The sequence below is a fragment of the Candidatus Neomarinimicrobiota bacterium genome (assembly GCA_016784545.1).
GTDB lineage: Bacteria > Fidelibacterota > UBA8477 > UBA8477 > JABMPR01 > JABMPR01.
Map to the genome: position 1 here is coordinate 57672 of JADHUM010000001.1, position 115343 is coordinate 173014.

Here is a 115343-nt window from a genome sequence, read left to right on the forward strand (position 1 = left end):
CAGTTTAAGATTCTAGATGATATTCCTGCCAGCACCGACCTATCCACTACCATTGCCAAAGATTTAAAGACGCGTGGATTCAAATTCTTGGGGACTACAGTGGTGTATGCACATATGCAAGCTGTGGGTATGGTGAATGACCATCTCGAGGAGTGTTTTAGATATTCACAAGTTTAATTGATACTTCCAGGCGAGGATTCGAATCCTCGCTTTGAGTTACACATCCAACCCCAATGATAATTGACCATGTGGTTCACTGAAGTGTGATCCACCGACACCCAAGAGGCGTACTGGCTCCCCGGGCATCCAATTTTTAACCAGTAACTTCCTGGCAATTCTGAAGATTTCAAAACCATCATCCAGGGGTTCTGGAACCGTGTGTTGTCGGGTAAAGGTTGTAAAATCTGCATAGCGAATCTTGATGGTGATGGTGGCAGCCATGAATTTTTTCTTTTTTAGCTGCTCCCCAACTTTGAAACTTAATTTTTCTACAATTTCCAATAACTCGGTTTGATCTTCAATGTTTTTTGAGAAGGTTCGCTCAGTACTAATGGATTTTGTTTCATGATCTTCGTGAACGGGACGATCATCGATTCCCTTAGACCACCGGCTCATGGCCTCACCCATTTTACCAAATCGCTGCTTCAGGACATCTTCCTTGATGACTGCCATATCTGCAATCGTGTATATTCCATACTTGGCCAGACGTTCATTCGCTTTGGGACCAATGCCTGGAATTTTCTTCACAGGCAGGGGAGCCAGAAAGTCGATTTCGGTACCTGGCGGAACCACGGTGAGGCCATTGGGTTTTTGGAAGTCTGATGCGATTTTAGCGATCATCTTATTGGTAGCAACGCCTACCGAAGCAGATAGTCCAATATCCCTGGATATCTTTAATTGAATCTTGCGGGCAATCTCTGTGACTTCAACCCATTGATTAATCTCATCACTGAGATCCAGATAGGCTTCATCAATGCTGACCTGTTGTATGATTGGAGATTCTGCTCTTAAAATACCCATAATCACTTTCGAGTACATTCGATACATACCATGCTGAGATGAAATAACCACAAGATCTTTGCACCGTCTGCTGGCTTCAATCATGGGCATGGCGGAGTAAATCCCATATTCCCGGGCTGGGTAAGATGCTGCTGCGACCACCCCCCTGTTTTCACTCCGACCTCCCACCACAATTGGCTTACCAGCCAGAGAAGGATCTCTCAGGACTTCAACTGAGCAGAAGAATGCATCCAGATCGAGATGGATAATGGCACGGGGTTTATTGGTATAGGGCTGGGGGTTGAGCATCCCTCAATTTAGGATGATACGATGCACCTATATATGGGAATAATTATTTGAATGTGATGTTCAAACCTATACCTGGTAAAAGCGTCACCTTTTTATCTGGCCCAAAAGATGGTATCACAGTTGGTGTTATTGACATGCGGGTGGACTCTGACTGTGCCAGACTCCCATTTGGTTCGATTTCTAGAATTTTTCGAGTCAACCATGTCCCTGCGCCATAACCAGCAATGGCCATGGATAGCATTGGTTCCTTATCTGTCACGTCTAACAGGATTGCTGTCCCAAAACCAAAAAAGGTCCCTGAAGCTGAACCCAGCAACATGAGAGTCGATTGCCCAAAGCTAAAGTCATCGTTCTGGATATAGTGATCATACGCAAAGGCGCCTCCGATGGCTCCCAGACCAGCCACCATAAAAAAAGTATCCTCATCTCCACCATCAAAAAGAATGGATTGGAGCATCATGGTATTAAAATAGCCAAAACCCCAGCCTTGAAGGAGCATAAGAGCGTCCCCGAAGGTGTATTGCTTTTCATGGGTAAGCCGATATCCATAGTAAGCTCCAAGAGGATATGACAAGAGTTCGACCAAGGTTTTATTCTTCTTCCATTGTTCATACTCATCATTGTATCTATTGTCAGGGACTTCATTGACCACATTATAGATAAGTCGGGCAGTTACACCAGATACACCAGTCCACATGGTCCAGGCCCAGGCCTGACCATTGCTGGGTTCATATTTATCAAAGAGAATCTCACCACCATAGTGACCGGCTGGCAGTGAGGCCATGAGCATCCACATCCAGAGTGTTTCTCTGTCCTCGCCATCACCACTATCCAGATCCAACAATTGATTTAATCCCAGGCCATAGCGCAAGCCCAACAATGAACCGTATCTCATCATCTGGGTACGAGCATGGGTCATTTCCATGTCCCTGGTGTATTTGTAGGTGAGATAAAAGGCTCCCCCGGCTGAAACCATAACACCACCGACATACCATCGTCCATCCTCAGCATCCAGCACATAGGGTATACCCCAACCGTACAAGCCCGAGCCAATCACGATATTTTGCAGCACCAGGGGCCAGCGACCAGACTGATCCAGGGTTTTATTAAAATGGGGCTTCCAACTTTGTTCCCACACCTGGCTGCTGTCTGTGGACAGGAGTAGAGATTCAACCATAATATCAAGAAGGACCCGTTCTTCGCTGCTTATTTTGCCATTGGCATTGGCAGCATCCCAGGCCTTTTTATATGAAGATCGATTGTTTAGAGTGTCTTGCTGTTGAGCTATTAAATCACTTGATGTGAGAAAAATTAAAATAACGATAAGCATTGCTTTCATAAACACCTCCGAGAGCTGCCAAAAGATAATGATTTTATCAAACTCACGAAGTACAATCGACAATCATACCTTAAAATCAAAATAATCCCAAATATTTGATAGACCAATCCTTGTAATGGGCAAACTCTTGGTTTAATTAGCATGACTCGCAATTATTGAGTTTTAAGAAAGGACAGTCTTAAGCTTTTGTCTACCCCTCTGAATACGGAACGCATTGGAAAACTTCGCAGACGTCTGAATCATCGACGATCCCGATACGTCCTCCTGCAGAATGCTTTATTTAAGATTAAGTCATTTGATCAACTATTTGTGATTATTATTGCCATGCTTATTGGTGTTTTTGCTGGTGTGATTTCCGCAGGATTTAGAACGCTTATTGAATTTTTCCGTCTTACTCTGTGGGGAGACGGTTCCTTAATCGATGTTGTCAAGGCGGCTCCTCTTTACTTGAAAATCGGAATCCCGGCATTCGGTAGTGCCCTGGTTGCCTGGTTTGTCATGCATTTTGCACCTGAAGCAAAGGGTCACGGCGTGCCAGAAGTTATGAATGCGGTGGCAACTCAAAATGGGTTTATTCGTATGCGTGTGGTGATCATCAAAGCATTTGCTTCCGCCATGTCCATCGCAACGGGTGCTTCAGTCGGTCGTGAAGGTCCCATTGTTCAGATTGGTTCTGCCTTTGGCTCAACTATTGGTCAAGTATTCCAGGTTTCCGTTAGAAGGATGAAAACATTTATCGGTTGTGGTGCTGCGGCTGGAATTGCAGCAACCTTTAATGCCCCCATTGCCGGAGCTCTTTTTGCTTCAGAGGTCATTCTTGGTGATTTTAGTGCCGCAGCAATCGGCCCCATCATTATCGCATCGGTTTTTGGTACTGTCATTAGCCGAGCCCTGTATGGGAATTTTCCGGCCTTTGTTCCCCCGACTTACACCCTCCACTCTCCCGTAGAAATAATATTTTATATCATCTTGGGTCTTGCCACCGGTGTGGTAGCCTGGATTTTTGTGCGTTCACTCTACAAGACGGAAGACCTCTTCGATAGTTGGAAAGCTCCAGTTGCTCTTAAGGGCTTACTGGGTGGCGCTCTTCTCGGTATTGTCGCTATTTATCTCCCAGAAATTTTAGGTGTTGGTTACGAAACCATGGATAAGGTGTTAAGCGGCAATATTGGATTAGCCCTTGCGGCTGGTTTGGTCCTGGCCAAAATTTTTGCAACAAGCCTTTCCATGGGATTTGGTGCCTCTGGAGGTGTTTTTGCTCCTTCTCTTTTCATAGGATCAATGCTGGGAGGTGCAATGGGTGGTGTAATCCATATGCTTTTCCCTGAAATTACTGCCACTAGTGGTGCCTATGCACTGGTAGGAATGGCTGCCATGGTTGCGGCAACGACTCATGCTCCAGTTACTGCTGTATTAATCATCTTCGAGATGACCAAGGAATATACAGTCATTTTACCTCTGATGATTACCAGCATCATTGCCATGGTGATTTCATCAAGACTGCTTAAGGGTTCAAACATTTACACGCTGAAGCTGCAGAGGCGGGGAATTGATATTTACGGTGGAAAAGACATCAATATTCTTGATAAAATCAGCGTAAATGACTTAAAAAAGAAGATCATAGATACGGTGCCTGAGTCCATGACACTACAGGAGCTTCTTGAAAAGCTGTCAACCAGCTCTGCCTTGAATACTTATGTTAAAGATGACGTCGGCCAACTTATTGGGATCATCACTCACTCAGCCATGCGCCGGTATTTGAATCACCATGAAGAAATTCCAGACCATGTCACAGTAAAGGACATGATGAATCAAAAGTTTGAGGTCATACACGATGAGACGCCCATTCATGAGGTTCTGAGAAAAATGATCGAAATGGATCTGGAAGCCTTACCCGTTGTTGATGAGAACCAAATGCTCCAGGGTGAAGTGGAGCGAACCTCCATCGTACACCAGTATCAGGAGTTGTTGATCCATGCAGAATCAGCCAAAGCCATGGCCACTTCAATGAAATATATTCACAGACAGTATCATGAAAAATCTGAAGTGATTCCCGGCTTTTTTCTGGCGCGGATCAACGTCCCCTCAGCGTTTATCAATCAGTCCTTACGTTCGCTAAATGTCCGTCAATCCTACGGTGTGGATATTTTATTAATCAGGCGAGCTGAATCAAACAAGGAACGGGATATCATTCCAGATGTGAATGACAAGCTTCAATCTTCAGATCAGTTGCTCATTTTTGGCGAACAAGCCAAAGTCGAGCTTTTGTGCAATACAAACTAATCAAAACTATCGTTTAATAGACTATCCAGACAAAGGTTTGATCACGCCCAGTGTGTTTTAGTAAAAGCTTATGAAATAATGTTTTGCAATTGAGACTTATTCGCATATACTTGATGCATGTCAATAACAATTATATCTAAAGGATAAAAATGAACATAAAATCACTGGTACTTCTTTCCTCTCTCCTGCTGGCTGCAAATCTCCAGGCGGATGGGAGGCGTTATGTCTGGACCTACGAATACCAAACCCTGCCTCGCGGTGAAGCTGAGTTGGAATCCTATACTGAGTTCTCACATCTCGATACAGATTCAGGTAGACAGGCCACAACCACTTTACAGTATGAATATGAAATCGGAATGAATGATTGGTTTGATGTGGGTATCTATCAAAAATTCAAGCAGACCCATGTCTCACCCATTGCTTATGATGGGTTTAAGCTGAGAATGCGCTTTAGACTCGGTGAAAAAGGTCGCTGGCCCCTGAATCCACTGATCTATCTGGAATACAAGGATAATGCAGCCTTTGATCACTCTGCCCTTGAAACCAAACTCATTCTGGCTCGAGATTTTGAAAAGCTCAACATTTCACTCAACCCCGTTATAGAATTTGAGTTTGACGACGAGGAAACCGAGATTGAATTTGAATATACCGCAGGTCTCAGTTATCGGATTCACCCCCTCCTAAGTCTGGGTCTTGAGATCAAGGGCGACGCTGATCAATTCTACTGGGGTCCAACCCTCTCACATGGAAAAAAGGATTTATGGTTTGCCCTGGGGCTGCTGGTCCCGGGTTCAGAGGATGCTGGAGCAGATCGCTTGCTGCGCTTTATTATGGGAGTAGGGCTTTAAGCTTGACCCAAATATCTCAGGACTTCCTGGATTTTTTCCAATAATTTTTAAGAAGTTCTGAGACCCATTGGGGCTGTTTTGTATCTCCGGGAATAAACTCTTGAAAAACGGGTTTAATATCCAGGATGGGCGAACCATCTACAGCATCCAGGCCCTGCACTGTGAGAACGCTTCCAACAACTTTTAAGATTTTTGCTGCACACAGTCCAATTGGATTGGGATGATAAGAGGAACGCTGAGCTAACAATCCAAGTTTTGGCCAAGCCTGGTTGTCGCGGGGGTGCCTTGAATCTGGCACTTTCTTGTCAGCGGGGATGCGATGAAAAACAAAGATAATCTCAACATGTGAAAAGGTATCCAGCCCCATAAATAATTCTGCAGAGAGATCCTCTCGAAGATGAATTTCTGAGATAACTTCACCCCAATCATCATCCTCCAGATGATACCGATCATTGGATACATAGGCTATGGGAGTGAGGTCGATTGTTTCCATTTGTTAGTACTATCTCACCAGGAGTAATTTCGTAATCGCTGTGTGGGAGTCAGTTTCCAGTCTACAAAAGTAGACACCTGCCTCAACTGGATGCCCCTCGCTATTCTCACTGTTCCAATTAGCGGTATAACGACCACCACTCTGAGAGGTGTTTAGCAATTGACTCACTTCTCGGCCCTGAAGGTCAAAAATGCTCATTCTAACAGTGGTTTGCTCGTCCAGACTATAAGGTATCGAAGTTGATGGATTGAAGGGATTTGGATAATTTTGCCCAAGCTCAAAACCCAGAGGAATAGTCGGTTGATCATCGGTCAAGCCCACCAAATATGCCGTCGACTTCAAAATCCAGTCATCAGGATCCACAATCAAGTCGGTGACGATTTCACCAGCGGGGAGGTCGAAATGAAAGGTCATGGAATGTTCGCTAATTGGTAAAACCGTATCAATGACAGATCCTGTTGTCACAATTCGAAAATCCACTGGTAGATCAAATGATAATCCCCATTGGGTGGTTTGCACCAGAAGATCCGTACCATTCTGTTCACGATAAACACGATACTGGGGGAAGCTCTCACCATAAATCCATTGTTGGAAAAAATTGGTGAAATCGAGCCCACTGACTTCTTCCACAACCATTTCAAAACCTTCAGTTGTTGCGGTCCCGTATTTGAATTGTGGATCATCAGCGTAGGCCTGGAGAATTTCAAAAAATGTATCATCACCAACAATATGTCTCAACATATGCAATACCCAAGCCGGCTTGTTATAGGATAAATTCAGACCAAATATGGACTCATTTTCCGGGTCTTCCACATAGATGGTTCCCCCTCCATAATACTCGAAAGATGCCATTTTTTCACGGTAGCCAGAGGATCCATAATGTGCTTCCCACCATAAAGCCTCAGCATAACGCGCGAAACCTTCATTGAGCCAGATATGATGATAACTATGACAGGTGATCATATCTCCATACCACATATGTGCTAATTCATGAGCAACTCGTCTTTCAGTGGGGTCACCCATGGAGGTCAGGGTTTGATGCTCCAACCCCCAGTTTTCACCCCATTCTGCATGACCATATTTTTCATCCATGAAAGGATAGGGCCCGAACCGGCTTTCATACAAACTAATCATCTCCGGCAAGAGTAGATAGTTGGTGGTCATATAGGATGGGTTGGGATTATCAGGGTGACTGTAAGTATAAAACTCAATAGGTAAGGTATCATTATTGGCATCTACATAAATGTCACCCCAGACATAAAATTCATAGATGGACAGTGAAACCAGATATGTGGCGATGGGGTGTCCAACATGCCAATGCCAGGTTTTTGTGCCATCACCATTATCAATCTTGCTAATAAGACGACCATTCGAAGCCACGGTCATGTAATCATCAATAGTCACCACAATATCCACGGAATCAGCCTTATCTCTGGGATAATCTACTGAAGGCCACCAATCCCTGGCGTTATAGGGCTGGGAGCTGGTCCAGATTGCCCGTTGGCCCATTTCGTAGTCCCAGTTAAAACCATAGTTGTCCTGGTTACTTCCAGGTCCAGCTTCAGCAAATATTTCCAGCGTCATGAGTGCATTCAAAACCGGGGTTGATTGAAGTGGAATTGACAACATATCATTGGTATGCGTATAGGTCACTGTGTCGCCATCCAGAATAACCAGATTAACAGTGACATTTCCCACCCCGGGATTGTTTGTGGAATAATCAAGTTCAATGGTCTCAAGACTGGTATCTACCACTACAAATTTCACCACAAAAGCCTTTTCCATTGATGTGGTTGCTATATCAAGATCAAGATTTAATCCATAATATCTGATATCAATTTTCTGTTGTTCTGGGGTTGGCTGCATGTCACGGAGAAACTGATCTCCATGTGCACGGCCGCATGGTTTATCTTCGTCAGTAAATGACATTCCACCAATTGAAACTATGAGCCCCAAGACGAACAATATCTGCTTTATGCTCCTCGGCTGCACGTCTATAATTCTCCTTTTAAATATGCCTGACGTCTTTCCTCGGGAAATTTTTCGATGGCATATCTCAGCATGGTTCTCGGCATAGAGAGGTAATGTTTTTGAAGAAACGTCTCTTCTGTGGGTCTACTCTTGTTACCCACTTCCCGCAACATCCAACCCACGGCCTTGTGAATGAGATCTTCTTGATCATGGAGCAGAATTTCTGCAAGGGTCAGCGTGTCCTGGAATTCATATTGCCGGATAAAATAATAACTGGATATGATGGCTACTCTCCGCTCCCAGAGGTCTTTTGATCTGGCTAATATTTCAAGATGGGAACGTTCTTTATCAAAAAGATAGTGTCCCACAATTTGAAGCGCGGAGCTGTCTACCAGGTCCCAGTTGTTGATGTATGGTATATTTTTGAGGTAATCCTCATAGATCTGTTTTTTTTCTGAGGCATCGCCATGGTTATATAGATTTACCAGTAGAAATAGGGCCGTGAGTCGGGCTTCATGGTACTTGGAATGGAGTAATTCAAGAGCATCCAGCCTATTGGCCTGTTTATGCCTTTTGGCCAGGGCCCGTAAATGTGGTACTTTAATGCCAAGAAAGATGTCACCTTCGCCATACTCGCCTTTGCCTGTCTTGAAAAACCGTTGGGAATGGCTGGCTCTTTCAGGATCACCCAATTCTAATAATTCGTTGAGAATTTGATCTGAGAGCTTAGACATAGGTGGTAACAATCCTCAATTGATTGATCAACATATCCCTTTTATAGACTTGGCCATTTGAGTCTGTTAGCGTAACGCGCCAATCCTCTGGTGGGATTGACAATAACAGGGTAGCCCACATGCTTTAATATAGGGATATCATTCTCTGAATTACCATAGGCATAGGATTGGGAAAAATCAATGCCATGGTCTTTCGCCAGATCATTTGCCAGCGTCACCTTCGCCTCTCCAACACACACCTGCCCCGCTGGTCTCCCTGTAAGGATTCCATGTGCATCCACCTCCAGGTGAGTACATAATAAATGGTCTATACTGAGAGCTTCCATCACCGGTTTGAGATAGTAGTCAATGGAGCCAGTCACCAACACAGTTTGATGTCCCTGCTCCTGGTGCCAGCGTAACTTTTGGGTCACATCAACTGATAAATTAGGCGCAAGATGCTCCTCATAAAAAGGTTGGGCTGAGTCAACAAAGAGTTGAAACTGGCGACCCTTGTAAAAACTCAGAAATGTTCGTGCCATGTATTGCTCATCAACCAGCCCAAGCTTTTTGAGGAGTACACCAAGAAGCAATTTCAGGATGAATGTCTTTGAAAGATAGCCTTGATCCTTGAGAACCTTGAATCCTATAGTAGCACTATCAACAGCCAGAAGGGTTTCATCAAAATCGAAAAATGCGGCAATAGATGATTTGGGGCTCTGGTTCATGACAACTCTTTTACATAAAAAATATTTTGTTTCAAAAATTGATCCATCCCTGGTTTCTCTAAATTGAAATCTGGGTTACTTTTTAACAGAATATTTCATCATATACAAGGATTTTAAGGCGTATAATCAATCTTAATTAGTTTGTAATCTTTACTAACTAATACTTGATCTAATTGCCCATAAATATTATTCTATTCCCAATATTTGAACATTGAGGTTGAACTATGAATATCATTGATCAGTTCACTGCAACGGCACAGAAGAATCCCGCCCGTATTGTATATCCTGAAGCGAGTGATCCACGGATTTTAAAAGCTGTGGTGCAGGTGCAGGAGCTGAAGATCGCACGCCCCATTCTGATTGGGAATCCAGAACAAATTCGCACTGTGGCCAAAGCGCATCATTGCGATCTTGGCAGTATGGAAATCATTGACAGTAAAAACGATTCACGTCTGGAAACCTATTCTCAAATTTATGCCAACAAACGAAGTCTCCGTCAAGCCATTGCTCAAAAGCTGGTTCGCAAACCGCTCTCCTTCGGCGGCATGATGGTGAGTCAGGGTGCAGCCGATGGGATGGTAGCAGGTGTGGCCACTGCCACCAGCATTGTGATCCAAACTGCAACGCTTACTGTGGGTTTTCAGGAAGGACTCTCCACCCCAAGTAGTTTCTTCATCATGATTATCCCTGAATTTCAGGGTGAAAAGGATAAGATCTTTCTGTTCGCAGACTCAGCAGTGAACATTCAACCCACCGCCCAACAATTGGCTGAGATCGCTATCGCCTCTGGGACAAATGCCCAAGCCCTCCTGGGGATAGATCCCAAAATCGCCTTTCTTTCATTCTCAACCAAGGGTTCTGCAGGACATGAGGATGCAGACAAGGTGCTTGAAGCGCTTGATATTGCTAAAAAGATCAAGCCTGAATTTGACATGGATGGTGAACTACAGCTTGATGCAGCCATCGTTCCTAGTGTGGCTGCAAAAAAGGTCAAGGAAAGCACAGTAGCTGGCCAGGCCAATGTGTTGATCTTTCCAGATCTTGATTCAGGAAATATTGGTTACAAGCTGGTCCAATATATGGCCAATGCCAAGGCTATCGGACCAATACTTCAAGGGTTTGCAAAGCCCGTCAATGACATGAGTCGTGGAGCCAGCGTTGATGACCTCATCGCTGTTACGGCTATCACATCAGTCCAGGCCAGGGGATAGCTCTTCATGAAAATTCTAGTCTTTAATTGCGGGAGTTCTTCCATAAAATTCAAACTCTTTCACATGCCTCAAGAAAATGTTCTGGCTGAAGGACTGGTTGAGCGTGTGGGATCCGAAGATGCTTTTGCTTCCCTAAAAACACCTCGGGGTAAGATCGAAAAAAATCAGGGAATCGCTGACTACCCCGCTGGATTTGCAGTCATCAAAAACATGCTTCTCAATCCCGAAAGTGGTGTCATTCATTCTCTATCTGAAATCAATGCCTGCGGGCATCGTGTGGTTCATGGAGGGGAAAGCTTTGGTGGATCTATGCCTATAGATGATGAACTGGAGGAAGGTATTGAAGCTGTATTTGAGCTAGCCCCTCTTCATAATCCTCCCAATTTGACTGGAATACAACAAGCCCGGCGCATGTTTGGTGATATTCCTCAGGTTGCCTGTTTCGATACAGCATTTCACCATAGTATTCCTGAGGTGGCCTACCGCTATGCCCTGCCGGAGAAGTTGTATTCTGAATACCAGATCAGACGCTACGGTTTTCATGGTATGTCCCATCAATATGTAGCTCGACAGGCAGCCCAGATGATGGGAATGCATAAATACTCTGTAAATCTGATTACCTGCCATCTGGGAAATGGATCTTCAATTGCTGCCATTAGAGATGGTCACTCCGTTGATACCAGCATGGGACTCACTCCGCTGGAGGGTCTTGTTATGGGAACCCGCAGTGGTGATCTGGACCCCGGTATTCTTTTCTATCTCAATCGCAAAGGCTATGACACGGATAGCCTGGATATCCTGCTTAACAAGCAATCTGGTCTCCTCGGGGTCTCTGGGAGTTCCAATGATGTCCGTGATCTTGAATTAAAAGCCGATGGTGGAGATGATAGAGCAGAGTTGGCTCTTAATATTTTTGCCTATCGTATAAAAAAATATATCGGTGCTTATATGGCTGTGCTAAACCGTGTTGATGCCATCGTTTTTACTGGAGGTATCGGCGAAAATGGTGCCGCCATGCGCCATCGAATTCTGTCAGACATGGATCAACAAGGTGTCGTAATTGACGAAATGAGAAATGAAGTTCATGCAGGGGTGGCAGGTGAAATTCAAGGAACCACATCTAGAATCAAGGTCATGATTATCCCAACCAATGAGGAACTGGCCATTGCTCGAGATACTTTCAAACTAACCACAAAAAAACATTGATAAATCGGGAGATAAACTATGTCAACTATAGATCGAATTAAGATTGTCGCCGCTGAGCTGTTAAAGATTGAAGCTTCACGAGTCCAGGATACCTCACGATTTGTAGAGGATCTTGGTGCTGACTCCATGCAATCCATTGAACTTGTGGCCGCTTTTGAAGAAGAGTTTGACATTGAAATGGATGAGGATGCTGCACTCGGTGTAAAAACTGTAGGCGATGCTGTTGGGTTTATCGACAAGGTTTTGGCTGAGGGATAGCCACTGGAGTCAACCATTATGAATGCTGAAGCCTATTTAGCCTTAACCCCGGAAGCCATTAAAATCCTGAAAGGAAATGGCTGCTGGTCAAGAAGCTGGCCCAAGGTGAAAGTAACCAAAGGCTTTGACCCCACACGTATCGCTGGAACCATTTTTCGAGGGGAGGTTCGAATTGGAAGCCTCGATGGGGAGTTCGTACCCCGCGATGGTATTAGACGCTATGCTGGAATATTTGACGCCAACCTCCACAATGTCATAATTGGTGACAACTGCCATATTTCCAACGTCAATGGCTGGCTTTCCAACCTGATTATTGAAGACAATGTGCTCCTGGAAAATGTCGGGTCCATTGTATGTCAGGGAGAAACCAGTTTCGGGAACGGTCATGCCATTGAAGTCCTTAACGAGGGCGGGGGCCGTGAACTCAAGATCACAGCCATGACAAGTGCCCAGACTGCCTATCTTTCAACCATGTATCGCCATGATGCTGAACTGATCAAAGCCCTGGATCAAATCGCTGAGAATTATGCTGGAAGCGTTCGTTCCGATCGAGCTATTATTGGTGAGGGGGCGAAATTATTTCACTGTCAGAACATTGTGAATGTGAATATTGGACAAGGTGCCATCCTCAGGGGTATTCAGAACCTGAAAGAGGGCACCATCGCCTCATCTCATGCAGCTCCCACATTTGTTGGTGATGGCGTGATTGCCAAAGACTTCATCATTCAAAAGGGTGCCCATGTATCAGATGGAGCACTGCTTGCCTCAACTTTAATCGGTGAAGCATCTAAAGTTGGCAAGCAATTCTCAGCTGAAAACTCAGTCATGTTTTGTAACTCGGAGGGATTCCATAGTGAAGTCTGCTCCATCTTTGGTGGTCCTTATACCGTAACCCATCATCGCTCAACACTCCTGATTGCAGGCATGTTTTCCTTCTTTAATGCTGGCAGCGGCACCAACCAATCAAACCATATGTACAAGTTGGGACCGCTGCATCAGGGGATTCTAGAGCGAGGCAGCAAAACCGGCTCCTCTTCCTATCTCCTCTGGCCATCGCGAGTGGGGGCATTTTCAGCTATCATGGGCAAGCACTACGCCAATTTTGACAGCTCTGACTTCCCCTTCTCCTATGTCAATGAGGATGGTGGTCAATCTACCCTGGTGCCAGGGATGAATTTTTTCACGGTAGGAACCATGCGTGATGGCTTGAAGTGGCCAACGCGTGATGGACGTAAAAATTCAGATAAGCTGGATCAACTCAATTTTGAAGTGCTTTCACCCTACACAGGCCAAAAAATGATGCAGGGACAATCCATCCTTCTGGATTTATATGCTGAAGCAGCAAAAGGCCAGGAGTATGTTAGCCACCAGGGCATTCTCATTAAGCGTCTGCTCTTGAAAACCTGTAGTCGTTATTACCGCCTGGCACTAGAAAAATATTTAGGGGATGCCCTGGTTGCCAGGCTGGTTGCAAATCCACCCAAGGAATTAAAGGCTTTGACCGCTCCAATTGATGGCGCAGAGGACGGCAACAGCAACTGGGTTGATGTCTCAGGCCTCCTGTGCGCTCAACCCAGACTCAATAAATTAATCGAAGCAATTAAGGCTGGAGAAGTGACCACACTGGTCTCTCTCCAAAAAGAGCTGCAAAAGATTCATGACAGCTATGAAGTGGATGAATGGTCCTGGGTTCAGCAGGCCATCCCACAGGTCTTCGGCTTTGAATCCATCACCTCAGAAAACCTTAAAACCGTCCTGGAAAAATGGAAGGTCTCCTCGAACAAACTGCTCAATATGGTAGAGATGGATGCCTCTAAGGAATTTGAGGGGAATGTAAGAATCGGGTTTGGCATTGATGGACACCAGGATGATGATTTTGATAAAGTTCGGGGGAAATTCGAATCCAACTCGTTTAAAAAGCAATTAGATGAGATGAGAGAGTCGATGGAAAGCAATTATGACCGAAGTCAGAGCATCTTGAAAAATTTATAAACTGGAGAAAAAATGAGACTTATTATTCAACCCGATTATGATCGACTGAGCAATTGGACCGCCCATTATATTGCAAAGTGTATCAACGATTTTGCCCCGACAAAAGACAAACCTTTTGTATTGGGACTGCCCACTGGATCCTCACCGGTTGGGACCTACAAGGAAGTTGTTAGGCTGGTGAAAGAAGACCGTGTCTCCTTTGAAAACGTCATCACCTTTAACATGGATGAATATGTCAATATTCGTGAGGGCCACCCTGAAAGTTATCATTCATTCATGCGACAAAATCTGTTCAACCACATTGGTATTCCAGAGGAGAACATCAATATCCTGGATGGGAATGCAAAAGATCTGGTCGCCGAATGTGATGCCTTCGAAGCCAAGATAAAATCAGTTGGGGGCATTCGCCTTTTTCTGGGGGGAATTGGACCGGACGGGCACCTCGCCTTTAATGAGCCCGGCTCCTCTCTTCACTCCAGGACACGGGTGAAAACCTTGACCTACGATACACGTATTGCCAACTCCCGTTTTTTTGGGAATGATATTGAGTCGGTCCCCAAACTCGCTTTAACCGTTGGTGTCGGTACCGTTACTGACTCCCTGGAGGTCGTTTTAATTGTCAATGGTCACTCCAAAGCCAGAGCACTTTATAAGATGATTGAAGAAGGCGTCAACCATATGTGGACATCTTCAGCCCTCCAATTGCACCCAAAATCCATGGTCGTGTGTGACGAGGATGCCACCTACGAGCTCAAACATGGAACCTATCGTTATTTTAAAGATATTGAGCAGAAAAATCTGGAACCATTTACCATTTAGTTAGCGGTGATGTGTACACCTACCTCCATAGAAGAGGCTGTCCCAAAAGGGCGGTCTTTTCTTTTTGTTATGAGTGATAGGGTATAGAGGTATATGGGATTGTGCTTGTATATATGACTGTTAACATGATGGTTGTTCATGCAGAATCCCATATACCTCTATAGCTAGCTTTAAAGCATATGAACAACATCATTTCCAACGCCTTCCCTTTATTCCTGATGAAACTATGGTGGAAGACAGTTTTGGGGGGAGAGGAAAGTGTCATTGCGCTGTCTCCGTGAAATGATTTGGGTTCCAGTGACTTGAAAATGATGCTTTAGCTTGGATTTTAACTATATCTGTGATAATCCGTGCGAATCTGTGGCAAAAATAAAAAGAGGCCATCTCTTGTTATGAGACAGCCTCTTCGTGGATTTAGTTCTATTATTTGAAGAGAGAACTGTTATTTAAGTAAAAGGATTTTCCTCGTCTCCAGCCCTCGATTATGGGCAAGGGTGGCGATGTAGACACCACTTGGGAGCTCAGCGCCAGAGTCATCTCTGGAATTCCAGATTACCTGATGTGAACCAGCCGAAAAGTTTGAAGCAAATAATTGCCGTACTTTACTGCCTTTCCCATCAAAGATTGATAAGGTCACAATACCTGAACGAGGTAGTTCAAATTCAATCTGAGTTTCTCCATTAAAGGGATTGGGGAACACTGATATCAACTGGTGTTTTTCAGGAGATTCCGTCTCACCCACCGTCCCAGTCACTGATAGCAAGTCATCCAGAACCGCTGTTATTGCAGATTCATTAAATCCAATTGAGTTATACCAAACCACACCATCTGTATCGATGATAGTATTCCTTGGGATGGTCCCGTTACCAAAATCACTCCAGATACTGGAACCACGATCATCAGCTATGGGAAAAGTAGCTCCCAAGTTTGCCCAGGCCTGACAATTCAGAGAGTTAAAATCATTTCCAAGCCCTACAATCAAGAGCCCCTCATGGTTTCGTTCTTGGTGAAAATCTTCCAGGTGCGGAACCTCCGCACGGCAATTACCTCACCAGGACTCAAAAAAATTCAGCCAGACCACACGAGTTACAACTCCGGCCTCTGGCGCCAATAACTCCCCCAGGGAGATGTTTCCAGCATCATTGGCACAGAAAGTCACAACCCTGTCCCTGGTAGCCTGGGTAATGGTCTGACCCACGCTGTATTGAGCAAAAGCCGCTGATGCAAACATATTTAAACTTATGACAAGGGCGATGACGAGATGCCTTGACCTACCTGATTTTTTCATACCAACTCCATTCATATTTTTATTCGACCAAAGACGAATCCATTTTTCAGTACTAAATTTAGACAATTATTCAAAATAAAGTGTCAACTCAACGACATTTCAGTAAGTGATCCCAGGATTAAAAACAAGGCCTTTAATATGCTTTTCTGCGGTGTATCACTATAAGTAAAAAGATGAGATTTTTAGCTATTTGTCTTTCTTATTCCCTTAATTCAATAATATTTTAGGATATATTGCTCCGCACTTAAAATATTTCAGGAGATTAATATGATAGACGATCGCGATATCCAGATATTGGAATTACTTCAGGAAAACGGACGCGCCACAGCCAGCGAAATCGCCAGGGTTGTACAACTCTCAATCCCCGCAATTGGCGAGCGGATTAAAAAACTCACAGAAAAAGGCCTCATTAAGGGTTATTCAACAGTACTGGATCATAAAAAAGCGGGGCTAGACCTCACGGCCTTCGTCTTTATTGTCAGTGAACACTCCGATCACTATGACAAATTTGTTGAAAAAGCTGCCAGCTCGAAATCAGTTCTTGAGTGTCACTCCATCATCGGAGGTGGCTCCCACATTCTCAAGGTCAGGGCCAGAAATTCACAGGCCCTGGAAGATCTACTGTATGAAATCCAGAATTGGCCAGGAGTTAATCGCACACAATCCAACCTGGTTCTATCTACCTATAAAGAAAGTACTGCAATTGATCTCCAGACGCTAATAGCATAGACCTCGACAATTCTGAACTATTCTGACCATTTCCCCATATTTACTTTAATTATTTAAACAATATCCTGTAACATCTTAAATATTTATTGACAATTGACTGATATGCTTGTTAATTGTCTGTCATGATACTCAGGGATACCAAAAAATCAATCGTTCCAGTAAGGAGTCTTTCTCGTGGCAAAAATTAAAGCTGAATATATCTGGATTGATGGGCATAAACCCACATCCAAGCTTCGTTCAAAAACAAAAATTATTGAGGGACCCATCACATCACTAGACCAGATTCCAGAATGGGGCTTTGATGGCTCCAGTACCAATCAGGCTGTGGGGCATGATAGCGATCGCTCATTGCACCCGGTTTCCTTCTATCCAGACCCCATACGCGGAGGCGATCATATTCTCGTCATGAATGCAGTGGCCTACCCCGATGGAAAGTCTCACGAATCGAACAAACGTGATCACCTCGTTGAAATAGCTAAAAAATACGAAGTCGAAGAATCCTGGTTTGGAATTGAACAGGAATACACTTTTTTTCAGGGTCGCGCCCCTCTGGGCTGGCCTGATGGCGGTTACCCCGCTCCACAGGGACCTTTTTATTGTGGTGTCGGTGCTGATGAAGTTTTTGGTCGCGATATAGTAGAAGATCACATGGAAGCCTGTCTTCGTGCTGGCATTGGTATTTCTGGTGTTAATGCTGAAGTGATGCCTGGTCAGTGGGAATTCCAGATTGGACCATTGGGACCTCTGGAGAGTGGCGATCAGTTGTGGATTGCCCGTTGGTTGCTCTATCGTATAGCTGAAGAATATGGTGTCAATGCCAGCATTCATCCAAAACCGGTTAAGGGTGATTGGAATGGAGCAGGTGCCCATACCAATTTCAGCACCAAAGCCATGCGTGAAACTGGTGGATATGATGTGGTGGAAGCAGCCTGTAAAAAATTAGCTAAAAAACATGAAGAGCATATTGCGGTTTATGGTGCTCATAATGAAGAGCGCCTCACAGGTCTGCATGAGACTTGTTCCATTCACGAGTTCCGTTATGGCGTGAGCGACCGTGGCGCATCCATTAGAATTCCGCTTCAAACCGTGAAAGATGGCAAGGGTTATCTGGAGGATCGTCGTCCTTCAGCCAATATGGATCCGTATGAAGTTTGTGCCATTTTGTTGGAGACTGTCTGTTCCTAAAGACTTCTCCCCTTCATTTGGATTAACAAAGCCACCTCTGTCAATAGGGGTGGTTTTTTTATCATTTATAAAGGGATTAACGATAATCCAACGCCGCTTGTACATCGCTGTCATCTGGAGAACTCCCCCGGTTCTCCAACTCCTGCTTGATCAAGTCAAGCTGTTCTAAAAGTACCAAGCTATTGGTATCTGAGGATAATTCTTTCACAGCAGCTTTATCAATAAATAAACTTTTAATTGCCTCGGCAACACGACCTGGCTGGTAAAACCCCGGTTCTATGTAGGAGCTTAGAGCATGCAACTTGATGTGCATCCTACCATCCCGCAGTAGGCTCTCATAGCTGTACGCCCTGACGGAATCAGGTTGGACCCGCCCGGTGCCAATCACGGAGTTGTACATTGAGGTGAAACCAGCCTCTACATCTGTGAATGGTAGCTTGGTCGAAGTATAGCCGGTAAAGGGCATTTCAACCGTACTCTGAAGCAGGATGGTACTCGATTGTTTTCCTGAATAAACAACACTCTCAAATGATTTGCCTGGGTTGATAAAGAGACAGTGACTGGCAAGCGCCTTTGATTCATACTTTAGGGCCAGTGCTGATCCTCTTAGACATCTGTTCTTGATAAAGAGTACATCCTCAAAAACAGTATCCGACCAATTCCGGAGATAGGCTGCCCCGCCCAGTGTAGTACCGACATTTTCCATGAAAATGACATTACGAAGGATAGACTGAGATTTTTCTTTGCCATAATATCCACCACCAACATCAGCGGAATAATTTCCATACAGGAGGCTGTTCTCCAAAAGAATGGAGGATTTAAAACAATAAATACCACCTCCGCCGCCAGTTCTGCATTTATTCCTGGCAATAATCAGATTGGACAAATGGGGATTTGACTCAACAATATGAAAGCCACCGCCGTATCTTGCAGCGCCACCCTGGACCGTCAGGCCAACAATAGCAACCGGGCTGAGTTCAGTTTTCATAATGGAAATGACTGATGTGGAACCATCTCCGATAATTCTTGTGCTATAAATATCCTCGCCATCCTTAGAAATGAGATATCTTGAGCCCACCGTAATTGATTGGGGACCATTTATGGTGATATTCTCATGATAATCCCCAGGTGCAATCAGGACAGTATCACCCTCGTCAGCTGCCGCAATGGCGGACATGATCGTTGGATAATCTTCGGGGACACATCTACGGGTTTGGATACAGGAGGATTGTGTATTCTCCTCTTTTGAGGAATCTGGTTCCACTTCCTCAATGGCGGTTTCAGACTCCACTTCTTCTTTTGACTTATCAGCTTTGTGTAGATCGGGATGTTCGATATCCGTATAGAACAACGTTTTCTGTACAGGTGGTTTCACCGTGCTGGGTTGATCCACCTTCGATGTCCCCTGGTTTTCAGAGCACCCGCTAATGCAACAAAAGAGTATTGCTGTAAAGAGATAGAGTTTCAATTTCCGATTCACTGAATTGTCCCCTCGCTTGTAATGGCATCTTGTAGACAGAAGCTCTAATCTAGAGTTTTGATGGATTTCTACAAGTCGGTTTCTAAGGAGACGCCAATTTAGCACGGCAGGCGATTGTAGAATCGCTAGACATGTTAAAGGGCAATATGATTTAGTTTAACCTTAATCGTGGGCAAAGAGAGAGCGGTACTCGGGATGCAGACGCAGCAGGTCGGCGTGCTGACCCTCATGATGAATCTGGCCATCCTTGACCCAAATGACCCGGTCCATTTCGGCGGCGGTTGCTTCACGATGGGTTGCAACCAGAAAAAGTGCTTCTGAATAATCAGTGTTGATATTTCGCCACAGAATTTTTTCAGTATTAAGATCCAAGGCTGAGGTCACATCGTCAAAGATATAAATGGAGGTATTCCCATAAAAAGCACGAGCCAGAGCTACCCGAGCCCGTTGTCCCCCACTTAAACCCACACCGCCCTGTTCCAGGACCTTATCCAGATCAAGCTCTCCTCCAATCACTGCTGATTGAGTAATCGACTCCAGACTTTTGATGGATTCACGTCCCATGCTGATATTATCAGTCACCGTACCACTGAACAACTCGATGTCCTGAGGTACATATCCAATGATCTGAGCCCTCGATGCATCGCTGAGGTCATCAATACGAAGATCGTTGACTTCCACACTACCTCCTGAAGGGACAAACCAACCGGAGATCAATTTCAGCAGGATAGTTTTTCCAGAACCAACTTCCCCCACAACCCCTATTTTTTCGCCAGGATTGGCTGAAAAGTCTAGCGATTTGATGATATCCACCTCTTCACCAGCGAATCGAAAATGCAGATTGTTGATTGTGAGCCGTTTAATGGGCAATTCAACCACGTTATCATGCTCGGGTTTATTTTCAAATTTTTCAATCTCTTCCAGACGATCCACCGAAGATTCAGCCATCTTTAAGGAAACAAAAAACCAGGAAATGGTCCAAATGGGTTCAGTAATACCCGCCATATAAGCAATAAACGCGTAAAAGGTGCCCAGGGTGATTTCGTCATGGATGACATAGTATCCACCAAGAAACAGGATGACGACCAAACCGACCTGATTTATAAGACTCCCCAGGCTTTCCAGAAAGGATCGTATATAAACCACGCGCTCCTCAGCGTTCTTGCGATCCACCATATTGGTTTTGAAGAGGTGCTCCTGGGCTTGCTCCATGACAAACCCGATGACAATCCTGATACCCGAAAAAGCGCTTTCCAGGATATTGTTGGTTTGAGAAATGGTCTGCTGACGCTTCTTATAGGCTTCGTGTTGTAAATGCTCAGTCTTGCTCATGGCCCAGACAATGAGAGGTAAAGGAGAAATTGCAAGCAGGGTCAACTTCCAATGAAGTGTCATCATGACACCAATGGAAAACAGCAGGGTAAATCCAGCTTCTATAGGCCGCATAATACCTGAATTTCCAAACCAGGCCAGCTTCACATCACCGTCAATATCATCAGAAAATCTGGTGATAATATCACCTGATCGGTATTCGTTAAAAAAAGCAGGATCTTTGCGAAGGAGATTCTCGAAATGGAAGAGTTTGATATCCAAACCCAAAACCAGATTCATGATATATCGCGATGAGGGCAGTATCCAACGGGTGAGGGTTCGGGCAAGTCCAACCAATAAAATGATCCACACATAGAACTGCACATCCCCAGTCTCGCCACCGGCTGACAAGGCGTCTATGACGTACTTAAAAATGATTGGGTAGGCCGTACTGAGAGCAATACTCACAACCGTGATGAGCATAACCCAGCTAATTCCCTTCCAACGTCGCCTCCAGTAGGGGGCAAACCAGCCCAGGACGTGTTTTGTGGCGCTGAGGAGAGCCATTATAGCATTTCCTTCTCAGGATCCACGTGGGACAGCAGGTCAAAATATGCGCCGCGTTGCCGTATCAGCTCATCATGATTTCCAGATTCAATAATCGCTCCATCCCTGACAAAAATGATTGATGTCGCTCGACGAATGGTACTAAGGCGATGGGCCACTATAAAGGAAGTCCTGCCTTCTGTAAGTTTTTTCATGGTGGCCTGAATCCGTAGTTCTGTGCCTGGATCAACTGAAGATGTTGCTTCATCCAGCACCAGCACTTGGGGTTTGACCGCCAGAGCACGCGCAAAGGCAATCAACTGTCTCTGGCCATAGGAAAAGCCTTCACCACTTTCCTTGAGAACGGTTTTATATCCCTCTGAACGAGTGAGAATACTGGCATGTATATCTGTGAGATTGGCTGCTGCTTCCAGGTCCTGTCGCGTCACCTCAGAACGGAAAGCCCTCAGGTTTTCTTCAATGGGAGCCGGAAACAGAAACAGATCCTGGAGTACCAGCCCAAAACGGCGTCGATAATCTGCTACATCAAATTCACGGATATCAATTCCATTTAGTAAAATACGACCTGCCTGTGGATCCCTGAAGCGACAGATGAGGTTGATAATCGTCGATTTTCCGCCACCGGTTGGTCCCACAAAAGCAACCTGATCACCACCCTTTATCTCAAAGCTCATATCTTTGATAATCATGATGTCATCAGAATAGCCAAAACTGACATTCTCAAATACGATACTCTCAATTTCAAAAGGTAAATCAACTGGCTCTGCCTGGGTCTCGATATAGGGCTTGTCTTCCAGCGTGGAAAAAATTCGATCGGCAGCACCACCTGCAGATTGGAGTTGAGAGATCTGCTCAGTGAACATAAATATGGGCCAATAAATCTGGGCGATGTACTGGGCAAACAGGACAAGCGCACCGATGGTCAGACTCCCATCATTCACCCATTTGACTCCCAACATGAGCACGATCACAGTGGCTCCAACTTCCATGAAGCCCAGACCTTGAAAGATGCCATAATTGATAAAATTCATTTTGATACTGAAACTGTTAAATTCTTCTGTGGATTTGCGAACTCGTCCAATGGCCCAATCGGTCCGGTCAAAGACCTGGAGGATGCTTGCCGATCTCACAAACTCGCTGAGCACACCCAACATCTTTGAAAAATTTGATCTGTCCTTACGGAAATAGGGTCTGAAATATCGAAACGAAAACCAGGCAATAAAAATGACCAACGGAAAAATTGCCAGCGTGATGATCAAAAACCGCATGTCTACTGAGGCCAGGATAATAAAGGCTCCGATGATCATCCCAAAAGACATGAGCAGACGTTGAGCCATGGTAGATGTCACGGCTATGATTCGCTGGGGATCAGACTCTATTCGGCTTACCAATTGCCCCGTGGAAGTAGACTCAGCAAAGGGCAACCCCAATTTCAGGGCGTGGGAAAAAAGTGAAACCTTCAAATCATTTACGGCAAATATGCCTGCCTTTTGGGCCATCCAATTGCTGTAGAATCCCACGATGGCTGAAAGAATCATGGTGAAGAGATACAAGCCAGCCGACCAGGCCAGGGCTATAAAATTTTTACTGGGGATATCCGAATCAATAATATGTTTCAGGATAATGGGTTGAAATAAAACCAGGATGACACCCACAAGGGCCCAGACCAACGCAAAAAAGAAGGTCCTGCTATAGGGTCTTATAAACGGATAAACACCCCTGACCATCTCCTTAAGGGAGTAGGTTTTGGCATTGTCATCATCCAGGCTAAAGTCTTCGTCCCACCACATGCTAGTAGGTAATAAGGATCATTGAAAAAGAGAAGCACAGATTCTTATGAATTCAAATAATTAAATCTGAGTCGAGCAAAGAGAAAAAGGATGTGCGATTTTGCCCGGATTTAGTTTCTGAATGCCTCAAAGCGAATGGTCTTGCTCATGCCTTGTTCATCCATAATCGTCAGAAAATGCTCTCCTGCTGACAGATCAACAGCCAGGGTATGCAATGAATCTGTTTCTCCAAGAAGCTCCTGATCAAGCAGCCAGAAAAGGTGAGCATTGCTCATGGGGTGGATGGCTTCCAGAACGATGGATTCATAACTCCCATCGAAATTGCGTGGGACAAAGACCCGCACATTGTGTATGGGATAGATAATTTTCAATTCTTCTGTTGATCGAATGGCTTCACAGTCGGCCCTGTGCATGGGTGGCACGATAAAGCTATGCCCAATACTGCGTAAAACTTTCTGAACTGCAGGAGGCTCAACATACAAAACCTTTTTCTCCCGTTCCAAACGCGTCCAGCATTGTGAGCATAACGCTTCCCCTGTTTTTGCTTCAACGATGAAAGATTTATGATAGGGACACAAACCACTTTGATGACTCCCCATGGGTACTTCGGCCATGACACGGTCAGGGCAATCTGAATTCGGTGGATAGCCGCTTTGCTTGCAGATTTCAATAAATCGAAGACCCATTTCCGGTTTTTCAAAGGGCGCTACACCCGAAGGATCTGATATGGCATTAATGACATCAAACAGGACAGGGCCGGCGGACTGGGCACCACCCAGTTCAACATTTCCTTCACCATCAAAGTTGCCCACCCACACACCCACCGTGTACTCTGGTGTCGTTCCGATTGCCCAGGCATCTTTTTGTCCATAGCTGGTACCTGTCTTCCAGCTGACAGGTGTTTGATAGCTGAAATTTTTCCAGTAAAAATCACTCCCTGGTCTGGTCAGATTCTGTAGGGTCATGAGCACCTGATAACAAGCACCAGCGCTGAAGGATCTTTCCCTTATTGATTCGCGCTCTTTTGGGAGAATGAACAGATCAATCGGTTTCCCCATATTTCCAAGATCAACATAGGCCTGGACCAGTTCGTATAATGATGCTTCAGCTCCCCCCAGGATCAAGGCCAGGCCATACCCTTCGGCACTTCGAAAGAGACCACGCAGACCCATGTCTTTAAATATTTCATACATATCCGAGATACCGATGGTATTCAATAATCTCACTGAGGGAATATTCAATGAGCGAATCAGCATCTCATCCAGGGTTACCATTCCAGAAAAAGTCTTGGAAGCATTTTGGGGGCTGAAGGTTCCAAAAAAGGTGGGGACGTCCTGAATTTGTGATTGCATGGTGAAGGGTCCGCGATCCAGTGCCTTGGCAACCAGAAATGGCTTGAGCAAACTCCCTGTACTCCGTGTTGCCTGAATCCCATCTACCTGCCCGGAAAAGGCATTGTCAAAAAAGTTCTGTGAGCCAACATAGGCACGGACTGCTCCTGTAGACGTCTCTGCAACGAGAATCGCCAGATTATGAATCCCTCTCGTTTTTAGATTACGATGATGAATATCTGAAATTGAACTCACCATATTTTGCATGGACATGTGGAGAGTAGTCTGCACCATATTTCCTGAATGAAGCTTCAATACTTGCTCAGAAAAATGGGGGGCTTTAAAGGGTAACTTGATCTGGGTGCCAGGCAAAGGTTCTGCCTGTGCTAATTTTAGAGTGGCTTGATCCATATGACCCTGGTCGTACAAACGTTCCAGCAGCCTATTGCGTTTTTGCAGCAGCAGGGGTCGTTGTTTACTCAGGTTTAGCATGGATGGGGCATTGGGGAGCAGGGCAAACAGGCAGGCTTCAGACCAGGTCAATTCGCTGGAGGGTTTCTCGAAATAGCAATGCGCCGCTGTGTTTAAACCGACAATATTCCCCCCCATTGGGACCTGGGATGCATATAGCTGAAGCACCTCGGCCTTGCTATAATGAAGTGTGATCTTGACCGCGCTAAAGAGCTCCTGAAATTTGTGGAAGTAGGTTCTGGACTTCGGGGAGGATAAGCGGGCTACCTGCATGGGAATTGTGCTACCCCCACTTACGCGACGCCCAGATGTCAGGTTTGAGAGAAAAGCCCTGCCCAGGGCAACAGGATCAATACCAGGATGCCAGAAAAATCGTTTGTCCTCCCAGGTTATCAAGGCTTGTATGTATTTTTCCGGAAGCGCCTTATCCAGGTAGGGTGCCCGGTATTGATCATCTTCAGCCAGGGTAAAGCGAAGCAACTCATGGTTTTGATCAAAGACAAGGGTGGAGTACCTATCTGGAAATAATTCACCCGGAGGAACTAAAAGCCAGAGCAGAAGCAGTATGCCCGCCAGACTGATCAGACGGGCAATACTGAATGGTTTCACCCCCAAAAACTGTAATACGACCCCCAGTCTATCAGTTTTCAGATTGAAAATCCTATCTTACTTGAACCTCTTCTCCCATTATGCGTGCATAATATTCAGGTGAATACATGGTTTCAACAGATACTGGTGGCAACCAGAATTCTCCCTTGAAAGTAGGATTGATTTTGACACCAAACCGTTGTTCCCTGCGCCCGTTCAGATCAAAGAACCAGTTGACCCGATCATCACGAATGTCCATATATTCGCCCTCTGACAAGTTCATGTTGGCGACCCACTGCGGGGGTTGCTCACCTGTCAATCTGAGATTAACAATTTCCCATCCAGATGGTATAATGGAAGTCAGTGCAACTTCTTCGAGTGTTTTTGATTCACGACTATTTACCTTGTATACCACCCAGAATGCCTGACCCTGACGTACGGTTTTCACCTGCTTTGGATTTCCTTTCTCGTCATAAAATTGTCGAGAAAGATTAATGCCAGCAAAGCTCGTTTCAATTCTGTTATCCAGAGGAATCCCTTCCGTGTAGAGCGTCAGGAAGAGCAGATTCTTTGAGTCCGATTCGATGGTAACTTTCTGACCCCAATGCTCATCAAGGGCAAGAATGGTCTGAGATGTTTTCAATGTCATCTTTTCAGGTTCAGCATCTCCATATTGTATAGAGAAATTGACGTCTGATGCATCCAGACTATTCGATTTGTAGAATGAACCATAAGCCAGCAAGGATATGGCTGTCTCCTGGGTTGAGTACCAGCCCCTCTGATCGAATTTTTCCACGACATCCTTAACCAGTTTTGCTGCTGTGTTCATATCCTCCATCTTTATGGCCAGATAGGCTGAAAATGCCATATCCCTGAGCGAGGAGCCGTAACTATACCCTGTCTCCCGGACACTATTAAAACGATAAGTAGCCTGATCGACTTCCCTGGCAATAGCCTTCTGTCCAGCCAGATGATAGGCTGTCGCCAGCAGTTTTCTGGACAGATCATCCAGATCATTGCTATAGTTTTCTCTCATAAGATTCATACCGCCATCATTGGCCTCACCAGCTAAAGCCAGCAGGAAGAGTCTATAGGCAGCTACCCGAAGATTCTTTTTACTGATATCCCGGGCATTCTTCTTGGCTGTTTTTATCCAGTGTTTGTATAAATGATCTGGAACATGATAGCCCAGAGCCTTGGCCTCAATGAGGAAATGTCCGGCGTAGTTCGTACCCCAGGCAGATGAATTTGAACCACCAGGCCAATATGAAAAGCCCCCTCTATTCTTGAACATGGAGAGCCGTTCAATACCTGCATTGATGGTCCTGGAAATCATCTGCTCGCGGTGTGGATCCAAATCCAGGAGATATGGCAGAAAGAGTTGGGGGAAAACTGAAGAAGTGGTTTGCTCAATACAACCATAGGGGTATCTGATCAGGTAATTCAATCTGCGATTCAGCTGAATATCAGGAATACGTGTGATTCCAAGTCGGGCATGATTGCTACCCACCAACCCGAATTTCTCGGCCGTAAAGCTGATTTTCGAACCACCTTCCAGCGTCTTTTCATCCACCTCGGTGATAAATGGATTCGGGGTGGTTACTGGCATATAGGTCACACTATGCGCTTTAAAATCACCTGCAACTCCATAGACATAGATCGTATCTGTGCCAATACCCTGTTCAACTTTCAAGTTAAAGGTCACATCCTTTTCACCTGGTCGTTTGAAACTTACTGACTTCTCGGCTAACCCCAGGACTTTGATATTACTTGATGTTTTCACGCTGATTTTAGCATCCTTGATTGCGCTGTCATTTGCAAAAACAGAAACGGGGAGGGTAAAAGTATCGTTGGGTCTTAGAACCCGAGGCAAGGTGCTCAGGATCATCAGGGGTTGCTTGACTTTTACCCACTCTTCAATATGATTATAGCTGTTTTCAGAAGTCCCAACCACCATGATGCGAACCTCACCCACATAATTGGGCATGTCGAAATTCAATTCCTGGGTTGCACCTGGAGCAATTTCAATGGGACCCTTAAACATGGCGACTGGCTTAAAACGTTTACTGTCTTTATCATCTGCTCGCTTTTTCATCATCTCCGCATCCATACCGCCACCAATGGAGAAGTATTTATCGATATCTGGGAAAAGCGCACCAATGATTTGATTCAAGTTGTCGGTGGTTCTGACAGACAGACCCAGTTTCTCGAAAAAATGATCCCAGGGTCTTGGTGTTTTGAAATTAGTGAGACTGAGCAGTCCCTCATCCACAATTGCAATGGTATAACTTGCCGGTTTTTCAGCATGGGAGGTGATCTGTACTGAAAAACTTTCCTGTGGCTTGAGTTCTTCTGGCGCTGTTAACTCCAGAGCCAGATGCGAGCTGGCCTGCTCAACCTTGACAGGGATAACGCCAAACATGCGCAGGGGTAAATCATTTCCGGTGTAACCGTGGGGTTGAATCAAGCTGACACTGGCATAGACATTGGGTAACATGGCTTCTGTTGCTTCAACAGTGAAGGAGGTCCGTGAAGATTCCAGTAGTTTCCATTCACGATGAAGAATCTGATTTCCCTGTTCAATACTTAGTAAAGCCATCCCCTGCTCTGGAGATTCAAAAGAGACTTCAATGTCATCACCGGGCTGAAAGACCTCGCGGTTCAAGTTCAGAGCTAAATGATTTTCAAAGCTACCCTCTTCACCAGATCCTCTTGAACCCCAGGAGGAAGCGTAGAAGAAAAATCCGGAGCTGTGGCCACTATTCAGATCTGTTACTTCAAAATAATGACGACCCCAGTCTTCAACACTCATGGTATGTTCAATCACACCATCAATGCTGGAATAGGTTTTCTCACTCACCAGATAGGTGCTGGCGCGTTCTCGGAAATCCTGTCGATTGTTTCTATCATAGTGCCACCACCAGTAGTGACGATTCACATAAACACGTACCCGCATTCTCTGGTTCGGAACGGCGTTCCCTTCAGGATCAACAATGGCAATGGGGATTTTATGTTCTTCATTCTTTTTAACAGAGCGTCTCTTGAAGATATTTTTAAATCCTGCATAATGTTCGAAAGGATAAATTGTAGTGTGGGCGCGACTCTCCTGAAAATTTCCACCCTTTTCATAGACTGTGGTTTTCGTGAAAACATCAAGGGCAGAATTCACCTTACTTAGATCTGGAAGGCGATAATTAATTGATGCATGTCCATTACTATCCAGTCGACCATCATAAATATCCAGGTCCTGTCCTCGATACTCAACGATTGGGTTATCAAATGTGAAGGATTCATAGCCCTTGATTTGAATTTTCTTGTCTCTCAACTGAGCAACAGCTTTCAGTTTCAGCATAGCTGCCGGAGCCCCAAAGAGATAACGGGAATCCACCCCTGCCTTAAGATATCTGACTGGAAAGTGAATTTCTTCAGCGACATCAATTGCGGTTTTCAGACGGACAGGTTTAACCATTTCCACTTTCATCGTATGGGTAAATTTCTGAGCGCCGACTGTTAGCTCAGCCTGCCAATCTCCAGTAACATCATCACTATTGGTCTGAATTGGGAAGTCAACCAGACCATTGGTACCACATTCTCTGCGGTTTTCACTCACAAGCTGCCCCAAAGGGTTGGTTACTTTTAACAGAACCGGCATGCTCGCTGGGGGTGATTTGCTCTTCATGCGGATGATGGCTGAGAGATGAATAACATCGCCTGGTCGATGGACACCACGATCTGTATAGGAAAAGACATCCGTTCCACCTTTACGCTGGGTTCGGCCTCCCACATCAAAGCTGGTGAGGTTCCAGGGGGTATGATCCACCCGTAAAATGGCGATCCCTTCCGGTGTTTCACCAAAGATATAGTGACCCTTTTGGGTGAAGTGAATCACACCATCACCATCGGTGCGTCCGGTTTCCAGAATGCGATTCTGATAATTGACCATATTCAATTCCATCCCCTTGAGAGGTGTGGCATTAATCAAGTCAATTGCTGTGATATCGTAGCCGTCATCAGAAGTTTTAAGCATGAGGCCTACATTGGTTGAGATGAGAATTTTACTCAGGTTTCCATTACTGTAATAGAATCCATCCCGTGTGGGATCGTCATAATAATTCCCCGATTCGTAGTAAAGATACTGCTCCCCAATGTTATTCCGGGAAGTCGTGGGACTTCCTACCAGATCATTTTTGTCAAACCTTACATCCACCATGAAAACAGCATTTTTCTGGTCTTTGAAAAGTTCACTCAAATCAAGCTCAGAATTTACCCATTGATTTCTTTGGTCGGTAATTTCGATGGTCTCAGTATGAATGACCTCACCTACACGATCCTTATCCTGATATCGATCACTGCGATAGCGGGTATTATCATTTTTTTCCAAGTCTTGTAATGCATTTTTCTGAACAAAAAAGCCCAGGTTCTGGGAGTGAACTCTAAAGATTTTCAAATTAAGAGCTTTTACATTTACAGATTTGAACTGAAGCTTGTAATTGTTGTCCGGTGGCAAATAAATGCCTTCAGAAAGCCATTCTACACTTGGCTTTAAATTGTTAAAACGAACTGAAGCAGCATAGTCTTCATCCAGCTTGGGTTCGAACGCCGATGGCAATCCCTTGGCCAGAGTAATGGTATACTGCCGTCCAGCCTCAAACTCACCTTCAACAATGAGGCTTTTTCGTTTTATCCGAACCTGAAATTCAACATCAGGCTCAACGGATACAAAGCCCGATAAATCGACATCCTTTTTGATGCGATCACTAAAGCGAAAGATATAGGAGAGATTTCCATTATCAGAAACATCACCCTCCATCCGGGTGATTACCCTAAAAACATCAAGACTTGACAGAAATGCTGTGTACTTCCATTCTCGATCATCGGCAGTATATCTGGAGGGCAATCTAAATTCAAAGGTTCGACCCTCAGCATCTCTTTGAATATCATCAGTAATGACCACAATGCTGTTGGCATTGGCGTCAGAAGAGAGTTCCAGATTCAGATTCAAACTCTTATTTCTTGAAACACACTTCAAATCTCGTGTGATTTTTTCCAGATCAACGGGTTGTGCAAAACTCAAAGTTCCTCTTAAACGGACAATATTACCACCCTGATCACCTGCTTCGAAATCCCCGGCAAACCCAAGCACTTCTTGTTCTGCAGTACTAAATTTGAACGTTAGCTCATCTGTGCTCTGCGTTGATCCCACCAACAATTTACCGGAAATGCTCCCAGAATAGCTGGCTCCGGCCTTTAGATCTTCGTCAGGGATGAAGTGTATCTCACGTCTGTTTATCCAACGAGCGACACCTTTTATATCAGGAGAAAATGTGAAGGGGTTATCTGAAAGAATGCTGCCAACTTTATATTTTGGTACAACAGCTTCCCTGAAGGAAACCACAATATGGGCATCTGTGGCAATTCTTTTCCCAGGGGTTGAAATGAGAAGCGCCTTTAGGTTCACAGGTTCAATATCCTGCCCTTCCACCAACTTGACTTCTTCTGGAGTGACTTCCTCCTGATAAAAACTAGCCTCAGCCTCAGTCGTTTCACTTGAAGGTGTGGAAGCGGGAGCTTGTGAGTCAGCCTCCTCTTTAGAACAGGATGACCATAACAATACAACCAGCACCAGCACTAGATAGCGTTTCATTTCTTTTTTTCCTTAAAATGTGACAAATTAAAGATATACTTGTATCTCTCTGTCGTGACAAACAATGGCAGGCTTGACTTCACAAGTCGAATGATGAATGAACCCCCAAAACCATTAAAAATATTTACTGCTTATTATTCGTAAAAAGTAATCCGACCCGCAAACAAGACAACAAATATCCCTGCCTGACTATAGAATATTCAATTTTAGGTTATAATTAAATTGAGACAATTGAATGGTGGATGGATCTGGATATTGAGATTACTGGGATAATTTTAGCCGGAAAATATGGATTGGATCTGAATAGCGCCGATTGAGTTCTGCTTCTGAATAGCAGGTTAGAGCAAAGGTTGTGAATAAGCGTCTGGGATGCCGTTCACTGGCCTCAAGTTTAATTGGTTCCTGTTTAAGAATCTCCAGATGAAAATGATCAAACTGCCAGCCCCAGGTATTTAATTCCTCAAGGCTCATAAAGCGTGCAATTTGAGAACCTGTATGGACTGAATCATTCAGATCAACCTGAATTCCAGCGATATGTTCATAAACGGTCCAGAAGGGTTCTTCACCTGGCACCTCATGCGAAAGAATGATTTGAGCAAAGGGGCCATCATCTCTGATACTGATCACTTCACCTGCATAGATGGGAAAGATGGGCTCATTCTCATAATTTTTACCAGGTCTACGAATATCAATACCAGTATGCAAGTGGGCTGGAATGCCTGGGCGGGGAATTCTTAACAAGCCAAATTCACCGATTTCAGTCAATTTGATCTCCTGAATGGAGGTTCTGGTTTGACTTAGAATAGGAATCATGAAAGTGGACTTCTCCCCTGCCACACCCTGCAAAGAGTGCAGCATGAACAACCCAATCAATGCAAAAATGAAGGTCCTGTTGTACGGTTTTATAAATGGATAAACACCCCTGACCATCTCCTTCAAGGAGTAGGTTTTGACGTTATCATCATCCAGGCTAAAGTCTTCGTCCCACCACATCCTGATAGGTAAAGCAAAAAATACTGATTCCAAAAGGAAGAATTGCTTTCCCAGACACCTCCTAAGCTACAAATTGTAATCTGAACTTTTAAGACTGGAAAAGATGATGAAAATTCTATTAACAGGTGGATCTGGGGATTTAGGGCAAACATTATTGCCCCTTCTAACTGCAGGCTGTCACTCCCCCATTATTTTTGATATTCGGGCACCTGAGATTGGGACTGAATATTTTCGCCAGGGATCACTCCTGGATATTTCCCATATAGAAGATGCCTTGGTTGGCTGTGATCTTGTAATTCACATTGCCGCATGGCACGGGATTCACGAAGCGAGAGGTTTAAAAACGCCCCGGGATTTCTGGGATCTCAATGTGAACGGTACCTATAACCTTCTACAAGCATGTCTGATTCAGCAAGTCACAAAGCTTATACACATTTCCAGTAGCAGTATCACGAAACTGTCCGGGTATTATGGCTTTACCAAACGACTATCTGAAGATGCCGTAAAACACTTCCATGAGGAACACAATCTGCAGACAGTCACCCTCAGGCCACGTGCCTTCATCCCTCACTGGAATCAGGATGTATATAGCGATTTTCAAGAGTGGGTAAAACGATTCTGGCCTGGAGCTGTTCATATTGATGATGTCGCTCAGGCTGTGATGCTCAGTGTTGATCTCCTGAGTAGTGATGCCTATCAAGATCATCCTACTCTTACCGTGGACAGAGAACCAGATTACCCGGCAACAGAACTTTCAAACTGGGATGCTGATGGTCCTGGGAGCAGTTTTTTGAAATATTATGCCCCGTTTTCAGAACTGCTAACCTCTTGGGGGTTAGACCCTAGCCTAAAACCCGACACCCGCGATATATCAGAAACCAAAAGGATATTAGGTTATCATCCCCATTATGGATTGAGACAACTTTTAACTGAATTAACCCATCATTCCGAGCTTGACTGATCAGCCTGTGAAATGTGTTTCAGAACATTTTTACCGTTTTCATTCTCAGGGTTAAGTTCAATTGATATTTGATAATGTTCTGCTGCCAGTTTTTTCTTCCCAGCAGTCAACAATGCCTCCCCATAACTGTCATGTGTATTCCATGATTTGGGATACTCGAGTATGTTCAAGTTGAAGATTTCAAGAGACTCACCAATTTTATCTGCAAAAAGGTATTCATAACCCAGAGCATTCATGGGAGCTTCAAAAAATATTTGAAGCTCCGGATTGTCGGATTTGGCTTGTTGATAATACTCCATTGCTGGACCAACACCGGACTCTTTGATCAGAGCTATAAATTCTTTACTACTGGCGATCAAAATCACACGCTCACCGATAAGCGCTTCAACTGATGTTGTCCACTTTTCCAATTGTGGACCCATGGGAGATGTTGCTGTTCTAAACCAGGCTTTAATTTCATCCACAAAGCGGGTGGGTTCATCAGCGTAAATATTGTGACCTGAAGTTTCAAAAACCACAATTCTGGCATGGGGATGAAACTCGGCCATGATGGCGGGGCGGTCAAATTCCCAGACGACATCATACTTGCCTTCAAAAACCAGGGTGGGAACTGGACATTCAATAAAGACATTTTCAAAATCATATACCGCCCAATCTGATGCATATGCAGGATCTGCAATAAAATCGTAAAGTGCATTCTGTGCAATCCTTTCACGGGAAGGCTTATAGTAATACTGACGTTTCCAGCCCCCATTAAGATCCCGGTTGATCAGATATTGAGGCATACTGATCTCTCTGGCAATGGCCATGTTGCGTAATTCATTAATTTTCTCTGCTTCATTTTTTGTGTAGTACTTTTCGCCCCGGCCCCCACGGAATTCATCCCGATCGACCATTGGGATGGAGGCTACCAGAACCTGCCCAATCACATTTTCTGGATGCTTGATGGTATAATATTGGGCCAGACCACCCCCAAAGGAGTGTCCAACCAGAATCCATTTGTCGATATGGAGGGCAAGACGCAATTGCTCCAGATCATCCACTGCCTGCTCAAATGAATATCCTGGTCCCGGTTCATAATCTGACAGCCCACAACCCCTCTGATCATAATAGATAACCTGGAAATCCTTTGAAGCGGCTGAAAGCCAGGGGTGAAAGATGTGGTGGGAATCTCCTGGCCCGCCATTGATCAACACCATGGGTGTGCCTGTACCCTCGATTTCACAATAAAGTTTGCAGTCACCAATATCCACATAGCGTTTCTCAATATCCATGGCATCACAAAGTCTTGGAATCTGAGGCAACTCCAGAATCAGACTATCTTCAAGATTATTCCTATATTCGAGAATATTGTCACGACCCTCTAAATTATCAGTTGTGAGAGTCGTGTGACTGCAAGCTGAAAACGAAATGATCAGCACGATCATAGTGATGAGTGAGCTGTAAGACTTCATAGTTATCCCTCTTATTGAATAATTAGAATTATTGATGCAAAAAAATAATTCTTGCTGCCACAGGTACCAATCATTCCGGTTTGAGGGTAATATCAATCTGTGAGTGGTAGTTCGTTGTGGCTAGAATTTATCCTGAGTCCGTCTGCGCGTCTGTCACCTTGTCATTTTGTAATACTGGAACGCAGGATTGCTTATTCATAAGCATCATCATGCACTGCTTTTACTGCCCGGCCTGAAGGATCATTCATATTCTGAAATGATGCATCCCAGACCAGGGCTTCCGGTGTGCTACAAGCCACTGAAGGAACAGAAGGCACACATTTAGCCGCTGAATCTGAGGGGAAATGCTCGGCAAAAATCCGTCTATAGTAATACTCTTCCTTACTCTTGGGTGTATTGATGGGAAATTTGAATTTAGCCTTGGCCATTTTTTGATCGCTAACTTCCTTCTCAACCAGGGCTTTTAAACTATCAATCCAGCTGTACCCCACACCATCAGAAAATTGTTCTTTCTGCCTCCAGGCCACACTTGCAGGTAAATAATCTTCGAATGCCTTTCTCAATATCCATTTTTCGATACGTTCCCCGCTGATCATTTTGTCTTCAGGGTTCAAACGCATAGCCACATCCATAAACTCCTTATCAAGGAAGGGCACGCGTCCTTCAATGCCCCAGGCTGCCAGCGATTTATTCGCTCTGAGACAATCATACAGATGGAGTTTCCCAAGTTTTCGAATGGTCTCTTCATGGAAAGCCTCAGCACTTGGAGCTTTGTGGAAATAAAGATACCCGCCAAAAATTTCATCAGCGCCTTCTCCAGAGAGTACCATCTTGATCCCCATGGCCTTAATTGCCCGGGCTAATAGATACATGGGTGTTGAGGCCCTCACCGTGGTAACATCATAGGTTTCGAGATGATAGATCACATCATGGAGGGCATCCATACCCTCCTGTATGGTAAAGAGAATTTCATGATGAACTGTATCTATATGTTTAGCCACCTTTCGCGCAGCAGCCAGATCTGGAGAACCTTCCAGTCCCACTGCAAAGGAGTGTAGTCGTGGCCACCAGGCCTTCTCTTTATCATGTTCCTCGACTCTGAATTCAGCATATTTTTTGGCTACTGCAGATATAATAGAAGAATCAAGTCCCCCTGATAGCAGCACACCATAGGGTACATCGGACATGAGTTGTCTATGCACCGCCGCTTCCAGCGCATCTCTTAACTCCGAAGTATTACTATCTTCTCGCTCAACAGCCTTGTAGTCTGACCAGTCCCGCTGATACCATTTCCTCAACTGGCCATCTGTACTGGAAAGATAATGTCCTGGAGGAAAAACTTCGATCTTGTTACAGACCCCTTCCAATGATTTCAGCTCAGAGGCCACATAAAATTGACCGCTCTCATCCCAGCCCATATACAGGGGAATGATCCCCATATGGTCGCGGGCAATCAGATAGGTGTTGTTTATTGCATCATGTAAAGCAAAAGCGAAAATCCCATTTAGCTCATCCAGGAAGTCCACACCTTTTTTCTCGTAAAGTGCTAGAATAATTTCACAATCGGAATGGGTCTGAAAGTGATAACCCTGACATTGCTCCCGTAACTCTTCATGATTATAAATTTCACCATTGACAGCCAGGACAAGTGATTTTTCCTCATTATAGAGGGGTTGCCCGCCTGAAATCGGGTCCACAATAGCCAGACGCTCATGGCTCATCACAGCATGATCACCACAATAAATGCCAGACCAGTCGGGACCACGATGTCGCACCTTTTTTGACATCCTCAACACTTTGGGTCGCAGTTTTTTGGCGTCCACTTGCAAATCAAAAACACAAACAATTCCACACATAATTAATACTTTCTTATTTAGTCAGATCCTCATCCTATATCAGTCGTGTCTCGCCTTCAATACGCTGACAACATCATTCAGGGTTAAGCCCCTGGACTTGATGAGTACCAGCAGGTGGTAGATTAAATCTGCACTTTCGTCCAGGAACTCCTGATCATCCCCAGCTACAGCTGCCAGGGCAGTTTCAACCGCCTCTTCACCTACTTTTTGCGCGATAAATTTTGGTCCCCGCTTCAGCAGTTTTGCCGTATATGAAGTTTCAGATGGAGTGGTTTGACGATAAGCAATAACCCCTTCCAGCTCGGAAAGAAATGTTAATCCAGGCTGTGGACCTTCTTCCCAGCAAGTGGCAGCCCCGGTATGGCAGACCGGTCCTGTTGGTGTTGCCAGAACCATCAGACTATCCCCATCACAATCGGAAACTATTTCCTTGAAATGCAGGGTATTGCCAGAGGTTTCCCCTTTTTCCCAGAGACATTGGCGGGTTCTGCTAAAGAAGGTGACTCGCCCAGTTTCAAGTGTCTTGATCAAGGCTTCCTGATTCATATAGGCCTGCATCAATAACACGCCTGTGATGGCATCCTGAATAATGGCTGGAATGAGACCCTGCTGTTTGTCCCACGCTAACTGATCGAGATTTTCTCGAGTAACTTTCACTTCCGTACCTCCACACCTGATTCTGATAAATATTTCTTCAATTCCTGAATATCCAGCACGCGCTTATGGAATACGCTGGCAGCCAGGGCTCCGTCCACACCACTTTTTTCAAACACCTCTTTGAAATGCTCTCGGGTTCCTGCCCCACCTGATGCAATAAGGGGGAGATCACAACTCAATCGCGCTTGCGTCAACTGAATGGTATCATATCCCTGCCGCACCCCATCCTGATTCATACAATTGAGGACAATTTCACCTGCACCCAACTGCTGAACCTCATGGATCCAATCAAAAGTCTTCCACGGAGTGAGCTGTGCGCGTTCAGCATCTCCAGTATACTGATAGACCTGATATTCTCCTGTGACCTCATCCTGATAGCTATCAATCCCCACCACGACACACTGTTGACCAAAGCGTTCATTCAGATCACAAATGAGACTGGGGTCATTCAGGGCTGGAGAGTTAATGCTGATTTTGTCTGCACCCATCTCCAGAACTTCGGCAGCCAGATCCAGAGTTGAGATTCCACCGGCCACACAAAAGGGAATATCTATGACCCGGGCAACACGTTCAATCCAGCTGCGATCCACGCTGCGACCATCACTACTGGCAGTGATATCATAGAACACCAGTTCGTCCGCGCCCATTTGCGAGTAGAATTCAGCAAGCGGGACGATATCTCCAACAATTTCATGGTCTCGAAATTTGACGCCCTTGACGACTTTCCCATGACGGACATCCAGACAGGGTATTATTCTGCGAGCCAGCATGACTGAGCCTCCTTCAGGGTGAATTTTCCATCTAAAAGTGCCTTGCCCACAATGATTTCAGCTACGCCTGTCTGGGCAACTCTGGAAATATCACCGAGGCTTCCGATCCCACCTGATGCCTGCCAGGTCAATTGTGGATATTTTTCCTGGAGTTCTGTATAGAGCTGATGGTTTGAACCTTGAAGGGTTCCATCGCGACTGATATCTGTACATAAAATATGTTGAACCTTGACTGCGAGATATTGATCAAGCACGTCCTCGAGCAGAACCTGCCCCCCCCTCTGCCAGGCCTGGGTCGGGAGCCATTTTTCCCCCTGCTCCCCCAGAGCTACATCCAGAGCCAGAACAATCTTATCAGGACCAAAATTTTGAACCCAGGTTGACACCATCTCGGGTTCTTTGATCGCCAAGCTACCGATAACAACACGGCCAGCACCAGCTTCAAGTAATTCAGCAACATCTTGCTCGGAGCGAATGCCTCCACCTGTTTGAATGAGTACATCAGTTGAGGAGCTGAGTGCTCCGATGAGCGTGAGTTGTCTCTGATTTATATCTCTGGCACCCTGGAGATCCACAATGTGAATCAGTTCGGCTCCATTTTTTGCATAATCTTCCACCAACCAGGCAGGGGTTTGATCATAATAGGTAACCATACTGTAATCCCCCTTAAACAGGCGAACGGTTTGACCGTCAATGATATCAATGGCTGGAATAATCATACTTGAATCTCCAGAAAGTTTTTCAGAAGTTGAGCTCCAGCCGCGCTTGATCGCTCAGGATGAAATTGAACACCCATGAAATTTTGGTGTGCAATGGCAGCTGAAAAACGACTCCCATATTCACACTGGGCAATCGTTGTATCCGACACACCCACCCCAAAGCTGTGAACAAAGTAAAAATACATATCCGAACGTATCCCGTATAGAAGTTGATGATCGCTACACTCAGTAAGTGTATTCCAGCCCATATGGGGCAATCGTAGGCCCTGGGACTGCAAACCCCTAACCTCACCCGGTATCAGGTCTAAACAGGCGATATCACCCTCTGACGAGCTTGAGGTGAGCATTTGCATTCCCAGACAGATCCCCAAAACTGGCTGGGTCAGGCTCTGAATGACCGGAAGGAGACCCTTTTCCTCTAAAACACCCATGGCATATTGGGCACTTCCGACACCTGGAAGAAAGACGCGGTCTGCTGAACTGATGGTTCCGGGATCACTGTTGATGACCACATCCTGTGTCAAGCGCTCAACAGCGAATTTCAGTGACGTGAGATTGGCGCAACCTGTATCTATGATGACGCTCACAAAACCCCCTTGGAACTGGGAATTTTATCTCCCTTTTTTTTGATAGCCTGTCCCAGGGCTCTGCCGAAGACCTTAAACAATGATTCAACCTGATGATGACTATTTCCTTCCGTCGTAGAGAGATGGAGGGTCACACCCATACTCATTGATAGGGATCTAAAAAAGTGCTGGACCATCTGGGTGCTCATTTCACCCACCCTTTCAGTGCTAAAGATTGCTTGAAACTCCAGGTGGGGACGTCCCGATATATCTAACAGACATTCCGCCCGACACTCATCCATGGGCAGAGCAAAGCCAAAGCGTCCAATTCCCTGTTTACGACCCAGGGCTTGTGATAATGCTTCTCCCAGGGCCAGGGCTGTGTCCTCGATGCTGTGATGATCATCAATTTCAAGATCTCCACTCACCTGGCATTTCAGATAGAACCCGGCATGGACGGCAATCTGATCCAACATGTGGTCAAAAAATCCTATCCCTGATGATATTTCTGATTTCTGGTTGCTGTCCAGGTTTACATCAATTTTGATTTGGGTTTCTGTAGTAGCTCTTTCGACACTTGCCACCCTGTTGGATTGGGTCAGCAATGATACAATTGAATCCCAGCCCATGTTTTCAGGTTCATATAAAATACTTTCAATGCCCATGTTTGTCGCTAATTCAACATCGCTTGGTCTGTCTCCAATGACCCATGAATCCTGAAAGTCAATCTTGCCAGCCTTCAACAGGGGTTGCACCAGACCCAATTTGGGTTTCCGGCATGAGCAGGCATCTGCTTCAAAGTGAGGACAGAATAAGGTCTCTTGAAACTGGATTCCCTGTGATGCAAATATCTCCATGAGTTTGGTCTGGGGAGCGAGGAAGTCTGCTTCGGGGAAGGACTCTGTTCCACGGCCATCTTGATTGGATATCATAATCAGGGTAAAGCCCGCTTGCTGTAATTTCAGGAGTGCAGGGACCACATGGGGCTCAAGCTCCAGTTTCTCAAGTGAATCTACTTGAAAATCTATAGCTGGCTCTTTGATCAAAGTTCCATCCCTATCGATGAACAAGGTGGGTCTGGCACTCATAGGCTGGCCTCGTATGCTTTCATATTCTGATAAAATTCTTCAATTTCGCTTTCTGTTCCTACGCTGACCCTCAAGGTGTTATCCAGACCAGGTTGGCTGGATTGATTTCTGATGACCACGCCTCGATCCAGCAGGAATCTCATTACACCTGTAGTATCCTTAACCTGAAACAGAATAAAATTGGCTGAACTTGGGTAGATTTGTCTTATGAAGGAGAATTCCTTCAACAAATCACTGAGTTTATCACGATCTTTGGTCAGGGTTTCCACATCACGCATCATGGAATCAATACCCCTTTCACTCAGTGCTTCTCCGGCTATATCTACCACGGGTATTGGAATGGGATAGGGTGCGCTGACTTTCTGCAGCACCTGTATAATCTCAGGGGAAGCCAGGAGGAAACCGCATCTCAGTCCAGCCAGACCAAAGGCCTTTGAAAGGGTTCGCATAACCACAAGATTTGGATATTCTTGTAAGCATCCGACGATACTTGATTCAGGTTTAAACTCTACATAAGCCTCATCAACAACGACCAGTGATTTGCCAGAGGTCGTTTCGAGAATATTTCTAATATCCTTGGAATCGAGGAGGCTGCCTGTGGGGTTATTCGGCGAACATAAGTAGATCAGCTTGCTTTGAGGAGCCCGCTTGAGAATCCCCGGGACTGGAAGAGACCAGTCCTGTTTCAGAGGAACTGCAATTGTTTTAATATTATGGGTCTCGGCTGAAATTTTATACATGCCATAGGTTGGGGGCGTGTAAATGATACTGTCTTCCCCAGACCGGCAAAAAGCACGAGTAAGCAAATCAATTCCCTCATCAATTCCACGTGTAACCAGGACCTGCTCTCTCTGCACGTCGGCATAGCTTGCATAGTTATCGATGAGCTGTTCAGGTTGAAACTCCGGATATCTATTGAGCTGAGATAAGCCCTCAGGAGTTGGGCCTGTATAGGGATTCTCGTTGGCATTTAGCCATACCTCACCCGTTGATGCCTCGCGGCGTGCCGAAGCATAGGGAACCAGGTCCAGGATATGCTTAGGTGTTATCTCATCCAGCCAGGTCATGGGGTTTCCTCCTGCAGCCGAATTGCTGCTGAATTTGCGTGTGCATCCAATCCTTCACCCCTAGCGATTGTGATAATGGTATCACTTAGAGATTCCAGTCCTGCCTTGCTAAGGATCTGGACGGTCGATCGTTTCTGAAAATCCTTCAAAGACAGGGCATCTGTGAATCTGGCATAGCCGTAGGTGGGGAGCACATGGTTGGTGCCAGAGGCATAATCCCCTGCACTTTCTGGCGTCCATGGTCCCAGAAATATTGAGCCCGCATGGATGATTCGATCCAGGGTCTCCTCAGCATCCCGGACATTCACTATCAAATGCTCAGGGGCATAGAGGTTGCTGATTTCAAGTGCCTGATCAACATCTCTGGCCAGTATATATCTGGCATGCTGCAAAGATGCTCTGGCAATTTTCCAGCGACTCAATGCCTTCAACTGATCCTGGATGGCAGTTTCTACATTTTGGATCAAAGCGGCATCATCTGAAACAAGAATGACCTGGGAATCGGGTCCATGCTCAGCCTGACTAAGAAGATCAGCCGCCACAAAGCGGGCATCTGCTGTTTTATCTGCAATCACAAGCACTTCAGAAGGCCCTGCCGGCATGTCTATTCCCACCTGTCCCTGAAGCAGACTAACCTGCCTCTTTGCTTCCGTAACATAGCGGTTTCCCGGGCCAAATATCTTGTCAACTCTGGGAACTGATTCTGTACCGAAGGCCAGGGCTGCAATAGCCTGGGCGCCGCCTACTTTGTATAGGGTGTCTATGCCACACTTTGATGCCGCATAGATAATTTCCGGCGCCATTTGACCATCGCGTCCCGGAGGACTAACAATTATGGAGGAAGGACATCCTGCCAATTGGGCAGGTACACCAAGCATCAACGCTGTCGATATCAAAGGCGTGCTACCACCAGGCACATACAAGCCCACTGACTGCAGGGGTCTGATTCTTAACGTGCAGCTTACCCCTGGTGTGGTTTCAACTTCAATATCATCTTGCAGCTGTGCCTGGTGAAAGATATTGATCATTTCATAGGCTTTATCAATTGCAGTGCACATTGCGGGGTCAAGACTGGCAATTGCCTGTTTGATTTCTTTATCTGAAACTTTGAAACTGTCCAGTTCAACACCATCAAAGCGGGCAGTCAGTACTCGCAGGGCATCATCTCCAGATTCTTTGACAACCCCAAGTATTTTTTCTACAGAACCTTGTAGCTCCTCGCTGTCAGTCATGAGGGGTCGCTGAAGCAAATTCTTTTGTTGAGATGCATCAAGTGTTTGCCAATCGATCATACCTACTCCATCATTTTTTCTATGGGGAGAACCAGAATTGAGCTTCCACCAAGCTGCTTTAATGATTCCATGGTTTCCCAGAATACGGTCTCAGTACTCACTGCATGTATAGCAACCAGGTCATCTGAACCGGCAAGGGGTAGGACGGTGGGTTTCTCAGCACCGGGCAGGAGGTCTATAATGGCATCAACCTGATTTTTCGGGGCGTGTAGCATGATGTATTTGCTTTCCTTGGCAAGCATAACGCCATTGATGCGCACCATGAGACGATCAACCAGTAGTTTCAGGGATTCATTCTCAATGGTGGGTCGTCGTACCAGTGTGGCAGATGATCTGAGAATGACTTCATCTTCTCTCAGTCCATTGGCCTCCAGGGTCACACCTGTCGAAACCAGATCGCAAATGGCATCAGCCAGACCCGCGCGGGGTGCTACTTCAACCGATCCAGTGAGGTGGACAATTTTTGCAGTGACTCCCTGCTCCTCCAGGTATCGACCCAGTGTATAGGGATAACTTGTGGCTATGCGACAGCCGGACAGGTCCTGAATACTCGTATATTTTTGTTCTTCCGTGGTGGCTATGGAAAGTCGGCAGTGACCATAATCCAGGGAGATAAGCCTAACAAAGTCGGCCTGCTCAGCAAACTTTGCCCGCTGAAGACTTACTTCCTGCATAATATTGTCTCCGACAAACCCTAAATCCACCACGCCTTCCATGACCAGACCCGGTATATCATCATCTCTCACAAAGAGAATATCGATGGGCATGTTTTTGACGTGAGTGATCAATTTGTTTTTGGATTGATTGATCCGCAGACCACATCGTTTTAGAATATCCAGGGTTGCCTCACTGAGGCGACCTGATTTCTGAACTGCAATTTTTAATCGTTTCTCAGTCATTTTCTCTCTTTAAACCTTTCGATATCTCTTTCTCTCTGTTACCAATAAATGTCTCTGGGATGGTGGGGGTAGGTTCCTAAAACAAAAAACCCCCGGAGTTGGCTCCGAGGGTTTTAAAAATTTTGTCTCGAGGCGGCCAACTGTGCGCTAGCCATCCCGGATATGTATTCCGAACAGCTACATCAGATGATGATGATTATTATGACGATGAATCATAATCAGGTTCGGGATATTATTTATGCGAGTCATTTCCATGCTGAACGAATTCTAATGAATTAACTTTCTAAATACAAGCGTTAAAATCTCCTGAAATGTTTTCGTAGCAATGACTACCTTCGGCCCACATTTAAAGCCATATTTATAAAGTATGGGAAATGATTCAGTGATCAGGAAAAGGTGATAAAATGCAAAACAGCAAACTGGCAATTATCGGTACTGGAAATATAGGGATGTCCATCGCAGATGGACTTTTGGATTCAGGCTCATTTCAACCTGACCAGATGATGCTGACACGTCGCAAAATCAATCGTCTCGCTCGTTTTAGTGAGCGTGGTGTTTTGACCACTTCAGATAATGTCGCTGCTGTTGAGTTCGCTGACATTGTTTTAATCGCTGTTGAGCCACAGCAAATCGACGAGGTGTTGACTGAAATTGGACCCCTCCTGGAATCAGATAAACATACACTCATTTCAGTGGTGACAGGCGTATCCATTGACCAGATTCAGGCACATGTTGGCAACGGAGCAGCCATTGTCCGAGCCATGCCCAACACAGCAATTTCACTGAGGGAATCCATTACCTGCCTGACTTCAAACGATCAGAGTGCGGCCATCGAAATTGGTAAATCAATTTTTAACACTGTGGGCAAAACGGTAGTTATCGATGAGGAACTTATGGGGGCTGCTACTGCACTTGGTGCCTGTGGCATCGCCTTCTTTCTCCGTGCTATTCGGGCCGCCTCCCAGGGAGGCATTGAAATCGGATTTCACTCAGATAAAGCCTTATTCATCGCAGCACAGGTTGCCAAGGGAGCGGCTGAACTCATCTTGAAATCAGGACACCATCCTGAGTCTGAAATTGATAAAGTTACCACTCCAAGAGGCGTCACCATCGCTGGACTGAATCAAATGGAACATGAAGGCTTCAGCTCAGCCATGATCAAGGGGATAGTAACTTCAGCCAATATGGCCAGTGGGGTTTACAAGAAGGGTTAACTGCGGACGGAGGGTTGTCTGCCCCTGAATCTGTAGGGTGGCCTGTCATACTTCGAGAGCCTCAGCATGACGATAGGGGTTGTCTTGCTGAGGTGTCACAATGAGCTCGTGCTCCGGCGGCTGAGTTTATCGAAGCCAGAGGACGCATTGTCAGGTACCTGGGTATTTCGTCCTTCGGCGGTTTCAGGCTTCGACCTGGCGAGCAGGATGACAATACCTGATTAATCCAGAGCATCCCTTAAATACTGCCTGAAATCCTCATACTCTGTTGACATTTGCACCGCCTGCTTTTTTCTTTTTAGATACTGAGCCAGTTGGGGTGGCACTGGTATTTTCTTTCCAATAACTGGTTCAACACTTTCAGGGAATTTTGCTGGATGCGCTGTGGAAATTACCACTCCCGGCAGGGTGGATTGATGCACCTCTTGATATTTTTCTAAACCCAGGATACCCACTGCTGTATGGGGATCAATGATGTAGTCATATTTATTGAATATCTGTCGGATCATCTCTCTGGTCTTGATATCATCGAAACTCCAGCTGCTGATTTCTGCCCGAATCCTGTTGATATCATCATCAAACAAATATCGAATCCTTGAGAGGTTGCTGGGGTCGCCCACATCCATGGCATTTGAGATGGTTTGATCGGACGGTCGGGGCTTAAAGGTCCCTGATTTCAGATATTCAGGGAATACATCATTGCTATTTGTGGATGCAATAAAATGTTTGATTGGAACTCCCATACGTTTTGCCATAAGGCCTGCAGTGAGGTTCCCGAAATTTCCGGAAGGCACTGAAATAACAAATTCACCTGAATTCCGGCTCAATTGTCCCGATGTAAAGGCGTAATAAAATGATTGAGGGATAAGACGGGCAATATTGATGGAATTTGCCGAAGAAAGTAGGTGTCTCTGACGTAACTCTCTATCAGCGAAGGCCCTTTTTGCCAATCGTTGGCAATCATCAAAATTTCCGGATACTTCCAATGCTTGAATATTTTGGCCCTGAGTTGTCAGTTGTTTTTCCTGAGAGGGACTCACCTTGCCACTGGGATAGAGAATGATCACTCGAATCCCGGGAATCCCCAGAAATCCACTGGCAACGGCACTTCCTGTATCTCCAGAGGTAGCAACCAGAATTGTTAACTCTCGCTCATCTCCCTCAATGAGATACGACATCAAACGTGCCATAAAGCGTGCGCCAAAATCCTTGAAAGCCATGGTGGGACCATGAAAGGTCTCCAGAATTGACATCCCCTGACTGAGTTGGGTCAATTTCACATCCAGATTCATTGAGTTGGCCACAATGTCACGAATCTCACCAGATGGAATATCTGTGGACAAAAATTCTGAGGCCATGATTTGGGCAATTTCCTCAAAGGACAGGGTACTTAAGGCTTTTATCTGTTGTGGCGTAAGGGTGGGAATTCTTTCAGGGAGATATAAACCCCCATCTTCTGGTATGCCTGAAAGGACTGCATCCTTAAGAGACACAGGTGCGCTGATATTTTTTGTGCTGATGTATTTCAAGATTTATTCCAGGATTCTGGCACCCTGCTGGCTGATGGCAGAAATAAACAGGTCGCTTTCAAGACCCTCCTCGAGAAAAACCTGCTCCATGGCATAACCTGCCCTGTGGGCAATATCCGCATCTGGACACAAAGCAAACATGGAAGGTCCTGAACCGGAAATCCCACATCCCAGCGCACCCTGTTCCAGAGCAGCAGCTTTGACCCTCTCATAACCAGGTATTAATTGTCCCCGATACGGTTCAGCCAGTTCATCAACGAAGGAGCGGCTGATGAGATCAAAATCCTCTTGATACAAACCAGCAACAAAACCGGCGATATGGCCCATTTGTCTGGTGGCTGTTCCCATGGGTACCGATTTAGGCAAAATTTCTCGGGCATCCCTGGTTTTGATATGCATGTGGGGATGCACCAGAGCACAAGTAAAGGCCGCCGGGGTTGCCAGGGAAACAACATCAAGGGGATCCAGGCTATGTATCAAAGTAAATCCACCAAGAAGTGAGGGTGCAGCATTATCTGCATGGGGAACACCTGTTGCAACTCGCTCGCTTTCCAGAACAAAAGGAAGAAGCTCACGGGGAACCAGTTGTAAATCGAATAACTCATTAACAGCTATAACAGCTGCTACAGCGCTTGACGCACTCGACCCCATACCTCCCACAATGGGAACACCCTTTCTAATTTCCAACTCCATCCCCAGAGAAATATTTTTAGCGTCCATAAGCGCCTGGACAGCAACACCTGCCGTGTTGAACTTTGGATCATTGGGTAGGGAGCTGAAAGCCCCTGTTAGAGGAAAAATTTTAATCCCAGGAACATCTGAAGGCTTGGCAATGACGATATCCCCTGGCTCTTCAAGGGCAAAACCAAGAACATCAAAACCACTCGATGCATTGGCTACGCTGGCCGGGGCATAGGCACGAACTGCTTTTTTCACTTCACCCCCTCGTTGTTTTCAATCCCATCAGCAATCATCGAAGAATCTACGGTGTAATTCACGTTTGACCCGGACTTCATCGTCTCTGGAGATAACAATTGAAATATTACGCTCAGAAGAGCCCTGGGCTATGGCTACAACATTTACACCGAGCTCCCCCAGAGCACCAAAAACCTTCCCTGAAATGCCTGGTGTATGTCGCATATTCTCACCAACCACAGCTACAATACACAGGTTATCCTCGATGAGAATTTGGGCAATCCCATGGACTTGCATCTCCAGTTCAAATTCCTTTTCCAGGGCTGCTTTTGCTTTTTCAGCGCTTTCGGGCTCGACAGCAAAACAGATGGAATGTTCACTGGAGGCCAGAGAAATGAGCATGACGCCCACATCAGCATTAGCCATGGCCATAAAAATCCTGCCGGTCAACCCGGTCTTGCCAATCATCCCACTCCCCTGAATCCGGATCAATGAAATGGAACTCATGCTTGAAATTCCAGTGATTCGATAATCCATATCCTGCCCCTCTTTGGCAATCAAGGTTCCAGGAAATTCGGGATTGAAAGTGTTCAAAATACGAATGGGAATTCCTGCCTGCATGGCAGGCTGTATGGTGGGAGGAAAGATGACCTTGGCGCCAAAATGGGACATTTCCATGGCATCTTCATAGGTCATAACTGGAATGGGATAGGCCGCTGGAACTTCACGGGGATTGGCTGTGAGAATGCCATCAACATCCGTCCAGATTTCTATTTCACTGGCTCCCAGGGCTGCTCCAAATATAGCCGCAGAATAATCAGAGCCGCTACGCCCTAGCGTCGTTGTCTCACCCTGGCTATTTGAGGCAATAAATCCAGTTATAATTTGTGTGGAATCATGTTCCTTGAAATAGGTGGAGATATTCTTGTTGGTTACTTCAAAATCTACTCTACCAGAACTATAATTATCATCCGTCCTCACAAAATGTCTGCTGTCAATAAATTCTGCCTCACTGCCCAATTCTACAAGACTGGCAGTAATAATTCGGGCCGAAAGACGTTCTCCATAACTCAAAATCTGATTGTATGTCTTGGGGGCAACATGTCTGACCAGATAGACCCCTCTCAGGATCTCACCCAGTCTAGCCGTGTACTTCTTTACGTTTTGTAGTAGTATTTCCTGACGATGATTTGTGGTCATGGCCTTGATCATACCAGCATGCTTCGCCCGAAACGATTTAAACTCTATTTCGTAGGCATCATCACCGTTGTCCGCCAGCTCTACCATCTTTATTAATTGATCTGTTACGCCCCCAAAGGCGGATACAACCACAGCAATTTGAGTTTCTTTTTCTGCTTTCCTGATAAGTTCCAAAACTGCAGCGAGGCGTTCTGGGGTGGCAATCGAGGAACCACCGAATTTCATTATTTTCATATGTCGTGTTTCATTTCCCCTTGAGTTTCAATGATAAATCTACCCGGGTTAACCCTTGTGTGCTACACCAAATCCTAGAGTCTATCAGGACTCATTGACATAGGTTAGCCAGGATTTGTATTGGGGATTACGACCATGTACAGCATCCATATAAGCTGTCTGCAATTTCTCAGTGATGGGTCCCCTGCCGCCAGGGCCTACCACTCGGTGATCCAGCTCCCGAATGGGGGTCACTTCGCTGGCCGTTCCAGTGAAAAAGGCTTCATCAGCAGACAATAACTGCCCTACTGAAAGCCGTCCAACTTTAACCCTGAATCCAAGATCACGTGCAATATGAATAACCGTTTCTCTCGTGATGCCCATGAGGATGGAAGAGTCTTCAGCGTTGGTATAGAGTTTTCCATTTTTGATGAGAAAAATATTCTGACCAGCACCCTCTGCTATTGTGCCTTCCTGATTTAAAAGGAGACCCTCATCAAAACCCTTGGATTTGGCATCCTGCACAGCCAGAAGCGAGTTCAAATATTGACCGTTGGCCTTGGCAGTCGTGGGAAACGAACTGGAATGAAACTTTCGCCAAGGCGATACAGTTACTCGGACACCCTTCACCAGGGCATCCTGACCCAGATAGGCACCCCAGTCAAAAGCACCAATGGATACTTCCACAGGACAATCTTTTGGATGAACCCCCAGTGTATCATATCCATAAAAGGCAACGGGTCTGATGTAGCCGTTTTCAATCCCATTTTCTTTGATAATATCAAGACAGCCCTTGAGCATGTCTTCTTTGCTGAAGGGAAGATTTATGCGATAGATTTTTGCTGAAGTGAAAAGGCGATCTATATGTTCTTCCAGTTTAAAAATGGCAGGACCATCTTCTGTGGTATAGCACTTGACCCCTTCAAAGATGCCACTTCCATAATGCAATCCGTGAGACATAACATGTGTGGTAGCCTGATTCCAATTCACAATTTTCCCGTTAAACCAAATTTTTTCACAATGATTCGGCATAATTACACATCCTGTTTCTTAACATTCTTGTTCTTAATTTTTGATTTCATCAGCTTATAGTTCAGGCTGTCAACCAGCGCCTGCCAGCTTGCCTCAATTATGTTTTCGGAAACGCCAACTGTGGACCAACTCTGTTCTCCATCAGTACTCTCGATGAGCACCCTGACCACCGCTCTGGTTCCATTGGTACCATCCAGGACTCGTACCTTGTAGTCTTTCAAGTGTACATCGGACAATTGTGGATAAAAACGTGTCAACGCTTTCTGGAGTGCCTTATTCAGGGCGTTCACAGGTCCCACTCCATCAGCTGCGGTGTGTTCAACCTCCCCATTGACCCGCACCTTGAGCATGGCATCTGCCAGGTTGTGCCCTTCTCTTTCATAACTGACAATCACCCTGGAGTCCTCAACCTCAAAGAAGGGTGAAAAACTTCCCATTTGCTCCTTGAGAATGAGTTCAAAAGAAGCTTCAGCAGCTTCATATTGATATCCGCCATGCTCCATTTCCTTAATGTGCTGGACCACTTGTTTGGGAAGTTCACCTCTGCTATTCTGGAGATTGATATCAAGTTCTTCGGCCTTGTAGCGGATATTACTCTGTCCTGAAAGGTCTGAAATAAGCACCCGCTGTTTGGCTCCCACATCTGTGGGGATAATATGCTCGTACATACGGCTATCTTTCATCACGGCACTGACATGAATGCCACCCTTGTGGGCAAAGGCTGATTTTCCCACAAAGGGAGCCCGATCATCGGGATGTAGATTCATGATTTCGAAGACATAGTTGGCCATTTTTGTTAGTTGAGTAAGATCAACAGGATGTTTCAGGTCAAGACCAAGCTTCAAAAGTAGATTTGGAATAACGGTGCTGAGATTGGCATTCCCACAACGCTCTCCCACACCATTCATGGTTCCCTGGACATGATTGGCACCTGTTTGGACGGCTATAATGGTGTTGGCCGCAGCCATGCCCCCATCATTGTGGGCGTGAATTCCAACTGGGACATGAAAAGTATCCAATACATGCTGGGTTGCCTGTGCAACTTCATGGGGCAATGTTCCACCATTGGTGTCACATAATACCAGCGTATCGGCGCCCCCGGCCTGGGCGGCCCTGAGCATTTCCATGGCGAACTCTGGTGAATCCTTATAGCCATCAAAGAAATGCTCCGCATCAAAAACAACCCGACGGCCTTCCTGGACCAGATAGGCCACTGATCTTTCAATCAATTCTGAATTCTGGGTGGAAGTAAGACCCAGACCCTTCTCAGCATGCAGTCGCCAGGTCTTTCCGAAGATGGAAACCACCTCGGTTTCGGCTTTTAGCAAAGCATTCAGATTTGGGTCTGAGGTAACGCCCTCAATCGTTCTGGCCGTAGAGCCAAAGGCACAAATTTTAGCCTGTTGCCAGGTCATCTTCCTGGCCCGGGCAAAAAACTCCTGATCCCTGGGATTTGAGCCAGGCCAGCCTCCCTCAAGCACACCAATACCGAACTCATCCAGACGCTGGGCAATGTGGAGCTTATCATCTACTGAAAGATTTACGCCTTCTCCCTGGGTACCGTCTCTCAGGGTTGAATCAAATAACTCAATGGTTCTATGGTCAGACACGTCAACGCACCTCTTGGGTTAGCCAGCTATTTTTTTTGAGGTGTTTGCTTTCAAAATCAGCAATTTCCTGTTTGTAGGAGAGGGTTTGGCCAATTTCATCCAAACCATTCAGCAGACTGTATTTTCGATATGCATCCAGATCAAACCCAAAGCGAGTTCCCGCACTACTGGTAACCGTTTGCTCCTCAAGATCAACACTGAGTGTAAAGCCAGGAATGCTCACCGTCGCTTTGAATAGCTCCTCAATTTGAGGGGATGAGAGAACAATTGGCAGCATGCCATTTTTGAAGCAGTTCGAATAAAAGATGTCCGCAAAGCTCTCTGCCAGAATGACCTTAAACCCATAATCCAGTAGTGCCCAGGGAGCATGTTCACGACTGGATCCACATCCAAAATTCTCTCTGGTTAATAATACGGTAGCGCCTTGATAGCGCCCATCATTGAGGACAAAGTCTTGATTCAGTGGGCGACTACTGCAATCCTGACCAGGTTCGCCATGATCCAGATAGCGCCATTCGTCAAATAAATAGGGACCAAAACCTGTTCTGCGGATTGATTTCAGGAATTGCTTGGGGATGATGGCATCAGTGTCCACGTTGGATCTATCCAGGGGAGCTACCAAACCATGATGTGATGTAAATTTCTGCATCTTAGTTCTCGTAATATTTAGTGACATCGGTGACATGACCAGTTATAGCTGCGGCTGCGGCCATGGCAGGACTTAAAAGATGGGTTCGCCCCCCCTGCCCCTGGCGTCCTTCAAAGTTTCGATTTGAAGTTGAAGCACAGCGTTCACCAGGCTCCAGACGATCTGCATTCATAGCCAGACACATGGAACATCCTGGTTCTCGCCACTCAAAACCTGCATCCAGGAAAATCTTATCCAGACCCTCTGCTTCTGCCTGGGCTTTCACAGGACCTGATCCAGGGACCACCATGGCCAGTGAAATATTTGTGGCGATGCTCTGGCCCTTTACGATGCGGGCTGCTTCCCTGAGGTCTTCAATACGTGAATTGGTGCAGGAGCCGATAAATATTTTATCAAAGGTTATTTGTTGAATGGGCATGCCAGGAGTAAGACCCATATACTTCAGCGCATTATTGATTTGTTCAGCTTTATTGGGGTCGGAGGCATCTGGCACAAAGCCATCTACTGGAGCCACCATCTCTGGTGAGGTTCCCCAGGTAACCATGGGCTTGAGGTCTGATGCATCAATCACAACGGTTTTATCATATGTTGCATCGGCGTCAGATTGGAGGGTTCTCCAATATGATTCTGCAGTTTCCCAGGCGGATGCCCTGGGAGCAAAGTTGCGTCCCTTGACATATGCAATGGTGGTATCATCCACTGCAATAAGACCAGCCCTGGCGCCTGCTTCGATGGTCATGTTACAGACCGTCATGCGACCTTCCATGGACATCATCCGGATGGCTTCACCACCAAATTCGATGGCATAACCGGTCCCACCTGCAGTGCCGATTTGGCCAATGATAGCCAGGATCAAATCCTTGGCTGTGACCCCTGCATGAAACGCTCCATCCACCTGCACCAGCATGTTTTTTGATTTTTCCTGCACCAGACATTGGGTTGCCAGGACATGTTCAACTTCCGAGGTGCCGATTCCAAAGGCCAGGGCACCCAGAGCACCGTGGGTTGAGGTATGAGAATCGCCGCAAACGATGGTCATACCAGGCAGGGTTATACCCTGTTCGGGACCAATGACATGGACAATCCCCTGACGCGGGTCAGACATATCAAAATTGGTGATGCCCAATTCAGCAGTATTACTGGCCAGCGTGTCTATTTGGAGTTTTGAGACCGGGTCTTCAACACCTTTGTCCCGATCTTTGGTGGGAATGTTGTGATCAGGAACGGCCACATTTGCATCTTTGCGCCACGGGGCTCTTTTGTTCATCCTGAGACCTTCAAAGGCTTGAGGTGATGTGACTTCGTGTATCAATTGTCGATCGATATATAGCAGACTGGTACCGTTGTCGTTCTTCCGAACTTCATGGCTTTCCCAGAGCTTATCGTATAATGTTTTTCCTGCCATTAGACGTGTTCTTTCACCGTTTCAGTAGTTAGATCTAATTCCTGTTTCTTTTTGTGCTGATTCAGGGCTTCCAGATAGGCTTTGGCGCTGGCCTCAATGGTGTCTGTGGAGATTCCACGACCGGCATAGATGTCCCCATTGTGATGCAGCCTCAAGGTCACCTCTCCCAGAGCGCTTTTTCCACGGGTAATGGAACGAACCTGATAGTATTCAAGCTTGAACTGCTGGCGAATACCCAGGGCTCGTGCAATGGCTCTGAAACAGGCTGCAACCGGACCATCCCCAGTGGCTGAATCCTGATATTCCCCCTCAGGTGTTAAGACGCGTACGATGGCCACAGGAATGGTGGTGGTTCCAAGATTGACATGCAAATAGTCCAGCTTGTAGAAAGCATCTTCCTGGTCAAGAACTTCACCCATGATGGCGCGAAGGTCTTCATCAAAGACTTCCTTTTTTTTGTCTGCCAGTACCACAAATGCTTTGTAGATGATTTTGAGGTGTTCTTTATCCAGATGATATCCCAGCGCTTCCAGGCGAGATTTCAAGCCAGCCCTTCCAGAATGTCGACCAAGGACAATTTTACTTTCTCCAATTCCAATTGAATCTGGATTCATGATCTCATAGGTATTTCGGTTTTTAAGCATGCCATCCTGATGAATTCCAGCTTCATGGGCAAAGGCATTTTCACCAACAATGGCCTTATTGGGCTGGACCAACATGCCGGTGTACATGGACACCATGCGGCTGGTGTTCATTATTTCCTGAGTATGGATGTCGGTATGACAATTCCATAAATCAGCTCGAATCTTCAAGGCCATGACGATCTCTTCCAGGGAAGCGTTCCCGGCCCGTTCGCCAATCCCATTGATTGTACATTCAACTTGTCTGGCTCCTTGAGAGATCGCCGTTAATGAGTTGGCGACAGCCAATCCAAGATCGTTGTGACAGTGTACACTGATAACGGCTTGATCGATGTTGGGAACTCTTTCTTTCAATGCGGCAATCTTTTGACCGAACTCTACTGGAAAGGTATAACCTGTGGTATCAGGAATGTTGACTGTGGTAGCTCCAGCAGCAATCACTGCTTCAGTGATTTCAACGAGATAGTCTATATCAGTTCGTCCTGCATCCTCTGGAGAGAACTCCACATCTGGGGTAAAAGTCTTGGCATAAGCCACAGCATCACAGGCCATCTCCAGGACTTTCTGGCGTTTTTCAGCCAGATTTTTACCATAACGATTGCTTCCGAATTTTTGAGTGATATGGATATCTGAGGTACCCATAAAGGTATGGATCCGGTACTTTTCTGCTTGCTCCAGGGCACGTCTGACAGCATCAATATCTGGCTCAAGAGCCCTGGCCAACCCGGCCACCACAGCTGACACTTCGCCACCAATACGTTGGACAGCATTGAATTGAGTTGGTGATGAAATGGGAAATCCTGCCTCGATCACATCTACACCGAGTTTATCGAGCTGACGTGCAATTTCCACCTTCTCAAGCAAGGTCAGAGAAGCACCTGGTGATTGTTCACCATCCCTGAGGGTGGTGTCAAATACGATTACTTTATCACTCATGGGTATGTCCCTTGTGGCGCTGTGTTTTTGCTTCGATCATGCAACCCTCGCACTATTCTGTTTTAATTGCTTGATGACCAGATCGCTCATTTCTGTTGTTGTAACCAGCTTGTCTCCATCCTGGTATATCTCACCTGTACGGTAACCTGCTTCTAAAACTGCAGAAACTGCAGTCTGAAGGGCTGCGCCGGCTTTCCCCATATCAAGCGTGTAACTCAACATCATGGCTACTGACATGATCATGGCCAAAGGGTTGGCTAAATTTTGTCCGGCAATATCTGGAGCTGACCCATGAACGGGTTCGTAGAGAGCATATTTCTCACCGAGACTGGCTGAAGGGAGCATACCCAGGCTACCTGTAACCATGGAGGCTATATCACTGAGGATATCCCCAAACATATTCGAAGTGACGATGACATCAAACTGCTTGGGTGTGCGGACCAGTTGCATGGCAGCGTTGTCCACATACATATGATCCAATTGCACATCGGGATACTCCTGATGAACTTCAATGACGATATCGCGCCAGAATTGGGAGACATCCAGCACATTGGCTTTATCCACTGATGTCACACGGCCACTACGTTTACGGGCAAGATCAAAGGCAACGCGGGCAATTCGTTCCACCTCGTGTCGTTCATAGACCATGGTATTCCAGCCCTTGTTGGCATCAGCACCCTTGGGTGTCCCAAAATAGATGCCTCCTGTCAATTCCCTGACAACCATGACATCTACACCTGAAACCACTTCCTCGCGGAGTGAGGACGCACCTGCCAAGGCAGGAAATACAACTGCAGGTCGCAGATTCGAATAAAGTCCCAGGCCGCCCCGGAGTTGCAGAAGGGCTTGCTCCGGTTTTTGGTCTTGAGGTAAGGATTCCCATTTGGGACCACCAACGGCGCCAAGGAGGACGGCATCTGAGCGTTGGCACATTTCCAGGGTTTCCTCTGACAGGGGTTTCCCCGTCTCATCAATGGCACAACCACCGACCTGGGCATATTCATATTCGAACTTGACTGATTCCATTTCTCCCACAGTATCCAGAACCTTCAAGGCTGCTTCCATCACCTCAGGACCGATACCATCTCCTGGGAGAACGGCAATTTTATAGGATTGCATTGAATTCATTAACCTCTTTTTCCAATAAAGCTCATCATACCACGCAATTTTTTTCCCACGACTTCAATGGGATGGTCTTGATTGGCTTGGCGAAGTGCCTCAAAATTTTTACCACCTTTATTGGATTCCTGTAGCCATTCCTTAGCAAAAGATCCATCCTGGACCTCTTTTAGAATGGCTTTCATGCGTTCTTTTGTCCCGGCATCAACAACACGCGGGCCGCGGGTCATGCCACCATATTCAGCAGTCTCACTGACGGAATAATTCATTCGTGTCAGACCGCCTTCATAGAAGAGGTCTACAATCAATTTTAATTCATGCATGCACTCGAAATAGGCCAGGTCCGCTGGATAACCAGCCTCGGTGAGGGTTTCGAAACCAGTTTTTACCAGGTCGGCTACACCGCCACAGAGAACGGCCTGTTCACCAAAGAGATCTGTTTCAGTCTCATCCTTAAAATTGGTTTCCAGGGCTCCAGCACGGGTACAGCCGATTCCCTTGGCCCAGGCCAGCGCCAGGTCCCTGGCATTTCCGCTGGCATCCTGTTCAACTGCAACGAGGCAGGGTACACCTTGTCCATCCTCATAGGTTCTACGGACGAGATGACCGGGACTTTTGGGTGCAATCATAATGACATTCACATGAGCCGGTGGTACAATCTGTTTGTAATGGATATTGAAACCATGACCGAAAGCCAGGGTCGTTACACCAGATAGATTGGGAGCGACCTCTGCATCATAGATGGCCTTCATGGTTTGATCCGGTAGTAACAACATGACGATATCGGCTGAGGCAGTTGCTTCAGCAATAGTCATGACCTTTAGACCAGCGGCTTCAGCTTTTTGCCAGGAGGCACTTTCTTTACGAAGTCCCACACGGATATCCACGCCGGATTCCATGAGATTCAAAGCGTGTGCGTGACCCTGACTTCCATAACCCAGAACTGCACACTTTTTTCCTTTTAATAGTGACAGATCAGCATCACTGTCATAATACGCATTTACATTCATTCTAATTTCCTCTTAACCAATGGCTGATTGAATTTGTTTGGTGGTCCACTGTTGATCAGTAGACATCATTTCTAATTTTTCTTTTAATTCGAGGTGACTTCCCCGACGCATGGCCATCTTGCCTGAGCGCATAAGCTCTACGATATCGAATTCCTTAAGCTTCTGTAAAAAGGATTCGATTTCCATATCATAACCAGTGGCCTCTACGATGACCGCCCCCTCTTCAGAATCGATGATCTTGGCCCCATACTCACGGGTGAGCAGATCAAGCTCAGTGCGGTCGCCATTCTTCACAGATACCTTGGCCAGCATATATTCACGAATTACCGAGGGCACATCGGTGACATCCTCCACTGTATAGGCATTCACCAGCTTTTGAATATTCCGAGCCATATTCACTCTACGGTGTTGGTTGGATTCATCGGTTACGATGGTCATTCTGGTGAGACCAGGTCGCTCAGTTGCTCCGGCGACAATGCTTTTGATGTTAAAATTCCTGCGTCTGAGTAATGAGACGATCCGGTTCAGAACTCCCGGTTCATCTTCTACAAAGGCTACAATTGTATGTTCTGATTTCTGCATGATTAACTCCTATATCTCCATATCTGCAAACTGTTCTTCGGCCAGGGGACGTTGCACCATCTCATTTAGTGCTGAGCCAGTGGCAACCATGGGGTAGACCATTTCCATGGGTTCAACCACAAATTCGATGAGGGTTGGACCATCGTGTGCCTGTGCTTCCAGAACCGCAGAAATAACATCTTTGCGCTCTGTGACCCGGTAACCCTTCAAGCCGTATGCTTCTGTAAGCTTGAGGTAATCTGGTCCAGAGATGGGTGTTTCGCTGTAGCGATTATCATAGAACATCTCCTGCCATTGACGAACCATTCCGAGATACCCATTATTAATCAAGGCAATATTGATATTGGCATTTTCCTGAACTGCAGTTGCCAGTTCCTGGATGGTCATCTGGATACCGCCATCTCCCACCACAGCCCAAATATTCTTTTTTCGTCCAGCGAAACTGGCGCCGATAGCAGCGGGAAGACCATATCCCATGGTTCCCAGGCCCCCTGATGTAAGCAGTGAATTCGCATGATCCTGATAATAATACTGAGCTACCGTCATTTGGTGTTGCCCCACATCGGTTACCATAAGTGCTTCGCCTTTGGTTGCTTCCCACAGATCGCGAACCACAAAGGCACCATAGAGTTTATCGGATTTTCTGTTGAGGATATCCTTGGTTTTAGACTGCTTCATCCAACCCTTGATTTGATGGGTCCAGGCATCATGTGTTGCCTCTTTAATCTTGGGCAGTGCTGCAGTCAAAACCGCTTTCAAATCGCCCCTGATACCAACGTCTACGATGATATTTTTATTGAGCTCTGTGGGGTCTATATCGATATGAATTTTTTTAGAATTCGGTGAGTAGGTCTCAAGTTTTCCAGTGACCCGATCATCAAAACGCATCCCGCAGGCGATAAGTAAATCTGCTTCCTGAATGGCATGATTTACCCAATATCCTCCATGCATTCCCATAAACCCGATACACTTGGGATGGCTGGCAGGAATACCACCTATCCCCAGCAGGGTTACTGCCACAGGGATATCAGCCTTTTCCGCCAGGGTTGTGAGTTCATAGGTGGCTCCAGATAAAAGCACACCATGGCCTGCCAGAATCACGGGATTCTTGGCAGCATTTATTAATTTAGCGACTTCCTCCAATTCATTTTCAGAGGCTCGAATCACAGGATTATATCCTGGTAAAACATCATGGGTTTCCGGATAGAGAAATTCAGTGGTTTCATTTTGAACATCTTTTGGAATATCAATGAGAACTGGACCTGGTCGACCTGTACGAGCGATGTAAAACGCATCCTTGATGGTGGCTGCAAGCTTATTGATATCATTGACCTGATAGCTGTGCTTGGTCAAAGGGATCATGGCTCCCAGGATGTCCGTTTCCTGAAACGCATCACTTCCCAGTGATTCTCTTCCCACCTGACCGGTGATGCACACCAGGGGAATGGAATCCATCATAGCAGTGGCCACCCCGGTGATCAGATTGGTGGCCCCAGGACCTGACGTGGCCATGCAGACGCCAACTTTTCCACTGGCTCTGGCAAAACCATCAGCCGCATGAGCAGCATTTTGCTCATGTCGCGTAAGCACATGATGAATCCGATCCTTGTATTTTACCAATGCATCATAGATGGGAAGATTGGCGCCACCGGGATAACCAAAAACGACTTCCACGTCCTCCCGGATTAAGCATTCCCAGACAATCTCTGCGCCGGTTATCATTTTATTAGGTGTAGCTGTCTTACTCATTTGAGCACTGCTCCTGTATTTGCCGAGGTTACCATGCGACTGTATCGCGAGAGGTATCCTGATTTTATTTTTGGTTCAAATGGCGGAAGGGCAGCCATTCTCTGTGCGATTTCAGCATCTGTCAATGCGACGGAAAGCTGTCTGTTGGGTATATCAATGGTAATCACATCACCAGCTCTGAGGCTGGCAATGGGTCCACCGGAGGCTGCTTCTGGAGATACATGTCCCACACAGGCTCCTCGTGTACCACCAGAAAATCTTCCATCTGTGATCAGGGCAACTTCTGCTCCCAGACCCATGCCCATGATGGCACTGGTTGGCGCCAGCATCTCGGGCATACCCGGTCCACCTTTGGGTCCTTCATAACGGATGACCACAACATCCCCGGATTTAACATCACCCGTTTTTATACCCAATACGGCTTCATCCTGTGATTCATATATGCGAGCAGGACCAGTATGGACCACCATTTGGGGATCTACGGCACCTGTTTTAATGACAGAGCCATCAGGCGCTAAATTTCCATAAAGGATGGCCAGCCCACCCTCCTGGGAATAGGGGTTTTCGATGGATCGAATAACATCTTTATTCAAGCGGACTGCTGACTCGATGGTCTGGCCCAGCGTTTTTCCAGTAATGGTGGGTCGCTCCAGATCAAGCAAACCATCTACACGGGACAGTTCTTTTAAAATGGCCGAGATCCCACCGGCGAGATGGACATCTTCCATGTGTACCCTATCAGTAGCGGGGCTCACCTTGCATAAGTAGGGAGTTCTCCTGCTCAGGGCATTCAATTCATTAAGATCGAAATCGATTTCAGCTTCTGTTGCTGCCGCCAGGGTGTGTAAAACCGTATTGGTACTACCGCCCATTGCCATATCGAGTGCAAATGCGTTGAGGATAGTTTCCCGGGTAACGATATCCCGGGGTTTCACATCCTTCTTAACCAATTCCATGATGGCAGTGGCACAATCCTGAACCAGTTTAAGTCTGCCATTATCCGTGGCCAACATGCTGCCATTTCCAGGCATGGCCATACCCAGGGCTTCCAGGAGACAGTTCATGGAGTTGGCAGTGAACATACCTGAGCAAGAGCCACACGTAGGACAGCCCTGTTCTTCCAATTCCTTTAACTGTTCATCGTTAATGGTCCCAGCCTGATGCTTGCCCACGCCCTCAAATACAGAAATGAGGTCAACTTTGTCTCCGTTGGCAATTTTACCGGCCTCCATGGGTCCTCCCGCAACAAAGACAGCAGGAATGTTCATACGCAATACAGCCATGAGCATGCCGGGGACAATTTTGTCGCAACTTGAGATACAGATGAGACCATCCAGACGATGAGCTTCCGCAACAGTTTCAACACTGTCGGCGATGAGCTCCCGGCTGGGCAGAGAATAGCGCATTCCCAGATGTCCCATGGCAATACCATCATCCACACCGATAGTATTGAATTCGAAAGGTATGCCACCAGCTTCACGCACCGCTTTTTTGGCAACAGCGCCGAAGGCTTGTAGATGGACATGACCAGGTATGAGGTCTATATATGAATTGGCAACACCGATAAATGGTTTTTCAAAATCAGAATCTTTTTGAATCACGCCAGTAGCGCGCAAAAGACTGCGGTGGGGTGCCTTATCGAATCCTTTTTTTATGAGATCTGATCTCATACTTTTCTCTTCCCTTCAGTTTGCGCAAAGCTGAAGCCGGAAAGAACTTTTCGATCAGGGGTACAAGCGAATTTAGTCGGGGGTTAGCCGCCTCTCTGCTCAATCCTGATGTGTTTGTAAGTTCTATCAGGCGATCAGAGTGGCGTTGATAATAATAAGTACCAGGCCCAGAAGACTGAGGACATTAATACTTAAAATCTCTGTAGCTAGAATTGACTCATGCTCTGAGCTTACTGCCAGAGCCTGCCCGGTGAGGGGGCGATTTGAATGGGTCATATTTCTAGTCATGCTTCTCATGGTTTTTAACCTGGTATATTCTATCTCGAATTAACGGCCTTATGCAATACCTTTTTAAAAAGATTGTGTTTCTTCATATTTTTATCTTTTACCAAGGTCACGGGGCAGATTTCTGGCAAATATTTTGCCTATATTCTGATTTTGAAAAGAGCCCTACTCCCAAGCAAACCAAAAACTTAACTGTATCGATTCGAGATATTATTTGTCTTGAATTCCAAAGATCCAGGAGTGTTCACCAGGTTAATATTTTTTGTAGTAACAACATTCTGAGTGACTAACAAGACTCGGGTCCCTGCATTTTCTGTTTTTCTTGTTAGAGGCGAATATTTGTCATTTTCATGCGAAGCGCTCATCTCTTTACTCATTGAGCACAAGACTCAAACGCTGACTCACCTGTTGATCATAGAGAGCCTTGCTATCCAAAAATTGCATAACCAGTGGTGTAATTTTGGAAAACTTTTGCTTCTCAGCTTCCCAATTTTCAAGAATATCAGATGTCTTGAGTGATCCTGTATGAAATCGGTGACGTTCCAGCAATCTGGTGATGGTAAATTCATCAGATTCACTGATGGATTCTTCCAGAACAAAATCCGTATTCAAATGCTCCCTGTCGGCATCACTCAGATTAAATAGATATGCCGTTCCACCTGTCATGCCGCTCCCAAAATTGAATCCAATTTCACCAAGAACGATGACCACTCCCCGGGTCATGTACTCACAGGCATGATTCCCCACGCCTTCCACAACTGCTGAAGCACCACTATTACGAACTGCAAATCGTTCATTGGCTCGGCCGGCTACAAACAGGGTTCCGCCGGTAGCCCCATATAGAGCCACATTGCCAATCATGGTATGTTCTTTCCCATGCTCCCGAATATCCCGGGGCATACGAATGGTAATCAATCCACCACTCATCCCCTTACCTACGTAATCATTGGCCAGACCCTTGAGACGTAATTCAATCCCGTGGGTAAGGAAGGCCCCCAGACTTTGACCAGCCACTCCACGCAAGCGATACTGCAGGGTTCCGTTGAACTGGCCCTCTCCGAAAAGAAAGGCAATTTCACCTGCCAGACGGGTACCCACGGCTCTGTCTTTATTGCTGACGGTATCTCTAATGACAGCCTGACCATGGGTCAACAATTCTTTATGAATACTCTCCAGGATTTTCTCATCAAAGCTGGGGAATTTTCTAATAATGCTCTGATCTTGGTCCCGTTTCAACCAGTCACGTGAGAGGACTGGCTCAAGAAGATTTGAGAAATCTACATCAGGGAAATCATCTTCAGTTTCCAGCTCCTTCTTTTGTTCCAATAAATCATTGCGTCCTATGAGAGCTTCCAGACTGGGCAATCCTATTTTTGATAACTGATCACGAACATCTTCTGCCAGAAGTTTGAAAAAGGAAGCGAGTTGTTCCGGAGTGCCTTTAAATTTTTTGCGTAAAGTCGGATCCTGGGTGGCAATCCCTACGGGGCAGGTGTTTTCATGACAACGACGCACCATAACACAGCCTATGGCCATGAGGGCTACTGACCCAAAATCATATTCCTCCGCCCCCAGCGCTGCTGCCACAAGAATATCTTTTGCTTCCTGCAATCCTCCATCTACCCGGAGGACCACTCTGCTTCTTAACTTGTTGGCAATGAGGGACTGGTGGGTCTCAGCCAGTCCCGTTTCCCAGGCCATACCCGTATGCTTCATTGAACCAAGTGGACTGGCTCCTGTCCCTCCATCTCCACCGGAAACAACCACGATATCTGCGCCGGCCTTGACCACACCACAGGCGACAATTCCGATACCCGGTTGGGATGCCAGCTTGACGGATATGCGGGCACGGGGGTTACTTTCTTTTAAATCATAGATCAGTTGAGCCAGATCCTCAATTGAATAGATATCATGGTGAGGTGGTGGTGAAATAAGGGGGATTCCAGGTGTTGATGATCTGGCTGTGGCAATTTCCACACTCACTTTTTGACCTGGTAGCTGTCCACCCTCTCCAGGTTTGGCACCTTGGGCAATTTTAATTTGAAGTTCCTGGGCGGCTGCCAGATAATCAGCTTTTACACCAAAACGTCCACTGGCGATCTGCTTGGTATGTGAATTCATATGGTCGTTATGCTTATAGAGTAAATATCGATCTGGTGTTTCGCCACCTTCACCAGTATTGCTGCGACCACCCACCATGGCAATTCCCTGTGTCAATACGCGATGGGACTCATCACTTAGTGCCCCAAAACTCATGGCTGCGACCCCAAAACGTTTGGTAATCTGGTCGCCAGACTCAACCACTAAACCTGCTGAAGCGACGCTGCTTTTTAAATCCATGAGATCCCTTAAATAGACAGGACCTCTGGGTTTTCTGGTTTTTTCAGGTTTATGGGTCGCTCTATTCCTGATCTGTTTGGCAATGGCTGGACTATAACCATGGGCTTCCCCATCCCGCTTCACGCGGAAAAGACCAATATCCTCCATCTCTGGATGATCTGTTTGGAATGCTGAGCCATGTCGCTTCCTCACTCGGCCTTGAATGGCTGCGATGCCATCACCACCAATATTTGGTCTCAAGGAAGGCATCCAGCTCTTTAGAAAATCTGCATGTAATCCAATGGTGTGAAGCAGCATGCTCCCCTGGTATGAGCTAAAAGTTGAAATACCCATTTTGGCCATACTCTTTAACAATCCCTTCTCAAGCGCGAAGCGATAATTGGACATTCCCTTCAACCAGTCGCCCTCATCCAGGTTCTCGCGGATGAGTTCATAGGCCATATAGGGGTATACAGCGCTGGCACCCAATGTGGTTAGCACTGAAACATGGTGATCTTCAAAAACATCCCCGGCTAGACAAATAAGAGAGACATCGCTACGGATTTTATGTCTCACCAGGTCATGATGCACTGCAGACACCACCAGGGCCATGGGTATGGGGACCTGGGACTCATCTACATGCTCATCACTGAGAAATAGTATCCGCTTCCCTGATTCCACCGCTTGAACACACTCATCCTGAATTTCCTTAAGGCGTCCTTCAAAACTCTGTTCAACAGGCGCTAATACAGAAATGATCTTATGCTTGAAAAGTCTGTATTTTCTCATCATCCATCGGACTTCCCGTGGAGAGAGTACCGGACTTGCTATCCGAATAGCTCCATGAAAGGCGGGTTCAGAAGCGAGTAAATTTTCCTCACTACCGATATAGTGGTACAAGCTCATCATGAGTCGTTCACGAATAGGATCTATGGGTGGATTGGTGACCTGGGCAAAGGATTGTACGAAGTAATCATAAAAGCTGCGACTCTTCTGGGAGAGAAAAGCTGGAGGTGTGTCATCACCCATGGCCCCTACTGGTTCCAGTGGCACGCCACTCAAAGGCCCAGTAAATCGATCAACTGATTCCTGATGCCATCCCAGGGCTAGCCGATTACGTTTGTCAAAACCACCTTCGGGTATGGCGAAATCCCCAAACTCTGTATCATTATCTTCTCGCTTAAGGCGTAGAAAATTTTTCTTCATCAACTGGCCATATTTTGCCTGATGAGAGATACGGTCCTTGGTCTGAACATTATTCTCAACGCCTCCAGTTAGGGAAACTGAATATATTTCACCTGAAGACATATGATGGTGAACAATGAGGTCATCATCATCAACATCCACCACACCCGCTTCAGATGCCATAATGACCAAGCCACTTTTTGTCCTGGTATAGCGTAAGGGCCGCAGACCATTTCGGTCCAGCTTGGCTCCCACCGTTTCTCCATCGGTAAAAATGAGCGCAGCAGGTCCATCCCAGGGCTCCATGAAGTTTTCATGGTACATATAGAAGTCAATCAGTGCTCGATCCATTTGAGGAAAGCCGCTGTAGGGGTCCGGTACCATCATCATCATGGCATGATTGGGATCTCGCCCAGTCTGAACCAGCAAGCTGAAGACCTCATCAAAGCTGGCAGAATCACTCAATCCAGGTGTAATAATCGGACGAAGTTTCTGAAAATCTTGTTTCCAGAATTTTGATTGAAGTTGTCGTTGACGGGCATTCATCCAAAGCCGATTACCCCTGATGGTATTGATCTCACCATTATGGGCTATTCCGTGGAAGGGTTGGGCCATTTCCCAGGATGGATTGGTATTGGTTGAAAAACGTTCGTGAAATATTGCCATGCGGGTCTTGAATTCGGGCTCTCGCAGGTCAGGGTAGAATTGTCCAATCTGATAGGATGAAAGCAGACCCTTGTAAACCATGGTTCGCGTTGAAAAACTGCAAAAGTACAGGCTTAGTCCCGACTCTTGAATACGGTTCTCCAAACTTTTGCGCATGAGATAGGTCTGCTGTTCTGCTGAATATTTCCCTTCAGCTGGGATGGCAAACAATGCATGTTGGATATCAGGTTGATTGGCCTGGGCTATACTCCCGAGATGTTCTGGTTTCACCGGCACCTGCAATGAACCAAGATACCTGGAGCCCAGAACTTTGGCCTGTTTGGACAAGGTGCTATCCAGAAAGGAACTGGAAATATTCCTAGAGAAGATGACGGCTAAGGCCAGGGTCTCACTTTTTCTGGCTTTTTTCAGATCGGAAGCTTGCATGCGAGCTTTAAAAAACGACCATGGAATATCAACCAGAATACCTGCCCCATCTCCAGTATCCTGATCAAAGCCCTTACCACCCCGATGTTCGAGACGGTTTAGCGCTTTGAGGGCCAATTCCACCACCCGGCGGCTTGGCTGTCCAGATTCTTCAGCAATAAAGCCTACTCCGCAGGCATCATGATGTTGTTCAGGTCTATAAAGGGGAAAGGGATTCATCTTTTTGACTCCTGTTCCATTGCCAGAGTCAAATTTCTGTTTATGCTCTTTTGAAGTTTGCACGAATACATCCCATCCTGTGATCCACTTTTCTAATTACACCAAATATCACATAATCCGAAATATTTTTCATGATTTTCAATATATTCTTTAATTTCTTAACTGACCGCTGCCTGTTACCACAAATTTTGTGGTGGTGAGTTCCCTTAATCCCATAGGGCCGAAAGAATGAAGCTTGGTGGTGCTGATGCCAATTTCAGCACCCAACCCCAGCTGTCCGCCATCATTGAAACGGGTTGATGCGTTGACAATAATTGCTGAGCTATCCAGGGCTCTGGTAAAGGTTTCAATATTCTTCTTGTCTTCGCTGACAATAACCTCGGTGTGATCACTTGTGTAGGTCTGGATATGATCGATGGCGGCTGGAAGATCTGTAACCACCCTGACTGCCAGAATGAGATCAAGAAACTCTGTATCAAAATCCTTCGGGGTTACTGGAAGTACTTTTTCTGAGAAAGCCTGTGTTTTCGCGCACCCCCTGATCTCAACCTGCTGCTTGTCGGCTTCTGATAAAAATGCTGGTAAAAATTGATCTGCAACTTTTTCATGGATGAGTAAGGTTTCAAGCGCATTACAAACTCCAGGTCGCTGGGCTTTGGAGTTCATGGCAATGGAAACAGCGCTTTCCACTTTGGCGGTTTCATCGATAAACATATGGCAATTGCCTTTGTAGTGGGCAATCACCGGGACGGTAGCGATTTCATAAATGTGACGAATCAGCCCTTCCCCACCCCTGGGGATAATCACATCCAGAACATCATTCATTTTTGCCAGTTCATCCACACTTGATCTGTCGGTGGTAGGAGCCATGTTGATCACATCCTCCAAGCCATGTTCAGCCAGGGCTGATTTTAGAATCTTCACCAGGATTTGATTGGAGTGAAAGGATTCAGAACCACCCCTTAGAAGTAAGCCGTTTCCGGCAAAAAAGCACAATGAGGCGGCCTCAACTGTGACATTGGGTCGGGATTCATAGATCACGCCAATGACACCCAGGGGTATCCGTCGCCTTTGGATTAGCAAACCGTTTGGACGTGTATATTCTTCAGTGATTACCCCAACTGGATCTTCCAGGCTGGCCACTTCCAACAGACTATCAGCCATGGCGCTTATCCGCTCATCAGTTAGCGTGAGCCTATCGATCATGGCGCTGGATAGACCACGTTTCCTGGCGCCCTTCAAATCTTTCTGGTTTTCAGTTTTAATTGATTCGCTGGCCTTTAAAATATTTTCAGCCATCTTTTTTAGGATGTTCTGTTTAATCTCGGTGCTCACCGTGGGTAGAACTTTACTGGCTTGTTTTGTGCGCTGTCCAAGTTGTTTTAAATTCATGTTTAAATTCCTAAATCCCCACCATGTTTTCTCTGTGAATCACACTGCGACGATGTTTGTAACCCAGAATGTTTTCAATTTCACTTGAGCGACGACCAGCAATTTTGCGAACCTCATCTCGATTGTACTCCACAATTCCCCGCATCACTTCAGTGCCATCTTCAAGGCAGCAACTGATTCCGTCACCACGATCAAAATTCCCTTTGGTGGCAAGGATACCTGTAGCCAGAAGACTGGCCTTGCTGTTTTTTAAAGCTGTGGCAGCTCCATCATCAATAATGATCATCGCCTTGGGTTTTAAGGCATGGGCGATATAAGCGCGTCTGGAATTGAGTTGGTTGGTTTCTGGTCGAATCAAGGTTCCCAACGACTCCCCTTTGACAATTCGGAGCAAAACATTTTCCTCGCGACTATTGGCAATAATACTGGGGACACCATAGCGACCTGCCATGGATGGCGCTTCCAGTTTGGTGGCAATCCCGCCCCGTCCCAGACCACGTACTTTCTCGCTGGCAAACTTTTTCTGGAGGTGTTCAAGATCGGCCAGAGATAGTTCTTCATAAATGCTGGCATCGGGGTACTCCTGGGGATTTTTATCCGCGATACCATTGATGTTTGAGAGAATGATAAACAAGTCAGCACTCACCAGATTAGTGCAGAGTGCTCCGAGATAATCATTATCGCTAAAGCGGATTTCCTCGGTGGAAACACTGTCATTCTCATTAATAATTGGAATTACCTGATTGCTGAGGAGATAATTAATGGTGTTACGGGCATTTAGATATCTCCGACGCGACTGAAAATCATCATGGGTCAGTAGCAACTGAGCTGTATTGAGATCATAGGCCTGGAAATATTTCTGAAAGTATCCCATGAGTATGGGTTGTCCGATGGCAGCGGCAGCCTGATTATTCTCCAGGGAAGGGATTTTATCAATGAGGTGACCAACGCCTGCGGCAACCGCCCCACTGGTCACCAGGACCAATTCGATGTTTTGCTGAACCAGAGCAGCCACCTGTCGGGTCAATTCAATAATTTGGCGTTCCTGTATCCTGTTATCGGCTCCACACAAACTGGAGCTGCCAATCTTGACCACGACTCGATTCAAATGGGGAAGCGTGCGGGTCATGAGTCCTCTTTCAGGGATTGGGCAATCTGGACATAGGCATCTCTAAAGGGGATGCCGTGTTTAACAAGGGCATAAGCCTTTTCGGTGGCGTAGAGTTCGGCACTCATGGCTTTTTGGCAATGACCTTCATCCACTTCAAGATTCGCGAAAAGAAGGACGGCTATTTCAAGACAATCCTGGGTGATTTTCAAGGCCTTCATGACAGGTTCTTTTGTCAATTGATGATCACGATTGTAACCAGAGATCAGATTGCTTATAAGGCTGGATACCTCAAATTCACAGGCTTTCACTACATGGTGTTTGGCTCTCATCAACTCCAACACGTCTGGATTCTTTTTCTGGGGCATGATGGAGCTACCTGTGCAGAATTCATCTGGTAGTTTTACAAACTTAAATTCACTCATGTTAAACAAGATCAAATCGCTGGTAATTTTGTTGAGATCGGCTGTTATCTGTGAAAGCAAATGAATAAGCAGGGCTTCAAACTTTCCCCGACTATTTTGAGCATAGATGGGGTTTTGCTGGACCCTGGCAAACCCCAGTTCCTGAGCGGCCAATTCCCTATCAATCTCAAGTGGGACACCATATCCAGCAGCCGTACCCAGGGGGGACTGATCCAATATCTTTGATACGGTTGCCAGGAGCATACCATTGTCTTCCATACTCTCGATAAATGCCCAGCCCCACATTGCAAAAGATGAAGGCATGGCCTTTTGCATGTGTGTATACCCTGGATATTCAACCTGACCGAACCGTTCAACAAACTGTGCAATGGTTTCGATGAGTTGGACTCTCAACGACTCAATATCCTTGAGTTTATCCCGATAGTACAGGCGCTGGGCAGTAAGGACCTGGTCGTTTCTAGATCTGGCAGTGTGGATTTTTTTACCAAGCTCACCCAAAGTATCAATTAGATACGCTTCGATGGCAGTATGGCAATCCTCCTGTTCGGAGGGGATCTCAAACTCACCCCTACTCTGGAGTTCGATTATTTGATCCAAACCCTGCTTGATCTTTTGCGCCTCATCTTTGCTAAGGAGTGATGCTTTTTCGAGGACACTGGCATGGGCCTTGGAGGCAATACAATCATAATAGACCAGGCTTTGGTCCAGGAGGTAATCATTGCCCACCGTGAAGGCTTCGATTTTTGGGTTCAGCGCTACCCCTTTGTCCCACAGCTTGCTCATACTTCAACCTCGCGCCAGTTATAAGGTCTGTTTTTATGGAGAACCAGTTTATGCGCTTTGAGCCTGATGGCGTTGATATTGATGAAGCCCGTAGAATCCGTGGCATCAAACCCACCTTCGATGTCCATACTGGAAAGATCCTGATCATAGAGGGAATACGGGGAATCACGACCAATAGTCACAACATTCCCCTTATACAGCGACAAGCGCACCTTGCCTGAAATTGCTTCCTGACTTTTGTTGAATGCACTCATGATGAAGTCCATCTCTGGTGAATACCAGAAGCCATTATAGATCAGCTCGGCAAATTTGGGGATGAGCATATCGCGGAGGTGCATGACTTCCTTATCCATGGCAATTCCCTCGATATCTCGGTGAGCTTCCCACAGGATGGTACCACCAGGTGTTTCATAAATGCCACGGGACTTGATGCCGATGAATCGATTTTCCACCATGTCAAGCTGGCCAATACCGTTTATGCCACCCAACTCATTCAAATAGGTGAATAATTCAAGTGGTTTTGATTTTTCAACACCATCTTCCAGATTTTTCACATGAACAGGTATCCCATTTTCGAAGGAGATTTCAATTTTGGTTTCCTGGTCAGGCGCATCTCTCAGAAGACTTGATATACTGTAGACTGAATCATCTGGTGCTATGGCTGGGTCCTCAAGAATCCCAGCCTCATGACTGATATGCATGAGATTTTCGTCTTCACTATAGGGGCGATTTTTTGAAGCAGTAATCTCGATCCCATGTTTCTGGGCAAAGTTGATCAGATCAGTACGGCCTTTGAATTCATTTAGAAATACTGGATCCCTCCAGGGTGCAATGACCTTGATTTCAGGGTTCAGGGCATAATAATTCAATTCAAATCTGACCTGATCATTGCCCTTGCCTGTGGATCCATGAGACACATATTGAGCACCTTCTTTAGCTGCAATTGCTATCTGACTTTTAGCCAGAAGGGGTCTCGCCAGGGAAGTTCCCAATAAATAGCGTCCCTCATACAGGGCATTCCCCTGTAGAGCCGGCCAGATATAATTCACCACAAATTCTTGTCGGAGATCTTCGGTATACACTTTGGTGGCACCAGTGGCATAAGCCTTTTTCTCGACGGCTTCAAAATCTTCTGTTTGTCCCACATTCCCCACGAAGCAAATCACTTCATAGCCCTTGAGCTCGAGCCACTTCAAAATTACTGAGGTGTCCAAACCTCCGCTGTAGGCCAGGACGACTTTTTCTTTTTTCAACTTGGTTTGATTCCTTTGCTTTCGGTTCATTCACTTCATTTTTGCACATAAAAAAAGCCCTCGGGTTGAACCGGGGGCTTTCTCTTATTAAATTTTATGCTTATAGAGTTACACGCCGGTTCCCTGTCTTTGCGGATGGCGGCGGCGGATATTGATAAGGCTAATATTTATTTGTGTCATATTCATATACAGAACAATTATACATTATTTCAGGCCTGGTGTGCAAGTTTATTTTATTTCTTTGCTAAAATTGCATTAAAAACCTAATATTGTTCTGTTTATGAAATTGTAATTGATGAGTCGTTGAATAAGGAAAATTGAACAAAATGCCATTAGTCGCCCATACCCCCCTCCCCACATTTGATCTCCTGAAAGCTCAGGGTGAAGAAATACTCGACCTGGGTCAAGCCCTCCATCAGGACATTCGAGAACTACACATCGGCTTTTTAAATCTCATGCCCAATGCTTCATTTCAGGCTACGGAAAGACAGTTTTTACGATTGGTGGGAAGCTCAAATCAGATCGTCCAATATTATATCTATCCTTTCACAATAGATGGTGTTGAACGGGATGAGAGAGCGCAGAAATACATAGATGCTTATTACACGAGTTTTGATGCAGTAAAAAGTGCAGGTTTAGATGCCCTGATTATTACCGGTACCAACCCTGCTAATCCGTCATTGGAGCAGGAGCCTTTCTGGGAGCCCCTGGGAGTTGTGATTGACTGGGCCACCAGGAATGTCACTTCGGTCCTCTGTTCATGCCTGGCAGTCCACGCCATCGTAAAGCACCTACATGACATTGAACGGCAACCACTGCAGCAAAAACGCTGGGGGGTTTATAGTCACCGCATTACCAATACCGGGCATCCCCTCCTGAGGAATATTAACACCCGTTTTGACGTCCCCCATTCAAGAAACAACGATGTTAGTCCCGAGCAATTGCAGGCAGCAGGTTTTAAGATTCTGGTAGAGGGGTCTGAGAGTGGCGTTCACATGGCAGTAAGTCCGGATATGTTCAGAATTGTATATCTTCAAGGGCATCCAGAATATGATCGTGTCAGCCTGCTTAAAGAGTACAAGCGTGAAGTCGTTCGCTACTTTGAAGGCGAAAGAGAAACTTATCCAGAAAGTCCAGAAAATTATTTCAACCCGAATATTGATAAAATTATTCAACGATATAGACCAGCCGTGATGCAGGCCAGGGAGAAGGGTGATAAAATGCCTGGTTTTCCTGAGGCTGAGATCGAGCCCCTCCTGGATAATACCTGGCGAGATACAGGCAAATCCATCTTCAACAATTGGCTGGGGCTGGTTTATCAACTAACAAATATTGATCGTCATCTTCCATTTACCCATGGAATCAATCCAGACGATCCTTTAAAAATTAAGTAAGTCCTTGAAGGGCATTAGAAACGGAGATTTATTATCAAACTAGCAACCAAAGCAATTCATAGCGGTTATGATTCAGAGGAAACCACCAAGGCGGTAGCTGTTCCCATCTATCAAACAGTAGCCTACGAATTTGATAGTGCCCAGCATGGGGCCGATCTGTTTAACCTGGAAGTCGCCGGAAATATCTATTCTCGCATCATGAACCCCACCAATGCTGTGCTGGAAGCTCGCGTTTCAGAGATGGAGGGTGGAGCAGCAGCACTGGCCGTGAGTGCTGGAAGTGCAGCAGTTAATTATGCCATTCTGGCTATTGCAGAGCAGGGCAACAACATCGTTTCCACACCCCAGATTTATGGCGGTACCTTCACCCTTTTTAGTCATATGTTTGCCCGTCTGGGTATTGAAGCACGTTTTGCAAAAGACGAAAGCCCGGAAAGTCTCGAGGCGCTCATAGATGACAAAACCTCGGCTGTTTTTTGTGAAAGTATAGCCAACCCGGTCGGTGCCTTTATGGATATTCAGGCCATTGCCGATATGGCCCATTCTCATGGCGTGCCACTCATCGTTGATAATACCGTTGCCACGCCCATGCTCATCAGACCGTTTGAATTTGGGGCAGATATTGTGGTGCATTCCCTGACAAAGTATATGGGAGGCCATGGTAATTCCCTGGGCGGTATCGTGGTGGATTCCGGTAAATTTCCCTGGGCTGAGAATGCTGAGCGTTTCCCCATGCTCAATCAACCAGAACCGGCCTATCATAACATGGTGTATACGGAGGCTATGGGTGAATTGGCCTATATCGCCCGGGTTCGAACTGTTCCACTAAGGAATACTGGTTCTGCTCTAAGCCCCTTCAATGCCTTTCTTATTTTACAGGGAATCGAAACGCTGGCGTTACGCATGGAACGTCATTGTGAAAATGCTCAGACCGTTGCTGAATATCTGGAAAAACATCCCATGGTCACCTGGGTGAAGTATGCTGGATTACCTTCATCACCTTCCCACATTCTGGCTCAAAAATACAGCGAAGGCAAAGCCTCAGGTCTCATGGCATTTGGTATCAAAGGAGGTATGGAGGCTGGTGAAAAATTCTATGATGCCTTAAAGATATTTAAACGTCTCGTGAATATTGGAGATGCCAAGTCCCTGGCTGCTCACCCCGCTTCCACCACCCATCGCCAGTTGGCTGGTGCAGAATTGGAAGCCTCTGGTGTAACGCCTGATATGATTCGTCTCTGCGTGGGTATTGAACACATCGACGATATTATTGAGGATTTGGAACAGGCCCTGGCCGAAGCACAACTGTAATAGCCAGGGGTGTCTGACCGAGGTGTCACACTGAGCTCGTCGAAGTGCTATCGAAGTCTGACACCACGACCCGTTCATTAACCTTACGAAGGTTTGGAACCTTCGTAAGGTTATAACTCAATATCTCATGATTAATCGTTTTCGTGAAAGATAAGCAACTCATTCTCTGCACGTAATAATCTCAACTGCTCAATGAGCGGTTGAACACTACTCAGACTATCCCCGAATTCAAATGTGATTTTTTTTGAACCTTCAGCAGATTCGACTTTTATCCACTCAGCACCTCCATCTGCACAATCGGGACAACCAATCACATCTTCATAACTTTGCATGGCAGACAAATCCACTAGGGTGAGGAGATCATTCCATTCTTCTGAAGTGATTTCTGCAGCAGTGTCTAAAGTTGGATAGTTGGTTGTGTCCCAACTACTTGCTGTATAGACAAGTCTATCCTCAGAAATTTTAATTTCTCTAACACAGTAGCCAGCACACTCGCCAAATGAAGTGCCACTTGAAATTATGGTCGTCGTGGAATCATCATCTTCTGCACATCCTGTAAGCAGGATTAATATCATCAAAAGTTTCGTGGATATGTTCATTTGAGGGGGCTTCCCATTCATTTGTATTCGTATCTCACTGAGGACAGGATTAGCGCCTGTAAACCTGAATGATTTATTTAATCAGAACCACTCTGATTTCATAGTCTTCGATGTCTATGGTATCTCCATAAACAGGATAAGGTGATACTGAAATTAATTCCAACTGATAATCATCATGGAAAATTATTCTTGGATCAAGACTGGTGTTTATTGAATAAGACTCCGAATTAATATCCAGAAATATCTCGACATTGCCCTCCCAGACACACAGGACACCAGTGGGGCATCTGGAATCAGCACCAACTCCAGTAAATGTAATGGATATATTCTGGTCATTTATACTGGTTGACTGGCCGTACTTCAAGACAAACTCATCACCCAGATTTGGATCTGTTCCCGAAGCGCACCCAAAAAGTAATATTATAACAATCCCGAGTAAATTCACTTTCATTCGCTCTGTCCCCAGTCATATCTATAATAGGCAGTATAGGAAGTATGGATGGGAGTGACAACAACTGTGTCTGTGATGGAGACGTCATATTTATCTAAGCCTGAGTGGCTATGAATAAACAAATCAAAACTTCCAGTCTTCCTGTCAATTGGGATTGCTACTCTTGCAGGTCCTAATGCTGTATAACAACCGCCACCATCCAGTACAGCCCCATGAATATCTATGCTTATTAAGTCACTTTCGATAATCGATTCACATTCCAATAAATAATTCACACAAGTCCAGTTCTCAGCTGTTCGAACTACAAGTAAATATTCTCCCTTTTTCCCAGTACCAAAAGTTGAGTCGAGAACAAAGGTGAAAAGCAAGTCCTCTTCTACGGATAACAGATGCCTTCCTCCATCTTCCTCGCATGAGAAGATTAGGCCTAACGCAATTGCTATTGACAATAATCTTATGCCATTCATGCTTTCCTCATCAGATCGTTCATTCACCAGGCTGGGATTCAAATCCCAGCCTGGAATTTTTCTACCTCCTGATAGGCAATGATATCGAAATTTGATGGGTCATGACTCGCGCTTCCTGAAGGGTCAGATCGTCACTTGGAGCAATTATAAAATCACCACCCATGCTCACGTCTTCCAACATGCCACCGCGCCATAGCCATTGGGTATCAATTCCTGGGCGTCCCGTTCCCATTGTGGTTTTTCCAGAGTAGCGCACCGTAAAATCATCAAAATCCATGGACATGCCCCAGGTAGTGGTCCACTCCACCCAATACTCCTCCTGATCTCGTTCAGTCACAGCAATAAAGTCTGTCTGATCCAACCAGTAGTGGATGGATCGCATCTGCATACCCAGTTGGAAAGTCCGGTTGGTATTTTTCCATCCCAACCCGGTCCGTAATACCCAGTTGGAAAAATCGAAGTAGTTTTCTACCGTTTTATCTCCAGGTCGGATCCATTCATCATCATCGTTGATCATGTGCGTATCGGCTTCCGCCCAGGTATGGCTCTTAATGGGTTCATAGATGACATCGATACCGAACGTACTATTCCCGTTGATCTTTGAGATTCCGCCACCTAGGTTAAATCCTAGAGTGGTTCCAGGATCCCTGGGGATATTCATAATCTCATAATTGGGGATTTTGGGATGGGTTTTCTGATTCACAGTGAGTCTGGAACCATAGGCCCAGCCGTATTCATCAACAGGGCTTGTATGGGCAAGATGAAAGCCCTGAGTTACTGTATGATCCAGATTGGTCTCTATACGCTCAAAAGGTTCAGCAATTCCCCAGTCCATATACATGACTTCATGCTTCATGTCCAACTCATTACGGAGATAGAGCAATTCGAGTTCTCCACCAGAACCCAGGGTTCTGTTGAGGCCAACTCGAACATCAGTTAAATCACCCTTCTGATGGATGCTCTCACTGTTGGAGTAGAGCAAATCCACCCCATCCAGGGCCGAGAGCGAGGCCCAATAGCCACTTACACCAATACTGGTGTTGCCCAATTTTCGTCCGACGAAACCGGCAAGATATTTATTTTCAGCTATGTTTTCACTCAGTGTCCGAATCTGAGGGTTCCACCAGGTCTGATTGTCAGCAGTATTCATGGCCTGAAGGGTAAAAGATGCTCCCCCGAACCAGATTCCTTTGTTCCAGATTACAGCCAAAGGCATGGACCTGGCACTACCATAGCCCTCTCCAATTCTGTAATACACAGGAGAGCTGGAAACCTGCAGCCCCTTTATGTTTGCACCATAGGCTGGATTAACCCAATGATCAAGGAGTGAATCTCTGAGACTAATGTGGACGCCCCCCATGCTCAGATTCTGGCTGGGGAAAATAAGAAACTGGTCTCCTGTAGCCACAGGAACGGTTTTCAATGATATTAATTGAGCTGAAACGCTATTCACAAAAAGAAGTACGATCACGAGCATCATGCCCCAGCTTACCCGTCTGTTTCTTTGAAAATTATCCATGTGATACATGGCGGTATTCCTTTCGTACGTTCAGTTTAATTCTGGGGAATTGTGTAAATAATATTTTCGCTGCGGAGTCTACGTGAACTCAGGGAGTCCATCTCAGTGATATCCAGAACCAAGCGCCAGGTGCAGCTATACGAGGGTGACATCCCAAGAAATTGGATGCTTGAGTCCGGTTCCAGAGCATAGAATGATGCACCGGTTCCACACCAGCCCCACATCAAATTGGTCCAGCCTGTATCACTCAGGGCTTCAGCACTAAACAGTGGGTAGCTTTCACTATACCCAAAGTATTGAACGGTCTCGGTACTGTCATTCACCAGTGAAAAAAGCGGTGCATAGCCACCCTCGGTCCATTCCTGTCCCAGGTATTCAATGTGGATAGATCCCTCGTCTCCACCCAGTTGATTTTCATCTGGATCCATGATTCCACATGACACGAGGAATGATAGAGACACTAATATCTTGAACAGTTTCATCATTTGTTGCATATCATCTCTATTCAATGGTCTGAAGCTGACGTATCAATTCAAGGAGTTCCGTATCCTGTTCATTTGAGCCAATGAGGGATGATGCAATGAGAGATTCTACTGCAAAGAGTGAGGTCTGGACGTATGGACTCTCCCTGACGATCTCAGCGTATTCTGCCACGCCAGCTGTAAACCTGAATCTATCGCTGGCCTGAGAGAATGAATCTGCCAGATCATTTCTTGAAATTGGTACATCAAAGGGTATGTCTGATTCGCCGTCGGGCATTTTGTAGCGGAGATGCACGGTTCCCAGATTATTTGGGCCGCTCTGGGTCAGCTCCAGCTCGTAAAGAGCTGTGACCCGATGACCGGCACCGATTTCACCTGCATCTGTGCTATCGTTTTCAAATTGGTCATCTTCAATATCACGATTTTCATAACCAATGAGACGATATCTCAAGACAGAAGCAGCATTGAACTCAACCTGAATTTTCACATCTTTAGCAATGACTTCCATGACTCCAGATAGTTCCTCGGTAAACAGACGTTCTGCTTCATTGATGGTGTCGATATAGTAGTAATTACCATTGCCCTGATCTGCCAGTTGTTCCATGAGATGGTCATTATAGTTACCACTTCCAAAGCCCAGTGTTGATAGGGTTATGCCTTGATCTACATACTCTTCGATGAGCTCAAGAATGGCTTCATGAGAGGTGGCACCCACATTGGCGTCGCCATCCGAACACACAATAATACGGTTCACACCACCATCCAGAAATCCCAAACTATTCACATCATAGGCATTTTGTAACCCTGAAGCCATGGCCGTAGAACCACCTGCTTCAAGATCAGAAATAACGGCTTTGATGGCGTCAGCGTCATTTTCTTGCAGGTCTGTTGGATTTAAAACCGTCCCTACACTTCCAGCATAGGTGCAAATGGACACCTGATCCCCCAAGCGCATGTTATCAACCAGGATATTGAGACTTTCTTTCACCAGATCCAGACGGGTACGCATGGATCCAGAGATATCAATGAGGAAGGTGAGGTTCCAGGGCACGTCATCAGAATTTGCCTCTCGACCTTTAAGTCCAATACGCAAGAGATGCAGATTTTCGGCGCGGAAAGGTGAAGGTGCGCCGTCGACACTAACGGAAAATGGTTCATTGTCTGGTGCAGGATAATCCTGATGAAAATAGTTGATGTATTCTTCAACTCTCACCGATGAGGGAGCTGGAACAATGCCTTCATTGATCTTTTTGCGACCAAAGGTATACGAGCCGGCATCCACATCGACTCCAAAGGTTGAAAGGTTGTCCTCTTCTGCCAGAACAAATCCATTGTATGACAATTCTCCATGACGCTCAGTTCCAGGATAATAATCTTCCCCGCCAACGTATAATCCATCTGAATTTGAGGAGAATTGATCCATTGTTCCCCTGTCTCCAGATTTTGTTTCCTCAGTCATGACAGTCGAATCAAGCAGTGAATTCTCACAACCGGTAAAAAGCATAAAGACTCCCCATACAATCAGAAGCATACTGAATTGAATTCTGATTACTCTTCCCTGCATAACATCCTCCTCACTCATTATATTTATCCTTCCCAGTGACTTCCCGGGATAAATCATTCGACCATATAAAGACAAGTCATATGCCAGTAGCCGGGAAGATGTGAGGGGTTAGGTACCCAGGTCTTTGGGGATACCATTTGATGCTGAGAAATAAAAAAATAAAAATTTTCTATAGGTACATCGGCGTGAAATGGATGAGGAGATGTTTCAGCTTTCTGAAAGATCAGTCAATATTCTGAAACTTATGTGGCTGGAAAGTCAGGGCTTAGAGTGTAAGCTTTACACCAATTTCTATGAGGTTTTTGTTGTAATACCAATGATTAAAAATGGTTTCATTTTTGATGAGGCTGTACTGAATGTACAACACGCGTGAGGGATGAATTACCCGCTCAAGTTGAATATGAAGTTGGTTCTGAATATTTTCTTCAGGATCTCTATATGGAGTGGCTTCGAGAAAATCAGTCTGAGCATAGAATTTTTTCATCCCGTTGAGCACTACATGGAAAAACACCTGGTCTGAAAGTCGACCAGACGCATACAGCTTTGCTGACCAGACATTGGACTCAGCTGTTGTACTATTTGAGTTGATATCTTCAAAGTTGACAGCTACTCCCCAGATCATTTTTCCCAGATGTTTGAGATGGATTCCCAAGGTGCGGGTGAAGTCCTGTTGGTTTTCAGTGTTACTCAGTTCCAGAAAATTACCTATGAGTATTCTTGCAGGATAATCCGAATAATCGATTTGCCCCAAATGGGCTGAAAATTCAGCTTGAAAATCTGATGTCAGGCGACGGGTGAGCTTTAGAAACATTCTTTGGTCATAATACTGAAATAACGTCCCATAATCGATATGAGAGGCTGTGCTTCTTACCCCCAACTCCTGTTGCATCTTCTGCGATCTAAGTCGTTTGATAGAAACGCTCAAAGTGGTTCGACCTGATCTTTGAAGCTCGTCAAAATACAGTTTTTGAAAGGTCTTCAATCCAGCATCCATGCGGTAGCCCCGCGCAAATTTATAGTGGCCACCCAGCTCTCCGTTCACAACAACCTTTGAATCAAGAAAAAGTGCCGGTTCAAGAAAGCCCTGTCCTAAAATTGACCCATAAAAATGGGCGTTCTGTCTATCCTGCTCAAAGCGCATAAGTCCCCTGGCTTTAAGACCAAAAGTTGACTCAATATTGGTAAGGTTCTCGCGGGGATTTGAATCGAAATAGGTGGAGAGGTTTAACTGCTTCTCATAGGAAAGAGCAGGCTTGATTAACACACAGATCAGGAGAAAACTCCTGATAGATTTTTGAAGCATGGACGCTAATAATTTCAACTGCGACAAATGAGTTATCAGGGAGATTGATTCAACTCCTCATTGATTTCTTCCAGCAAGGCTTCATACTCACTGAGCTTCTTTTTTAGATAATTCAAATCTTTGCCTGAGCGCTCTTCCAGAGACATCTCCCGGGCATCGTCCCTGGGAACATTTATACTTACCAGATCAATGCTTTCGGCAGTTATTTCAGTGGCCATATCTAATCCACCCCTGTTGTCATAGAATTCACTTGCAGCATCAGCAGTGGACCATCCAAAAAGCTTCTCTGAGTTTCCACTGGCGTCTCGCTGCTGTGCATCCTGGTCTGCTTCCATCTGTAGACCAAGATCCTCATGAAAACTGGCTAATCTGTGGGCGAGTTCTTCTTCTTCCTCACGATCATTTCTAATGGAATCCAACTCAAAGATTTTTGCCTGTAGCAGTTTTTTAATGTCGATGAGAATGATTTTGCGTTGTTCGGGATTTCGCAATTGAAGGTTTAGTATCTCTTCATAATCAGGAAATAATATGGGGCCGAATCTATCCATAACATTCTGCCAGCGACCAATCTGTAAATTTCTGATTCCCTGTTCAACAGGAAGGACTCCATCAGTTTCATAGTCATCTAACAGGCTTTCGTAAGCATGCCTCAAATCTTCAATTTCAATTCTCTGACGTTTCTGCAAACCATTTAACTCACTATCAATTGCCCTTACAGAGTCGAGGAGAACCAGCTGTCGCTTGCTGTAGTTGGCCAGGAGATATTTATTGAACCAGGCATTGTACCAGACCGAGCCCTTTTGAAGGTGATCAACCGTGTTTTTAATGACTATTTGCTCGTTGGCGTAATAGCCCCTTTCAGCCTTCAATTGAGAAATACGGGTGTTGGTTGACATGTAGGCCTGCCAGGCGTCATTCAAGTCTTGACCGAGCATGGGTACGACAAGCAGGAGAAGCAACAGGAGTCTGACCCTGAGAGACATCATGAGTCCTCCCTGGATTGGTTGTTCTTGCCACCGAATTCTTCGAAAAGATCGTATTTTTCCATTTTGTAGTAAAGTGTGCTGGTTTTGAGTCCCAATTTTCGGGCAGCCTTCTGTTTAACCCCTCGTGCCCAATTCAAGGCATCGCGAATCAACTCTCGTTCGGTTTGCTCCATAACCTCATTGAGTCTGCCGCTTGATTGTGTTGATTTTCTGGGGGCGTTTTCAAAGTAAATCTGTTCAGGAGTTATAGCTGGACCCTCACTGAATATGAGGAGACGCTCCAGGAAATTCTCCAGCTCACGAATGTTGCCGGGCCAGGCGTATTCACCAAGCTTGGTCATGGTTCTATTACCGATTTCCGGGACATCCCGCTTGAGTCTGCTGCATTTCATTTTCACAAAATGGAACACTAGAGCGGGGATATCCTCTGGTCTTTCCCTCAGTGATGGAATGTTCAGAGGTATTACATTCAGTCGAAAGAATAGGTCTTCCCTGAACTGCTTTTTTTCCATGGCGGATTGGAGATCACGGTTGGTGGCGGCTATTACTCTGACATCCACTTCGATCTGTTCAGTACCGCCAACACGCTGGAAGCTCTGGTTCTGTAACACGCGTAAAAGTTTGACCTGGAGTTGGGGCGAAATATCACCGATTTCATCCAGGAGAATGGTTCCCCCATGGGCCTGCTCAAAAATACCCTTGTGTTGCCTCACAGCCCCGGTGAATGCGCCTTTTTCATGGCCAAATAATTCGCTTTCTAATAAAGTGTCCGTGAGAGCACTGCAATTGATGGCAACCATCTCCTGACTGGACCGAGGACTCTCAAGATGGAGGGCCCTGGCGATGAGCTCCTTGCCAGTACCGCTTTCACCTGTGATGAGAACCGGGCTATCCACAGCTCCAATCTGTTTGATCTGAGTAATCAACTTTTGCATCTGCTCTGATTTCCCTACCAGGCCATGGAAGCCGTCAGGAATGGAATCTACCTCTGGTCTGGCAGGAGTTTGATCTTCAAAAATGTGGGCAACTTTGGATTTCAGTTCATCGATGGAGAAGGGTTTGGCGATAAAGTCTCGAGCACCCAATTTGAGTGCATTGACTGCCAGATCAATGGTACCAAAAGCAGAGATCAGGATGAAGGGGGTATCAGGGGATTGATCCTGAAATTCCTGGAGGAGATTCATGCCTCCCTTGCCAGGTAGTTTCATGTCTGATATCACCAGATCTGGTTTGAGTTCACGGAACATCTGAGCCCCGGCATGGCCATCTTCAGCAGTGTGAATTACATAGCCCTGAAGTTTCAATACCGTGGCAATACCTTCGCGCATGGTTTTGTCGTCTTCAATGACTAGAATCTTTGGTTTCACAGCTATTTCGTACCCTTCCGAGGGAGATTCATTCTAAAAACGGTGCCCTCTGCATCACTCTTTTGGACAACTATTGTGCCACCCAATTCCCCCACGATGCTCTGGACGATGGATAAGCCCAGTCCAAAGCCACGATCTCGAGTAGAAAAATAGGGTTCAAATATGCGCTCTCGGTCCGCTTTGGGAATACCGGTTCCAGTATCAATAAAATCGATTCCCAGGGTACTGGGACTGTCATGAATCTGAATCATGGTCTGGCTGTTTTTTCCAGATGCCTCCAGGCCATTCCTGATGAGATTCAGAAACACTCGATGCAGCTTGGAGCGATCAGCCTGGATGTCAGCATCACCATCCAGATGAATCGTCTGCTTAAGTGCTGTGAGTTCAGGTTGCAGAATCTGGGTGATATCCGTATAGATTTCTCTGATTGACAGGGTTTCAATGACACTCTTCAAGGGTCTGGCATAATCCAGATATTCCTGAACAATGCGCTTCAAATGCTGGAGTTCTTCAGTGATTTTTTCCAGATAGGATTTGTATGCTTCAAACTTTGCTTCTGGGGGTAATTGGGCCAACGCTTCACTGAGAAGACCGCTATAAATTTCCATACCACCCAGGGGATTTTTGATTTCATGGGCAATACCGGCCAGGAGTTGTCTCGCGCTTTCTTCCTGCTTCTGGATATCCCGATGCATGTCAATCAGGGATTGATTGAGGTCCCCAAACTCATCAGATCGATGAAGTTCCACCGGCTCAGAATTAATATTCGTCTGAATAGATCTGGCATAGCCTGAGAGGGCCCGCACCGGTTTGATCAGCGATCGAGAAAAGACCAGGGTCATGGCAGTGGCGATAAGAAAAGAAGCCAACATGATCCACAACAGGCTGCCAGCCATCTGATTGATGACTGCCATATAATTGGCACCGACCCAGACCACCAGAATCACCTGTGATCCCTGGTTGGTTCTGATAGGAATAGCTGCTGCCTTTACATATTTGTCCTGACCCAATTTATATATCTCTGAGACCACGGGTTCTGCATCATTTTTGAGGGAAAGCAGAGTTGGCAAAGCTGGAGACAGTTCAGCAATATTTTGTTTCAGTCGTCTATCCTGGGCCAGAATGGTCCCATCCTGGTTATAGAGAGTCAAGCCTTCAATACCAGGCACTGCTAATTGAGAGAGGGAGGCTTCAAGTTGTTGTCGAACACTTACCAAGCCAGGTTCCACGGCTAACATGCTGATGAGCTCCTGATCCAGAGTGGTTGCCATAATTCGATTGATCCGTTTAAGTTGATCACCCAATTCTTCTTCCAGAGCGACTCGGGAATACCAATAGAGGGGGATGGAAAGCAGGCTCATTGAGACCACCAGGACACCCAGTACCAGCATGATGACTTTTGGACTTAATTTCATTTCTTAGTCTGTCGCAAAGATTGGTCCATATTCAGGGTTCATAGACTTAAATCTAATTTGGTTCCCAAAATACACAAGAGCCCGCTTACTACGGGCTCTTGTTGAGGAGTATGCCGACCGGGGAGATCGACATGGTGCTACACGGTCTTATTTAGCCAATGGCATCAGGACCGGTTTCCCCCGTTCTGATGCGGATGACCTGTTCAATGGGGAGTACAAATATTTTTCCCCGACCCAATTCATCATGGTTGTTAGCCACAGTGGTAATGGCTTCTATTACCGCATCAACAAATTCATCATTGACGGCAATTTCCAAACGGACTTTGTTAAGCAGGGTTATTTCATGGGAAATCCCACGATATACCTCTGTCACTGGAATTTCCTTACCCTGTCCTTTGGCGTTGGTGACAGTAAACTTATATATCTGTCTTTTGAGAAGCTCTTCCTTGATGTCTGGAAGTTCTTCTGGCTGAATAATAGCAATAATTAGTTTCATTTTAATTCTCCTTCATCACTCTGCTGTAAAAATCTGGAATCCTGCATAAGCCTCCTCCTGGTGTTCACTAATATCCAATCCACGAATTTCTTCAGTCTCAGAAACACGCAGAAAATTTAGGGCTTTGAGGATGCTAAAAAGTGCAAACATCGTTGCAAAACCCCATAGTGAGATGGCAATAGATCCAATAATTTGCGCCATCAGGGGGTGTCCACCGAATATTCCGGTGGCAATTCCACCCCAGAGACCTGCCAGACCATGCACAGGCCAGGCTCCTACGGGATCATCAATACGTAATTTTTCAAGGAGTAGAATACCTAAAACCACTAATATCCCAGCTATTAAACCAATTAGGATGGCTTCAAAATTGGTGACTGAATCACAATTGGCAGTAATGCCAACCAGCCCAGCCAGAACCCCATTTAGCGCCATAGAAAGATCAGGTTTTTTGTATCTAAACCAGGCAAATGCCATGGCCATGAGACCACCTGCAGCCGCTGATAGGGTTGTATTTACAGCAATCATCATCACTGCGTTTGTATTGTCTATGCCGACAATGGCAAGTTGACTGCCAGGATTAAAGCCATACCAGCCGATCCATAGTATAAAAACACCCAGAGTTGAGATGGTAAGACTATGACCAGGCATAGCCCTGGAGCCACCATTTCGTTTAAATCGGCCCAGGCGAGGTCCTAACACAATGGCACCTGCCAGACCAGCGAAGCCCCCCAGGGCGTGTACGATGAGGGAGCCAGCAAAATCGTAAAACCCCAGAGCGTCCAACCAGCCTCCGCCCCACTTCCAGTATCCGCTAATTGGATAAACCAATCCCGTCAAAACAATTGAGTAAATCAGATAGGCAGAAAATTTCATGCGACCTGCAACAGCACCAGAAACAATAGTTGCTGCCGTGGCAGCAAAGGCAACCTGAAATAACCAATTCATCTGAGGGTTAAGTACGCCAGCTCCAGGTTCACTTGCTTCTCCAATAAAGCCAAAACCCGAAAATGAGAGAATCCCATTTCCATCAATGGGGTACATTAAGCTGTAACCAATGACATAAAACAGAAGCGCCCCGGCACTGAGGTCAATTATATTTTTAAAAAGGATGTTGACTGTGTTTTTAGCGCTATTCAAACCAGCTTCCACCATGGCAAAGCCGGCTTGCATAAATAAGACGAGGACTGCGCAAATAAAGAGAAAGAGGTTATCAATGGCATAGGCCTGTATGGCATCTGATGAAGCCATAGCAAAAGAGTTCAGGCCAAGCACCAGGAATACAAAATAGAGGTGTCGTTTTTTCATTTAATATTTCCTCGGAAGGCTTAGAGGCTAAATCCAAAGATCAGGAAAGAGGTTTCCTGTTCCGGATTCAATATGTATGAGATAGTATAGATATCGCGAGTCGCAGATATACCTAGGCTGACCACCCCAAAATCAGGGTCATCACCTACAGTATAAAAACCATTACCCATACCCAGGGTCACAGGTCCATAGCCCAACTCCACATAGGCAGAATTATCATCATCACCACTAAGGTTATAGGCCACCATGGATGTAACAGCTCCCAGATCCATGCCTGCGCTCAGTTCAATTATATGGTTATCCTGGTTGAAAATATCATCACTACCAGAATAGGCAGGGAAGAAGTAGTCTGTGACAGTCAGACCTACAGGTCCGATGCTGGTTGATAGATATAGATCATTCTCGTTACCACCGGTAGCACCACTGGTTGACCAGGCACCCCAGGCGCCCACAGTCACCACTCCGTTGGCATATTCAATAGATGGCTGCACTGATGCTGAATTCCCATAATCTGTCCCACGCCATACATATCGATTAACAACATCTACGCCGATGCTCATCTGACCAAAAGCAAGGCTTCCAATTCCCAACATAACCAGCAAATAAATTGTCTTTTTCATTTTCTTTCCTCTTTAGCTCCCTTAAAGATTTAAACCAATTTCAACCAACAGCCATAATTAATAAGGCAAAATGCGAAAAATCAATAAATATTTTATCTGTTTATTGATTAAACCCTAAATATTTGTCGCGTTTGTGTGAATGTGCCTAAATAGTTAAGCTGTATGTGTATTTATACTTTGATTGTTACTGCAATGATGCCTTTTAGAACAAGGGGGCTATTCCTGTAAAAAGATATGCCAGTCAGGCCGTTTCCAACTGATGAGCAATTCATCCACATTTGACTTTACCACTTGATGTTGTTTCTCAAAACCATCATAGAAAAGCACGTAATCCAGCTGCTGATCTGGTTTTCCATACTCTTCACTAAATTGCTGCATAATGACGTTACCGGGGGTAACAACCCTTTGGCCAATGCTTGTGGTTTGAATGTTGAGACCATTTTTTCCCTGGATAGGTTCATAGGCTTTGAGAACGAGCTCGGAACAGACCAGGGCAGAGTCTGTACGGAAATCGAAGTTTAAATCATAGGGTTTGCCATAGGAGGCAAAGGCGTAGGATATGGCCCGGGCTTTTGCTTGTTTTGAAACATTGGGTCTTAATACAGCCACACCGTCGCAGGTGAGCGTGGTCTCCAGACTATTCAAGATGACACCCGGCTTTAGTGCCTCGATTACCTTATGGGGGTTTCCGTCTACAGAGAGTGAACAGCTTTTCTGATACAAAGGTCCATAAAGATTGTCAAGCAGCTCCTCAAAATTGCCATTAGCATCACCCTGTTCCATGACCCAGGCCCTGGTTTCAGCATCTGAAAAATAAGTTCCCCGTTGTTCTGGAGTAGCGATATAGAGAGCAGTGTGCGTCCAGAAACCGGGCAAGCCCAGATTGGTCAAAGCCCATTCCCTGCGTGTAAATATGATATCTCCTGGTTCCAGCTGAGGTTCAATCTCCTGTATTTCTTTAAGCGTCATAAGGCTTTCACCTAAGCGCCAGACTTTCTTCCCGCCCATAAAACTAGCAACCTCTTTTTGGAGGGGTAGCCAGAACTCAAATGCCGCTTCCTGCATCAACTTCCAGCCATTCTCAAGGGTCATTGCGGTTCCGCTACCTGTACCCATTTCATACAGATATGCTTCAGAAGTCTCTATTTTGGACATATGCTCAAAACCATGAGGAACCTTTGTTTCCTCCATAATCGCATCCAGGGCTACAAACTTTGTCGCCAGAAAAACATTGAGGAAATGATATTTGAACTGTCGGTAAAGATTGGCCTCCAGACCATGCTGGGGGTATGCCTCGTTTAAATAGGTATGTATGTTCTCATTGTTTTCCACAAGGTCCAGGAATTCCAGGGCATAACGATATTGTGTTACAAAGGCCAGATAGAAACAATACATCGCTTCTCTATTGGAGGACCTCCCTTCCTTCAGAAATGTTGAGGCATGATTCTGCTGAATATGGTCCAGTTGGGCCAGATAATCCAGCAGGCTACCCCATGTATTTAATAGAGCCTCCTTTTCTTCACGCTCCAGGGTCAGCGTTTCACCACCCGGCACCAGGCCCCAGGGTTCAGCTTTTTCGCGAGAAAACTGAAGTAAAGTTTCAAGACCCTGTTCACAAACCAGAGTGGTAGATATGTCTTCTTTAATGGTGTTTGATGTGGTTATATCCGGAAAGGTAGAGACACAATTTTGTGGCAAGATACCAAGGACCAAACCTAAGGCAATTTTTTTAAGAATCTGTTTCATTTAGCGCTCCTCTCCTCACTCTGTATTTTTTTAAAACACCTAATATGTAGACAATCCTGTGAATTCCTGAATTCTGTACAAGACTGATTTCAGCAGACCTGCATCATTGAAGGTTGCCACATCAGTTGTATAGTTTTCCCCTTGATTGTACCAGAGCATATCCAGATATGCATCTATTTCCTCAGCCATGTCTGTATTTCGGTCCAACTGCAGGAGGATATTTGCTTCCAGATTATAGTTATCCAGATTCTTGCGAGTCATATTTGCCGAGCCCAGGATCACAACATGCTGTCCCTCCTGCTTTTTAATGAGAGATACCTTAGCGTGAAATTGCTCCCCATGGGTATGGAACCATCGAATGTCAATTTGCCCCTTTGATTTTCGCAGGAGTTCCTTCACCACAGGACGATTAGGGGTGCCATTATGGTGAAATCCAAATCCGTCTTTATTGGGATCCAGAATTAAGCGTACAATCACCCCCCGATCTGCTGCATGCAGCAATGACTTCACAATTTTCCGATTCGACATATAGAACATGGCTATTTTGATCGTATCATCTGTAGTGGAAGCCTCAAAGTGATGCAGGAGGGCATTGCGAATCTTCCCTTCGGTTATCAGCTGAATTGAGCTTCCAGTTTCTTTGGAAACACGTTGCGGAGGGATTCTGGTGAAGAATTCCCCGGAAAGTTTTGAATCAGAAAATTGAGCCAGACCCATTTCAGAGTCATAAATATCTCGCCAGAGCTCACCCTTCACCAGCACACCAATATTGGAGAAATCAGCAGAAGCACTATGAGGATTGGCAGACGTGATAATGGAGACCATTTCATCCCCGCAATCTGCTACAAATATTTTGCGGTGATTGGCCTTCAAATTTAGAAAGGCCAGATAACTCCTGAGGGTCACCCGCGGCAAGTCTCCATCAAAAATATTGGTGAGAAATCCGGATTCAGCCGTATTCCCCAGCCATTGAAAGCCAGTTCTCCAAAGCGGACTGTAGAGTGGATTGCTATCTCTGAGCTTTGTCAAATCTGAAACGATGGTATTGATACCTGCCTGCTGCATGGCTTCCAGTTCCGGGAGCTTGACGCCACCATAGAGAGTATTCACCGGATCCGTTATAAAATCTATCTGAATATCAGGGATCGACTGCTTTTTCTGTATCAGGAGTTTACTCAAATCGGCAGACAATTCATTCAAACTCCAGGCAGCTGGTCCTTTATGGGAATTAAATAGAAACATATCGATGAGGATGTATTTTTGAGCTGAATCAATATAGCTAAAAACCGTATGGAAAATCTGCTGCTGGTGTTGTGTTTCACCAAGACTGTCCCTGAAAGTCAGATCAACCAGGAATTCCATGCTGGAGTCTGCAATAAAATGCTCATCCCCCAAGTAATTCACCCCTGGGGGAAGTGGTTTCACGCCCTGAAAAATGGCGACCACACTCAGCCATCCCAATATGATATATGTATACAACATTGTTTAAAAAAGTTATATCCAATTTACCAGATGCTTTAGTTTTAGCAACTGCTATTGGCATACCTATGCCTTGAGTCTGTTTATTCCAAACACAATTGGAGTAAGAAATTTTCGCCTTCGGTGTATCGGCAGTCCCCGGCAACACTATATCATATTTATATATCCACTATATCTAATTGATTAGAAAGTAAGTCTTTGGTATAACAATTGCTGAACTTATTCCACTGTAGGTGCTTATAATACAGGATGTTAAGTGTGCTTCGAAGATGATTGGCATACCCCTTGTCACTATAAACCGCATGACATCTGCTATGACACTCTTGTTCTTTTGAAAGTTCAATACTTTTTTTGAACATTTCCGAAAAGAATTGATTACTTACACAGCAGAACTAAAAAAAGAACGAATGGGTAAAATATATGAGCACATCCACTATTTATAAAAAGCGCTGGTTTCGTGTTGGAAGCGCACTCTCAATTCTGGGTATCGGTGTTGCAGCCTTTGTCATCCTGTCCGCCACAAAAGAGGAAGCCAAGAAAAAAGAAGCGACTCAGCGTGTACGCCAGGTAGCAACGACTCCCATGCACTATGCCGATCATACCCTGCAAATCCATGGTAATGGCAGCATTGAAAGCCAGCAGCTCCTGGATCTGGTATCCTTTGTCGGTGGAGAAGTGGTCTATTCTCGTGGCGATTTAAAATCAGGTCTGTTTGTAAAAAAAGGCGATATCCTCCTCAAAATTGATGACCGTGAGGCTCAGAACCGTACTCTTCAGGCTCGTTCTGGTCTTATTAATGCCATCGTTTCCCTCATTCCCGAACTCCGCGGCAATGCCCAGGATGCAATCTATAAAAAATGGAATAGCTATCTGGAACAACTCAATATGAGCACCACACCTGAGCTGCCGCTCATCACTGATGCCCAGGAACGCATTCGAGTATCGATGCACAACATATTCAATCAACACGCCACCGTGAAGAATACTGAGATTACACTGGGCAGACACACCATCCGAGCACCCTTCGATGGATATCTGGTGAACGATGGCGTCATTGCAGGAACCTGGATCTCACCAGGACAGGTAGCCGTTTCCCTGATTAACCCCTTTTTGCTGGAGATAGCTGTACCGCTGGCACTATCTGAACTTGAGTTACTCTCAGATGTACTGGTACCCACAGCCATTGTGAGTCCGTCCGAAGATTCAGGCAAACACCTCAAGGGGATATTGCGTCGTCAAAATGCCCACATTGATAAACGCAGTCAGACCGTGACCATCCATATCGAGCTTACTAATCCCAAATTGGATCCAGCCTTTCTGCCAGGCAATTATATGGATGTATTTATTCAGGGGAAAAGGCTCCTGGATGTGGCCCTGCTTCCCCGCGATGTCATTGCACCTGGATCCTATGTGTACACCATGGAGGATTCTCTCCTGGCCAGATATCCTGTAGAAATCGTGGCGACGGAAGGAGATTCTCTCCTCATTGCCCGGGGTAAAGTTGCCCATGGCGCTCAGGTTGTCACAACCCTGCTCCAGAGTCCAATCATTGGAATGCGCATTGCACCCCTGGCAGAAGAAGCAACAACAGATACTGCTTCCCAATAATTTGACGAGGAAAGAGACATCCCCATGTTAAAGAATTATCTCGAGTTTTTTACTCGTCACTCCAAAATCACCAACTGGATCATGATTGTCATCCTCCTGGCCGGTGCCGTTTCGCTGACATCCCTGAATGTCCGGGTAATGCCCAAGATGGATCTCCAGGGGGTTCAGGTAAACATCCCTTATCCAGGCGCTTCCGCACGGGAAGTTGAAGAAGGTATCATTACCAAAGTTGAAGAAAGTCTCCGCGGACTTGAAGGTCTGGGGCGCATTTATTCAGGCAGTCAGGACGGCTATGGCTGGGTTTACATTGAAATTCTACCCAGTGTGGAAATGATCAAAGCCATCGATAAAATTCGTAATGCAGTGAACTCCATCGCCACCTATCCCACTGATGCTGAGAAACCTGTGATATACCAGGACACCATGTGGCAGCGGGTGGCCATGATCACCCTGTATGGTGATACTGATCTCCTTACCTTGAAACGCATATCTGATGAATTTCGAGACGAATTGACTAAAACTGGGGCCGTGAGTCTCATCAGGTCTTTTGGTACGCCGCACCGAGAAATCGTCGTGGAAGTATCGCCTACCAATCTGGAGCGTTATGGTCTTACAGTCGGTGACATCGGAAACTCAATCCGGGCTGCCAATCTGAACATTTCTTCAGGCTCTATTCTCACCAACCGTGAACGCATTCAAATCAGATCCTATGAAAAGAAGTATCAGGCGGAAGAGCTGGAAAACATACCTGTGATTTCAAGCATTGATGGTCAACAGGTCAGTCTCAAAGAAATCGCTTCCATCCGCGAACAATGGCCAGAAAACTGGTTTTATGAGCAAACAGATGGCCAGCAGACCATCGATCTGCATGTCATGTATAGCAATGACGAAGATGTGCTGGATATCGCCAAACTTATTGATGAAAAGATCATTGAAGTGGAGGCTCGCTATGGTGGCCTCATCCATATTGATCAATTCATCCGCGATACTGATGAGCTGGAAGAGCGCATACTAACACTGATCCAGAATGGATTTATAGGTCTGGTTATGGTGCTCATCATTCTCAGTTTCTTTCTCAATCTGCGGCTGGCCTTCTGGGTCGCCCTGGGCATCCCCATCAGCTTTATGGGCACCTTTTTTGTCCAGTGGATGATGGGTATCACCATCAATGAAATGAGTCTGTTCGGATTGATCCTGGTGCTGGGGATTCTGGTGGATGACGGGATTGTCATCGGTGAAGCCATTTTCTCCATGCGAGAACGGGAAGGCAAGTTGGGAATTGACGCTGCTGTTGCAGGAACGTTGGAGGTCATCAAGCCCGTGACGATCTCGATCCTGACCACCATGGTAGCTTTCATGCCCTTCTTTGCCTTATATGGTGACCTGCGAAATTACACGTGGCAGATTGCTTTCGGCATCGTGGTCGCCCTGGGTTTTTCACTGGTTGAAGCATCCATGATTTTACCCGCTCACCTTGCTCACAGCAAAGCCTTAACCAAACCCCCAGGCGAAGGTGTTTCCAGCCCCATGCGACGCAAGTTGGAAGCGAAAATCAATCATTTTATTGAAAACGTCTATGGACCCTTCTTAAAACGGATCATGAATTACCGTTGGAGTGTCGTCGCCGCCACCGTGGCTGGAATTTTGGTTATGGCCGGCGCTTTTGCCGGAACCCATATCAAGGCTCAATTTTTTCCGGATATTGAAGCACCCTACGCCCAGGTTCGCATTGAATTGCCCCTGGGCATCAACACGGATATTGCCAATCAGATTCGGGCGGAAGCCATTGAAAAGGCTGTGGCCTTTGGCGTTAGCAAGGCTCAACCTGTAGATGGGTATGACAATGCAATTTTGAGTCATCATTCCTGGATGAATGGCAATACCATCAGCATCTTTATGTCCCTCATTCCTGCCAAGGATCGCGAATATACGGTGAAATCATTTTCCGATGAACTCAGTGAGGCTCTCGGTGAATTCCCCGATGCTGAAAATGTCCAGGTAGGCAGCTTCAGTTTTGGGGGAAGTCCAATTTCGGTGCGTTTCCTCTCCATGGATATGGATGAGCTGCAAAAAGCCAAGGACCTGCTCAAGGAAGAATTAAAAACCATCGATGGGATCAAGGATATTCGCGATGACACACCATTGGGTACCAACGAATTTGTTGTAACCTTGAAACCCAAGGGTGAAGCATTGGGACTCACGCTCTATGATGTTTCCAGCCAATTGCGCCAGGGCTTTTACGGTCAGGAAGTCATGCGACTCCAACGTGGACGTGATGAAGTCAAGATCTGGGTGCGGTTCCCGGAAGCAGATCGCCAGAGTGTCTCACAGCTGGAGAATTTAAAAATTCGCACACCTTCGGGGAGCTTTGTTCCCTTTAAGGAAATTGCCAGTTATCACATGCAGCGCAGTTTGCAAAGGATTCGCCATGAAGACGGATTCCGAGCTGTTTCCATCCACGCCAATATGGACTACACCAAGAATGACCTGGCGGTTGTCCAGGAGGAGCTAAATGGCAAGATCATTCCCTGGGTACTGTCTCAGGTAGATGGGGTTACCACCGCTTTTGGTGGTCAGAATGAATTTGTCAGGAAGTCCACAGAATCCATTCAATTCACCCTGATCCTGGCTTTTGTGATCATGTTTACCATCCTCATGTTCCTCATGAAATCCTACGCCCAGTCGTTTCTGGTTCTTGGTTTGATTCCCCTGGGAACCGTTGGTGCTGTTGCAGGACATGCCATTATGGGATTACCTGTTTCATTCCTGTCATTTCTGGGGATCATCGCCCTGGGCGGCATTATCGTTAATGATTCAGTGGTGTTGATTGACCGATATAACAATTTGAAACTAAAGGCTATTCCCCCTGCTGAAGCTATCTATATGGCGGGCAAGCAACGGTTTCGCCCCATTGTTATGACCACATTAACCACAGCAGCCGGTCTAGCGCCTCTGATTTTTCAGAAATCTGAAGGGGGGCAATTCCTGGTGCCCATGGCCGTATCTGTGGCTTTTGGGGTGGTCTTCGGAACCTTCCTGACCCTGCTCATGCTCCCGGCAGTTTTACTGGTGATTGATGAGGATCTACCTGTAATGCGTGCCAAGGTTTTCGCCTGGTTCAAAGGTTCCAATTAGATACTGGCAGTCACATTCATCTTTTTGATCAATAATAAAAGCGATACTGGCATAATTGTCAGGATCGCTTTTGTGTTCATGCTGGTCAAGGAATGGATTAAAAATCGTATCCTTGTTGGAGGCAACATACTCTTAGGAGCTGATCTCCAAACCTGCCTTCCCCTCTCGTATCTTGATTACAGTGGCCTCGGGATTGGCCAGAACATACTTGGAGATTGGAGCCAGAATCTCCTGTTTCACTAACCTTTTCAGAGGGCGAGCACCATATTCAGGCAGATAGCCCTTCTTGGACAGATAGCCATGCACCGAGGGATCTATTTCAACGGTAAAACCGCCTTCAGCTAACAATCTCACTGCCAGAGCCAGTTGGATATCGACAATTTTTTGGATTACTGCTGCTGAGAGATCATTGAAAGTCAGGATCTCATCAATACGGTTAATAAACTCAGGGCGAAGAAAAGACCGAATATCATCAGATGGTATGTTTGAGGTCATCACAATTATTGTGTTTTTGAAGTTGACCTGTCGCCCCTTGGCGTCAGTTAAATGTCCATCATCCAATATCTGTAACAAGAGATTCAATACATTGGGGTGGGCCTTCTCAATCTCATCAAACAGAATGACTGCATAAGGGCGGCGGCGAATTTTCTCTGTAAGCTGGCCCCCTTCTTCATAACCCACATATCCTGGAGGGCTTCCAATTAATTTTGCAATGGCGTGTTGCTCCATGTATTCACTCATGTCGATACGAACCATAGCTCGTTCATCATCAAACAGGACTTTAGCCAGAGATTTTGCCAGTTCCGTTTTCCCCACACCAGTATTGCCCATGAATAAGAAAGAACCCAGGGGACGATGCTGGTCTGATATACCCAGTTTGGACATGCGAATCACATCGGCAATCTTGCCCACCGCTTCATCTTGTCCTACTACCCGTTTCTGGAGTAGTTTCTCCAGATCCAGTAGTTTTTCCTGCTCACCGGCCAACATTTTTGTTACTGGAATACCGGTCCACCTGGATACGACCTCGGCGATATCTGTCGTACTGACTTCCAACTTCAGAAATCGACTATCAGCCAACTCCTGTGTCAACACCTCCACCTGTCGTTCAAGACCGGGAATCTCCTCGTACTGGATTTTGGCAGATCGCTGATAATCCCCATCTCTCTGGGCTTGTTCTGCTTTTTGCCCAAGTAATTCCAGGCTGCCCTTTAAGGCTTGTATCTCGGCGGCTTGTTTTTTCTCGGCCTCCCAGACACCACTTAATTCCTGTAGTACTCCCTTAAGCGTATCAATCTCAGTTTTTACTTCTTTGAGTCGTGCACGTGAACGCTCATCTCGTTCTTTTTTAATAGCCTCGCGTTCCACTTCCAGTTGAATAAGTTTGCGCCGAGCATCATCAATCTCTGCAGGTGCAGAGTTCATTTCCATACGGATCAGAGCTGCAGCCTCATCCATGAGATCCACAGCTTTATCGGGTAAAAATCTATCGGAGATATAGCGATCTGACAGACTGGCCGCTGAGATCAACGCTGAGTCCTTGATATGCAGACCATGATGAAGTTCATATTTATCTTTTATACCCCTCAAAATGGTGACGGTGTCTTCCACAGTAGGTTCTGCAATGTATACCTGCTGAAACCGTCGTTCCAGGGCGGCGTCTTTCTCGATGTATTTCTGATACTCACCCAGGGTGGTAGCTCCAATAAGTTTCATGCGTCCCCGGGCCAGTTCTGGCTTGATCATATTGGAAACATCCATTTGCCCTTCGGCATTACCAGCACCTACGATCATGTGGAGCTCGTCAATAAAGACAATTATTTTGCCGTCGCTATCGACCACTTCTTTGATAAAATTCTTCAAGCGCTCTTCAAACTGACCACGATACATGGCACCAGCCACCATGGCACTCAAGTCCAGGGTGATGAGCTGTTTGTCTTTAATGTTTTCAGGGACATCGCCCTCAATAATACGGCGCGCCAGCCCCTCTACGACTGTGGTTTTACCTGTGCCAGGATCGCCAATAAGTACCGGGTTGTTTTTGGTCCTTCTGGACAGAATCTGAATGATGCGACGAATTTCGTCTTCTCTTCCGATGACAGGATCTATGCGTCCTTCCCGGGCCAGTTTGGTCAGGTCGATTCCATATTTTTCGATGGGGTTAACGTTCTCTTCAGGATTTATAGTTTGGTTCATTGTGTGCTCCTCAATTCAATGTGACGCTTAATAGCGAAGGTCATGCCAGCAATAAATATCTGTCAATACGGCAGTTAAGCTTATTTATTTTGAGTTTTTTTATGTGAACTATGGTGGATTGACAGGAAATGCTCTAGAATGCTCTGCCAAAACTGCAGAGTGCGCTGGAAATGATTTGAGTGATCCGCGCTGAGTAAAATTGGTAAAGCCTAAATTATTACTAGATTAGTCCATGAGAATACCTGACCCATTTACTTTGATCATTTTTGGCGGAACGGGAGATTTGTCCCACCGTAAACTTTTTCCAGCCCTGTTTAAGCTCTATCAACAAAAGCGCCTGGCTGAAACCTTTGAAATAATAGGGCTTGGGCGCAGAGCACTTTCCGATGAAACCTTCAGATTAAAAATCAGCACTTCATTGCTATCTGAAAGCGAGCACCCCTCAGAATCTGACCAAGTCAAAACCTTTTTGGAACATATCCATTTTCAAGGCCTGGATATGGGGAAATCATCCGATTACAAACGCCTGCGAACTCGCTTGCACAGCTTCGAAGAACCTGTCCAGAAAAATATCCTTTTCTATCTGGCCACAGCCCCCACTTTCTTTGCTCCCGTTGCCCGGGAGTTGGCAGCTCTGAACCTGAATCAGGAAATCTCTGAAAGCACCTGGCGCCGTATCATCCTGGAAAAACCCTTTGGGACGGATTTGGAAAGTGCCAATCTGCTCAACACTGAACTCCTCCAGTGCTTTGAGGAGCATCAGATCTACCGCATCGATCATTATCTGGGAAAGGAATCAGTTCAGAATATTCTGGCCTTCAGGTTTGCCAATGGACTCTTTCTACCCCTCTGGAATCGACGGCACATCCATCGCGTGGAAGTCACAGCCGCCGAGAGTCTGGGTGTTGAAGATCGGGGGGGCTATTATGATCAGTCCGGAGCCATGCGTGACATGATTCAAAATCATCTCCTTCAGCTGCTGGCCGTGATTGCCATGGAACCACCCAATCATTTTGACCCGGATTCCATTCGTGATGAGAAAGCCAAGGTGTTAAAAGCTCTACGACCCATTCACGGAGCCGATATTCATGACCAGGTCATCCGAGGCCAGTACATCGGTTCCAAAATTCGTGGTGATGTTGTTCCCGGCTATCGCGATGAAGTCAATGTGGATCCCAAATCCTCCCGGGAAACTTTTGTGGCCATTAAAGCCTTTATTGACAATGAGAGGTGGCAAGGGGTTCCTTTTTATATCCGCACGGGTAAACGACTGCCTACCCGGGTCAGCGAAGTGGTCATCCATTTTAATGGTCCAGGACACCAACTGTTTCACGATAAATCCGCTGAACATATAGGCGAGAATCAACTGGTCCTGCGTATCCAACCAGATGAGGGCGTGTTATTGAAATTTGGGCTCAAAGTACCGGGAGCTGGTTTCAAAATTGCTCCAGTGGGTATGGATTTTCATTATTCAGATCTGAACGAAGATGCCCTTCCCGAAGCTTATGAGCGGCTGATTCTGGACGCCCTGGTTGGCGACAACACTCTGTATGCCAGAGCCGATGCCGTCCAAGCTGCCTGGAAATTTGTGGATCCCATCCTGGACTACTGGCAAAAACATCCCAACACCAAACTTTATGGCTATCCAGCTGGTACCTGGGGACCGCCTGAGACGCTAAAACTCTTTGAAAATAGTGAGGAAGATTGGCGCTATCCCTGTAAAAACTTGAGCAACGACGATAGCTACTGTGAGTTATAAATGCAGCTATTGAATATTTCACCTGATCTGGACCAGCTTAACATCAGCCTGGCAGCTGCCATGGTTGCTGAGTTGGAGCGGGTGGAGGCAGCAGGAATGAAGCCTTTGACCCTGGCTATTTCAGGCGGCAGAACCCCTCTTGGCTTATTGGCTCATCTGGTGGAAAACTATTCTCACTCACCCATCTGGAAACAACTCGACCTTCTCTGGGTAGATGAACGTCATGTTCCTTTTGATGACCCCGATAGCAATTATGGCAATGCCCGTCCCTTTATTGAAGCCCTGGGCATCCGTCCCAATCATATCCACCCCATGGGTCGTCAACCGGACACAGCTCTGGCAGCCCGGGAATACCATGAATTTCTGATTCAACTTGGAAGTCAGAGACCTCAGGGAGTAGCCCTTTTTGATTTAATGCTTCTGGGTCTGGGACCTGATGGTCATGTGGCGTCCCTCTTTCCTGGAACTGAGCACACCCAAGATATAGAATTATGCAAAGCCACCATTCAGCCGGAATCGGGACAAGCCCGTATCAGCTTGACGCTGGCAGCTTTAAACAGCACGAATTGTTGTATTTTTATGGCCAGCGGGGTTGGCAAAGCTGACATCATTTCACGGGTTTACCAGGCATTGCCAAATCCCGAACTACCGGCCTCCCTGATTGCTCCCCGTCATAAACCCATCTGGTTCATAGACAGGGTAGCAGCCAGTCTCCTCTAATTAACCCTCGTCCCACTCAAAAGCTTCATCCACAACCTTCCACATATACCAGGAGGCAATGGAACGATACGGTTTCCAATGCTCAGTCAGCGCCAGCATTTCATCAGAGACAGGTAAATGATCAAGCTCAAAAAAGGACTGCATCCCGTTTTTAATACCCTGATCATTCAAGGGCAGGACATCCAGTCGTGCCAGTGTAAAAATCATAAACATATCCGCTGTCCACTGCCCCACACCACGAATACTGGTCAACTTCTCTGATACCTCAATATCTGAAAGATGGTCAATGGTCTTTCCCAAAAATTCATGATCTAGAAAGGCATGCCCGATTCCAGTGACATATTCCGATTTACGCTGGGAAAGACCAGCCGCTCTGAGGGGGTCAATTTCGGTTTGTGACAATACCCGGGGAGAGGGAAACTCGGAATCAGGAAAAATGGCCAAAAAACGATTAAATATGGCGCGAGCCGCCTTGCCGCTAATCTGTTGAAATATGATTGAACGAACCAGGGCCTGAAAGGGATCACCGCCCCGTTCCAAACGAGGTGGTCCAAAGGTATCTATGAGAGTTTTGAGGCGCTGGTCTGATACGGAGAGTTGCTCACAACCCAGGGCAATCTGTGCTGATAACTGACTATTCATAAATCCTTCCCAGGAGGGGTTGTTTAAACAAAACCATCATCAAAGAATGAATTGCTTCTCATGCTTAAATCAATGGAAAAACAGCCAGGAGCATCCAGCTCACAAACAGGGCACCGCTCAGGGCAAAGATCCAACTGCCCCGCTGTACCAGATTGGGTATCACATGAAACAGAAGCACCAGGGGGAAGACCGGGAGGAGCAACATCAAAAACCCCAGAGACGGGCTCAATTTAACGGCTAGGATCAAGCTCCCAAACAGCGTCAGGCTATGGCCTGCCCACCAGATCAATCGACTGCCACCACGGCTAAAACTACTTAGCGTGCCCAATAGCCAACACCAGGGCAATATTCCAAGGGCAACCAGGGGCCATAAGATCAGACGCTTGGGGATCAGTAACCAGGGAAGCCAGACACCCCCGCCAGTTAACCCAATTCCCAACCACACCGCTGTAAATATCAATACAGCATTGATTATCTCATGTTTGTTAGGCCTTATTATTTCTGATTTTAGCATGAAAACACCAATCAGGCAGCCACCAGAAACCAGAGGATCAAATAGCCCCCGGCACGAATCCCAAACAAGGTGTTTAAGGGGAGTCCCATGAGACCGGCCAACCATAAAAGCAGGGTCGCACTGACGGCACTGCCCAGCATGATCAGGATACGTCTATGGAAAGCCATGTGTTTGCCGGGGAGGATTATGGTGTGGCGGGGAATAACCGTCGATGCCAACACCAGGGTCCCCATGACCACCAGCACAAACCACAGTAAACGTCTATCTATATAAGGTTTAGCCCCTTCCTGAATACCAAAGGTGCTGTCAAGCCAACTCAAGGCTCGCGCGTGGGTTGCCGGAGCAAAAAGAATGGAGATATGCTCCACGCCGGGAATAATCTGAAAGTCCCGGGCACTCCCAGAAGCCAGATCGCCCCCTACACCGCCAGCCTCAGCAAGACGATTTCTGGCATTTTCCACAAAATCGGGCTCCAATTGTCCAGCCATAAGCAATAGATTTTTAGGCAATTCCGGGGTAACCGGGGTCCTCACCGGGGATATGGCAATGGTTGCCTGCGTGGCGGGATGGGTTTGACCAAATCGTAAGGCTGCTGCTGTGCCCATGGAATGACCCACAATGGCCACCCGACTCGTATCGATTTGTTCGTATTCACTGACTGCCACCAGAACCGTTTCCACATTATCCAGCAACCAGGGACTGTAAATATCCTCCTGCATGGGTTGAGGGTTTCCGGCATGTCCATCAAAATCCCAGGTCACCACCACATAGCCAGCATGAGCAAACTTCAACGCCATCCCTTTCATGATGGTCCCGGATCCAGCCAATCCATGGGCCACCAGAACCAGGGGCCGCTTACCGGAGCCAAAATTTTCAAGGTGGATAATTTCATATGGCAACCCCGAGCGACTACCTGATTCAATCACCAGCCCGCTTCTGGACTTCTTGAGCTGCCACAGGGACACGGCAAAAAGCAGCACGCCCAGGAGAGCTATGCTCATTCTCAGCTTGTTCGGTTTCAGAAAAGTTATTGCTGCCTCCACATTAGATCCTTGAGCATAATCGAAAACATCGCGGGGTCTCCGAATTTCCATGAGTGCTTTCATTGTCTACTACAATTGATTCTCATTGGATTTACTTCATTCCGCTAGCAAATCAAATAATTAATGGTAAGGAATATTGCTTAAACCACCCCTTTAAAGAGACATATCGCCTCTTACAGAATTTGTTTCTCCACCAGGACCTGGCATCAGATATTAGAGGGCATTGAAAAGATGGTCTGGCTTATGAGCAGAAATAAATTCATGACACCCCATATTAAACTTTCATTTCTGGTGACATTCCTCGCTTCGTGTGGTCTTTTTGAACCGGATACTGGCATCTCTGAATCCTATACCTTTGAAAGTACTGCCATTGGCGCCACCGGGGTTGCAGCTGTGTATTATCCTGAAGACTACACCTCAAGCACAGCGGTTATTTATCTGTTGAATGGGTGGGGCACTGATGCTTTCGCCTGGGAAACCGGAATTGATCTGGCCATGGAAGCCCATAAGCGGGACATCATGTTTGTCTCTTTAAGTGCCGGTAGCAATCTCTATATGAACAACAGCTCCATCCCCAATAAGAATTATGAAGATTATGTTCTGGAAATCGTTGAGGGTGTGGAGAATGAATATGGTTTGGAGGTCGAACATACCCACAGGGCGCTTTGCGGTATATCCAATGGTGGTGGCGGTGCGATTTATCTCATGAGTCGATACCCCAATCTGTTTTCTGCCTGCGGTTCACTCAGCGGGACCTATTACAACCAAATCAATTTTAACAATCTCCGCAGTCATGGGATACGCATTGATGTAGGAACTGATGATGGAATTTTGAGAGAGCTGCAACGCTTGCATAACAAGCTCACGGATGATCGCATCAGTCATGACTATTATGAGCATGCCGGAGACCATGATTGGGATTTCTGGAAGAAATATTGTCCAGACCAATTCGATTTTTTGGAGAATTGGATGTCCACTGATTGAGATTGTTGAAGTCACACCAATGCAAAGCTGCATACACTTCGGACATTTCAAAACTTCGATACCGTGACCTGTCTACGCTAAATGCTACTGCAAGCCAGGCATGCTACATATCGAGGTCATTAGCTTGCACCGGCTTGCGCTAGTTTCTTCAGAACCACCAGCAGATATGAACTCTCCAGATTGGAAAATTTGGCGGTGAACTTTTGGGGATCATCAGCATAGCGACCCTGGTCCCATTCAGCATCTACAGCTGCAATCACCCGTTCCAGCTCCGCTTGCCACTGAGATTCTATTGCAGCATCACCAGTAGGATCATGCATGATCAGCAGACCCTGACTGATCACCTGCACTACACGAGCGGACAACTGCATGGAAGCCAATATCTCAAGGTTTTTCACCGGTTGGTCTTGAGGGAATTGACTGACCAGTTTTTGCGCGAGTTGGTTCACGCCCTCCAGCTCGCTGATCTTTTCAGGTTCATCAGAGAGGTCGTAGTGGTTGTTGGTGATGGCAGTGTAGGCTTTACGATCCAGATGTAGACCAGGCCACTGGCTAAGATACTCATGTAGCTCATCACTGAGGGGTATACCAAAAACATTTTCCGCAAAGCGTTTGTGAAAGGCGCGGAGATCAAACTCGCCAGGATGATTTATGAGATCGGCGCTATAGGCAATCCCATACCACATGGAATTCTGTAGATAACGCATAGGCAACCAGATGGTGTTGATGAGCCCCGGGGACAGGCCCTGCTCTACAGCCACAGCCAGTTCCCGAGTATTGTCCAGAGCTGGCTGGGTGGGCAGCACCCGGAGACGATAACAAGCCAGGGATGGAGCCATAAGGATATCCTCATATCCCATCTGGATCAGTTTGGAGAGGTGATCAGGTGAATAATTCGGTTCATAATTCCACTCCATAAGGACCACGTCTTTACGTAGCTTTTGGGCAATGTCTTGATTTTTCACCAGGTGGTCATCCCAGATCATGGGGGTTTTGCCCAGGTCATGCACCTGACCGATGAGATGATTGACATAATCCGTCCAGACCGTGGCTTCATCCAGATCCAGGCTTTCATACAGGCTGTTGAGCTTGACCTCATCGCAACCCAGATGGATAAATTTGGAAGGAAACAGTCCTACAACTTCCTGAATCAGATCCTCCATGAGCTGGGTGGTTTCCAGATGGAGTGGATTGATGGCATGGAAGACCAGTTTGCCGGATTTCTGACCCACATAGAGATGTTCATAATCGGGATGATCGGTGAGGTACCGGGTATGTCCAAAGACTTCGAGTTCGGGGATGATCTCGATTCCCCGTCTGTTGGCATGGGCAATCAGTTGCTTAATCTCAGCAGGAGTAAAGGCTCTGGGGTGGGCTAGTTTTTCAAAACCAGGAAGCTGGATGGAGAGCCCGTGATCATCGGAAAAATGCAGCACCAGTGTATTCATGCCCCACTCCGCCATAAAATCAATCAGGCGATGATAATAGTCGTGTTGTTCCATGAGGCGGGCACAGTCGATCATGATCCCGTTACGCAGGGGCTTGTCCTGAACCCGCGGTTGACAGCTCATGACAAGGAGGACCAGACCAAGAAATACAAACAGGGGCAGGAGGGTTTTCATCATGATGCCTCACTTTTTACGACGGACGAGTGACTGGACCAAATAAAATAGTTCAAATTTGGATATCACGAGAGATAATTGTTCTGTCGATGCCGGTTACAAAAAAGGGCTCCCAGCGGGAACCCTTTTTTGTAACCTTTGCCCTCTCAGGGTCTAAAAGTAATGACCTATTGTGGACCTGCTGAGGGACAGCAACTATAGTATTCTATATCGCCATAATATCCTGCCTTTGTATAACGATAGGTATCACTACCAAATGCACTAGCTCCAACAAGTGTATTGGAACCACTTGTTGCATCCACGGTGAGTACAGCATGCGCTTTCACAATGAATAAATCTGCGCAGGTTAAGCCAGTATCTGCAAATGGAATCGTGATGGTATAATTATCGGCCGGTAGATCGGTAGCCACAATATAAGAGTTAGCATTATAAGCTGAAGGATCACCAAAGTTTCTAAATGTGGGGTTTATCTCCAGGTGAACCTCACCCAAATCAGCCTCATCATTGGTGTCAAAGGTGATATACAGATTGTCTTCATCGTTGGCTATGGAAACTAAGCCTGCATCCAGACCAGTACTTGCATACAGCGTTTCGCTGGTACCACAGTCAGATAGGATTAAAGCCAGGTAGAATCCGAAGTTAACCTGTGACTCATCTCCCACCAGATTGGCCAGTATATAACCTCCTGCATTTTCATCTGCTTCAAAATCACCAGCTGGCGTATCAGAAATCACGGTGTAATCGAGACCGGTCTGGAGGTGTTCAAAAAGGTATGATCCATCAGCAGCTGTGACCGTAGTATAAAGGTTACCATCACTTCCACTTGCTGTGACAGTCAGGCCTTCAAAACCAGCATCGCCGACATCAAAACCGCCTGAGCTGTTGACATCTTCATAGACGTTACCAGATATAGACGCGAAACAACTAGACGTATAGCTTAGATAACTCCACCATTTTTTCCCAGCCTCCTCAAAACAGGCAGGCGAGGCGGCGTCACCAGCATAGGCACGCATGGTGTGGTGGTGACCGTGTCCATGATGACTATTTCCGTGATGATCACAATCCTCGTCTTCATCCTCGTCTTCACCATCATCTTCGTTATCATCTTCGTCATCATCTTCGTCATCATCTTCAGCGATGCATTTAACTTTTGCATCAGCAGTAATGTAAAAGCTACCATCACAAAAAGTCTCAGCGGGAATCACAGCTGTGTAGGTAAAAGCATTGATGTGATTTGCAGAATAATCAGCGTGACCGGGCGAGGGTCGTTTGTTGGATATATCATCCAGACTGGTCCAGACAAAAACATGGATTTTTTCCAGCTCAACGGTTTCATCTGTGGTATAGGTGACGTAAACATTCTCATCATCATTGGTGATGCTGACTGTACCGACATCAATATTTTTATCAGCCCACAGGGTGTAGTTGTAAACACCAAAATCTGAATTCAACTCATTTAAACCTGCAAATTCACCCTCTGCTGGACAGGGGATATTATCATGGCCACCACCTTGATGTTTGGCCAGCGAGTTGTCGCCAAAATCACTGTTTTGTGGATCCACGACATTCTCACAACTGAGTAACCCAAATATTGAAACAACGGAAATTAAACCGATTAGAAATTTTTTCATTTTTAAAGCTCCTCGCTAAACTATTTACAAAATAAGCTCCGAAATATAATTGATAAAAATCCGGTGACAAGTGAGCTTAATCAACTCCTCAATCTGTCATAAAAAGAAAAAACATGAGGCACAAGCCCTCAAACTCCCAAGAGCTCAACTGACAATCGGAAAATAATGGAGACCATATTAATCTCTTTTCTTGTAATATGCCTTGCTGTGGTTCGTTTTGCTGAAATTATTATTCAATTCTGAGCATTTAGGAAAAGTAGGGTAAATGGACTCAAACTGAGTTGAGTGCCACCACGGGTCAGTAATTTCAATGCTTTGGGTATCACAAAAAATCCTGCTTCAAAAAATGACTGCCAGTATTTTTAGTACCGCTATGGCTAGCGACGATGGTTTTTGGGAGAAACGAATTGTCATGGAAAGTTATCAGGCTTTCCCCCATCCCGCTGACGCTACCTTTCATTTCGAGTATTATTTTTGTCCATGGGAATTCCTGTGAGACGTTGATATTGTCACGGGCAATCACAGAAGCATAATTGGACCAACCCAGGAGCAAACGAATCACTCAAATAATGAATCAAACTGCCTCAGATCTTATTCAATTGAGGACCTCCTGGCGCAGCTGCACAGGTATGCCCATCCCCCATGAAAAACTATCTCTCCTGGACGAGTTTGTAAGGAGCAAATCCCAGGGTGTTTTCGGAGATTCAGTTCGATTTGAATTGGTGGCAGCCAGGTCTGGTGATTCGAATGAATTAAAAGGACTGGGGACCTATGGCTTTATTCGCGGTGCCAGCGGGTTTGTTGTGGGTGCGGTGGACAAGCAAATCAACAATCTGGAAGATTATGGCTTTTTAATGGAAGATATTGTCCTCTTCGCTACGAACCTGGGTCTGGCGACCTGCTGGTTGGGTGGATCCTTTCAGAAGGATAACTTTTCAGCAAGAATCAATATTCAGGATCATGAAGTGGTCCCTGCAGTTGTGTCTGTGGGCATAGGGGCAGATAGCAGAAATCTTGTTGATCGGGTCATCCGCAATGTTGCTGGATCAAAAAAACGTCTGCCCTGGAATCAGCTCTTCTTTGAAACTGATTGCCGCACCCCGCTGTCTCGAGCTAAAGCACAAAAATTTGGTGAAGTGTTTGACATGGTTCGCCTCAGTCCTTCAGCTTCCAACAAGCAGCCCTGGAGAATTGTGATGGATGGTAACAGTTTTCATCTCTTTCTAAAGCGAACAAGTGGATATCGTAAACCCATGTTTAGTGACCTTCAGAGAATCGATATGGGAATTGCCATGTCGCATCTTGAAGCTGTTGCAAGGGAGCTCAATTTTGATGGAAACTGGGAACGCTCTGAGGTTTCTTTCAAACATCCTGATAGTTGGGAATACAACATTACCTGGGTTGGTGTGTAATTTTTCCAGTTATTTCATCAAGGCTATTTTGATGGCCCGGCGCTGTTAATCCGCAGCCACTCCATTCTATCACATAACAACTTCAAGCTGCTTCTTTTTGCAAGTCTTGTGTTGGTCAAGTAAATACATGTTATAGATTAAGTGGTTTACTGACAGGGGATCCATCCAGTGATCCTCTCAAATCATTTCGCGTAACATGACATAACAAAGCTCAGGCTTTGGGGGTATTATGAAAAATTCCATCCTCTTGGTAATACTAACGACGGTGTTGTTAGGTCAGACAGAACCGCTCAAAGATCTCATGCACGTCAATCCTCGGGTTTTCGTGCTTCAAAATGCCGTTGTTCATATAGAACCAGGACAGTCCATATCCAATGCCTCCATTGTTATCAGAGATGGTATTATCCTGGAGGTAGGCACCAAGGTCAATGTGCCAGAGGATGCGGCTATAATAGATATGGACGGGGATCATATCTATGCCGGGTTTATTGATGCCTGGGTTGATGTGGACTCTATGGATTTACAGCAATCCCACCGATCTCACTGGATAGATGTGGTTCATCCAGAGTGGGTTGCTTCTGACAGTTATACCCCTGATGACAGGTCAGTGAAGGAACGCAGGAAGCTTGGCTTCACCCAGCTCCATACCGGATTGACAAAAGGTATTTTTCGCGGACAATCCTCGCTTATTGACATGGATGGATCAGCCTCCATCACTATCCCGGCTGTGAGTCAGGTACTGGATTTTTATACCCGGGATAGAGGTGAAGATGGATACCCCGAGGCCCTCCTGGGGACCATTGCTGTAATGCGCCAAACACTCTATGATGCTGAATGGTATGAAAAAGCTCAGAAAATCTACACCAGACACCCAGATAAGAACGAACAGCCCACAGCAGACCTCGCCCTGGCCACCCTGGCTGAAGCTCGTTCCCAGGGGATCCCATTTTTATTCAGGACTGCCCATGAAACAGCTGCCCAGCGCGCTATTGACATTTCAAATGAATTTGACCTGAAACTCTGGCTCATCGGTTCCGGGTATGAATATAGACGTTTGTCTGAAATAGCAGAGGCTAACCCCTTTATCATTTTGCCGTTAAACTTCCCCGGTAAACCCGATGTCACACAACCCTATCGTGCAGATCAGTATACCACGGAGCAACTTAAACACTGGGACATGGCACCAGATAACGCACAAAAGCTGGTCAATTCAGGGGTTGAAATTGCATTCACATCACATGGCCTGGAAGATCTGAAGCAGTTTCGAAAAAATCTCGTAATGGCCATAGAACGGGGACTCACTGAAACCGCCGCCCTGGCAGCACTCACAACCACTCCTGCCAAACATTTTGGACTGGCCAAAACCCACGGCAAAATCAAGGCAGGCTATCAGGCTAATTTTGTAGTGGTTCGTGGAAACTATTTTGAGGCCTCCAATCCCGTGCAGTCCATCTGGGTCAGAGGCTCCAGATATGATATAGATCTCAACTTCGATGATGAATTTGATGGCCTCTGGGATTTTTCTCTGGAGGAAATGCATGGAGAACTGACCATCAAGGCGAGCCCTTTTAAAACCTCAGGAAGTATCAAGCTGGATACCACCACTATCTCTCTGGATAATCTAAAACTGGATGGCTCACAGATCTCCTGGAGTACCGAGCTACCAAACACCACCCCTGGAATGATCAGATTCAAGGGTTTCTGGACCGATGAAAAACTTTCAGGTGTTGCACTTTATCCAGATGGCAAGGAACATGAGTGGATGGCGTCAAATCATACTGCCGCAGCTCCACAAATTGATACCTCAACTGTTTTGTCCAGCGAACTAAAATTGAGCTTCCCCGAAGGGGCTTTTGGGTTTGAACAACTTCCCCAACAACCCAGCTTTCTTTTTATTAATGATGCCACACTATGGACATCCGGCCCTCAAGGGATTATTGAGAAGGGTGACCTGCTGATCCAGAAGGGCAAAATCAAGAAGGTTGGCACTGACCTGACACCTCCCAGGGGCGCTATGATCATTGAAGCGAATGGTAAGTTTGTTACACCCGGGCTTATCGATTCACACAGCCATACTGCTGCAGCATCTGTGAATGAGGGTTCACAAAGCATCACCTCAGAGGTGCGTATCCAGGATGTTCTCGATCCAGACGACATCAGTATCTATAGAGAGCTGGCCGGCGGTCTCACCACTATTCAAGTCTTGCACGGATCAGCCAACACCATTGGCGGCCAGAACTCTGTGATCAAATTGCGCTGGGGATCAGATGCACATGATTTGATCATGAAACGAGCTCCCCAGGGACTCAAATTCGCACTGGGTGAAAATGTAAAGCAGTCCAACTGGGGTGATAAAAACGTCACCCGCTATCCCCAGACCCGTATGGGTGTGGAGCAGATTTTGAGAGATGGATTCACGCGCGCCCGGGACTATAAGACCAATCTGGAGAACTATTCAAAAAGATCGCTCTGGCGCAAGACCCTCACTCCTCCACGTCGTAATCTGGAACTGGATCCACTGGTTGAAGTCCTGGAGGGCACACGCCGGGTACATGTCCACTCCTACCGCCAGGATGAGATCCTCATGATGCTTCGCGTGGCTGAGGATTTTGGATTCACAGTCACCAACATGGAGCATGTGCTGGAGGGCTACAAAGTTGCCGATGAAATGGCGCGACATGGAGCTGGAGCTGCTACCTTTTCAGATTGGTGGGCTTATAAATTTGAGGTCTACGATGCCATTCCCTATAATGCAGCGCTTATGCAGAATGCCGGGGTGCTGGTTTCCTTTAAGAGCGATTCAGATGAACTGGCACGACGCATGAATCTGGAAGCCGCCAAGGGGATTAAATATGGTGGTATGACGGAGATTGAGGCCCTGAATACAGTGACCATCAATCCTGCGAAGCAATTAAAGATCGATAAATGGGTGGGGTCACTTGAAGAAGGCAAGGATGCTGATTTTGCGGTCTGGAGCCACTCCCCCCTTTCAACTCAGGCCGTCTGTGAACAAACCTGGGTGGATGGAAAGCCTTATTTCAGTCTGGAGCAGAATGCAGAATTGCTGGCTCATGACAAGCAGCTTCGTCTGGATATCATCCAGAAAATTCTGACTACCAAAGATGAAGACAGGCAAGGTGCATCAGCTGACCCGGAGAACCATAAATATCAACGGGCCGATCGAGATAACCAGGCCTGGGAAGGAGGTGCCAGATGAAACGAATCTTGTACCTATTCCTGATATTGATGACATACATCTGGGCTTCGGATCAGATTCCAGCAGCTCCTCAAACCAAACCTATCCTCATCAAACATGGAACCTTGCATACCGTTTCCCATGGTGTTTTGGATGGTTTTGATCTTTTATTTGAGCGGGGCCTGATTACCCGCATAGAAAAGGACATCGCTCCTACTGCTGAAATGGAAATCATCGATGCTTGCGGGCTACATATTTATCCCGGGTTGATAGCTGGTGTATCTGCATTGGGGCTGGTTGAGATCTCTGCAGTACGAGCCACCCTTGATTATGATGAAGTAGGAGATATAACTCCAGAAGTGCGGGCCAACGTGAGCTACAACCCGGATTCCGAATCCATACCCGTCACCCGCTCCAATGGGGTGCTGTTTGTGAATGTAGTCCCCCGCGGTGGTCTGGTGCCAGGACAATCATCACTCATGATGATGGATGGCTGGACCTGGGAAAATGCCACCGTCCAGCATCCAACGGCCATGCATATCAACTGGCCAGACATGTCCATCGATCTGAGTCCCAAAGCCAAGGTTAAGGCTTCAACTCAGGAGGAAAAGCGACGCCAGCGGCTTAAGGATCTGGATGATACGATTGACCAGGTCAGACGCTATGAAGTGAGTCAGAAGGGTGCATCAAAAACCAGTGCCCATGACCTGCGCATGGAAGCCTTGATCCCATATATCAGGGGTGAAAAACCATTTTTTGTGCATGCCAGTGAAAGTCGTCAGATAGAAGCAGCAGTGAGGTGGTCCAAAAGGCAGGGGTTAAAAGTCGTCATCGTGGGTGGCGGAGATGTTGGCCAACTTGCTGGTCTTTTAAAGGAAAACCATATCCCGGTGGTTGTTGAGGGAACTTTGAAGCTTCCCAGACGACGTAACAGCAACTATACCGAATCCTATGATTTACCAGCCCGACTGTATGAAGCTGGTGTGAATTTTTGTATTTCTACTGATGGGAGTGGTTTTGCAGCACCACAGGTCAGGGATCTACCCAACCACGCAGCCATGGCAGCGGCATTTGGTCTTCCAACGGAAGTAGCTTTGCGCGCCATTACGCTTTCTGCCGCCGAGATATTGGGAGTTGGCGATCGCATTGGATCTCTGGATGTTGGCAAGGAGGCATCTCTGTTCATTGCATCAGGTGATATCCTGGAGATCACGTCACTCGTTGAGCAAGCTTTCATACACGGCACAAAAACCGACATGAATGACCGTCATAAAACCCTATACAAGAAGTATGAGGAAAAGTATAAGCAGTTGGGGAGTGTGAAAGAAAAATAAAGAGCCGCCTTAAATCCTGTGTTTTTTGTGTGAAACTCAAAGGGCAATCACCATAACTGGTACAAGATTAATCTGGCGGTTATAAATAATTTCCTTATCTCTAGCCCCTGAAGACTGAGTTTACGGCAACGTGAGGGAATAGGGATTTGACCGCTAGCAGCAAATACAAGCAAGCTTTAAAACACTCTATCTCTGAGGGCAAGTGGTGGTCAGTGATGTGGGGGTTTGGGGACTCCTTTCTACCTGCCTTTGCTGTACTCCTGAAAGCCACGACTACTCAGCTCGGTCTGCTGGTTTCCATTCCCCAGCTCTTTGCCGCCATTATCCAACTCAGCGCCATTCGGATTGAAAGCAATCAGGTATCGCGCAAGTCTATGCTCCTTGGGACGACCCTGCTCCAGGGCATGGCCTGGTTCACCATTTTTCTACTACCCTGGTCCACAGGCAGTGTACCTGTCCTCATTGCCCTGGCCACCCTTTACGCAGGTTTAGGAGCCATGGGGCTTCCGTTCTGGGTTTCCTGGATGGGTGATCTTGTGCCAGAGGAGACCAGGGGGACTTATTTCGGGCAACGTAATCGCATTATTGGTGTGGTGACTTTCCTCGCATTGGCCGTTGCCGGGGTAATTTTAAATTTAACTTCTAAATGGAATGCCATGTTGGGCTTTGGATTGTTGTTTTTTATTGCCGGTGCTGCACGGCTCTATTCAGCCCGTTATTTCAAACTCCAATATGAACCGGAACTTCAGCTAAAACCCACGGACAGCTATGGTTTCATGGATTTTATTCGAGGGATGGGCAAGAGCTCCTTTGGGATGTTTACCATTTTTGTCTCTCTCATGAATGTGGCGGTCTTTATTTCAGGTCCCCTCATGGTAGCCTACTGGTTGACTTTTTTGAACTTTAGCTATTTGCAAATGACCTTGCTCATGGGCGCCATTTCGGTGAGCTCCTTTCTCATGATCAGTCACTGGGGCAAACATGTGGATGAATACGGCAATCGCAACATCCTGGAAGTCACCAGTATCATCATCACCCTCTTTCCCCTGCTCTGGTACCTCATCCATTTTCTGGATGGGCCCCTGGTGTTTTATATGGCCCTGGCGATCCAGATCCTGGGTGGCCTGGCCTGGAGTGGCTATAACCTGACACTTGGGAACTATATCTATGACGCCATTGATCCTGGCAATCGTTTGAGAATGACCAGCTATCACAATCTGTTTAAGGGTTTTGGGGTAGTAATTGGGGGTCTTCTGGCGGGATTTCTCTCCAGTATACCTGTGACCAACGTCTGGATTAGCAGTCATATCCTGCCCAGCGGGATTATGATCAGTTTTCTGGTCTCTTCGGCTGCACGCATGTTGGTGATCAAGGTGTTCATGCCGCGCATCAAAGAGATACGTCTCACAGGTAAGACCCGCCCACCCCTCTACTATTTTGTTGCTGTCATGCCTTTCCGGGGACTCAAAGCCGATCTGGTGGTTGGGATCAACCGCACCATCCAAAAGCGTCGTCGGGAGCGAAGCGGTTTTACATCTAGCTCTCAAGCCGAATCCCTGATATAGGATCAGGATTCATTCTTGGTTGCCTCTTATGGCAGACCGCTTGTGTTCAGGCTAAAAAACAAATCAATTGCAGCTTGTTCCAACGCGCTTTCCACATATCTTTGACTTTTCAATCATTTAATTTTCCATTGAGTTGCAGTGTTGTGTCGGCGTTTTCGTTTATCACAATACAGACAGTATTTTAGAAAACGTCCCTGAAATTATTCAAAACAGCTTTCGAGGAGACGCCATGGTTCATCACATTTCTTTAAAACACAAAATTGGATACGGCATCGGTGATATAGGGAGCAATATCTTTATTGTGAGCACGGGGATGTTTCTGCTCTTCTTTCTGACCAATGTCCTGGGCGTGGAACCGGCGTTGGCTGGTCTGGCTCTCCTTTTCCCCAAGCTCTGGGATGTGATCTCGGATCCCATCATGGGCGCTATTTCTGATGCAACCCACTCCCGCTGGGGACGTCGTAGACCCTATCTTCTGTATGCGGCTCTTCCTTTTGGACTGGTCTTCTTTCTGCTGTTTATCGCACCTCATACCCAGTCTCAATTCACCACGGCTATCTGGGTCGGTTCTCTGTTCGCCCTGAGTTGTACAGTCTTTACTGTTTACAATATTCCTTATTCTGCCATGGTTGCAGAAATGACCGATGATTACAACGAACGCATGTCTGTTACCTCCTTCAGGATGGTGGGCTCAACAATCGGTGTCCTCCTGGCTGGCGGCCTGGCCATGCCTCTGGTGGATCTGGGCGGCGGTGGTGAGGCAGGTTTCCGCCTTATGGGGCTCATCTTTGGTATCCTGATCAGTCTTTTCTGTGTGTTGGCATTCTGGGGGACCAGGGGCACGCGGATGATTCAAGTGGAAAAAGCAAGCATATCCGTGAAAGAGCAGCTGAAGATTGCCTTCCGCAACACGCCCTTCAAACGGCTCATGACCATGTATGCTCTACAATCCCTGGCTATCGGAATCCTCATGGCCGGGCAAATCTATTATGTTAAATATGTCATGGGTATGCCGGACGCTCAGGTGGGAATGGTCTCGGCGGTCCTGTTCATCACAGCCATTGTATTTATTCCGGTCTGGGTCAAGATCGGCGTCAAGATGGGTAAAATCCGAGCCTATAAATTTGGAATCGCCATCCTGGTGATCATGCTCTTTTCTCTACTTTTCACCCAGCCACACCAGACCCTGTTGTTTTTTATACAGATGTTCCTTCTGGGGATCGGGTTTTCCAGTTTTCAGCTCTTCCCCTTCTCCATGCTGCCGGACACTATTGAATTTGATGAATTCCAATCCAGGATGCGTCGTGAAGGCGTCTTCTCCGGCGTGTGGGCCAGTGGTCAGAAGACAGCCTATGCCGTGGGTCCCAGCCTCATCGGATTTACACTTTCATTGACAGGCTTTGTGGTGACTGGAGATCAGCCGGACAGCGTGGTATGGGGTATCCGCGTGATCTTCTGTGTGGCCACAGCGGGATTATTTTTGCTCAGTCTGATTCCATTCAAGTATTATGATCTCACCGAGAGCCGCTTTGCTGAGATTAAGGCAGAGATCAAATCTGCTGCTGTGGAGAATCCTGAAAAGAGCTGAAAGAACACGTTTTCCAGATCTGCACTGGCAAACGCGCGAGCAGCAGAACGTCTGATCTATTTTGCATAAGGGTATTGCCTTAATAATACATTTGCTATATCTGGCTATAGCCTGTTGAAATATGTGCTCAAAAAATCATTATCATTTGGTCAGATCGTAGGAAATGGCTGCTGGGTCTGAAAATTGTTTTCTTGTAGTGATTAGCGCTTAATTGTTCTCAGAACTTGTTGTATCTGCGGTGAACAGCCTGCTAACAGGGACAGGCAGTAATGCAGTACCACTCACTGAATAGAAAGCGGCGGATTTGTTAAAGAAATAATCGGCTTGAAGGGCACCTAAAAGCCAACCCCAGCCCTTGAGGTGGGTATATACCTGAACATCACCTGACTCCCGGTGAGTTACCCAGGCTGCGCCAAGGCCAATACCCGGCCAGAAGGGGATTTCTCCGGCAGACATCTGGGCATCTATATATTTGAGTGT

89 protein-coding genes (2 of these 89 cut by a window edge) are annotated in these 115343 nt (G+C 46.2%); 24 read left to right on the plus strand and 65 right to left on the minus strand.

From position 1 onward, the window contains the following. On the plus strand, positions 1-177 hold the end of the coding sequence (locus ISR87_00250) for a DNA-3-methyladenine glycosylase I (GenBank protein ID MBL7023854.1). It extends 393 nt beyond the left edge of the window; the window shows 177 of its 570 coding nt (coding positions 394-570); its start codon lies off the left edge, out of view; the stop codon is at positions 175-177. 39 nt (positions 178-216) lie between these two features. On the opposite strand, the gene dinB is transcribed toward ISR87_00250, so the two are convergent. Both dinB and ISR87_00260 read right to left on the minus strand, forming a co-directional pair. Further along, positions 217-1308, minus strand: a complete 1092-nt coding sequence (gene dinB / locus ISR87_00255; protein MBL7023855.1) for a DNA polymerase IV — start codon at positions 1306-1308, stop codon at positions 217-219. A 43-nt stretch (positions 1309-1351) separates the two neighbouring features. After that, positions 1352-2647 carry a hypothetical protein gene (locus ISR87_00260; protein MBL7023856.1) on the minus strand — a complete coding sequence of 432 codons (1296 nt, stop codon included), beginning with the start codon at positions 2645-2647 and terminating at the stop codon, positions 1352-1354. A 186-nt stretch (positions 2648-2833) separates the two neighbouring features. On the opposite strand from ISR87_00260, the gene ISR87_00265 reads away from it, so the two are divergent. After that, positions 2834-4930 (plus strand): chloride channel protein, encoded by a 2097-nt coding sequence (locus ISR87_00265; protein ID MBL7023857.1) that lies wholly within the window; start codon positions 2834-2836, stop codon positions 4928-4930. Positions 4931-5079: 149 nt separating this feature from the next. Beyond that, the gene (locus ISR87_00270) at positions 5080-5778 is read left to right on the plus strand and encodes a hypothetical protein (protein ID MBL7023858.1); all 699 of its coding nucleotides are present in this window, start codon (positions 5080-5082) and stop codon (positions 5776-5778) included. 16 nt (positions 5779-5794) lie between these two features. Here ISR87_00270 and ISR87_00275 read toward each other — a convergent pair whose 3' ends face one another. From ISR87_00275 to ISR87_00290, 4 genes are read right to left on the minus strand one after another with little or no spacing between them, the layout of a single operon-like run. Then, positions 5795-6271, minus strand: a complete 477-nt coding sequence (locus ISR87_00275) for an SAM-dependent methyltransferase (protein MBL7023859.1) — start codon at positions 6269-6271, stop codon at positions 5795-5797. 9 nt (positions 6272-6280) lie between these two features. Next, positions 6281-8236 (minus strand): T9SS type A sorting domain-containing protein, encoded by a 1956-nt coding sequence (locus ISR87_00280; GenBank protein MBL7023860.1) that lies wholly within the window; start codon positions 8234-8236, stop codon positions 6281-6283. A gap of 29 nt (positions 8237-8265) precedes the next feature. Next, the gene (locus ISR87_00285) at positions 8266-8976 is read right to left on the minus strand and encodes a DNA alkylation repair protein (GenBank protein MBL7023861.1); all 711 of its coding nucleotides are present in this window, start codon (positions 8974-8976) and stop codon (positions 8266-8268) included. 41 nt (positions 8977-9017) lie between these two features. After that, positions 9018-9683: an HAD family hydrolase gene (locus tag ISR87_00290; GenBank protein MBL7023862.1), complete on the minus strand. Its 666-nt coding sequence runs from the start codon at positions 9681-9683 to the stop codon at positions 9018-9020. Between the two features lie 224 nt (positions 9684-9907). Between ISR87_00290 and pta the strand changes: the two genes are divergently transcribed. Genes pta through ISR87_00315 form a run of 5 tightly spaced genes read left to right on the plus strand, consistent with a single transcriptional unit; the run spans position 9908 to position 15169 of the window. Next, a complete protein-coding gene (gene pta, locus ISR87_00295; GenBank protein MBL7023863.1) occupies positions 9908-10894 on the plus strand; it encodes a phosphate acetyltransferase in 987 nt (328 codons plus the stop codon). Between the two features lie 6 nt (positions 10895-10900). Further along, positions 10901-12100 (plus strand): acetate kinase, encoded by a 1200-nt coding sequence (locus ISR87_00300; protein MBL7023864.1) that lies wholly within the window; start codon positions 10901-10903, stop codon positions 12098-12100. 18 nt (positions 12101-12118) lie between these two features. Then, on the plus strand, positions 12119-12358 hold the full coding sequence (gene acpP / locus ISR87_00305) for an acyl carrier protein (GenBank protein MBL7023865.1): 240 nt from the start codon (positions 12119-12121) through the stop codon (positions 12356-12358). Between the two features lie 18 nt (positions 12359-12376). Continuing rightward, positions 12377-14350 (plus strand): DUF4954 family protein, encoded by a 1974-nt coding sequence (locus ISR87_00310; GenBank protein MBL7023866.1) that lies wholly within the window; start codon positions 12377-12379, stop codon positions 14348-14350. 12 nt (positions 14351-14362) lie between these two features. Then, the gene (locus ISR87_00315; protein ID MBL7023867.1) at positions 14363-15169 is read left to right on the plus strand and encodes a glucosamine-6-phosphate deaminase; all 807 of its coding nucleotides are present in this window, start codon (positions 14363-14365) and stop codon (positions 15167-15169) included. Positions 15170-15611: 442 nt separating this feature from the next. On the opposite strand, the gene ISR87_00320 is transcribed toward ISR87_00315, so the two are convergent. Both ISR87_00320 and ISR87_00325 read right to left on the minus strand, forming a co-directional pair. Next, positions 15612-16151, minus strand: coding sequence for a T9SS type A sorting domain-containing protein (locus ISR87_00320; GenBank protein MBL7023868.1), 540 nt, complete (start codon positions 16149-16151; stop codon positions 15612-15614). A 66-nt stretch (positions 16152-16217) separates the two neighbouring features. After that, the gene (locus ISR87_00325) at positions 16218-16457 is read right to left on the minus strand and encodes a hypothetical protein (GenBank protein ID MBL7023869.1); all 240 of its coding nucleotides are present in this window, start codon (positions 16455-16457) and stop codon (positions 16218-16220) included. A 267-nt stretch (positions 16458-16724) separates the two neighbouring features. Here ISR87_00325 and ISR87_00330 point away from each other — a divergent pair, with 267 nt between their 5' ends. Further along, entirely contained in the window at positions 16725-17186 is a 462-nt protein-coding gene (locus ISR87_00330; protein MBL7023870.1) for an Lrp/AsnC family transcriptional regulator, read from the plus strand. Between the two features lie 174 nt (positions 17187-17360). Continuing rightward, positions 17361-18371 (plus strand): glutamine synthetase beta-grasp domain-containing protein, encoded by a 1011-nt coding sequence (locus tag ISR87_00335; GenBank protein ID MBL7023871.1) that lies wholly within the window; start codon positions 17361-17363, stop codon positions 18369-18371. Positions 18372-18447: 76 nt separating this feature from the next. On the opposite strand, the gene ISR87_00340 is transcribed toward ISR87_00335, so the two are convergent. From ISR87_00340 to ISR87_00365, 6 genes are all read right to left on the minus strand, one after another. Then, positions 18448-19851 carry a right-handed parallel beta-helix repeat-containing protein gene (locus ISR87_00340; GenBank protein ID MBL7023872.1) on the minus strand — a complete coding sequence of 468 codons (1404 nt, stop codon included), beginning with the start codon at positions 19849-19851 and terminating at the stop codon, positions 18448-18450. Positions 19852-20013: 162 nt separating this feature from the next. Next, entirely contained in the window at positions 20014-21729 is a 1716-nt protein-coding gene (locus ISR87_00345; GenBank protein MBL7023873.1) for an ABC transporter ATP-binding protein, read from the minus strand. After that, positions 21729-23519, minus strand: a complete 1791-nt coding sequence (locus ISR87_00350; protein MBL7023874.1) for an ABC transporter ATP-binding protein — start codon at positions 23517-23519, stop codon at positions 21729-21731. Before ISR87_00350 ends, ISR87_00345 begins: the two co-directional genes overlap by 1 nt. A 110-nt stretch (positions 23520-23629) precedes the next feature. Next, the gene (gene pbpC, locus ISR87_00355) at positions 23630-25930 is read right to left on the minus strand and encodes a penicillin-binding protein 1C (protein MBL7023875.1); all 2301 of its coding nucleotides are present in this window, start codon (positions 25928-25930) and stop codon (positions 23630-23632) included. Positions 25931-25982: 52 nt separating this feature from the next. Further along, positions 25983-31553 carry a hypothetical protein gene (locus ISR87_00360; protein ID MBL7023876.1) on the minus strand — a complete coding sequence of 1857 codons (5571 nt, stop codon included), beginning with the start codon at positions 31551-31553 and terminating at the stop codon, positions 25983-25985. A 261-nt stretch (positions 31554-31814) separates the two neighbouring features. Then, positions 31815-32579 carry a peptidoglycan DD-metalloendopeptidase family protein gene (locus tag ISR87_00365; GenBank protein ID MBL7023877.1) on the minus strand — a complete coding sequence of 255 codons (765 nt, stop codon included), beginning with the start codon at positions 32577-32579 and terminating at the stop codon, positions 31815-31817. 70 nt (positions 32580-32649) lie between these two features. Here ISR87_00365 and ISR87_00370 point away from each other — a divergent pair, with 70 nt between their 5' ends. After that, positions 32650-33507 carry an NAD(P)-dependent oxidoreductase gene (locus tag ISR87_00370; GenBank protein MBL7023878.1) on the plus strand — a complete coding sequence of 286 codons (858 nt, stop codon included), beginning with the start codon at positions 32650-32652 and terminating at the stop codon, positions 33505-33507. Here the strand turns inward: ISR87_00370 and ISR87_00375 are convergent. From ISR87_00375 to hisG, 10 genes are all read right to left on the minus strand, one after another. Then, complete coding sequence (locus ISR87_00375; protein ID MBL7023879.1) at positions 33489-34961, minus strand: alpha/beta hydrolase; 1473 nt, start codon at positions 34959-34961, stop codon at positions 33489-33491. The genes ISR87_00370 and ISR87_00375 overlap by 19 nt on opposite strands. 191 nt (positions 34962-35152) lie before the next feature. Next, the gene (gene asnB / locus ISR87_00380; GenBank protein MBL7023880.1) at positions 35153-36817 is read right to left on the minus strand and encodes an asparagine synthase B; all 1665 of its coding nucleotides are present in this window, start codon (positions 36815-36817) and stop codon (positions 35153-35155) included. Between the two features lie 39 nt (positions 36818-36856). After that, complete coding sequence (locus ISR87_00385) at positions 36857-37474, minus strand: bifunctional phosphoribosyl-AMP cyclohydrolase/phosphoribosyl-ATP diphosphatase HisIE (protein MBL7023881.1); 618 nt, start codon at positions 37472-37474, stop codon at positions 36857-36859. Next, complete coding sequence (gene hisF / locus ISR87_00390; GenBank protein ID MBL7023882.1) at positions 37471-38244, minus strand: imidazole glycerol phosphate synthase subunit HisF; 774 nt, start codon at positions 38242-38244, stop codon at positions 37471-37473. Before hisF ends, ISR87_00385 begins: the two co-directional genes overlap by 4 nt. After that, positions 38226-38963: a 1-(5-phosphoribosyl)-5-[(5-phosphoribosylamino)methylideneamino]imidazole-4-carboxamide isomerase gene (gene hisA, locus ISR87_00395; GenBank protein ID MBL7023883.1), complete on the minus strand. Its 738-nt coding sequence runs from the start codon at positions 38961-38963 to the stop codon at positions 38226-38228. The genes hisF and hisA overlap by 19 nt, the downstream gene beginning before the upstream one ends. Then, entirely contained in the window at positions 38960-39550 is a 591-nt protein-coding gene (hisH, locus tag ISR87_00400; GenBank protein MBL7023884.1) for an imidazole glycerol phosphate synthase subunit HisH, read from the minus strand. The genes hisA and hisH overlap by 4 nt, the downstream gene beginning before the upstream one ends. Next, positions 39547-40617: a bifunctional histidinol-phosphatase/imidazoleglycerol-phosphate dehydratase HisB gene (gene hisB / locus ISR87_00405; protein ID MBL7023885.1), complete on the minus strand. Its 1071-nt coding sequence runs from the start codon at positions 40615-40617 to the stop codon at positions 39547-39549. Before hisB ends, hisH begins: the two co-directional genes overlap by 4 nt. Further along, complete coding sequence (hisC, locus tag ISR87_00410; GenBank protein MBL7023886.1) at positions 40614-41684, minus strand: histidinol-phosphate transaminase; 1071 nt, start codon at positions 41682-41684, stop codon at positions 40614-40616. The genes hisB and hisC overlap by 4 nt, the downstream gene beginning before the upstream one ends. Then, positions 41681-42976 (minus strand): histidinol dehydrogenase, encoded by a 1296-nt coding sequence (gene hisD, locus ISR87_00415; protein MBL7023887.1) that lies wholly within the window; start codon positions 42974-42976, stop codon positions 41681-41683. Before hisD ends, hisC begins: the two co-directional genes overlap by 4 nt. Positions 42977-42978: 2 nt before the next feature. Next, complete coding sequence (gene hisG / locus ISR87_00420; GenBank protein ID MBL7023888.1) at positions 42979-43875, minus strand: ATP phosphoribosyltransferase; 897 nt, start codon at positions 43873-43875, stop codon at positions 42979-42981. A gap of 404 nt (positions 43876-44279) precedes the next feature. Here hisG and proC point away from each other — a divergent pair, with 404 nt between their 5' ends. Further along, complete coding sequence (gene proC, locus ISR87_00425) at positions 44280-45089, plus strand: pyrroline-5-carboxylate reductase (protein MBL7023889.1); 810 nt, start codon at positions 44280-44282, stop codon at positions 45087-45089. Between the two features lie 221 nt (positions 45090-45310). Here the strand turns inward: proC and thrC are convergent, their stop codons facing one another. The 19 genes from thrC to ISR87_00520 form a co-directional block, all read right to left on the minus strand. Beyond that, a complete protein-coding gene (gene thrC / locus ISR87_00430) occupies positions 45311-46618 on the minus strand; it encodes a threonine synthase (protein MBL7023890.1) in 1308 nt (435 codons plus the stop codon). 3 nt (positions 46619-46621) lie between these two features. Beyond that, on the minus strand, positions 46622-47554 hold the full coding sequence (locus ISR87_00435; protein MBL7023891.1) for a homoserine kinase: 933 nt from the start codon (positions 47552-47554) through the stop codon (positions 46622-46624). A 27-nt stretch (positions 47555-47581) separates the two neighbouring features. Then, positions 47582-48967, minus strand: a complete 1386-nt coding sequence (locus ISR87_00440; GenBank protein ID MBL7023892.1) for an aspartate kinase — start codon at positions 48965-48967, stop codon at positions 47582-47584. 84 nt (positions 48968-49051) lie between these two features. Then, positions 49052-49978 carry a branched-chain amino acid transaminase gene (locus tag ISR87_00445; GenBank protein MBL7023893.1) on the minus strand — a complete coding sequence of 309 codons (927 nt, stop codon included), beginning with the start codon at positions 49976-49978 and terminating at the stop codon, positions 49052-49054. Between the two features lie 2 nt (positions 49979-49980). Next, positions 49981-51588: a citramalate synthase gene (locus tag ISR87_00450; protein ID MBL7023894.1), complete on the minus strand. Its 1608-nt coding sequence runs from the start codon at positions 51586-51588 to the stop codon at positions 49981-49983. Position 51589: 1 nt separating this feature from the next. Further along, the gene (gene leuD / locus ISR87_00455) at positions 51590-52237 is read right to left on the minus strand and encodes a 3-isopropylmalate dehydratase small subunit (protein ID MBL7023895.1); all 648 of its coding nucleotides are present in this window, start codon (positions 52235-52237) and stop codon (positions 51590-51592) included. A 1-nt stretch (position 52238) separates the two neighbouring features. Continuing rightward, a complete protein-coding gene (leuC, locus tag ISR87_00460; protein MBL7023896.1) occupies positions 52239-53642 on the minus strand; it encodes a 3-isopropylmalate dehydratase large subunit in 1404 nt (467 codons plus the stop codon). Beyond that, complete coding sequence (locus ISR87_00465) at positions 53642-55219, minus strand: 2-isopropylmalate synthase (GenBank protein MBL7023897.1); 1578 nt, start codon at positions 55217-55219, stop codon at positions 53642-53644. The genes leuC and ISR87_00465 overlap by 1 nt, the downstream gene beginning before the upstream one ends. Before the next feature lie 36 nt (positions 55220-55255). Beyond that, entirely contained in the window at positions 55256-56338 is a 1083-nt protein-coding gene (gene leuB / locus ISR87_00470; protein MBL7023898.1) for a 3-isopropylmalate dehydrogenase, read from the minus strand. Positions 56339-56346: 8 nt separating this feature from the next. Beyond that, positions 56347-57348, minus strand: a complete 1002-nt coding sequence (gene ilvC / locus ISR87_00475; protein MBL7023899.1) for a ketol-acid reductoisomerase — start codon at positions 57346-57348, stop codon at positions 56347-56349. 12 nt (positions 57349-57360) lie between these two features. Continuing rightward, a complete protein-coding gene (ilvN, locus tag ISR87_00480) occupies positions 57361-57930 on the minus strand; it encodes an acetolactate synthase small subunit (protein MBL7023900.1) in 570 nt (189 codons plus the stop codon). Positions 57931-57939: 9 nt separating this feature from the next. Beyond that, a complete protein-coding gene (gene ilvB / locus ISR87_00485) occupies positions 57940-59652 on the minus strand; it encodes a biosynthetic-type acetolactate synthase large subunit (GenBank protein ID MBL7023901.1) in 1713 nt (570 codons plus the stop codon). A gap of 23 nt (positions 59653-59675) precedes the next feature. Then, positions 59676-61349, minus strand: coding sequence for a dihydroxy-acid dehydratase (ilvD, locus tag ISR87_00490; GenBank protein MBL7023902.1), 1674 nt, complete (start codon positions 61347-61349; stop codon positions 59676-59678). Positions 61350-61475: 126 nt separating this feature from the next. Then, positions 61476-61637 (minus strand): hypothetical protein, encoded by a 162-nt coding sequence (locus ISR87_00495; GenBank protein MBL7023903.1) that lies wholly within the window; start codon positions 61635-61637, stop codon positions 61476-61478. Between the two features lie 366 nt (positions 61638-62003). After that, a complete protein-coding gene (gene gltB / locus ISR87_00500; protein ID MBL7023904.1) occupies positions 62004-66512 on the minus strand; it encodes a glutamate synthase large subunit in 4509 nt (1502 codons plus the stop codon). Positions 66513-66599: 87 nt separating this feature from the next. Then, a complete protein-coding gene (locus tag ISR87_00505) occupies positions 66600-67841 on the minus strand; it encodes a glutamate-5-semialdehyde dehydrogenase (protein ID MBL7023905.1) in 1242 nt (413 codons plus the stop codon). Between the two features lie 10 nt (positions 67842-67851). Further along, positions 67852-68970 (minus strand): glutamate 5-kinase, encoded by a 1119-nt coding sequence (gene proB, locus ISR87_00510; protein MBL7023906.1) that lies wholly within the window; start codon positions 68968-68970, stop codon positions 67852-67854. After that, on the minus strand, positions 68967-70157 hold the full coding sequence (argH, locus tag ISR87_00515) for an argininosuccinate lyase (protein ID MBL7023907.1): 1191 nt from the start codon (positions 70155-70157) through the stop codon (positions 68967-68969). The genes proB and argH overlap by 4 nt, the downstream gene beginning before the upstream one ends. Then, the gene (locus ISR87_00520; GenBank protein ID MBL7023908.1) at positions 70154-71440 is read right to left on the minus strand and encodes an argininosuccinate synthase; all 1287 of its coding nucleotides are present in this window, start codon (positions 71438-71440) and stop codon (positions 70154-70156) included. Before ISR87_00520 ends, argH begins: the two co-directional genes overlap by 4 nt. Positions 71441-71736: 296 nt before the next feature. On the opposite strand from ISR87_00520, the gene ISR87_00525 reads away from it, so the two are divergent. Next, the gene (locus tag ISR87_00525; protein MBL7023909.1) at positions 71737-72804 is read left to right on the plus strand and encodes a homoserine O-succinyltransferase; all 1068 of its coding nucleotides are present in this window, start codon (positions 71737-71739) and stop codon (positions 72802-72804) included. A 33-nt stretch (positions 72805-72837) separates the two neighbouring features. Continuing rightward, the gene (locus tag ISR87_00530) at positions 72838-74115 is read left to right on the plus strand and encodes an aminotransferase class V-fold PLP-dependent enzyme (GenBank protein ID MBL7023910.1); all 1278 of its coding nucleotides are present in this window, start codon (positions 72838-72840) and stop codon (positions 74113-74115) included. A gap of 131 nt (positions 74116-74246) precedes the next feature. Here the strand turns inward: ISR87_00530 and ISR87_00535 are convergent, their stop codons facing one another. The 15 genes from ISR87_00535 to ISR87_00605 all read right to left on the minus strand — a co-directional run bounded on the left by ISR87_00535 (position 74247) and on the right by ISR87_00605 (position 89860). After that, positions 74247-74714, minus strand: coding sequence for a hypothetical protein (locus tag ISR87_00535; protein ID MBL7023911.1), 468 nt, complete (start codon positions 74712-74714; stop codon positions 74247-74249). A gap of 73 nt (positions 74715-74787) precedes the next feature. Next, positions 74788-75165, minus strand: a complete 378-nt coding sequence (locus ISR87_00540) for a hypothetical protein (GenBank protein MBL7023912.1) — start codon at positions 75163-75165, stop codon at positions 74788-74790. Continuing rightward, complete coding sequence (locus ISR87_00545; GenBank protein MBL7023913.1) at positions 75162-75632, minus strand: hypothetical protein; 471 nt, start codon at positions 75630-75632, stop codon at positions 75162-75164. The genes ISR87_00540 and ISR87_00545 overlap by 4 nt, the downstream gene beginning before the upstream one ends. 61 nt (positions 75633-75693) lie before the next feature. Beyond that, on the minus strand, positions 75694-77160 hold the full coding sequence (locus ISR87_00550; protein ID MBL7023914.1) for a hypothetical protein: 1467 nt from the start codon (positions 77158-77160) through the stop codon (positions 75694-75696). A gap of 26 nt (positions 77161-77186) precedes the next feature. Then, the gene (locus ISR87_00555; protein ID MBL7023915.1) at positions 77187-77579 is read right to left on the minus strand and encodes a hypothetical protein; all 393 of its coding nucleotides are present in this window, start codon (positions 77577-77579) and stop codon (positions 77187-77189) included. Positions 77580-77652: 73 nt separating this feature from the next. After that, complete coding sequence (locus ISR87_00560; GenBank protein ID MBL7023916.1) at positions 77653-79197, minus strand: von Willebrand factor type A domain-containing protein; 1545 nt, start codon at positions 79195-79197, stop codon at positions 77653-77655. A gap of 265 nt (positions 79198-79462) precedes the next feature. Further along, positions 79463-80500: a hypothetical protein gene (locus ISR87_00565; protein ID MBL7023917.1), complete on the minus strand. Its 1038-nt coding sequence runs from the start codon at positions 80498-80500 to the stop codon at positions 79463-79465. Positions 80501-80535: 35 nt separating this feature from the next. Continuing rightward, positions 80536-81486, minus strand: coding sequence for a hypothetical protein (locus ISR87_00570; GenBank protein MBL7023918.1), 951 nt, complete (start codon positions 81484-81486; stop codon positions 80536-80538). Then, positions 81483-82853 carry a sigma-54-dependent Fis family transcriptional regulator gene (locus ISR87_00575; GenBank protein ID MBL7023919.1) on the minus strand — a complete coding sequence of 457 codons (1371 nt, stop codon included), beginning with the start codon at positions 82851-82853 and terminating at the stop codon, positions 81483-81485. Before ISR87_00575 ends, ISR87_00570 begins: the two co-directional genes overlap by 4 nt. Positions 82854-82855: 2 nt before the next feature. After that, on the minus strand, positions 82856-84268 hold the full coding sequence (locus ISR87_00580; protein MBL7023920.1) for a sensor histidine kinase: 1413 nt from the start codon (positions 84266-84268) through the stop codon (positions 82856-82858). A 151-nt stretch (positions 84269-84419) separates the two neighbouring features. Further along, positions 84420-84764 carry a P-II family nitrogen regulator gene (locus tag ISR87_00585; GenBank protein MBL7023921.1) on the minus strand — a complete coding sequence of 115 codons (345 nt, stop codon included), beginning with the start codon at positions 84762-84764 and terminating at the stop codon, positions 84420-84422. A 15-nt stretch (positions 84765-84779) separates the two neighbouring features. After that, positions 84780-86069 (minus strand): ammonium transporter, encoded by a 1290-nt coding sequence (locus ISR87_00590; GenBank protein ID MBL7023922.1) that lies wholly within the window; start codon positions 86067-86069, stop codon positions 84780-84782. Positions 86070-86089: 20 nt separating this feature from the next. Then, positions 86090-86689 carry a hypothetical protein gene (locus ISR87_00595; GenBank protein MBL7023923.1) on the minus strand — a complete coding sequence of 200 codons (600 nt, stop codon included), beginning with the start codon at positions 86687-86689 and terminating at the stop codon, positions 86090-86092. 216 nt (positions 86690-86905) lie between these two features. After that, positions 86906-88435: a hypothetical protein gene (locus ISR87_00600; protein ID MBL7023924.1), complete on the minus strand. Its 1530-nt coding sequence runs from the start codon at positions 88433-88435 to the stop codon at positions 86906-86908. A 39-nt stretch (positions 88436-88474) separates the two neighbouring features. Beyond that, positions 88475-89860, minus strand: a complete 1386-nt coding sequence (locus ISR87_00605; protein ID MBL7023925.1) for a phospholipase — start codon at positions 89858-89860, stop codon at positions 88475-88477. 474 nt (positions 89861-90334) lie between these two features. Here ISR87_00605 and ISR87_00610 point away from each other — a divergent pair, with 474 nt between their 5' ends. Both ISR87_00610 and ISR87_00615 read left to right on the plus strand, forming a co-directional pair. Continuing rightward, the gene (locus ISR87_00610) at positions 90335-91522 is read left to right on the plus strand and encodes an efflux RND transporter periplasmic adaptor subunit (GenBank protein ID MBL7023926.1); all 1188 of its coding nucleotides are present in this window, start codon (positions 90335-90337) and stop codon (positions 91520-91522) included. Between the two features lie 24 nt (positions 91523-91546). Continuing rightward, complete coding sequence (locus ISR87_00615) at positions 91547-94657, plus strand: efflux RND transporter permease subunit (GenBank protein ID MBL7023927.1); 3111 nt, start codon at positions 91547-91549, stop codon at positions 94655-94657. Positions 94658-94789: 132 nt separating this feature from the next. Here the strand turns inward: ISR87_00615 and ISR87_00620 are convergent, their stop codons facing one another. Continuing rightward, entirely contained in the window at positions 94790-96853 is a 2064-nt protein-coding gene (locus ISR87_00620) for an AAA family ATPase (protein ID MBL7023928.1), read from the minus strand. A 232-nt stretch (positions 96854-97085) separates the two neighbouring features. Here ISR87_00620 and ISR87_00625 point away from each other — a divergent pair, with 232 nt between their 5' ends. Next, positions 97086-98612 (plus strand): glucose-6-phosphate dehydrogenase, encoded by a 1527-nt coding sequence (locus ISR87_00625; protein ID MBL7023929.1) that lies wholly within the window; start codon positions 97086-97088, stop codon positions 98610-98612. Continuing rightward, a complete protein-coding gene (pgl, locus tag ISR87_00630) occupies positions 98613-99332 on the plus strand; it encodes a 6-phosphogluconolactonase (GenBank protein ID MBL7023930.1) in 720 nt (239 codons plus the stop codon). On the opposite strand, the gene ISR87_00635 is transcribed toward pgl, so the two are convergent. The 3 genes from ISR87_00635 to ISR87_00645 all read right to left on the minus strand — a co-directional run bounded on the left by ISR87_00635 (position 99333) and on the right by ISR87_00645 (position 101582). Next, complete coding sequence (locus tag ISR87_00635) at positions 99333-99974, minus strand: DNA-3-methyladenine glycosylase 2 family protein (GenBank protein ID MBL7023931.1); 642 nt, start codon at positions 99972-99974, stop codon at positions 99333-99335. A 64-nt stretch (positions 99975-100038) separates the two neighbouring features. Next, positions 100039-100488: a hypothetical protein gene (locus tag ISR87_00640; protein MBL7023932.1), complete on the minus strand. Its 450-nt coding sequence runs from the start codon at positions 100486-100488 to the stop codon at positions 100039-100041. 11 nt (positions 100489-100499) lie between these two features. Further along, complete coding sequence (locus ISR87_00645; protein ID MBL7023933.1) at positions 100500-101582, minus strand: alpha/beta fold hydrolase; 1083 nt, start codon at positions 101580-101582, stop codon at positions 100500-100502. A gap of 192 nt (positions 101583-101774) precedes the next feature. Between ISR87_00645 and ISR87_00650 the strand changes: the two genes are divergently transcribed. After that, entirely contained in the window at positions 101775-102515 is a 741-nt protein-coding gene (locus ISR87_00650; GenBank protein MBL7023934.1) for a hypothetical protein, read from the plus strand. Between the two features lie 119 nt (positions 102516-102634). On the opposite strand, the gene ISR87_00655 is transcribed toward ISR87_00650, so the two are convergent. Both ISR87_00655 and ISR87_00660 read right to left on the minus strand, forming a co-directional pair. Continuing rightward, positions 102635-104140: a family 20 glycosylhydrolase gene (locus ISR87_00655; protein MBL7023935.1), complete on the minus strand. Its 1506-nt coding sequence runs from the start codon at positions 104138-104140 to the stop codon at positions 102635-102637. 164 nt (positions 104141-104304) lie between these two features. Continuing rightward, positions 104305-105768 carry a hypothetical protein gene (locus ISR87_00660; GenBank protein MBL7023936.1) on the minus strand — a complete coding sequence of 488 codons (1464 nt, stop codon included), beginning with the start codon at positions 105766-105768 and terminating at the stop codon, positions 104305-104307. 533 nt (positions 105769-106301) lie between these two features. Here ISR87_00660 and ISR87_00665 point away from each other — a divergent pair. The 5 genes from ISR87_00665 (at position 106302) to ISR87_00685 (ending at position 114863) form a co-directional block, all read left to right on the plus strand. Beyond that, positions 106302-107180: a nitroreductase gene (locus tag ISR87_00665; GenBank protein ID MBL7023937.1), complete on the plus strand. Its 879-nt coding sequence runs from the start codon at positions 106302-106304 to the stop codon at positions 107178-107180. A 229-nt stretch (positions 107181-107409) separates the two neighbouring features. Further along, positions 107410-110397 carry an amidohydrolase family protein gene (locus ISR87_00670; GenBank protein ID MBL7023938.1) on the plus strand — a complete coding sequence of 996 codons (2988 nt, stop codon included), beginning with the start codon at positions 107410-107412 and terminating at the stop codon, positions 110395-110397. After that, positions 110394-111710 (plus strand): amidohydrolase family protein, encoded by a 1317-nt coding sequence (locus ISR87_00675; GenBank protein MBL7023939.1) that lies wholly within the window; start codon positions 110394-110396, stop codon positions 111708-111710. The genes ISR87_00670 and ISR87_00675 overlap by 4 nt, the downstream gene beginning before the upstream one ends. 146 nt (positions 111711-111856) lie before the next feature. Then, entirely contained in the window at positions 111857-113275 is a 1419-nt protein-coding gene (locus ISR87_00680; protein ID MBL7023940.1) for an MFS transporter, read from the plus strand. A 229-nt stretch (positions 113276-113504) separates the two neighbouring features. Beyond that, the gene (locus ISR87_00685) at positions 113505-114863 is read left to right on the plus strand and encodes an MFS transporter (protein ID MBL7023941.1); all 1359 of its coding nucleotides are present in this window, start codon (positions 113505-113507) and stop codon (positions 114861-114863) included. Between the two features lie 207 nt (positions 114864-115070). Here ISR87_00685 and ISR87_00690 read toward each other — a convergent pair whose 3' ends face one another. After that, positions 115071-115343 carry the 3' portion of a hypothetical protein gene (locus tag ISR87_00690; protein MBL7023942.1) on the minus strand. Its footprint extends 252 nt past the window's final position, so only the last 273 of its 525 coding nucleotides appear in the window; its start codon lies beyond the right edge, outside the window; the stop codon is at positions 115071-115073.

What these genes read in the sequence shown, in the direction of transcription:
- dinB (MBL7023855.1), bottom strand. Translation starts at nt 1,308, where the DNA reads ATGCTCAACCCCCAGCCCTATACCAATAAACCCCGTGCCATTATCCAT.
- ISR87_00260 (MBL7023856.1), bottom strand. Translation starts at nt 2,647, where the DNA reads ATGAAAGCAATGCTTATCGTTATTTTAATTTTTCTCACATCAAGTGAT.
- ISR87_00270 (MBL7023858.1), top strand. Translation starts at nt 5,080, where the DNA reads ATGAACATAAAATCACTGGTACTTCTTTCCTCTCTCCTGCTGGCTGCA.
- ISR87_00275 (MBL7023859.1), bottom strand. Translation starts at nt 6,271, where the DNA reads ATGGAAACAATCGACCTCACTCCCATAGCCTATGTATCCAATGATCGG.
- ISR87_00285 (MBL7023861.1), bottom strand. Translation starts at nt 8,976, where the DNA reads ATGTCTAAGCTCTCAGATCAAATTCTCAACGAATTATTAGAATTGGGT.
- ISR87_00290 (MBL7023862.1), bottom strand. Translation starts at nt 9,683, where the DNA reads ATGAACCAGAGCCCCAAATCATCTATTGCCGCATTTTTCGATTTTGAT.
- pta (MBL7023863.1), top strand. Translation starts at nt 9,908, where the DNA reads ATGAATATCATTGATCAGTTCACTGCAACGGCACAGAAGAATCCCGCC.
- ISR87_00300 (MBL7023864.1), top strand. Translation starts at nt 10,901, where the DNA reads ATGAAAATTCTAGTCTTTAATTGCGGGAGTTCTTCCATAAAATTCAAA.
- acpP (MBL7023865.1), top strand. Translation starts at nt 12,119, where the DNA reads ATGTCAACTATAGATCGAATTAAGATTGTCGCCGCTGAGCTGTTAAAG.
- ISR87_00310 (MBL7023866.1), top strand. Translation starts at nt 12,377, where the DNA reads ATGAATGCTGAAGCCTATTTAGCCTTAACCCCGGAAGCCATTAAAATC.
- ISR87_00315 (MBL7023867.1), top strand. Translation starts at nt 14,363, where the DNA reads ATGAGACTTATTATTCAACCCGATTATGATCGACTGAGCAATTGGACC.
- ISR87_00325 (MBL7023869.1), bottom strand. Translation starts at nt 16,457, where the DNA reads ATGAAAAAATCAGGTAGGTCAAGGCATCTCGTCATCGCCCTTGTCATA.
- ISR87_00330 (MBL7023870.1), top strand. Translation starts at nt 16,725, where the DNA reads ATGATAGACGATCGCGATATCCAGATATTGGAATTACTTCAGGAAAAC.
- ISR87_00345 (MBL7023873.1), bottom strand. Translation starts at nt 21,729, where the DNA reads ATGGCTCTCCTCAGCGCCACAAAACACGTCCTGGGCTGGTTTGCCCCC.
- ISR87_00350 (MBL7023874.1), bottom strand. Translation starts at nt 23,519, where the DNA reads ATGTGGTGGGACGAAGACTTTAGCCTGGATGATGACAATGCCAAAACC.
- ISR87_00360 (MBL7023876.1), bottom strand. Translation starts at nt 31,553, where the DNA reads ATGAAACGCTATCTAGTGCTGGTGCTGGTTGTATTGTTATGGTCATCC.
- ISR87_00370 (MBL7023878.1), top strand. Translation starts at nt 32,650, where the DNA reads ATGATGAAAATTCTATTAACAGGTGGATCTGGGGATTTAGGGCAAACA.
- ISR87_00375 (MBL7023879.1), bottom strand. Translation starts at nt 34,961, where the DNA reads ATGAAGTCTTACAGCTCACTCATCACTATGATCGTGCTGATCATTTCG.
- asnB (MBL7023880.1), bottom strand. Translation starts at nt 36,817, where the DNA reads ATGTGTGGAATTGTTTGTGTTTTTGATTTGCAAGTGGACGCCAAAAAA.
- hisF (MBL7023882.1), bottom strand. Translation starts at nt 38,244, where the DNA reads ATGCTGGCTCGCAGAATAATACCCTGTCTGGATGTCCGTCATGGGAAA.
- hisA (MBL7023883.1), bottom strand. Translation starts at nt 38,963, where the DNA reads ATGATTATTCCAGCCATTGATATCATTGACGGTCAAACCGTTCGCCTG.
- hisB (MBL7023885.1), bottom strand. Translation starts at nt 40,617, where the DNA reads ATGAGTGCCAGACCCACCTTGTTCATCGATAGGGATGGAACTTTGATC.
- hisC (MBL7023886.1), bottom strand. Translation starts at nt 41,684, where the DNA reads ATGACCTGGCTGGATGAGATAACACCTAAGCATATCCTGGACCTGGTT.
- hisD (MBL7023887.1), bottom strand. Translation starts at nt 42,976, where the DNA reads ATGATCGATTGGCAAACACTTGATGCATCTCAACAAAAGAATTTGCTT.
- hisG (MBL7023888.1), bottom strand. Translation starts at nt 43,875, where the DNA reads ATGACTGAGAAACGATTAAAAATTGCAGTTCAGAAATCAGGTCGCCTC.
- proC (MBL7023889.1), top strand. Translation starts at nt 44,280, where the DNA reads ATGCAAAACAGCAAACTGGCAATTATCGGTACTGGAAATATAGGGATG.
- ISR87_00440 (MBL7023892.1), bottom strand. Translation starts at nt 48,967, where the DNA reads ATGAAAATAATGAAATTCGGTGGTTCCTCGATTGCCACCCCAGAACGC.
- ISR87_00445 (MBL7023893.1), bottom strand. Translation starts at nt 49,978, where the DNA reads ATGCCGAATCATTGTGAAAAAATTTGGTTTAACGGGAAAATTGTGAAT.
- leuD (MBL7023895.1), bottom strand. Translation starts at nt 52,237, where the DNA reads ATGCAGAAATTTACATCACATCATGGTTTGGTAGCTCCCCTGGATAGA.
- leuC (MBL7023896.1), bottom strand. Translation starts at nt 53,642, where the DNA reads ATGGCAGGAAAAACATTATACGATAAGCTCTGGGAAAGCCATGAAGTT.
- ISR87_00465 (MBL7023897.1), bottom strand. Translation starts at nt 55,219, where the DNA reads ATGAGTGATAAAGTAATCGTATTTGACACCACCCTCAGGGATGGTGAA.
- leuB (MBL7023898.1), bottom strand. Translation starts at nt 56,338, where the DNA reads ATGCAATCCTATAAAATTGCCGTTCTCCCAGGAGATGGTATCGGTCCT.
- ilvC (MBL7023899.1), bottom strand. Translation starts at nt 57,348, where the DNA reads ATGAATGTAAATGCGTATTATGACAGTGATGCTGATCTGTCACTATTA.
- ilvN (MBL7023900.1), bottom strand. Translation starts at nt 57,930, where the DNA reads ATGCAGAAATCAGAACATACAATTGTAGCCTTTGTAGAAGATGAACCG.
- ilvB (MBL7023901.1), bottom strand. Translation starts at nt 59,652, where the DNA reads ATGATAACCGGCGCAGAGATTGTCTGGGAATGCTTAATCCGGGAGGAC.
- ilvD (MBL7023902.1), bottom strand. Translation starts at nt 61,349, where the DNA reads ATGAGATCAGATCTCATAAAAAAAGGATTCGATAAGGCACCCCACCGC.
- ISR87_00495 (MBL7023903.1), bottom strand. Translation starts at nt 61,637, where the DNA reads ATGACTAGAAATATGACCCATTCAAATCGCCCCCTCACCGGGCAGGCT.
- ISR87_00505 (MBL7023905.1), bottom strand. Translation starts at nt 67,841, where the DNA reads ATGAATTTAAAACAACTTGGACAGCGCACAAAACAAGCCAGTAAAGTT.
- proB (MBL7023906.1), bottom strand. Translation starts at nt 68,970, where the DNA reads ATGACCCGCACGCTTCCCCATTTGAATCGAGTCGTGGTCAAGATTGGC.
- argH (MBL7023907.1), bottom strand. Translation starts at nt 70,157, where the DNA reads ATGAGCAAGCTGTGGGACAAAGGGGTAGCGCTGAACCCAAAAATCGAA.
- ISR87_00520 (MBL7023908.1), bottom strand. Translation starts at nt 71,440, where the DNA reads ATGAACCGAAAGCAAAGGAATCAAACCAAGTTGAAAAAAGAAAAAGTC.
- ISR87_00525 (MBL7023909.1), top strand. Translation starts at nt 71,737, where the DNA reads ATGCCATTAGTCGCCCATACCCCCCTCCCCACATTTGATCTCCTGAAA.
- ISR87_00535 (MBL7023911.1), bottom strand. Translation starts at nt 74,714, where the DNA reads ATGAACATATCCACGAAACTTTTGATGATATTAATCCTGCTTACAGGA.
- ISR87_00540 (MBL7023912.1), bottom strand. Translation starts at nt 75,165, where the DNA reads ATGAAAGTGAATTTACTCGGGATTGTTATAATATTACTTTTTGGGTGC.
- ISR87_00545 (MBL7023913.1), bottom strand. Translation starts at nt 75,632, where the DNA reads ATGAATGGCATAAGATTATTGTCAATAGCAATTGCGTTAGGCCTAATC.
- ISR87_00550 (MBL7023914.1), bottom strand. Translation starts at nt 77,160, where the DNA reads ATGTATCACATGGATAATTTTCAAAGAAACAGACGGGTAAGCTGGGGC.
- ISR87_00555 (MBL7023915.1), bottom strand. Translation starts at nt 77,579, where the DNA reads ATGGATCCAGATGAAAATCAACTGGGTGGAGACGAGGGATCTATCCAC.
- ISR87_00560 (MBL7023916.1), bottom strand. Translation starts at nt 79,197, where the DNA reads ATGCAGGGAAGAGTAATCAGAATTCAATTCAGTATGCTTCTGATTGTA.
- ISR87_00565 (MBL7023917.1), bottom strand. Translation starts at nt 80,500, where the DNA reads ATGCTTCAAAAATCTATCAGGAGTTTTCTCCTGATCTGTGTGTTAATC.
- ISR87_00570 (MBL7023918.1), bottom strand. Translation starts at nt 81,486, where the DNA reads ATGATGTCTCTCAGGGTCAGACTCCTGTTGCTTCTCCTGCTTGTCGTA.
- ISR87_00580 (MBL7023920.1), bottom strand. Translation starts at nt 84,268, where the DNA reads ATGAAATTAAGTCCAAAAGTCATCATGCTGGTACTGGGTGTCCTGGTG.
- ISR87_00585 (MBL7023921.1), bottom strand. Translation starts at nt 84,764, where the DNA reads ATGAAACTAATTATTGCTATTATTCAGCCAGAAGAACTTCCAGACATC.
- ISR87_00590 (MBL7023922.1), bottom strand. Translation starts at nt 86,069, where the DNA reads ATGAAAAAACGACACCTCTATTTTGTATTCCTGGTGCTTGGCCTGAAC.
- ISR87_00595 (MBL7023923.1), bottom strand. Translation starts at nt 86,689, where the DNA reads ATGAAAAAGACAATTTATTTGCTGGTTATGTTGGGAATTGGAAGCCTT.
- ISR87_00600 (MBL7023924.1), bottom strand. Translation starts at nt 88,435, where the DNA reads ATGAAACAGATTCTTAAAAAAATTGCCTTAGGTTTGGTCCTTGGTATC.
- ISR87_00610 (MBL7023926.1), top strand. Translation starts at nt 90,335, where the DNA reads ATGAGCACATCCACTATTTATAAAAAGCGCTGGTTTCGTGTTGGAAGC.
- ISR87_00615 (MBL7023927.1), top strand. Translation starts at nt 91,547, where the DNA reads ATGTTAAAGAATTATCTCGAGTTTTTTACTCGTCACTCCAAAATCACC.
- ISR87_00620 (MBL7023928.1), bottom strand. Translation starts at nt 96,853, where the DNA reads ATGAACCAAACTATAAATCCTGAAGAGAACGTTAACCCCATCGAAAAA.
- ISR87_00625 (MBL7023929.1), top strand. Translation starts at nt 97,086, where the DNA reads ATGAGAATACCTGACCCATTTACTTTGATCATTTTTGGCGGAACGGGA.
- pgl (MBL7023930.1), top strand. Translation starts at nt 98,613, where the DNA reads ATGCAGCTATTGAATATTTCACCTGATCTGGACCAGCTTAACATCAGC.
- ISR87_00635 (MBL7023931.1), bottom strand. Translation starts at nt 99,974, where the DNA reads ATGAATAGTCAGTTATCAGCACAGATTGCCCTGGGTTGTGAGCAACTC.
- ISR87_00640 (MBL7023932.1), bottom strand. Translation starts at nt 100,488, where the DNA reads ATGCTAAAATCAGAAATAATAAGGCCTAACAAACATGAGATAATCAAT.
- ISR87_00645 (MBL7023933.1), bottom strand. Translation starts at nt 101,582, where the DNA reads ATGGAAATTCGGAGACCCCGCGATGTTTTCGATTATGCTCAAGGATCT.
- ISR87_00650 (MBL7023934.1), top strand. Translation starts at nt 101,775, where the DNA reads ATGAGCAGAAATAAATTCATGACACCCCATATTAAACTTTCATTTCTG.
- ISR87_00655 (MBL7023935.1), bottom strand. Translation starts at nt 104,140, where the DNA reads ATGATGAAAACCCTCCTGCCCCTGTTTGTATTTCTTGGTCTGGTCCTC.
- ISR87_00660 (MBL7023936.1), bottom strand. Translation starts at nt 105,768, where the DNA reads ATGAAAAAATTTCTAATCGGTTTAATTTCCGTTGTTTCAATATTTGGG.
- ISR87_00670 (MBL7023938.1), top strand. Translation starts at nt 107,410, where the DNA reads ATGAAAAATTCCATCCTCTTGGTAATACTAACGACGGTGTTGTTAGGT.
- ISR87_00675 (MBL7023939.1), top strand. Translation starts at nt 110,394, where the DNA reads ATGAAACGAATCTTGTACCTATTCCTGATATTGATGACATACATCTGG.
- ISR87_00685 (MBL7023941.1), top strand. Translation starts at nt 113,505, where the DNA reads ATGGTTCATCACATTTCTTTAAAACACAAAATTGGATACGGCATCGGT.